This window comes from Massilia sp. IC2-477 (genome assembly GCF_020707265.1).
GTDB lineage: Bacteria > Pseudomonadota > Gammaproteobacteria > Burkholderiales > Burkholderiaceae_D > Telluria.
The window spans coordinates 1-100401 of record NZ_JAJFEQ010000014.1; the positions used below are offsets into that span (position 1 = coordinate 1).

Genomic DNA, 100401 nt, shown 5'->3' on the forward strand with positions numbered 1-100401 from the left:
TACATCCACTATTACAATAACGACCGCATCAAGCTCAAATTAAAAGGCCTGAGCCCCGTTCAGTACAGGACTCAGGCCTTGGCCGCTTAGCAAACTAACCGTCCAACTTTACGGGGTCAGTTCACGATGGCGCCGTTTCTCGTTTCCGCAGGGGCGAGTCAGCCCTTGCTATCCATCCCAGCGCGCGCCGCCGCCGCTTTATCGGCTGCTTCCTCGGCTGCTTCCTTCGCCACCGCCCGCGGGTCCTTGACGGTGTAGCCCGAGGGCACGGTGAACAGGGCAGCGGCCGGTTCCTCGCGCTTGAGGTCTTCCAGGCGGAACACCGACTCGCCGCTGCGCGGATCGCTGCGCTTCTGGTAGACCACGGCCTGCAGCTCCGGCGAGATCCAGGTTTCGGTGCTGACCACAATGGCATTGCGGTTGCCGATCTCGCCGGCCGGGATCTCGTAGCTGCGCAGGGTGCCGTTGGCCTTTACGCCGTTGAACTCGCGGGTGCCGAGGTCCTTCGACTCCGCCTTCGCGGCCCATTTGTGCTCGCCGATGGCGCCGGCGATCATCGGCGCCACGCGCGCCGCGGCCTGCGCTCCCGCCACCTGGGCGATGCGGATCTGCACGTCCTTGTGCTCGCCACTGATGCCGCCCGGGCGCTCCACCTGCTTGATGATCACGCGCTCGCCATCGGGCAGCTTGCCTTCGCGGCGCAGCTCCTCGATGCGGGCACGCGCCTGCTCGGCGGCGACGCGTGCCTGGGCGCCGGCAACCCGTGCCTCGGCGCTCGCGGCGCGGGCTGCGGCAGCAGCGGCGCGGGACTGCTCACGGGCTGCGATGGCAGTGGTGTTTGGCGCCACAATCTTGATTGCGCTCTTGTCGCGCGGACGCAGAACGTAGCGCACGCCTTCCACCGGATCGGCGATGGTGACGCTGACCACCTCGCCGTCGGGGCCGAGCACTTCGGTGCGGCTGCGGCCGGCGCTGTCGCGGTAGCTCTTCGAGCTGTTCTTCTTGACGATCTGGTTGCCGTCGCCCAGGGTCTGGACCTTCTCGGACACCATCTCGGCGCGGTAGGGCGCGTTCTTGACCATCCTGGCGTGGTGTACCAGCAGGGCGTGGCTGTCGATCCCGTTCAGCACCGTGAGCGGCTCCAGGTTGCCGAGCCTGACCTGGCCGTTGTCCGGCGTGCGGATGACGATGCGGCGGCTGCTGGCCGGTTCGTCCTCGAAGCCCATGTCCTCGGCCAGGGCCGGCGCCAGGACGCTGGCCAGCAGTGCAGCAATCAAGATCTTCTTCGTCGTCATCGCATCCTCTTATGGTGAGTTGTATCGTTTTTTAGTTGACGGAACTGAGCCGCACGGCCAGCGGGTGGCCGTCAGCGGCGACAAGCATTTCGGCCCGCACCGTGTCGGCCGCGTTTTCCGGGCTGACCGGCACGCCCAGCGGCGCCAGCGCGGTGCGCGGCACCTCGGCCTCGACCAGCTGGGCATCGGGCTCGGCTTCGATGCGCTCGAGCGTGTCGAGGGCCACGAAGGCGGCGCCGTTGTCGAAGCTGACCAGCGGCTGGCTGCTCACACGCACCGCTTCATGCGGCGCCTGCGCCAGCAGCAGGACCACCACGGTCAGCGAGCACAGCGCGCCGGCGGTGCCCCATTGCGGCAGGCTCAGGACCTGGTACCAGCGGCGTTTCGGCTTGTGCTGGCGTTTAAAAGCCTGCATCAGCTCCTTTTCGACACAGGGCGGGGCGTCGAGGCCGGCCAGCTCGCCGCGCAGCGCGGCAAAGGCAGCGCTCAGCTTTGCATCTGGGCCGTCGTTTATTCCATTCCTGTTCATGTCCATCATTGACTCCATCCATTCGCTAGGCAGGCGCATGCGCCCGGAGGCGCTTGGCCAGGGCCGCCCGGCCACGCGACAGGCGTGAGCGCACGGTGCCGATGTCGACCTGGCAGACCGTCGCGATCTCCTGGTACGACAGTTCATGCAGTTCATACAGGATGACGACGTCGCGGTAGTGCGCCGGCAGCAGGGCCAATGCCCGCCGCACTTCCTCGGCCGCCTCATTGCCCAGCAGGCGGGCCAGGGGCTCGGCACCTTCACCGGCGGCGTCCAGTTCCAGCTCCCCATCCTCGTCGGGCTCCGGCAGCGCCACCTGGCGATGGCGCGCTTCCTCCAGCTTCAGCACCAGATTGCGCGCTACCCCGAACAGGAAGTGCTGCAGCTGGCCGCGCAGCGGGTCGAAGCCGAAGCGCTGGGTCAGCAAGCCCATGAAGGCTTCCTGCACCACGTCTGCCGCCATCTCCGGCGCGCCGCAGCGCATCAGGCAATAGCGGTACAGCGGACCCTGGTGGCGCCGGTACAGCGCCGTAAAGGCGTCGGCGCGGCCCGCATGCATCAGGCGCAGCAGTTCGTGGTCGGCGGTCTCGAGGGGCAAGGTCGTCATGGTTGTCATCTTTACCCGTATTCCGGCGGCGGTGACGAAAAGTTCCAGCTTTTTTGGAAACTGCCGAGCCGGCCGGTGGCGAGTGACAAAGCGCGTGTTTTCTGGGCCAGGCTTTTGCTATCGTCGGGGGAGAATGCCTGATACCCCAGCAGGAGAATGGAGCTCCCCATGAAACGCTGCTTCGCCGCCCTCGCCGCATGGCTGCTCTGCGCACCGGCGAACGCCTGTCCGGAACTGGACGCGCTGGCCAAGCGCTACGGCATCACCTTCGGCGGCTTTCTTGCGCCGATATCGGCGGTGAAGTTGCCGGCATTCTCGAAGACAGGCGACTTACTGCACCTGCGCCTGCCGTCACCGGAATTCGTCAGCGACGGATTCCGGCACAAGGTGGTGTACGACACGTCGACGGCGAAAGCCTGGATCCTGCGCACCGGCGGTTTTCTCGGCGTGCGCCAATGGTATGGCCCGGTGGATGCGGGTGATGCGAAGCTCGAGAACTGCCGGGCCGAAGCGGAAAAGGTCGTTCCGCCTATCCACAAGAGCTGAGCTGCGCTCTCAGTCGACCCAGTTGACCCGGTCAAACTTGCCGCGGAACTCCTCCGGCATCATCACGACCTGGCTGGTCTTGTAGTTGAAGAAGACGAAGCCGGACTTGGCCATGGCGATCAGCTTGCGGTCGCGCGGGCGGGTGATGCGGAAGATGATGTCGCCGCCGTATTTGTTGAAGTCCATCACCCCTACCTCGAACAGCAGCTGGTCGCGCGCATGCGCTTCGGCGCGGTAGGTGGTCGCCAGGTCGGTGACGATGATGCCGGTGCCGTCGCGCTCGGTCTCGGCCACGCCGAACTCGAACAGGAAACGCGCCCGCGCCTCGGAGATCATCGAGATCATCGAGTCGTTGCCGAGGTGGTTGCCGGCATTGATGTCGGTGACGCGCACCGACATCGGGGTGGAATAGTAGAACTGGTCTTCGGGGAAGGTAAGTTGTAAGCGTGCCATCTCTCTATTCTAAACTCATGGAGTAGTCGATCGTCCAATTCTATAGAGGATGCCGCGCGACGTCATGAGGTACAACTCGCCCTGACCATCCTTGCCGAAGGAGACGACGTTGCCGATGCTGCCCACGTTCCATTCGCGCTGCTCGCTGACACTGCTGCCGCTGGCCAGGAAGCTTTTCAGGAAGCCGCGGCAGTAATCCGAGTAGAAGTAGCGCCCGGCCAGTTCGGGCAGCGCGCTGCCGCGGTAGACGAAGCCGCCCGTGATCGAGCAGCCGTTCGCATCGTTCGTGCCGTGGTCGTATTCGAAGGCGGGCAAGGTCAGGCCAGTACGGTCGCAGGTGGCGGCGTTGTAGCACAGCGTGCCTTCCATCGTGTTCCAGCCGTAATTGAGCCCGGCCGCGTCAAGCGCGCCGATATTGACCTCTTCACGCCGGTCCTGCCCGACATCGCTGAGGTAGAGCTGGCTCGCGTCGAACGCGAAGCGCCAGGGATTGCGCAATCCCGAGGCCCAGATCTCGGCGCGCCGGTTGGCCTGGTTCGGGTACGGGTTGCCGGCCGGGATCGCGTAGGGTTGGCCGGGCGCGGCGGCGCGCACGTCGATGCGCAGCAGCTTGCCGAGCAGGGAGTTCAGGTTCTGGCCGTTGCCCAGCGGGTCGCCGGCGCCGCCGCCATCGCCGGTGCCGATGTACAGGTTGCCGTCCGGGCCGAAGGCGAGCTGGCCGCCGAAATGGTTGGTGTAGGTCGGGTGGGGGACGCGCAGGATGGGCAGGCTGGAAGTCGGGTCGGCCAGGTTCGGGTTGCTGCCCACGCTGAGGCGCTCGATGACGATGTTCTGCTGCGGGTCGGTGTAGTAGATGTAGAAGTAACCGTTGCGCGCGTATTGCGGATCGAAGGCCATCGACAGCAGCCCGCCTTCGCCGCCGGTAAACACGCGGCCGCTGATGTCGAGGAAGGGCGTGCCGAGCGTGATGCCGTTCTCGACGATGCGGATGCGTCCCGGCCGTTCGACCACGAACAGGCGCGTGTCCCCGGTGGGGGCGGTGAGATAGGTCGGGTTGTCGAGGTTGACCGCCACCTGGCTCAGCGCGATGTTCACGGCCGCGCCCGCATAGGTGACGGTGGCGCTGGCTGTGGCGCCTGCGCTGACCACCGCGCTCTGCGTGGCGGGCGAGGGCGTGTAGGTGATACCGCCGGCCGTGACCGGGTTGGCGGCGATGTTGTAGCTGCCGGGCGCGAGGTTTGACAGGGTCTGGGTAGCGGTGAGGTCCTGCTGGTAGCTGGCCGGACCGTTGACGCGCACCGAGGCATTGACGCCCGCGGGCAGGCCGGCGGTGGTGACGGCCAGTGAGCCGGTCGTGGCCGCCGGGGGCTGTGGGGCTGGCGGGACGCCGGGTGTACCGGGATTGCCGCCGCCTCCGCCGCAGGCGCCCAGGCACAAGGCAACTAGGATCATCAGGTAAGTCCACGCACGCATGACAGCCTCCTGGGTTCTGGCGTTCCCGCACCGGAACTGCCATTTTGCCAGCGAAACGGCAGGCTTTGCATTTGCATGCGTCAGCCGTGCGCGTCTTCTGAAGGTAGCCTGATCTGGTCCAGTGGACCAGATCAGGCTTCGCCGAACGCGCGTTCAACAGGGGCGAGCTTGACCGACATGCATGCGCTAGCTGGACGCGCGTTCGGCGAAGCCGAACACCCTACCGGGTCAAGCGGTACATCAAGAGAGCGGCGCGGATCGCCGAGCGCTCCAGCGAAGTCAGGTCGACGCGCTCGTTCGGCGAGTGCGCGGCGCCGCCGCTCGCCCCCAGGCCATCGAGACTGTCGATCAGCGGCGCCACGAACTGGACGTCGCCGGCCCCGCGCGCCGTCGGCGGCACCGTGCCCACCGGGCCGAGCCCGGCGTCGCTGCTGGCCTGCGAATACAGCGCCAGGAGCTTCAGGTTGCCCGGCGTAACCGCCATCGGCGGATAGGAATCGCGGAAAGTGATGCTGGCGCCGGCGCCCGGCAGGCTCTGCGCGACGATCTCGCGCATGCGGGTCTGGGCGCGGTCGCGCTGCGCATAGTCGAGGTAGCGTAGGTCGCCGCGCACGACCACCTTGTTGGCGATGACGTTGGTCTTGCCGGCGGCCGTTCCTTTTGCGTTGGCTTCGTCGTAGGCGACGTCGGTGCCGCCCAGGATCACGCCCGGGTTGAAGGTCAGGCCCGGCTCGACCACGTGCTGGCGGAAGCCGTCGAGGATGCGCGCCGCTTCGTACACGGCGCCGTAGCCGGCATTGCCGAACACGCCCTGCGAATGGCCCTGGCGGCCCGTCACATCGAGGTCGAAGCTGGCGGTGGCGCGCCGTCCGACGGTGGCCATCGCCTGGCCGTCCGGCCCCGTGACCGCGCCCTCGAAGCTGAGCGCCACGTCGCTGCGTTTGGCAAGCTCGATCATGTCGCGGCGCGAGATTTCGCGCGGGTGGCCGGCTTCTTCCTCGTCGCCGGTGAAGACTACGGTGATACTGGTGTTGTCGAGCGCGCCGGCGCGGTGCAGGGCGCGCAGCGCGGCAATGACCACCACGTTCCCACCCTTCATGTCGCCCACGCCCTGGCCGCGCGCCGTGGTGGCGCTGTCGCGTTCCCATAGCGGGCCCGGCGCATCGGCTTCGAACACGGTGTCGAGGTGGCCGAGCAGCAGCAGGCGCTTGCCCTTGACTTTACCCTGTGGGCCGCTGCGGTTGGCGACCAGGTGCCCGGCACGGTTCATCTCGCGCGGCATGTCGATCCAGACGGTCTTGAAGCCGAGCGCTTCCAGCTCCTTGCGGAACACGTCGCCGGTGGCGCGCACGCCGGCCAGGTTCAGGGTGCCGCTGTTGATGCGCGCGCTGCGTTCTAGCAGGTTGATTGCCTCCGGCTGCCAGGCCCTGACCTCGTCCGTGATGCGCTGCTCGACCGCGGACAGGCCCTGCGCCTGTGCGCCTGCGGCGAGAAGGGCTGTCAATACGAGGGGACGGGCGAGCTTGCGCGGCATGTCGGCATCCTGTGTGATCGAGATGCACAACTTTACTACGGCCAAGAGCACGCAACAAAACACGCTTGCGAGCTGAGCAACAACTCCCCTACACTGGACCGCGAACACATCCTCATTGAAAGGAAACGCATGAAGTTTGCTGTCCAAGTTGTGCTGGGTCTTTCCCTGGTCGCCGGCAATGCCGCGTTTGCCGCGCCCGCGGCAGCGCCATCCCAGGCCGCCGCGACGAATCCCGCCCACGTGAAATCCGTGCAGGACCTGCTGGCCGCGATGCAGGTCGAAAAAGTCCTGCGGGGCGTTGCCGGACGCAGCCGCTATCCGAGCGAAGCCCAGCGCAAGGAAGTCTTCGCCAAGCTCGACAGGACGCCGCCCGCCGAGGTGCACCGTCGTCTCGCGGCGCCGCTGGCGTCCGTCATCTCGGCCGACACTGCGGCCGAGATGACACGCTTCTATAACACCCCGTACGGCAAGAAAGTCATCCACGACAAGTACAACAGCGGCCCGCAGATCATGTTTCCGGGCTCCAAGCCGGTCGTGCCGCCGGAAGAGAAGAAGGAGCGCAAGCGCGCGGCCTACGTCAAGGCCAGCAAGGAACTGGCGGACGCGCAGCCGGCGATCGAGAGCGAAGCCTTCAAGCTGCTCCAGGCCCTCAATAAGGAAAAGCGCTAAGACAGGTTTTCTTCTTCAGCGCAGTGCGGCGGTGGGCGTATGCCCGCCGCCGGCCTGGACGGAGCTCCGGATTCCCGCCAACTCCAGGCCAGCGAACACGAGCACCGTCAAGGCCTGGACCGCCAGGTAGGCAAGGCCCAGCACATTGGGTCCTTCCATGGCGGCCACCAGCGCGCAGCCAAGCGCCCAGCCGGCATTGCCGATCACCAGGATCCAGAGCAGCAGCGCCGGCACCGGCTTGCCACGTGCAAGCCAGGCCAGCAGCAGGGCATAGCCAGCCAGGAACACCCCGGTCTCGAACAGCAATTCCTGGGAAAGGCCGAGCAGGTTCGCCAGCGAGCGCGTCAGCGCCAGCTGCAGGGCGGCAACGAGAATGCTGGTGAGGGCATCTGCCAGCAGGACGCGTTGCAGGAAGGTGGAGGGTAATAGGGTTTTCATGTCGGCTCCTTGGATGTGGAGCCCTCAGTGTCCTGCCGCCGCCAGGGAGCGGCAATTACCAGTCAGGTAATCAGGGCTGCGCCGCTTCGCGGGTACGCGCCTTGGTGACGATCCCGGCGGGATTGATGAGCACGACGAATTCCGTAAAGCGTCCGCCACCGGCCGGCGACTGGTAGACCCAGGCCTCGTAGCCGCTGTCGAACACCACGTTCTTCGTAGGTCCGAAGGCGGCCAGCAGCTGGGCCTTCGTGGTCGTCCCCGGAGCGACAGTCTGCTGCAGGCGCTCGGCCGCCACCTGGGCGCCGGGCGGCGCGGGCGAACTGGCGCAACCGGCCAGAAGGAGCAGGGCGAACAGCGCGCGCTTCATGGCCTGTCCTCCATGTACTCGAATTCGACCAGGGTATCGTCCGGCCAGGATGTGTCCCAGATCGGCGCGTAGAAGGTGCGGTCGAGCATGACCTGGCAGTCGCAGTACTGCAGGTCGGCCTTGGTCTGTTCGCCGCCCGCGTACAGCATGTTGAAAGGCAGGGTCTCGACGCGCTCGCCGGCACGCAGGCGCACCGCGAACACGGGCCGCTCGGCGAAGAACAGGTAGTTGCCGTTGGGGCTGCCGCACACCTGCTCGGGCGAGGTGAGGGCCTCGGAGATCCACTGGAACAGCGGGGAACTGTTGGAAACCAGGCCGGCTTCGACGCCGACCCGGCATTCCAGGCGCATGTCGCCCAGGCGCCGCGTGCCGGGCGGCAGGCCGGGCGTGATGATCTGGGCGCGCCAGGTCATGCTGGTGGTCTTGCGGTTGGCCACCACGGCGGCGTCCTCGCGCAGCGCAAGCTCGTTGCGGGGCAGGACGAAGCTGTTGTCGGGCGCGACCGGAACCGGCACGCTGACGCTGTCGCCGGCGATGCGCAGCGTAATGCCCGTCATGTCCACGGCCGGCAGGCGCGGCAGCAGCTGGAAGCGCAGCGGCGCGTTGGGCGCCAGGGCATGTTCGCGCGCGAAGCGTTCCATACCCTTGATCATTTTCCGGTAGGATTTGTCGACCGGGTCGCGGGTGGATTGCACCTTGACGGTCGCAGGCTGCCCGGCAGCTTGTGCCTGGGCAGCCGCAGGCCCGGCCAGAGCGGCCAGGCCGAGGATGACGCGGACCAGAAGCCGCGTCATGGGATCACCAGTAACGGACGCGGCCGGTGTCCATGTGGACGAACTGCGAGCTGTCGTAATAGCCGACGCCGCCGCCCTTGAGGGACATGGCCGCCTTGTGCAGCATCTTCAGGTCCTTGCCCGGCAGGCGGATGTCGATTGCCTTGGCATCCATGTGCAGGCTGCGCTTGGCCACGCCATTGCTGGCGGCGTGCAGCTTGGCGTTCGACTCCGGCGAGCGGTAGCCGGAAATGATGTGCAGTTCACGGTTGTTGTCCAGCTTGTCGTTCAGCTGGGTGAGCAGCAGCAGGAGCTCAGGGTCGATCTGCGCCACCTTGTTGTTGCGGTGGTCGCGCAGCACCTTGTTGAGGTCCTTCAGCCCATCCTCGACGAACTGGCCTTCAGCCCAGAACACGGTATTCACCTTTTCGCCGGTGTGCGTGTTGTACAGGCGCAGGGTACGCTCGCCGGGTACGGCCTGTGCTGTTTTGGCAAGTGCGGGGATGCTGAGGGTGGGTGCTGCGAGAAGGAGGGAGGACTTCAGAAACGCTCGGCGTTGCATCATCGGATGGAATCCTTATGGCTGGTTCGCTGAAATGTCAATTCTACGCCTCTTGTGTTAAACGTGCAGAGAAAATGCAGCAAAATGCGGTAAAAAGTCGACTTTATTAATTATTTGACCAATCCCAGGAGATATTTCATGCCAAGTTATCAAGGAATTGCCGTGTCCGTTGTCAGCCTGCTTACGTTGGCGTGCTCGAGTGCCTTGGCGCAGGGCATCGAAGTGAGCGGCGATCCGCCGGCAGCCAAGGGCTGGAAGATGGAGACGGTCGCGTCGAACCTGCCCCAGCCCTGGGGCATGGCCTGGCTGGCCGACGGCCGCCTGCTCGTCACCGGCAAGAAGGGCACGCTGCATCTGGTGAACGGCAACAAGGTCGAGAACATCCCGGTCGAAGGCTTGCCGAACCTGTTCACGGAAGGGCAGGGCGGCCTGCTCGACATCGCCGTGCATCCATCCGACAAGGGACCGAATCCGCGCGTGTACATGACGATGGCCAGCGGCACCCAGGATGCCAACCGTACGGTGCTGGTGCAGGGCGTGTTCGACGGCAAGCGCGTACACGGCATCAAGACCCTGTTCACGGCCTCGCCGTCGAAGAGCGGCGGCCAGCACTTCGGCTCGCGCATCGTGTTCCTGAAAGACGGCACGCTCCTGATGAGCATTGGCGACGGCGGCAATCCGCCGGCGCGCGTGGGCGACATGCTGGCGCGCGACCAGGCCCAGAACGTGGGCAGCCACAACGGCGCCATCCTGCGCCTCACTGCCGAAGGCCAGGCCGCGCCGGGCAACCCGCTGGCGGCGCAGAAGGGCGCGCTGCCCGAACTGTGGAGCATCGGCCACCGCAACATCCAGGGTATGGTGGTCGATGCGCAGGGCCGGGTGTGGGCCAGCGAGCACGGACCGCGCGGCGGCGACGAGATCAACCTGATCGAAGGGGGCAAGAACTACGGCTGGCCGCTGCAGAGCTATGGTCTGGACTATAAAACCCGCGAGCCGGTCGGCAAGCGCGTGGTGCCCGGCATGGTGCAGCCGGTCGTGGCGTGGTCGCCGTCGCCTGGCGCCTCGGGCCTGGCCTGGTACACGGGTCAAGCCTTCCCGGCCTGGCGCAACAGCCTGTTCTCCGGCAGCCTCGCGACCGAAGACATCCGCCGTGTCGTCTTCGATGCCCAGGGCAAGGTCGTGAAGCAGGAGCGTTTGGAAATCGGCAAGCGCGTGCGCGATGTGCGCCAGGGGCCGGACGGTCACCTGTATGCGATCACGGATGAGCCGAAGGGCAGCCTGCTGCGGATCGTTCCGCAGTAGGGTGTTCGGCTTTGCCGAACGCGCGTCCAGCCAGTGCATGCATCGCCATGACACATGCCTGAGCCGAACGCGCGGTCGGCAGAGCGTGGTCCAGTCCACTGGACTGGACCACCCCTACGAAAATCCCACGATTCAATGCCGGCTGCATGGAATCTTTGTTTATATAAAATTTATTCTTTGTTGCAATAACAAAAGCTGCCTAGAATGAAAGGATCGGCCGTTCCGCTCGCACGGAACGGCCGGCATACGGCAATCCGCCGTTTTCCATCCCGACCCGGATGATCCTTTGGAGGAGCAGCATGGCAGTATTCGTTCGTCGCACTCTCCAGATGGCTGTAGCGCTCGCGCTCGCCACTGGTGTCTCCGCCGCTAGCGCGGCCCCGGCCAAATCCTCGGCCAGCACGCCCGACATTCCCATCCCTGACGTCAAGTACACCAAGTTCACCCTGAAGAACGGGCTGACGGTGCTGGTCCATGAAGACCACAAGACGCCGGTGGTGGCGGTCAACACCTGGTACCACGTCGGGTCCAAGAATGAAAAGGTCGGCAAGACCGGCTTCGCGCACCTGTTCGAACACCTGATGTTCGGCGGCAGCGACAACTTCAAGAAAACCTACCTGAGCGCGCTGCAGGGCATCGGCGCGACCGACCTGAACGGCACCACCAACCAGGACCGCACCAACTACTTCCAGAACGTGCCGACCTCGATGCTGGACTATGCGCTGTTCGCCGAGAGCGACCGCATGGGTCACCTGCTCGGCACCGTCGACAAGAAGACGCTCGACCTGCAGCGCGGCGTGGTGCAGAACGAGAAGCGCCAGGGCGAGAACCAGCCCTACGGCGTCGCCTACGAACTGCTGGTGACGAACACTTACCCGGTCGGCCACCCGTATTCCTGGACCGTGATCGGCAAGATGGAAGACTTGGACGCGGCCTCGATGACCGACGTGCAGGACTGGTTCAAGACCAACTACGGCCCGAACAACACCGTGCTGGTGCTGTCCGGCGACATCACCCCGGAAGTGGCGCGCCAGAAGGTCGAGCAGTACTACGGCCACATTCCTCCGGGCCCGCCGCTGGCCAAGCATGAAGCCTGGATCGCCAAGCGCACCGGCACCCACCGCACCACGGTGCAGGACCGCGTGCCGCAATCGCGCATCTACCGCACCTGGAACGTGCCGGGCCTGAACACGCCGGAAGAAGCGCTGCTCGACCTGGCCGGCCAGGTGCTGGGCGGCGGCAAGACCTCGCGCCTGTACAAGCGCCTGGTGTACAAGGACCAGATCGCGACCAGCGCGGTCGGCAGCAACGACAGTTCGGAAATCGGCGGCCAGTTCGACATGACCCTGACTGCGCGTCCGGGCGGCGACGTGGCGAAGATGGAACGCGCCGCGGACGAAGAGCTGCAGGCCCTGATGAAGAACGGCCCGACCGAGGCCGAACTGCGCCTGGCCAAGACCACCATCCTGGCGCGCTACACCCGCATGATCGAGCGCGTGGGCGGCTTCGGCGGCAAGAGCGACCTGCTGGCCTCGTGCCAGACCTACACCGGCAATCCGGACTGCTACAAGGTCTACCTGCAGCGCATCAAGGACGCCACCCCGGCATCGGTGAAGAAGGCCATGAACGACTGGCTGAGCGACGGCGACTTCGTGCTGCAGGTCGACCCGTACCCGACCGGCCTGGTGGCCGGCAAGCCGGGCGTGGACCGCAGCAAGGAACCGGCGCTGGGCAAACCAATGGCGCTCAAGCTCCCGGAAATGCAGAAGACGACCCTGTCGAACGGCCTGAAGGTCGTGCTGGCCGAGCGCCATGACGCGCCGGTGGTCAACTTCCAGCTGCTGCTCGACAGCGGCTATGCCTCGGACACCCAGGACAAGCCGGGCGTGGCCAGCTTCGCCATGCGCATGCTGGAAGAAGGCACCAAGACCCGCAAGTCGCTGGAAATCGGCGAAGCCTTCGAGAGCATGGGCGCGCAGTTCGGCGCGAGCTCCAACCTGGACAGCGGCCTGGTGTACCTGAACACCCTGAAGGCCACCATGCCGCAGGCCTTGAGCCTGTACTCGGACCTGATCCTGAACCCGTCCTTCCCGCAGAACGAGTTCGAGCGCCTGCAGAAGGACCGCCTGGCGGCGATCGCGCGCGAGAAGACCGTGCCGCAGACGATGGCCCTGCGCGTGCTGCCGAGCATCCTGTACGGCCAGGACCACGCCTACGCCAAGCCCTTCACCGGCACCGGCACCGAGGCGTCGGTGCAGCGCATGACCCGCGACGACCTGGTGAAGCACCACGCCACCTGGTTCAAGCCGAACAACGCCACCCTGCTGGTGGTGGGCGACACCACCCTGGCCGAAGTCAAGCCGATGCTGGAAAAGGCCTTTGCGGGTTGGAAGGCGGGCGAGGTGCCGAAGAAGGTCCTGGGCAAGGTGGCCGCGCCGGAGAAGAGCGTGGTCTACCTGGTCGACCGTCCGGGCGCGCTGCAGAGCGTGATCGTGGGCGCCCAGCTGGCCACGCCGCGCAACGATCCGGATGCGCTGCCGCTGGAAATCGTCAACCACCTGTTCGGCGGCTCCTTCAATTCGCGCATCAACATGAACCTGCGCGAAGACAAGCACTGGTCCTATGGCGTGCGCAGCATGCTGCAGCCGGCCGTGGGCCAGCGTCCGTTCATGAGCGTCTCGCCGGTGCAGACCGACAAGACCCGTGAGTCGATGCAGGAACTGGTGCGCGAGTACCGCGACATCGCGGGCGGCAAGCTGATCACGGCGGAAGAGTTGAAGGCTGCGGTCGACAACAACACGCTGGGCCTGCCGGGCGGCTTCGAGACGGCCGGCCAGCTGACCAATGCCTACACCAACATCGTGCAGTTCGGCCTGCCGGACGACTACTACAACACCTACACCCAGAAGGTGACGGCGCTGACCCCGGCGCAGGCCAACACGCTGGCGGCGCGCAGCTTCACGCCGGACCGCCTGGTGTGGATCGTGGTCGGCGACATGAGCAAGGTCGAAGCGGGCATCCGCTCGCTGAACATCGGCGAAGTGCGCAAGATCGACGCCGACGGCAAGCCAGTCCAGTGACGTGCGGGGTGGACGGCGCCGCCGTCCACCTTACATGTCGTCGAACAGCGCTAACGCGATCTTCGCCTGCTCCGACTGCGGTATGTCGGTGTTGTTCAGCAGGACGACGGCCCGGCCATCCGCCGGGTCGTAGGCGAGCAGGGTCTTGTAGGCCCCGATGGCGCCCGCTTCCCAGGCCAGGGAGCGGGCGCCTTTTTTCGTGGTGACGGTTTTCACCTTGCCGCCCAGCGCGTACTCTTCCGAGGCCACCACCACGGTGGACAGCTCCTTGCGCGCCTTGTCCGACAGGAGCTTTGTGAAGTAGACCGTATCGGCGATCGCCACCAGGTCGCGTGCGGTGCTGTACAGGGTGCCGCTGGCCGCCACCATCGGCGGCACGGCCGCGGTCTTGCGCTGGCCGGCCGCGTTGTAGGCGACCGCCATGCCCACTTCGTCCTCATAGCCCGTCGCGGCGAAACTCGTGTCACGCACGCCTGCTGGCGCCAGCACCAGCTCTTCCACGACTTCCGTAAAGGTTTTCTTCGTGGCGCGTTCGACCACGGCCGCAACCAGGATCCAGTTGGTGTACGAGTAATCCCATTGTTCGCCCGGGCTTGATGTCGGCGTGCCCGTGCCGAAGCGCAGGGCCGCCTCGACCGGCCCGATCTCGAGCTTCTCGACCGCGCGGTCCTTGCGCAAGGCTTCCGCCAGGCCGTTCGGGATGCCGCTGCGGTTCGACATCAGCTGGCGCAGGGTAATCGCGCCGTTGGCCGCCGGGAGTTCCGGCAGGTGGCGCGCGATCGGCGCATCCAGGTCGAGCTTGCCCATGTCGGCCAGGCGCAGCACGGTGACGGCGCTGATCCATTTGGTGATCGAGCCGACCAGGAAGCGCGTCTCCTTGGTCATGGGCTGCTTTTCTTCGCGCAGGGCGAGGCCACCGGCGTGGGTGACCAGGGTCGAGCGCGCATCCTTGCGCACGGCGACCACGCCGCTGTAGTCCTTGGGTACGTGGCGCTCGATCAGCGGGCCGGTGGTGAGATTGGCGACCGCGGCGCAGCCAGACAGCAGGCCGAGGGCCGCGAGCGAGGAAAGGTGGATGAACTGGCGACGTTGCATGCGGACTCCCAATAGACGTGGTCGGAGCATTGTAGCCGCGTGCGCCGGGACGAGCGTGAATTGGACAATACTGCGCGCAGGAGGACGCCATGAACGAACAAGCCTTGAACCTGGCGCGCACGGCGCTCGTGCTGATCGATTTACAGAACAGTAACGTCAAGCGTGAACTCGCGCCCTACAGCGCCGAACAGACGGTCGGCAGCTGCGTGCTGCTGGCGCAGGAAATGCGCAGCCGCGGAGCGATGGTAGTGTACGTGCGGGTGCTGCTGAATGAACTGCCCACCCCGCTGGCCGACGCCCCGATGCGCCCGCCCGGCGCCGCCGCGCCGCCGTATGACGGTTCCGAACTGGCCGAGATGGCCGGTGTGGACGCGACCGACATCGTGGTCACCAAGCGCCAGTGGGGCGCCTTCTACGGTACCGAACTGGACCAGTTGCTGCGCCGGCGCCGCATCGATACCTTGGTGCTGGGTGGCATCGCCACCAACTTCGGGGCCGAATCGACGGCACGCGCGGCGTTCGACCGCAACTACACGCTGGTGTTCGCGGAAGATGCGATGACGAGCATGGAGGCCGAGGCGCACCACTTTACCTGCAAGCACATCTTCCCGAAGATGGGCCGGGTGCGCTCGACCCGCGCCATCATCGACATGTTGCAGGCGGGCACAGGCGACGCGTAGAGGGACTCAGCCCTTGCGATTGATCTCGGCCGTGATCTCGTAGGCGCGCAGGCGCGCCGCGTGGTCGAACACCTGGGAGGTGATCATCAGCTCGTCCGGCTTGGTGCGGGCGATGAAGCTGCGCAGCTGGCTTTCCACCGTGGCCGGCGAGCCGATCGCGGTGCAGGACAGCACACTGTCCAGCATCATGCGCTCGGCCGTGCCCAGGCTTTCCAGGTAGCCGGGTTTAGGCGGCTGCAGCTTGGTCGGGCGGCCGGTGCGCAGGTTGACGAAGGCCTGCTGCATCGAGCTTGCCAGCAGCTGCGCTTCCTCGTCCGTATCGGCGGCAAACACGTTAAAGCCGAGCATCACGTAGGGCTTGTCGAGCTGTTTCGAGGGGCGGAAGGTCGAGCGGTAGATCTCGATCGCCTGCATCATCATCTGCGGCGCGAAGTGCGAGGCGAAGGCATAGGGCAGGCCGAGCGCCGCCGCCAGCTGGGCGCCGAACAGGCTGGAGCCGAGGATCCACACCGGCACGTCCAGGCCCGCGCCGGGCACTGCGCGCACCTGGCGGCGCGGCGAGTCGGCGAAATAATCCATCAGCTCGACGACGTCTTGCGGGAATTCATCGGCATCCGAGGCCAGGTTGCGGCGCAGGGCGCGCGCGGTGGTGTGGTCCGAGCCCGGCGCGCGGCCCAGGCCGAGGTCGATCCGTCCCGGGAATAGCGAGGCGAGGGTGCCGAACTGTTCCGCAATCACCAAGGGGGAATGGTTCGGCAGCATGATGCCGCCGGCGCCGACCCGGATGGTCGAGGTGCCGGCCGCCACGTGGCCGATCAGCACGCTGGTTGCCGCGCTGGCGATGCCCGGCATGCCGTGGTGCTCGGCCAGCCAGAAACGCTGGTAGCCCCAGCGCTCGCCGTGCTGGGCGAGGTCGAGTGAACGTTGGAAAGAAGTTGCCGCATCGCTGCCTTCAGTGATCGGCGCGAGGTCGAGTATGGAAAATGGAATCATCCATTTATCTTACGCCGATCCGGTTTTTCGCGTGCGGCGCTGCCCGGAAATTGCTAGTCGGTAAAACTTGTCCACGCTTGACCGGTGGCAGACCCGTCCTTATGATCGGGCGCATCATCAAGCCAGCCTCCACCATGTCCCGCTCCCCCTTCCTGCCATGTCGCCGCACCGCCCTCGCCACCCTTTGCACCGCACTGCTGGCTGCCGGCTGTGCCCAGCTGCCCGGGAGCGCGATGCGCGCTGAAGACCGGCTGGATCCGGCACGGCTGGCCGAGCTCGACCGCGCGATCGAGGACAACATCGCCGCCCGCAGGCTGCCGGGCGCCGTGTTCCACCTCGAGCGCGGCGGCGTCGTGTACGAAAAGGGCTATGGACGCTTCACCTATGACGAAGGCGCGACGGCCGTCACGCCGGCTACCGTGTTCGATGCGGCATCGCTGTCCAAGGTGCTGTCGACCGCGCCCGCGGTGCTGCTGCTGGCCGAGGAGGGCAAGCTCGACCTGGAAGCGCCGCTGGCGCGCTACTTGCCGGAATGCGCGAACGGCGGCAAGGAAGCGATCACGGTGCGCCAGCTGCTGACCCATTCTTCCGGGCTGCCGGCGGGCCTGCCGGCGAAACCGGCCTGGCAGGGCAAGGAAGCGGCACTCGGGCTGGCCTGCAGCCAGGCGCTGACGCACGCGCCGGGCAGCTTCTTCCGCTACTCGGACGTCAACTACATCCTGCTCGGCCTGCTGGTCGAGAAGGTCTCCGGCATGCCGCAGGAGCGTTTCGCGCACGAGCGCATCTTCGCACCGCTCGGCATGCGCGACACGGGCTACCTGCCGCTGGCGCGCATGGCGGCGGCGCGCATCGCACCGACCCAGCGCGGCGCCGCCACGGCGCCTGACGCCGCCCTGCATGGCGACCTCGGCCCCGGACAACTGCTGCAGGGCGTGGTGCACGACCCGACCGTGCGCCGCATGGGCGGCGTCGGCGGCTCGGCCGGCGTGTTCTCGACCGTGGGCGACGTGGCGCGCTTCGGCCGCATGCTCGTGCAGGGCGGCGAACTCGATGGCGTGCGCCTGCTGAGCCGCGACAGCGTGCGCCTCTTGAGCACCGTGCAATCGCCGTCCGGCCTGGCCCTGCGCGGCATGGGCATGGATATCGATTCGCCCTATGCGCAGCGTCCGCGCGGCAGCGTGTTCCCGGTCGGCAGCTACGGCCATACCGGTTTCACCGGCTGCATCCTGTGGATCGATCCGCAGTCGCGCACCTTCTATGTGTTCCTGTCGAACCGGGTCTACCCGGACGACAGCAGCAACGTGCTGGCGCTCTACACCCAGCTCGGCACGCTGTCGGCGCAGGCGGCCGGACTGGAGGCAGTGGCGGGTGCTGCCGCGGCTGTGCCAGCTCAGCCTTGAAGTAGATTTAGTTTTTCCGGGAGGCTACCGTGCGCCTCCCTCCATGCGGCCTCTCTACACTCGGAAACCTAAATTCAATATCTTGTTGATATTGTTGAGCACTTAGCCCCGACGACAAATTTGAGGAGATCGACATGAAGATGAATAAGCTACTGAAAGGCCTGCTGAGCGCCTCCGTTGCTGCAGCCATGTTCGGCGCCACCACCGTTCACGCACAATCCAGCAGCACCGCTGGCCAGTCCGGCCAGTCCGGCACCAGCGCCGGCGCCACCAGCGGCAGCAGCCAGAGCGGCAGCATGAACGATCAGAGCAGCGGCAGCTCGTCGTCCAGCGCGACCGGCAGCTCGCAGAAGCAGGACAAGAAGCACAGCAAGAAGAAGCACTCGAGCAGCGGTTCGAGCCAGAGCGGCTCCACCGGTTCGAGCCAGAGCGGTTCGATGGACTCGGGCAGCAGCCAGAGTGGTTCGAGCGGCATGAGCGGCCAGAGCGGCTCCAGCGGCGCGATGGGCACCAGCGGTTCGGGCGTGGAAGCCGGCCGCACCAGCACCGGCCGTTCGAGCGAGCCAGAAACCCGTAGCTCGACCAGCGGTTCGTCGGGTTCGAGCGGCTCGATGGGTACCAGCGGTTCGTCGGGTTCGAGCGGCTCGATGGGTACCAGCGGTTCGTCGGGCACCAGCGGCACCGGAACCAGCGGCTCGATGGGCACCGGCACCAGCGGTTCGATGGGCACCGGCACCACCTCGGGCAGCACTGGCTCGATGGGTACCGGCACCACCGGCAGCGGCGCCACCGGCACCATGGGCACCAGCGGCTCGACCGGCACCATGGACGCCACCGGTCGTAGCGGCACTACCGGTACTTCGGGCACCACCGGCACCACCGGCACCACCGGCACCGGCACCGGCACCAGCGGCTCGAGCAGCACCAGCGGCACTGGCGGCACCACCGGCACCACCGGTTCCAGCACCACCAGCGGCGGTACCGGCGGCGGCACCACCGGCCGCGGCTACTGATCCGCGCAATCCTGCGCTGATTCCCGCTTGATGCGGCCCGGGTGGCCGCATGCGGCACCAGCCTGCGGGCTGGTGTTGTCGTTTACGCCGCTCAGGCGGCGAGGGCGGGGCGCAGCGACGGTGCGCGGCGCGGCGCGGCGGCTGCAGCCGCTTCCTCGCGCTCGTCGAGGCGGAAGGTCGCCACCAGCTGCGACAGGGCCTGCGCCTGTTCGCGCAGCGCGTCGGAGGCTGCTGCCGCTTCCTCGACCAGCGCCGCATTCTCCTGGGTGACCTGGTCCATCTGCGTCACGGCCTGGTTCACCTGCTCGATGCCGAGCGACTGTTCGCCGCTGGCCGCTGCGATCTCGGCCATGATGGCCGATACGCCGGCGATGCCGGCCACGATTTCTTCCATGGTGCTGCCGGCCTGCGCGACCAGGCGGCCGCCTTCCTCGACCTTGCCGGCGGAATCGCCGATCAGGGTCTTGATTTCTTTTGCCGCGGTGGCCGAACGCTGCGCCAATGCCCGCACTTCCGACGCCACCACGGCGAAGCCGCGACCCTGTTCGCCGGCGCGCGCGGCTTCGACCGCGGCGTTCAGCGCCAGGATGTTGGTCTGGAAGGCGATGCCGTCGATGACGCCGACGATCTCGCCGATCTTCTGCGAGGCGACGCTGATGTCGGCCATGGTGCGCACCACGTCGCCCACCGTGTCGCCGCCGCGCGCTGCGCTGCCCGAAGCGCTGCGCGCCAGGGCATTGGCCTGCTGCGCGTTCTCGGCGTTCTGGCGGACGGTGGCCGTCAGTTCTTCCATCGACGCTGCGGTTTCTTCCAGCGAGCTGGCCTGTTCTTCGGTGCGCGCCGAAAGTTCGAGGTTGCCGCCCGAAATTTCCTGCGAGGCTGCCGCAATGGTATCGGTGCCGCGCCGCACCTGCCTGACGATGCCGTGCAGGCTGTCGCGCATATCCTTCAGCGCCACCATCAGCTGGCCGGTCTCGTTGCAGGCCTCGGCCTCGATACGGGTGCTCAGGTCGCCCGATGCCACGGTGCGCGCGACATCGAGTGCGCGCTGCAGGGGCAGGCTCACGGCGCGCATGATCAGCCAGCCAAAGGCGATCCCGGTGATGACAGCGGCTACGCTCAGGGTGATCAAGAGGTTGCGGCTGAAGGCGACGTGGGCGTCGATCGCGTCGCCCTGGGCGGCCACGGCGCGCTTCTGGTAGGCGACCATCGCTTCCACGCTGGCCACGTAGCCGTTCACCTTGGGCATCATGTCGGTGTCGAAGAAGCGCGCGGCCGATTCCAGCTGGCCTTCTTTCTTCTGGCGGAATGCTTCGGCGCGCGCCGTGCGGTAGGCTTCGCGGCTGGCCACGATCTGCTCGAACAAGCGCTTGCCTTCGGGGTCGTTCGCCATCGCTTCCTGGACCTGCTTTTGCAGCGCGCTGGTGCGCTCGGACGATTTGCTGATCGCGTCGAGGAAGAACTGCTCGGCAGCCGGGTCGGTGGCCTTGGCGACGGCGATGGTGCGTGCGCCGTTGACTTCGATCATCGATTTCCATTCCTGCAGGAGGTTGGATTTACGGATGCCATCACGGGTCAGCGCGTTCGTCATCTCGTTCGCGCTGTGCATGGTGGACAGGGCCAGGGCGGCCAGCACCAGCATCAGCGCCAGCACGGCGCCGAAGCCCAGCGCCAGCAGGCTGCGGATCTTCATTTTCTCGAGCTTCATGGGATTATTCTCGTCTCTTGTATTGTCAAAGGCGCGTGCAGGCGCACGCACGTACCAGCATGTCGGCCGGTACGTATTGACGAGTATCCTGTTTCCACGCAGCATGTCCACGATTGCATGTCATTTGCATGACAGATCGATTATTTTCTGCGTGGCAAATACAACGCTTCCCGAGGAACGTTGGTGGGAAAATAATGCCCCTTAACTGAACGGCATCAGCGCGCGCTGCGTCCCCGCATGCCGGGGCGCGGGCCGCGCGGCGGGGTGTTGTCGTTGGCCAGCTCGACCTTCTCGAGCGGCTCCGGCGCCGGACCGTGCAGCACATTGCCCTCGATGTCGAAACGCGAGGCGTGGCAGGGGCAATCCCAGGAACGCTCGGCCGAGTTCCAGTGCACGGCGCAGCCGAGGTGGGTGCACTTGGCCGAGACCGCATGCAGGCCGCCCTGGGCGTCGCGGTAGACCGCGATCTTGCGCAGGCCGTCGCGTACCACCGCGCCTTCGCCGGCGGCGATCTCTTCTACTCTATCGACGTCGCCGCCGGTCAGCCATTCGCCGTAGCGCGCCATGGTGTTGGCCTGTTCGTGGGCGAAATCGGCCAGCCCGTGGATCGGCTTGCGCGACGGATCGTACAGCGACTTGTACGGATTGGGGCGTCCCGCCGCCAGGTCGGTCACCAGCATGGCGCCGATGGTGCAGTGGGTCATGCCGTTGCCGGAGTCGCCGGTGATCAGGTAGACGTTATCGTCGTCCATCGGATTGTGGCCGAGGTAGGCCAGGCCGTCGGACGGCTCCATCACTTCGCCCGACCAGCGGTAGGCAACCGCGCCGGCCATCGGGAAGTGCTCGCGGGTCCAGCGCTCGATCTCGTCGTAGCGGTGCTCGGGATGGTCGTCCTGGCCGGTCTTGTGGTCGGCGCCGCCGACCACCAGGATGTCGTGGTCCATGGAAGGATCGGGCGTTTCCAGGCGCACGTAGTAGTACGGGTCGCCGGTGTCCCACAGCAGGATGCGCGGCAGCGAACCGCGTGCTACCCGCAGGCCGACCACGTAGGTGCGGTAGCCGGCCTGCTTGGTGTGCATGACGACGCGGTCGTTGAAGGGCGTGTGGGTGGCCAGCACCACGTGGCGGGCGCGGATCTCGCCGTGGTCGGTGGACACCGTCTGCTGCTGCTGGTTGCCGCGCAGGCGGTGCGCGTGGGTGCCGCCATGGATCTTGCCGCCGTGGCGTTCGATGGCGCGCGCCAGCCCGGCCAGGTACTTCAGTGGATGAAACTGCGCCTGGTTCGCATAGCGCACCGCCGGCCCGCTGTCGAAGGGCAGGCCGGGCACGCCGGGCAGCAGTTCCACCGCGACGCCGGCACGGCGGGCGCTCACGTATTCCTTCTCGAGGTCCTGGAAGCCGTTTCCGGGGAGGGCGTACAGGTAGCCATCGAGGCGCTCGAATTCGCAGTCGATGCCATCGACGGCTGCGATCTCCTTGGCGATCGATTCGACCAGCTCGATCGCGCGCGCGTAGCTGTCCGCCACCAGGCGCGCGCTGGCGGCGCCGAACTTGTCTTCGATGAAGGTGTACCACTCGTCGGGCGGGAACAGGTGGGCGGTGGTGCGGCCGGTCTCGCCGGCGCCGACGCCAAGCGCGTCGATGACCGTGACGCGGCGGCCTTCCTTCGCCATCAGGTAGGCCGTGGTGAGTCCGGCGATGCCGGCGCCGATCACGCAGACCTCGGTATCGAGGTCGCCGGGCAGGGGTGCGTAGGTGGGCAGGCTGGCGGTGTCCATCCAGACCGAGACCGAAGTGCCATTGCTGGAAGCAGTCATGTCGCATCCTTTCAGTACAGGGGCACCGCGGCTGGCGGCGCGCGTCCATCGGAGTCGGGACAGTCTACGTGGAGGCGCGAAAGGCTGGAGCACGATGGCAGGCAAGCGGCTGTCGCGGGCGCGCCGCAGCGCCCGGCAAAGCCGTCAGTTTCATCTTGCAAAGATGAAGATGTGGCGTAGAATCAATTTAAATTGCCGATGGGAACAATCATGGATCATGTCCTTCCGCCCGAAGTGCGCGCCCCGAGCGCCATGAAACTCTCCGAACTCATCGGCGCACTGAGCTATGCGCTCGACATCACCGAAGGCCAGCCGCCCGGGCATTGCATGCGCGCCTGCTGGATCGGCATGCACGTGGGCCGCGCCGCCGGCCTGGCGGACGAGCAGCTGTGGGAGCTCTACTACACGCTGCTGCTCAAGGACCTGGGCTGCAGCAGCAATGCGGCGCGCATCTGCGAGCTGTACCTGACCGATGACCTGGACTTCAAGCGCGACTTCAAGCTGGTGGGCGACAGCCTGCCGCAGGTGCTGTCCTTCGTGCTGACCCACACCGGCCTGAAGGCCGGCCTGGCCGAGCGCTTTCGCAGCGTGATGACGATCCTGCGCGACGGCCCCGCGATCGCCCAGGACCTGATCGCCACCCGTTGCCAGCGCGGCGCCGAGATCGCGCGCCTGCTGCGTTTTCCGGTCGGCGTGGCGGCCGGCATCTATGCCCTCGACGAGCACTACGACGGCAAGGGCAAGCCCGACCGCCTGGCCGGCGAAAGCATCCCGGTGTACGCCCGCATTGCCCTGCTGGCCCAGGTGGTCGACGTGTTCCACACGGCCGCGGGATGCGACAGCGCGCTGCGCGAAGTGCGCGAGCGCGCCGGCAGCTGGTTCGACCCGCGCCTGGTGCGCGCCTTCGAAGAAGTGGCGGCGGATCCGGAATTCTGGCGGGTGCTGGCCGCGCCCGGCGTCGACCAGGCCGTGTTCGCGCTGGAACCGGCCGGCTGCGAGGTGGCGCTGGACGACGACTACCTCGACGACATCGCGGCAGCCTTCGGCCAGGTGGTCGATGCCAAGAGCCCGTACACCAGCGGGCACAGTGCGCGGGTGGCGCTGTATACCGACATGATCGCGGAGTCGCTCGGCCTGTCCGCCGCGCGCCGCCGCTGGCTCAAGCGCGGCGCGCTGCTGCACGACGTCGGCAAGCTCGGCGTCAGCAACAGCGTGCTGGACAAGGCAGGATCGCTCGACCGCGAGGAGTGGGAGGCGGTGCGCCTGCATGCGCAGTATACGGAAACCATCCTGGGCCGGATCCAGGCCTTTGCCGAACTGGCGACGATCGCCGGCGCCCACCACGAGCGCCTCGACGGCACCGGCTATCCGCGCGGGCTGTGCGCCGAGGCCATCGGCATCGAGACCCGCATCATCACCACTGCGGACATTTTCGACGCGATCACGGCCGAGCGCCCCTATCGCGGGGCGATCCCGGTGGAGCAGGCACTCGGCATGATGGAAAAGACGGTCGGCAGCGCGCTCGACCCGGACTGCTTCGCGGCGCTGAAGGCCGCGCTGGCGCGCGTGCCCCTGGTGCAGGCCGCTTGAGGCGCGGCCTGCCGGTGGATCAGTGGCGGCGGCGCGCCGCGGCCAGGCCGGCCATGCCGAGGCCGAAGATCAGCAGCGATGCCGGTTCCGGCACGCCGGTGGGCTCGCGCAGGGTGTTCACGCGCAGGGTGTCGAGGCCGACGTAGTTCGAGCTCGCTTCCGCACCGGTATGGACGAAGCCGAGGCGGCCCGAGATGCCCTCCATTGGATTGATCGTCAGGGTGTACATCCGCCAGCCGTCCTTGGGCGCGGTCACCGTCATCGACTCGATGAAGTCGGCCGGATCGGTCGAGCCTTCCGTGTAGCCGTAGATGACGATGTCGTTGAACTCTACCTCGGGCGCGCCGCGCAGCCAGAAGGTAGCGATGGCGCCGTTTTCGAGCGAGAACAGGGGCGTGAACAGCTGGTCGTTCAGCTGGCCGCCCGGTGCGGCGCTTTCGAAACTGGATGCGATGTAGGCATTTGCCGGTTCATCCGGGAAGCGCTGGGCCGGGAACACATCCGGGTTGCCCTGTACCCAGCCCGGCGCGACGCCCGGTGGCGTGCTGGCGTTGTTCAACACCCAGCCCTGTCCCGGCAGTGCGCTGACATCTTCGAAATCTTCCGACAGCAGGACTGCCGCCTGCGCCCCGCCCATCGCCGACGCGAAAGCCAGGGCAAGCATCAACTTCTTGATCATGTATCGCCTCCGTGCGTTGTAGAGAAAGGGCCAGTACACCCCGTTCAAAGTGTAATAGCACGGATCGTGCCAGAAACATAAGTCCTTGATTTTTCTGACAAATGACGCATTTCCTATTAGAAACAGTTATAAATATGTAAAAGTATTCGACAGCTGCCGGCGGCATTGCCGCCCCTGCCATACCGGTGTGACAGGACGATGAAATTCTGTTCGGCATAGCAAGATTTGACAAACATGGCCTAAAAGATCACTCCACAATGCCTCCCACACGAGAGACGCCCGAACGTCCACACCCATTCGAGACCGGAAGGCTGAAGTGAAAGAGACGCGGTTCCGGCCAGTCGCGGAATCACCACACAGTTTTGGGAGAGAACATGAACGAGAAGATGGCACGGCAGCAGTACAGGCGCACCGCGATCGCGGGCGCAGTGACGGTATTCGTGATGGGCATGGCAGCGCAGGCACAGGCGCAGGAACCGGTGGAAACCCAGACCGTGGTGGTGACCGGCGTGCGCGCCGCCCTCGAACAGTCGCTGCGCCAGAAGCGCAACGCCGACGCGGTGGTCGAAGTCGTGACCGCGGAAGACATCGGCAAGATGCCGGACAAGAACGTGGCCGACGCGATCCAGCGCCTGCCGGGCGTGAACACCCAATCCTCGGCCGGCGGCGAGGGCGGCTTCGGCGAGAACGACCGCGTCAGCCTGCGCGGCACCAGCCCCAGCCTGCAGCAGACCCTGTTCAACGGCCACGCCATCAGTACCGGCGACTGGTTCGTGCTGAACCAGATCGGCGGCAACGTCGGCCGTTCCAGCAGCTTCTCGCTGCTGCCTTCGGAACTGGTGGGTTCGATCGTGGTGCAGAAGAGCCCGACCGCCGACCTGGTCGAAGGCGGCGTCTCCGGCGCCATCAACGTCATCACCCGCCGTCCGCTCGACTTCCGCAACCAGCTGACGGTGGAAGGCTCGGTCCAGGCCAACTACAACGACCTGTCGGATAAAACCAAGCCACACCTGTCCGGCCTGGTGAGCTGGAAGAACGCCGAGAGCACCGTGGGCCTGCTGGTGCAGGCCTTCTCCGAAAAAGCCGCGGTGCGCCGCGACGGCCAGGAGATCCTCGGCTATACCCCGATCAGCGCCACCAGCGCGGCGGCTGTCGCCAATCCGGCCCTGCGCGGCGTGGTGGTCCCGACCTTCATCGGCGCGGCCCTGTTCGAGCAGGAGAAGAAGCGCCAGGGCGGCGCTTTTGACCTGGAATTCCGTCCGCAGCGCGGCACCAGCATCGACCTGAACGGCTTCTATTCCAAGCTCGACGCGCCGCACCAGAACACCAACTGGCTGGCCGCGCCGGCCAACTCGATCAACAGCATGAACCTGATCCCGGCCAACCCGGTCGTCAGGAACGGCACCCTGGTCGGCGCCGCCTTTACCCGCAACGCGGGCGAAGTCGACAACATCTACCGTCCGGACGCCGGCGGCGAAGCCTGGTACCTGGACCTGAACGGCAAGACCCGCATCAACGACCGGCTGAGCATCTCGGGCAAGGTCGGCAAGACCTATGGCGTGGGCTGGGACCGCGACGACGTCTACTACCAGAACAACGTGGATGGCGGCATGGTCTATGCCCTGAACGGCCTGTCCCCGGCCTCGGTCAGCTACCCGGGCGGGAACACGGCGTCGCCGGGCAGCACCGCCTGGGCCGGCGGCGGCGAGTCGCAGTCGGTCGACAAGGAGAAATACGCTCAAATCGACGGCGAATGGCGCCTGCAGGACGCCAGCGTATCGGCGATCCGCTTCGGCGCACGCTGGACCGACCATAGCCGAACTGCGGAACATCCGCTGGAAACCCGTCCGGGCCCGAACGGCTTCACCGCGCCCGGCCCCGCCTGGAATGGCCAGATGTATCCGTCCGACTTCGGCAAGGACCTGGGCGGCAACATCTTGAACAACTACTTCAAGTACAACGGCGCTGCGCTCGGCGCCTGGGGCGCGGTCCCGGGCAACCGCCTGCTCGACTACACCCTGCGCCACAACTGGACCAACGAGTTCCAAGTCGGCGAGAAGACCGCCGCCCTGTATGCGATGGCGGAATTCGGCAGCGGCAGCTGGAGCGGCAACGTCGGCCTGCGCGCCATCGAAACGCGCCAGACCACGGTGGTCAACCTGCCGGGTGGCCCGAGCCCGGTCACCGGCTCGGCCTTCGGTCCCTACACCCCGACCACCTTCAAGCGCACCTACCGTGACTACCTGCCGAGCGCCAACCTGAAGTTCGAGGTGTCGCCGGACCTGCTGCTGCGCACCGCGCTGGCCAAGACCATCGCCCGTCCGGACTATTCGGCGCTGGGCGGCTCGGTCTCGCTCAACGACGACGCCCTGAGCGGCAACGGCGGCAACGTCAACCTCGACCCGGTGCGCGCCACCAACTTCGACCTCGGCATGGAGTGGTACTACGCGCCCAAGGCGCTGCTGTCGGCGGGCTTCTTCTACATGGACTTCCGCTCGATCGTGGCCCAGGGTACCTCGACCGGGACCTACTTCAACAACAAGCGCAACACCCAGACCCAGTACCAGATCACCTCGCCGTACAACACCACCGGCACCAACAAGGGGATCGAACTGAGCTGGCAGCAGCCGCTGTGGAACAACTTCGGCACCCTGGTCAACTACACCCATGCCGACGGCGAGCTGGATGACGGCGGCGAGCTGCTGAACTCCTCGAAGAACACCTGGAACGTCACCGGTTACTTCGAGAACGATCGCTTCTCGGCGCGCCTGGCCTACAACTACCGTTCCAAGTACAAGGCCGGCGTGGACCGCGGCGCCAGCCAGCACGTGGACAGCATGCCCTCGCTGGCGGCCTCGCTCAACATCAAGCTCACCGAGCAGCTGACCCTGACCTTCGACGCGCTCAACCTCACCAACGAGACGATCAAGATGTACGCCGAGAACGAGGACCGCCCGCGCGCGTTCTACTCGAACGGCCGTACCTTCTACATCGGCCTGCGCGGCAAGCTGTAATGCGGCTGTAACAGCAACACCGGGGATGGCCTGCGCCATCCCCGCAGCGGAACCCTCACATGATCCCGACCACGGACCGGACGCCAGGCGGCCCGGCGATTGCCATCGCCTGGGAATGCCTGAGCAACTACACGCGCGACGACGCGTTCACGGCGCGCCTCACGCTGCGCAACGATTCCAACGAGGCAATCGCGCCCGGCTGGGCGATCTGCTTCAACACCTGCCGCAAGGTGATCGCCGACAGCGTCAGCCCCGGCTACGCGATCGAGCACCTGAACGGCGACCTGTTCCGCCTGACCATGCCGGCTGCTGACGCCTGGGAGCCGGGCGTCAGCCACACGGTGGAATACGAAGCCCTGCACTGGGCGATCAGCATCACCGACGCGCCGCTGGGCTTTTACCTGCTGCCCGGCGACGGCGGACAGCCTATCGACCTGGGCGACCCGGAAATCGCGCCCTTTGCCCGCCCCGAGCAGCGCCACCGCATGCGCGGCGACCTGCTGCCGACCGCCGACGCGGCCTGGCGCTTCGAGCAAAATGCGGTGCTCCACCTGCTGCCCGAGAGCGCGGTCGGCCGCATCACGCCGCGCCCGCAATCGGCCCGTTTCGACGGCCGCCACTGCCTGTTGTCGCGCCACGCGCCGCTCAGCTACGACCGCACGCTGTGGAACGAAGCCTCGCTGCTGGCCTCGATGCTGGGCGTTTTGCCCGGCGTGGTGCCGGGCGGATCGGGCGACATCTGCCTCGAAATCGGGCCGGTCGACGAAGTCACCACCAACGTACCGCTCGAGGCCTATTGCCTCGAGATCGAGCCGGGCCGGGTGCGCATCCGCGGCGCCAGCCCGCACGGTGTCTTCAACGGCATCCAGAGCCTGGTGCAGCTGCTGGGGCCAAACGGCGAGCTGCCCGCCGGACGGGTGGTGGACGCACCGCGCTTCGGCTACCGCGGCATGATGCTCGACGTGGCGCGCCACTTCGCGGGCGTCACCACGGTGCTGCGCCTGCTCGACTGCATGGCGAGTTACAAGCTGAATCGCTTCCATTTCCACCTGACCGACGACGAAGGCTGGCGCCTGGCGATCGGCGCGCTGCCGGAACTGACCGCGGTCGGCGCGCGGCGCGGCGTGTCGCTTGATGGCAGCCCCTGCCTGCCGCCTTCCTTCGGCTCGGGCGCCGACCCCGAGGCTTCCGCCGGCAGCGGGTTTTATACGGCCTCGGAATTCATCACCATCCTGCGCCATGCGCACGCGCGCCACATCGAGGTGATCCCGGAATTCAACATGCCCGGCCACGCGCGCGCCGCCGTCACCGCGATGCGCGCGCGCCACCGCCGCCTGGTGCAAGCTGGTGAACACGAAGCGGCGGAGGAATACCTGCTGAGCGATCCGGACGACGCCTCCAGCTACGAATCGGTGCAGCTGTGGCACGACAACGTGATCTGCATCGCGCTGCCCTCCGTCGACCGCTTCATCGACACCGTGGTGGGCGAAGTGTGCATGCTGTACCGCGAAGCCGGCGTGCCGCTGCGCGTGATCCACACCGGCGGCGACGAAGTGCCCCCGGGCGCCTGGCTCGGTTCGCCGCGCTGCCGCGCGCTGATGGAGGAACGGGGCTGGAGCAGCGTGCAGCAGCTGCACGACGACTTCCTCGAGCGCTGCCGCGCGATCCTGGCGCGCCATGGCGTGGAATTCGCGGGCTGGGACGAAACCGCGCTGGTGCGCGAGGGCGAGCGCCTGCTGCCCAATCCGCGCTTCGCCGGTCCCGACTTCCACGTCTACGTCTGGAACAACGCCTGGGGCTCGGGCCAGGAAGACTGCGCCTACCGCCTGGCCAATGCCGGCTACGACGTGGTGCTGTCGAACGCCGCCAACCTGTACTTCGACCTGGCCTATGCCAAGCACCCGCAGGAGCCGGGCTACTACTGGGCCGGTTTCGTCGGCACCCGCAACGCCTTCGGCTTCTGTCCGCTGGACGTGGGCGCCATGGCGGATCTCGATCCGATGGGCCGCTCGCTTGCACCCACCACGCTGCAGCCGCTCGACGTGGCGGGACGGGGGCGCATCGCCGGCCTGCAGGGCCAGCTGTGGGGCGAGAACGCGCGCTCGCGCGCCCGCCTCGAATACCTGGCGCTGCCGCGCCTGATCGGACTGGCCGAGCGCGCCTGGGCGCCCGATCCGGGCTGGCAGGACATCCCCGAACCGGACCGCCGCGCCGCCTGGGCCCTGCGCGACTGGAACGAGTTCGCCAACCGCCTCGGCCAGCGCGAGCTGCCGCGCCTGGACCGCGCGCGCCGTCCCTGGGACTACCGCCTGCCGCCGCCCGGCGCCGTCCTGCAGGGCAGGCTGCTGCAGGCGAATGTCGCCCTGCCGGGCCTGGCCGTGCATTACACTCTGGATGGGCTCGATCCCACGGCGCGCAGCCCGCGCTACGTGGCGCCGGTACCGGTGGACGCCGCGCAGGTGGTCAAGCTGGCCACCTTCGACACCCGCGGACGTGCAAGCAGAATCGTTACCCTGAACGTGGAACCCGCATGAACCCGATCAACGACCTGGCGCGCGCCGCGCTGCCGACCGCCACCCGCCATCCGCTGGCCTGGGTGCCGACCCTCTACCTGGCCCAGGGCCTGCCGTTCTACGCGGTGGCGCTGGTGGCCGGCCTGATGTACAAGTCGCTGGGCGTACCCAACGAGCAGATCGCGCGCTGGACCGGCCTGCTTGGCCTGGCCTGGGTGTTCAAGGCGCTGTGGAGCCCCTTCCTGGAACTGGCGCGCAGCAAGCGCGGCGTGGTGGTCTGCTTCCAGCTGGCCGGCGGCTTCGCCCTGGCAGCGATGGCGCTGGCGCTGCAGCTGTCAAGCTGGTTCGCCGTCTCGATTGGCCTGTTCGCGCTCGTGGCGCTGGCCTCGAGCACGCACGACATCTGCGCCGACGGCATCTACATCGCCAGCCTGAGCGAGCGCCAGCAGGCCGCCTACGCGGGCTGGCAGGGCGCCTTCTTCAATGCCGCCAAGTTCGTGTCAATGGGCGGCCTGGTGATGCTGGCCGGTTACCTGGAAGACCGCATGGGCCCCAAGGCGGCATGGGCCACGGTGTTCGGGCTGCTGGGTGTCCTGATGGCGGGCCTCGGCCTGTACCACCTGTGGGCCTTGCCCGATACGCCGGGCACCGCGCGCCGTGGCGAGGGCGTGCGCAGCGTGGCCGGCACCCTGGTCGACGTGATCCGCGCCTTCTTCGCCAAGCCCGGCATCTGGCTGGCGATCCTGTTCATCATCCTGTTCCGCGCCGGGGAAGGGCAGATCCAGACCATCGGCCCGCTGTTCCTGCGCGACGCCCGCGAAGTCGGCGGCCTGGGCTTGAGCACGGCGCAGGTGGGTGCGGTGTACGGCACCGCCGGCACCATCGCCTTCCTGGCCGGCAGCATCGCCGGCGGTTACTTTACGGCGGCCCTGGGCCTGCGCCGCGCCATGCCTTTCCTGATCGTCGCGATGAACCTGCCGAACGCCGTGTTCTGGTATCTCAGCGTGGCGCAGCCGGAATCGCTGGGTGTGATCGCATCTAGCCTGGGCGTGGAGATGTTCGGCTACGGCTTCGGCTTCGTCGGGATGATCCTGTTCATCATGCAGGTGGTGGCGCCCGGGCCCTATCAGACCGCCCACTATGCGCTCGGCAGCGGCTTCATGCAGCTCGGCTTCGTGCTGTTCAAGATGGTCAGCGGCGACATCCAGGGGGCGCTGGGCTATCGCGATTTCTTCCTGTGGGTGCTGGTGGCCGCGCTGCCGGTGCTGGTGCTGAGCCGCTTCGTGTGGCGCCACGCGCCGGACAAGGGCGTCAGCGCTTCTTGATCGGCAGCGCCAGCAGGCCGCGCCACTTGCCCGCGCAGTCGCGCTCGACCTTCTGGATGTGCGGGCGCGTGCTGTCGAAGCGCCAGGTCGACTGCTTGTCGAGCCAGTCCTCGTACATCGAGCGGAAGCGCGGCCATTCGTGGCGGAATTCCAGGCAGGCATAGGTGCCGGCCGGGAGCACGCGCACGCCCAGGCTGCCATCCTGCGCTTCGCCGGTATGCCCGAAGTCGTAGCAGTATTCGCTTTCGCCGGTGAAGCCGGGGTCTTCGTCGAACACCCCGTACCAGGGCGCGCCGTGGGCGATGCCATCCAGGCGCTCGCGTTCGCAGATGAAGGTGTTGCAGGCGATCGAGAGCGCGGCCCCGGACTGGCCGAAGAAACGCTGGTAGCGCAGCAGCACCGGCGGCAGCTGGCGCAGCTCGATGCGGGCCGCGATGCTGCCCGGTTCGGGCGGGCAGTAGGGGGCGAGGATGACGTCCAGGTTCGAGGGCTCGGCCACGAAGAAGCTGACGTCGCTCTCGCGTCCGACCTGCTGGTCCATGTAGGTGCGCCAGCCGCCTTCGCGCCAGGCCTTGGCCGACATCGCGAACTGCTGCTTGAAGGCCTTGGCGAAGGCCGCGTTGGACGGGAAGCCGCAGTCCTGGGCGATGCGCACGATCGGCACGTCGGGTTCGTGGCGCAGCTGGTGCGCGGCGCGGCGCAGGCGCCGCTTGCGCTGGTATTCGACCGCCGAGAAGCCGGTCAGCTCGCGGAAGATGCGGTCGAAATGGTAACTGGAATAACTGGCCGAAGCGGCCAGGCTGTCGAGGGCAAGCGGGTCGCCCACCGAATCGAGCATCAGGTCCATGACTTCGTACAGGCGCGAGACGCGGGAAGGCGCTTTGACGGTCATGGAGCGATGGCAGGGCAGGGGGCCGGCGCGGGTGGAGCAAAACGACAAGACATTGCGTGACGGGATTGCTGTTATTACAGCGATTATGCGGTCAAATTCGATGTCATGGCGAAATATGTTCAGACGGCGCAACACATGCATACAGGGCGTGGCCGTATTCGGCAGCGCCGCCGTTTGCTATGCTGGCGGCTTCGCCGGCGGCAGCGTGCTGCCGGCCATCCCATGCAACCAAGGAGTAGAACGATGGTCTCGCTGCAGGAGCAGTTGCTGAAAGCCGGCCTGGTGGACAAGAAGAAGGTCCAGAAGGTCAACCAGGACAAGAGCAAGCAGAAAAAGATCGAGCGCCGCACCGGCACCGAGTCGGTGAACGAAGCGCGCGAGGCGGCGCTGGAGATGCAGCGCCAGAATGCCGAGCGGGCGCGCGAACTGAATGCCCAGCGCGATGCCGCCGCCGCCCAGAAGGCGGTCAAGGCGCAGATCGCCCAGCTGGTGCAGCAGAACCGCCAACCGCGTGCGAAGAATGGAAAAGGCGAGATCGCCTACAACTTCACCCACGGCAGCAAGATCGAACGCATCTACGTGTCCGAGCAGGTGCAGCAGCACCTGGTGTCGGGACGGCTGGTAATCGTGTTCCTGAATGGGAACTATGAACTGGTGCCGAAGGTGATTGGCGAGAAGATCGCCGAGCGCGATCCGGACAGCGTCATCCAGGTGAAGCAGGCCAGCAACGAGGTCGACGCCGACGATCCCTACGCCGACTTCAAGATTCCGGACGACTTCACCTGGTAATCCGTTTTGCCTCGCTATTGAACAGCTGTCTTTGACGATTTTGAGTTACACTGTGTTGTCTCGCAATTGTAGCGGGACAACTACCGAATAACCTGGTTCAACGGCGGGTCAAATGAACGATAGAATGGACGAGCAGCGGGGCGAAGCCCGCGAAGTTACCTACCGCAGCGGGGTCGCTGCACGCCTGGCGGGCTTGCCCGTGGAAACACTGCGCGTCTGGGAGCGCCGCTATGCGCTGTCGGACACCCAGCGTTCGGCCCACGGACAGCGGCTGTACACGGCCGAACAGGTGCGCCGCCTCGGCCTGCTCAAGCAGCTGGTTGACCTGGGACACCCGATCGGTGTCCTGACCGGCCTGCCGGTCGAACGCCTGGAAGAGATGCTGGCGCCGGATGCCGATCGCGTGAGCCAGGTCAGCGGGCCAATGCGGGTGCTGGTGGTCGGCGACAGCCTGGTGCGCCGCATTGCCGCCAGCGGCCGCGACGGCCGCGCCCTGCAGGTGCAGCGCCACTGCGCCCGCCTCGAGCAGGTGGGCTCGCTGGCGGACGGCATGGCCCTGGATGTGCTGCTGATCGAAGCCTCGGAGCTCGAGGACGCTGCCGTCGCCCAGATCGCGGCGGCGCGCGACATCCTGAAGCCGGCGGCGACCGTGGTGCTGTACCGCTTCTGCGGCAGCGCCACCATCCGCGCGCTGCGCGCCCAGGGCTGCCTGGTGGCGCGCGTGCCGGCCGAGATCGGCGAACTGGTGTCCCTGTGCCGTTCCGCACTGGCCGGGCAGGGCCTGCCCGCGTCCGACTCCCAGGTAGAAGCGGTGGCCCCGCGCCGCTTCGACGACCAGGCGCTGGCGGCCATCACGGCCGCCGGTAATCGCCTGTCCTGCGAATGCCCGCGCCACCTGTCCGACATCCTCATGATGGTCGGCAGCTTCGAGCGCTACAGCGCCCAGTGCGCCGCGCGCAACCAGGAAGACGCACGCCTGCACCGCGAACTCGAGCTGGCCTCGGGCCGCGCGCGCATGGTGCTGGAAACGGCCATGGAAAGGCTGGCGCTGGCGGAGGGCTTGCCGCTGCCGGGCAAGGCCTGAGCCGCAGCGCCGTTCTCGCGTGCGAAGTGAAGCGGGGATCCGTGTTCCAATACGGATCCCGGTTCATCTTGTCCTGATGTGGTACGTTTCCGGGACAAGCATGGCCTTCAATCCGAGGAGGGCAGCATGGCAAACACGTTCAAGGCAGGCGACAAGGTGCAATGGGAATCGTCGCAAGGCACGGTGCATGGTACGGTCAAGAAGAAACTGACGTCCCCGACCGACATCAAGGGCCACCACGTCGCGGCATCGCGCGAGCACCCGGAATACCTGGTGGTCAGCGACAAGACGGGCGCCGAGGCGGCGCACAAGGCCGAGGCGCTGAAGAAGGCCTGAGCCTATAATCCTTTCTTTTTACCCGGTCCATGGCCGGTGCTTCGATGGCCATCGACTGGTTCTCCCCGGCGCAGTGCGTCGGCTATGCGGCGTTCGTGCTCGGCGTCGCTTCCTTTGCCCAGAAAGACGACCGCCGCTTCAAGCTGTTCATGGCGGCCGAATGCCTTGCCTACATCATCCATTTCACCTTGCTGGGCAGGCCGACCGCCGTCGCCAGCTCGACCATGTCGCTGCTGCGCTCGGTCCTGGCGCTATATACCCGCTCGAAGTGGGTAGCCTTTTTCGTCGTCATGGCCAACCTGGGCCTTGGCTGGCACTTCGCCACCCGCCCCAGCGACTGGCTGCCGCTGGGCGCCTCCTGCATCGGCACGCTGGCCCTGTTCCTGATGGAAGGCGTACGCATGCGCTTCGCCATGCTGTGCGGGACCGTGCTGTGGATCGTGAATAACGTGATTGCCGGCTCGGTCGGCGGCACCGCGCTGGAGCTGGTAATCGCCTGCGTGAACCTAGTGACGATCCGGCGCATGCTGCGCGAGGCTCCAGCAGCGCCGCAGGCCTGAGGGAAAACGGCCCAGGCAGTCAGCCCGGATCCTGTGCGCTGCCCGGGTTGCGCACTTGTCCCGCAGGTGCTCCCGCGCGCCGGCAGCGTTCGGAACAATACTTGACGTGTTCCCAGTCACGCTCCCACTTCTTGCGCCAGGTAAACGGTAGTCCGCAATGGGCGCATGACTTTGTCGGCAATGCCGATTTCTTCCGCATTTTCATGCAGTCGATTGTAGCCCGGTGACGCCTATACTAAGGCTGCGCGGCCTGCGTGAACCATGCCCCATGCATGCTTCACGCAGCAGGTGGCGGCGATGCTTACCCAGCCGGATTGTCCGGTGGTAAGCTATTCATGTTGTCACTTCACCCTGAAGGAATGTTCATGAAACCGCTGTTCTCCTCCGACGAAGAAGCGAACGCAGCACCCGCGGCGCCCGCACCCGCCCCGGCGCCCCTGCTGAATCCTGGCATCGTGCCGGATGCACTGCCGGCATTGCGTCCCGAGGCGAGCGCGGCGCCCGTAGTCCGTGTCGATATCTCCGGCATCGACGACAAGGCGATCGAGGCCCTGGGCGGCAACACCGGCGCCGGCGTGGCCAAGGTGTCCGCCAAGCTGCTGGGCACCGTGCGGGCTTCGGATGCGGATGTGTTCGGCGCGCAGCTGAACGAGCTGATCGCCACCTCGAAGGGCCTGGACCCGGCCAAGCTGCGTTCCGGCGGCCTGGTGTCGCGCCTCACGAACATGTTCGGCTCGGTCAAGGAAAAGATGCTGTCGCAGTACCAGGTAGTCGAATCGCGCATGGATACCCTGGTCGGCGAGATGACGCGCCATGCCAACGTGCACCGGGCGCGCATCCAGGATTTCGACGAGATGTACAAGGGCCTCGAAACCTATTACCAGGGCCTGGACGCCGACGTGAAGAAGGGCGAAGCCTGGGCCGAGCGGCTGCGCCAGGCGCTGGCGCAGCAGGGCGCGGCGGCCAACGCCTTCGAGGCGCAGCAGGCCACCGAGCTCAAACGCCGCCTCGAGCGGCTGGAAAAGCGCATCGACGACCTCAAGCGCGCCATGCTGATGGCCACGCAGATGGTGCCGCAGATCCGCCTGTCGCAGGACAATGCGCGCGCGCTGACCGATACCTTCACGGACATCGTCAACGTCTCGATCCCGGCCTGGCGCAACGTGTTCTCGCTCTACCTGCTGCAGCTGGAAGCCAAGCAGAGCGCGGCGGTCGCGAATGCCGCCTACGACGCCACCGACGCGGCCTTCCGCGCCCAGGCCGACATGCTGCTCGAGAATACCGAAACAGTCGCCCGCGCCAAGCAGCGCTCCCTGGTCAGCCTGGAAACCGCGCAGCACGTGCAGGCGCAGCTGGTGACCGCCTTCGACAAGCTCGAGCAGATCTCGAACGAAGGCCAGCAGCGCCGCAAGGAAGAGCTGCCGAAGCTGCAGGAACTGGAGCGCGAACTGATCGCGCGCTTCTCGGCCGGCGGCGCCGCGCCCTGAGCACCCACCCGTTCCAGCAATACCCATCACCCTACAAGGAAAGCCCATGTCGACGACGCTCCAGACCGGCCATCGCATCAACCTCGAAAAAACCGCCCCGGGATTGCGGCGCGTCCGGATCGGCCTCGGATGGAAGATCAACGCGGCCACCGGCCCTGCATTCGACCTCGATTCCTCGGTCTTCCTGTGCCGGAAGGATGCCGGCGACAATCCGGTCATGATCAGCAACGCCCACTTCGTCTATTACAACCACACCACCTCGCCCGACGGCGCGGTGGTGCACTCGGGCGACAACCGCACGGGCGACAGGGATGGCGACGACGAAGTCATCACCGTCGACCTGGCCAGGGTCGAGCCCGAGGTGGTGGAGATGCCGATCGTCGTCACCATCCACGAGGCCGAGGCACGCCAGCAGACCTTCGGGCGCGTCACCGACGCCTATGTGAAGGTGTACAACGACGAGACCGGCGAAGTGCTCGCGGAATACGACCTCGACGAAGATTACTCGGACAAGACCGCGCTGCAGTTCGGTTCGCTGTACCGCAAGGATGGCGAGTGGCGCTTCCAGGCCGTGGGCGCGGGCTTCAAGCTGAACCTGGCGACCTTCATCCGCAAGCTCGGCGGCACTGTCTGAGAACGGCCGGCGCTCGCCGCCGCATGGAGCGATGACCCAGCAGACGCCCAAGGCATTCGACTTCGGCGAGGAGGCTGAGCCTTCTCCCGAGCCCGCCCCGCGTCCGTTCGGGCCGCGCGCCTTCGACTTCGGCGACGAGCAGCTTGAAGCGGCGCCGGTCCCGAGTAGCCCGCCCCGGGCGCTGTCCTTCGACGATCTGCCCCCGGCGCCGGACGGCCTGCCGGCCAAAGCCGCCGCCCGGCCGCTGTTCGACAGCGAGGACCATCCGGCGGTGCGCGATGCGCTGGCGATCGCCAGGCAGGATTACCCGCTCCTGTTCGAGCAGTCCGAGCAGCGCCTGGCTGCGCTGTTTCGCCGCATCCTGCCGGTCAACCTGGCGCTAGTGGCGGACTGGGGCGAGAAGGCCCTGATGGAGCAGGCCGTGCTGCTCCAGCCGATCACCGACCTGGTGCTGAAGTTCACGCAGATGGGCGTGCCCGCGCTGCTGGACGCCGCGCTCGAGGCTACCCGTGCGCCGACTAGCGTCATCGGCAAGCTGTTGCGCCGCGGGAGCCCGCCCGCCGAATACAAGCCGGCGCTGACCGCAAGCCGTGCGCAGCTGGTGCAGCTGATGGCCGACAGCGAAGCCGCCATGCGCGAGATGACAGCGTCGGGAAAGAACCTGGGCCTGCATGCGGCGGTGCTGGCCGTGGTGGCCAAACTCGCCGCCGGCGCGCTCGATGCGCGCGTGCATGACGCGCTGATCCAGCGCCGCACGCTGCTCCAGCAGGCCATCCGCCAGACCGAGCTGTCGACGCTGCAGATGGAGCAGGTGCGACTGCAGGCTGCCGAGCTGATCGGACAGATATCGTCCTTCCTGACGGTGACCTTGCCGGCGATCGAGATGGCGCAGGCGCAGCGGGGCACTTGACGCGGGAGGGGGGCTGCTAGAATGGGCCTTCCAATGTCATTCGCTGGAGTACAAAAATCCTCGGTTTTCTCATCAGAACGGTGGTGCGCCGGCCAAAGCTGAGCATCGCGATCGCACTGTTGCTGTTGGCAGCCTTGGCCAGCACGATGACCTATACCGGTTTCCTTGTGATCGGCGTGCTGGCCGATTACCTGGACACGAGCCGGTTCGTCGCCGGGCTGCTGCTTGGCGCTCTTCTGGCACGATTTCCTTCATTTAGCAAAGGCAAGCTGCGCATCGTCGGTCTTTTGCCGAAACCCGTGCGGCGCCCGCTCATCGTCGGCTTGCTCGCACTGTGCTTCCTGCACTTTCTGTCGCAGGGCGACTACGTGCCGGCGGGGTTCACCGGGTTCACAACGCTGTTCGTGCTCACCTTGCCCTGGCTGAGGCGGGCCATGTTCGACCGCTTGCTGTCGTCGGTCTTCCCGTTCGCCGGACGCAAGCCGGCCACGCGCAGCGACGATATGGTGATCGATGGCGAGTTCAGGGAAAGGAAAGACTGAGGCGGATGGCCCCGGAAACGAAAACGCCAACCTGCATGGGTTGGCGTTGAAGCTGGACAGCACTACAGCGCGATATCGGACCGCTCTTTCACTTGCCCAGGCTGAGCGCCGGGAGCGGCGCCTGGAATAAAGGTATCCAGGCTTGGCGATGCGATCGCCAGCTGCAGGGTTTCCGCGGTGCTTGCCCAGGTCGTCGCCAGCAGCTGCACGTTCTCGTTCAGCTTCTTGCCATAGGACGGAACGATCTCGCGAATCTTTTGCTGCCACGCGCTTGTCTTCATCCGATCCGGGAACACTTTCTCCAGCAGCGACAGCATGATCGCCGGCGAGGTGGAACCACCAGGCGATGCCCCCAGCAAGGCAGACACCGAGCGATCTTCGGACACCACGACTTCTGTACCGAGCTTCAGTACGCCGCCCTTGTCCGAGGTGTTCTTGATGATCTGCACGCGCTGACCAGCTTGCCACAGCCGCCAATCTTCGTCCTTCGCGTCGGGCATGTAGTGGCGCAGCGCCGCCATCTTGTCCTCCCTGGACTGCTCCAATTGTTCCGCAAGATATTTTACGAGTGCAAACTCGTGGGCGCCGACTTGAAGTTGCGGAATGATATTGGAGGGCGTAGTCGCCTTCGCGATATCGAAATAGGAACCATTTTTGAGGAACTTGGTCGACCAGGTGGCGAATGGCCCGAACAGCAGCACCGTTTTACCATCCAGCACGCGGGTATCCAGGTGCGGCACCGACATCGGTGGCGAACCCGTATCTGCCAGCCCGTACACTTTCGCCAGGTGACGCGAGGTAATTGCCGGATTGTCGGTGACCAGGAACTCGCCGCCTACCGGGAAACCAGCATATTGTTTCGCTTCAGGAATGCCCGACAACTGCAGCAGCGGCAATGCGGCGCCGCCCGCACCGATGAAGATATGGCGGGCATCCACCGTCTGGACTTTGGAACCATCCTTGATGTCGAATGCCGACACGCGCCAGGATCCATCCTCGTTGCGCGTGATCGAGCGGACCTCGTATCCGGTCGAAATCCTGCTGCCCACCGTCTGGCCGAGATGCTGGTAGAACTGGCGGGTAATCGCGCCCAGGTTGACGTCGGTGCCGAGCGGCGAACGGGTGGCGGTTACCAGCTCGTCCGCTTTGCGGCCTTCCAACATGAGCGGAACCCACTCGGTAATCCTGGCCCGGTCGGTGCTCAATTCCATGCCGGCGAACAGTGGTGACGCCTTCAAGGCCGCAACGCGCTTGCGGAGGAACTCCCGGTTCTCCTCGCCGAACACGAGATTCATATGAGGTGTCGAATTGATGAACTCGCGTGGATTGCCCAGCACACCCTTGCGCACCTGATGCGCCCAGAACTGGCGCGAGATCTGGAAGTTCTCGTTGATCTCAATCGCCTTTGCAATGTGCACTTGGCCCTTATCGTCCATCGGCGTGTAGTTCAGTTCGCACAGCGCCGAGTGACCTGTTCCCGCGTTGTTCCAGCCATTGGAACTTTCTTCCGCAACTTTATCCAAACGTTCGAACACTTCGAAGGTCCAGCTCGGCTCCAGCTCGGACAGATAGACGCCGAGTGTTGCGCTCATGATGCCGCCGCCGATCAGCAGCACGTCGACCCGGCGATCAGCCTTGGCGGCACGGTATTGGCCACCCAGTAAAAACGAGTAGCCGCCCCAGACCGCTGCGGCGCCGACAGCAGCCCCGATGAACTTGCGTCGGGTGAAGCGCATGCCGCTGGAGCGGGTTGCTGGATTGTTGCTGGTTTCTTGACTCATGTGATGAGTCCTCCTGATAAAGATTGAAAGCGCCAGCCAACCGTCAATTGACAACGGTGTGCAGACGCGAGCTGATGTGTTCGGGAATTTACTTTCCTACCAAGAGCGCGGCGATGCTTGATGCCTGCTCCTGCGGGGACGACTGTCTCGCATTGAGCAGGATTCTTTTCCAGCGCATGTTGGAGGGCCAGCGCTTCCTGTTCGCTGAACCCATTCAGTAAGCGCCCATCGCACCGATGACCACGACAAACTGCGACGCGGTCAGGCCCAGGGACAGCATTTCTTTATCAAGCGCTTTAAAAGCGCATCCACGTCTGGCTAATCAGCTTGCCGAATTGCATGTGTTTAGCTCTTCAAATGCTGTCACACGGTCTGAAAGTGCCTCTGCGCAATATGTGCGTATGGAAAATATGTATTTTATTTGCCCAGGCAAATATAAGCGATAAGGGTTTTTACGAACTAAAGGCGGTAGGGGGCGTCAATGAGGTGGGACCGGCCCGCCCCCAGGAATGGCGGAAATAGACCCAGAAACGACAACGCCCACTCGTAGGAGTGGGCGTTATGCAAGACATGTTCTTGGTGGCCCGGGGCGGAATCGAACCACCGACACAAGGATTTTCAATCCTCTGCTCTACCAACTGAGCTACCAGGCCAAGGGCTCGCATTCTAGCACAGGGGTCGGCGCGGCGGTAGTGCTTCCGCGAAATCAGGAAGTCCCCGTCATTCCGCCTGCCTGGTCGGCGCCAGGCGGTTCAGGTCCAGGCCCTGGGCGCGCAGGCGGCCGAGAAGGGCGTCGTAGGCGGCCGGGTCGACCTTCGGCGTACGTGACAGGATCCACAGGTATTCGCGCTTCGGCTCGCTGACCGCGGCAAGCTGGTAATCCGCGTCGAGGTCGATCACCCAGTAGTCGCCCCAGACCATCGGCACCCAGGACACGATGGCCGGGGCGAAGCGCACTTCCAGCTTCGGCGAAGTTGGGCCTCCGGGCTGGCGCGCCACGCCGTTGGCCGTGTCGGTGCCGCCGTCGGCGCGCCGGCAGCGGTTGACGACGTTGACCCGGCCATCCTCGCGCAGGCTGTAGGTGGCGGTGGTGAAACCGATGCATTTCTTCTGGAAGGAATTCGGGAATTTCGCGATCTCGTACCAGGTGCCCAGGTAGCGCTTGAGGTCGAGCGCGGGGATGGTGGCGAGCGGTTTGGCGCCGCTTTCCGACTGGCCAGCGGCAAAAGCGGCAGGTGCGCACAAGGACGTGCACAGCAATGCTGCGAGCAGGATAGGTTTCATGCGTGCTCCCGATATGGTCGAGCCTGGATGCTAACCGTGCCAGCCGCGCTTCGACGCACGGCAGGCGCTGGCTTCAGGCGCGCGCCGCGGCGCGTTCGGCGTGATGCCGTTCCAGTTCCAGCCGGGCCGCCTTGCGCGCCTTGGCTTCCTCGAAGCGGCGCTGTTCGTCCGGGGTCGATGGCGCCAGCTGCGGCACGGCCACCGGCTTGCGGTCGTCGTCCACGGCCACCATCGTGAAGAAGCAGCTGTTCACGTGGCGCACCACCTGCGAGCGAATATCCTCGGCGATCACCTTGATGCCGATTTCCATCGAGCTGCGCCCGGCGTAGTTGACCGAAGCGAGGAAGGTGACCAGCTCGCCGACATGGATCGGCTGGCGGAAGGTGACCTGGTCGACGCTCATCGTCACCACGTAGCGGCCGGCGTAGCGGCTGGCGCAGGCGTAGGCGACCTGGTCGAGCAGCTTGAGGATGGTGCCGCCGTGGACGTTACCGGAAAAGTTCGCCGTGTCCGGGGTCATCAGGACCGTCATCGACAGCTGGTGGGAAGGCAGGTTCATGCGGGACTCATCCACAAAATCAACAAAGCACTATGTTGCTTCAGAAACGCCGGGCCGGCAATGGCCGCCCCGGCGCCGGGGTCAGGAAGCGCTCAAGGCCGGCTCGCCGGGCTTGGCGTGCCGCACCGTGACCTGGGCACCGCCAGCCGGACGCCCGGCAGGCTGCGAAGGTATGGCCAGCGTGAAGACCGCCACCAGAGAGGCCAGGCGCGCCGCCTGTTCCTTCATCGAATCGGTGGCTGCCGCCGATTCTTCGACCAGGGTCGCGTTTTGCTGGGTGACACTGTCCATGTCGGCCACCGCGCGGTGCACCTGCTGGATGCCGTTCGCCTGTTCCTTGCTGGAGTCGACGATTTCACCCATGATTGCGGTCACCCGGCCAATGCTCTCGACGATGCCAGTCATGGTGGTGCCGGCGCGACCGGCAAGGTCGGCGCCGAGCGACACGCGGCGGGTCGAATCATCGATCAGTTCCTTGATCTCCTTGGCCGCAGCAGCAGCGCGCTGCGCCAGGCTGCGCACCTCACCTGCCACCACCGCGAAGCCGCGCCCCTGCTCGCCAGCGCGCGCCGCTTCCACGGCCGCATTCAAGGCCAGGATGTTGGTCTGGAAGGCGATACCGTCGATCACGCCAATGATGTCGGTGATGCGCGCCGAGGAGGCGTTGATCGCGCCCATGGTGTCGACCAGCTCGCCGACCATGGCGCCGCCCTGCTGCGCCACGGTGGAGGCTTGCAGCGCCAGCCCGTTCGCCTGGTCCGCGTTGGCCGCGCTGTGCTGGACCGCATGCGCCAGTTCGTTCATCGACGACGCGGTCTGTTCCAGTGCCGCCGCCTGGCTCTCGGTGCGGCGCGACAGTTCCTGTGCCTCGTCGGCCATCGCGTCCACCGAGCTGCCGATGGTGGCGGTACCCTCGCGCACCTGGCCGACGATGCCGGCCAGGCTGTCGCGCATGCCCTGCAGCGCGTGCATCAGGCTCGCCCCATCGCCCGGCCGCAGCGCGACCTGGACCGCCAGGTTGCCGGCCGCGATCTCGCTTGCTACCCGGGCCGCTTCCGCCGGTTCGCCGCCCAGGCGGCGGAACAGGGCGCGCGCGAACAGCATCGAGGCGGCGATGCTGACGGCGAGTGTCAGCACGCACAGACCGACCAGCATGCTGCTGCTGTGGTGTGCGTCGTCCAGCACGGCACGCGCGCCGGTGTCGATGGCCTTGTGCTGCAAAGCTTGCAGCGCCGTCACGCCATCTATGTATTGCTGGGTGGCGGGCACGAATTCGCGCTCGTACAGCGCCATTGCCTCGACTGTCTGGCCTTCCGCCTTCAGGCGCATGACCCGGTCGCGGCTGGCGATGTAGCGCCCGCGCGCTTCGCCGATTGCCGCGAACAGCGCTTTTTCTTCCGGCGTGTCGAGCAGGGCGCCAACCTGTTCCTGTAGCGCGCTGGTGCGGCGGCTCGACTCCGTACTCTCGGCGGAGAAAGCCTTGGCCAGCTCCGGATCGGCCGAGCGCGCGACTGCTGCGGTGCGCTTGGCCGACACCGAGGTGTTGAGCAGCCACTGCGAGGCGAGGCGCTCCTTGATGAGCGGGCGTTGGGTCAGCGCCTCGGTTTCCTGCGACATGCGCTGCAGGCGCCAGATGGCGACCGCGGTTGACAGGAAGGAAACGATGATCACGAACGCGAATGCGATACGTAGTTGGGTACGGACACTGCTTGCAGCGATGGACACGAAGACTCCCAAGGTAAGTGAGGTTCCATGCCGGTGCGGACTGCACCGCAATGGCGCAGTTGTCGGCATGGTCGGCAGCGGTGCCGTGTGGGCGCCGCGGGCCATTAACATAATGCAAAAACCGCGCCTGAAGTGATGGCATTGATCAGCTTATGCGCCAATCATGATCTCCAACGATTTGCGCATATCGATGGATGATTTAAATCGTTTTCCGGTGCGCGGCGGGCATGTAGGCTGGGGGCATGAACAGCGATTTCCCGACCTCTTCCGGCTCCGTGCAATGGCACCTGGGCCCGATCATCGATGCATTGCGCACCTCGCGCGAATCGACCCATAACATCCGCCACCAGGGCCGGGTGCGCGAGCTGCCCTCGCGCGAAGTCCTGACCCAGGTGATCAACGGCGTCTCGGCGGCGCTGTTCCCGACCCATTACGGGCGGCCCGACCTGAACGACGAGAGCATTGACTACTTCGTCGGCGACACGCTCAATGTGGCGCTGGACCGGCTGGTGGGCCAGGTGCGGCGCGCGCTGCGCTTTACGCCCCAGTTCGCGGAAGCCGACGAGGCCATCCTGTTCGAGCAGGCGCGGGCCATCACGCGCGAGTTTGCCGGCAGCCTGCCGGCGATCCGGGCGCTGCTGGTGTCGGACGTGCAGGCGGCGCTGGTGGGCGACCCGGCGGCCAGTTCGGTGGCCGAGATCATGCTGTGCTATCCGGGCACCATCGCCATCCTCTACCACCGCCTGGCGCACTGCCTGCACCGACTGGGCGTGCCCTTCCTGGCGCGGCTGGCGGCCGACATCGCCCACTCGCTGACCGGCATCGACATCCACCCGGCGGCGCAAATCGGCGGCAGCTTCTTCATCGACCACGGCACCGGCGTCGTCATCGGCGAGACCGCCATCCTGGGCGAGCGCGTGCGCCTGTACCAGGCAGTGACCCTGGGCGCCAAGCGCTTCCCGGTGGACGCCGGCGGCGCGCTGGTGAAAGGCGCGCCGCGCCACCCGATCGTCGAGGACGACGTGGTCATCTATGCCGGCGCCACGGTGCTGGGCCGCATCACGGTGGGCGCCGGCTCCACCATCGGCGGCAATGTCTGGCTGACCCAGAGCGTCCCGCCCGGCAGCAACGTATCACAAGCGCAGTCGCGCAATACCTAGTCCATTAGAAGGCATGAGCCGCGTGCAGGCTGTCCAGGATCGCTCCCCTGAGCGCACTGGCGGCCAGCGCGGCGCGCTCGCGCGGGCGCGCCAGGTCGACCGTGAATTCGGCCCGCACCGGCCCTGCCGCCGCATCCATCAGCAGCACGCGGTCGCCCAGCAGCAGGGCTTCGTCGATGTCGTGGGTGACCACCAGCACGGCCAGCCCGCGCTGGCGCACCACCCGCCCCAGCAGGTCCTGCAGGCGCATGCGGGTGAAGGCATCGACCGCCGAGAAGGGCTCGTCCAGCAGCAGCACGCGCGGCGACGTGAACAGGCCGCGCGCGATTGCCGCGCGCTGGGCCTGGCCACCCGAGAGCTGCTTCGGCAGCGCGTCCGCATGGCCGGCGAGGCCCACTTCGTCCAGCAGGGCGGCGATGCGCGCGCTTGAATCGCGGTCCGGCGCGGCGCCGAAGGCGATGTTCTGCGCCACCGTCAGCCAGGGAAACAGGCGCGGTTCCTGGAACACCATGCCGACGTCTAGCGAGGGGCCGCGCAGCGGCTGGCCGTCCAGGCACACGCTGCCGCGGTAAGCGGTGTCGAGTCCCGCGGCGATCGACAGCAGGGTGCTCTTGCCGCAGCCGCTGGCCCCGACCAGGCTCACCGCTTCGCCGGGCGCCAGGCGCAGGCGCAGGCTGCGCAGCACGGGACGCGCGCCGTGGTCCTTGGCGTCCACGGCGATGTCGAGCAGGGGTCTCATGGGGAGCTCCGGTCGCCGACACTGTCGCGCCAGGCCAGCAGGCGCCGTTCCAGCGCCTGCATCGCACTGTCGCTCAGTTTCCCGAGCAGGGCCAGCAGCACGATGGCCGCCAGCATGATGTCGGCGCGGCTCGATTCGCGCCCGTCGGTCAGCAGGTAGCCAAGGCCGCGGCTGGCGGCGATCAGCTCGGCCGCCACCATGAACATCCAGGCCAGGCTCAGGCCGTTGCGCAGGCCGGTGAGGATGGCCGGCAGCGCGGCCGGCAGCAGCACCCGGCGCGCCAGCGTCACCGGCGGCAACCGGTACAGGCGCCCGACCTCGACCAGTTTGCGGTCGACCCCGCGGATGCCGGACACCACGCCCATGTATACCGGGAAGAAGGCGCCGATCGCGATCAGGACCAGCTTCGGGGTTTCGTCGATGCCGAACCAGAGCAGCAACAGGGGCACCCAGGCCAGCGAGGGGATGGCCCGCAGGGCCTGGAAGCTGGGATCGAGCAGGCGCTCGGCGCGCCGGTCGAGCGCGACCAGGGCGCCCAGCGGCAGCGCCAGCGCGGCGCCGGCCAGGAAGCCGGCGAGCACCCGCAGCGTGCTGGCCGCAAGGTGGCTGCTCAAGCCGTTGGCGGCCAGCCAGGCCAGGGCTTCGCCCACGGCGCTCGGCGGCGGCAGCAGGTTGGCCGGCACCAGGCCGGCGCGCACGCCCAGCTCCGCGCCCAGCACGATCAGGACGGGCAGCAGGGCGCCGAGCGGCAGGCCGGGCCTGAGGCGCAACGTGGGCGCGGGCGCGCTCAGTTCGATCGAACGCGGTTCCATGGCTCAGGCGCGCGCGACCAGTGGGCGGGCAAAGCGCACGTCGATCAGGCTGGCGATCACCTTGTCGAGATCCGTGCCGGGCTTGACCAGGGCTTCGTCGCGCAGGATGGGCGCCGCCAGCTGCAGCGCGCGCAAGTGCTCGGCGCCCGGCTGCGGGTTGCTGAAGTCGCTGCGCAGCTTGACCTGCAGGAGCGCCACCGGCAGCGAGACCTTGGCTTCGCTGGACAGGATCTTCGCCGCCTCGGAGGGATTCGCGCGGGTCCAGGCGCGCGCCCGCTCATAGGCCTTGATCACGCGCGCCGTCTCGCCCGGGCGGCTGGCGAGGAAGTCCTCGCGCACGTTCAGGAAGCCGTAGGTGTTGAAGCCGACGTTGCGGTACAGCAGGCGCGCGCCGCCTTCCAGTTCGCTCGCCGCCATGTGGGGGTCGAGCCCAGCCCAGGCGTCGACCCGGCCCTGCTCGAGGGCCGCGCGGCCGTCGGCGTGCTGCAGGCTGACGTGCTCGATGTCGGTGCGCTTCAAGCCCACGCTGTGCAGGGCGCGCAGCAGGAACAGATAGGGATCGGTGCCCTTGGTCGCCGCCACCTTCTTGCCGCGCAGGTCGGCCAGCGAACGGATCGGCGAGTTCTTCGGCACCACCAGCGCCGTCCACTCGGGGCGCGAATAGATGTAGGGGGTGCGGATCGGGTTGCCGTTGGCGCGCGCCAGCAGGGCCGCCAGGCCCGCGCTGGAACCGAAGTCGATGCTGTTGGCGTTCAGGTATTCGAGCGCGCGGTTGCTGCCGGCGCTCAGCACCCACTTGATGCGCGTGCCCTCGGCCTTGAATTCCTCTTCCAGCCAGCCGAAGTGGCGCAGCACCAGGCTGGTGGGCGAATAATAAGCATAGTCGAGCCGCAGCTCTTCCAGCGGCGCGGCGCGCACCGAACCGATGGGGAGGGCGCCGAGGGCGGCAAGCTGCAGCAGGCTTCGTCGTTTCATGATGCTCCTTCAGGTCAGGCTGCCGTGGGCAGCAAATCGGCGGCCGGCGCGTCGATGCGCACCTGGCGTCCCGGATGGTCGGGCGCCAGGCCGGCGCCGGCGCCGAGCAGGCGCTCGCGCAGGGTGGCGCCGTCGAGCTCCTCGGTGCGGTAGCGGCCGCGCCGCCGCAGTTCCGGCACCACGTGTTCGACGACGCCGCGCATGTCCTCGAGCGGCAGCGCGTAGGCCAGGTTGAAGCCGTCGACGCCGGTCACGTCCAGCCAGTCTTCCAGCTGGTCGGCCACCTGGGCGCCGTCGCCCACGATGAGCGGGCCGCGCCCGCCCAGGCCGATGAACTGCGCGGCTTCGCGCACGGTCCAGCGCCGCTCCGGGTCGGCCGTGCTGAGCGAGGCCAGGGCCGAGCGCCCGGCGTCGGTGTCGATGTACTCGATGGTGTCGTCCAGGTGATGGCGCGCGAAGTCGACGCCGGTCCAGCCGGACAGCAGGGCCAGCGCCGCTTCGATGTCGACGTATTGCTGGTATTCCGCCAGGCGGGCCCGGGCCTCGGCTTCGGTGGCGCCGGTGATTACCAGCGCCTGGGCGTATACCAGCAGTTGCTGCGGATCGCGTCCCTCGGCCTGGCGCGCCGCCCGGACGGAGTCGACGTAGCGCTTGACGGCCGCCTTGCCGGGTGCGCTGACGAACGTCGCTTCCGCATGGCGCGCGGCGAAGCGCATCCCGCGCGGCGAGGCGCCGGCCTGGTACAGGAAGGGCGTGCGCTGGGGCGAAGGTTCGCACAGGTGGATGCCGGGCACCGTGTAATAGGTCCCGGCATGGTTGATCGGGTGCACGCGTTCGGGGTCGGTGTACACGCCGCGGGCGCGGTCGCGCACGACGGCGCCGTCTTCCCAGCTTTTCTCCCACAGCTTGTAGACCACTTCCAGGTACTCGTCGGCCAGGTCGTAGCGCTCGTCGTGGCCGAGCTGGCGGTCCAGGCCCAGGTTGCGCGCGGCGCTGTCGAGGTAACCGGTGACGATGTTCCAGCCGACCCGGCCGCGGCTCAGGTGGTCGAGCGTCGACATGCGGCGCGCGAAGGTGTACGGATGCTCGTAGGTGAGGGCGGCGGTGACGCCGATCCCGAGGCGTTTTGTCGCTTGGGCGATCAGCGGCACCAGGGCCAGCGGGTCGTTCAGCGGCGCCTGCACCGCATGGCGCAGCGCCGGGGCGGCGCTTTTACGGTAGACGTCGTACACGCCCAGCACGTCGGCCAGGAAGATGGCGTCGAAGCCGCCGCTTTCCAGCAGCTGTGCCAGTTCGATCCAGTATTCCGGCGTGGTATAGCGCTCGCTGTCGCTGCGCGGATGGGTCCACAGCCCGGGCGACTGGTGGCCCGGTGTATTCATCTGGAAAGCGTTGAAGCGGATCGGGCGCGCCATGCTCATTTCCCCGCCTGTAGCGCCAGCTGGTAATCGGTCTTGGCGTAGTCGGCGAAGTGGCGCTCGGTCACCTCGAGGAATTCGCGCGAGCGGTAGGCGGCGGCGATGTCGCGTGCGAAGGGCTTGTCGCGGTCGGCCGTGCGCACCGCCACCAGGTTGGCGTAGTTCGGCGAGATCCGCTCGGTGCGCAGCGCGTCCTTGAGCTTGAGGCCCGAGGCCAGGGCATAGTTCCCGTTGACGAAGGCGAAGTCGGCATCCTGCAGGGCGCGCGGCAGCTGGGCAGCTTCCAGCGGGAGCAGCTTGACCCCTTTCAGGTTGGCGGCGATGTCCTTTTCCGACGCGCGCACCGGGTCCACGTTGGGACGCAGCCTGATCCAGCCAAGCTGGTCGAGCATGACCAGGGCGCGCGCCTGGTTGGTCGGGTCGTTCGGCAGCGCCACCGTGCTGCCGCTCTTCGCGCTGTCGAGGCTGCGGTGCCGGCGGCTGTAGATCGCGATCGGCGCGGTCGGGATCTTGACCAGTTCCGACAGCGCCAGCTTGTGTTCGGCGGCGAAGCGGGTCAGGTAGACGATGTGCTGGAACACGTTGGCGTCGAGCGCGCCTTCGGCCAGTGCGAAATTCGGCTGGATGTAGTCGTTGAACTCGACGATCTTCACCTTGTAGCCCTTCTTCTCGAGGAGCGGCTTGATGCCGAGCTTGACCTGGTCGGCATAGGGACCGGCGCTGGTGCCGATCACCAGCTCCTTCGGGTCTTTCGCCTGTGCGCCGAGGGTCAGGGCAAGCAGGGTGGCGGCGAGCAGGGTGCGGCGGGGTGCGTGCATGGACGGTCCTGTGTGAATGAAAAATCAGCGCTTGTCGAGGCGGCGCGCCAGCCGGCCGCCGCTGAACTGGATCAGCTGCACCAGCAGCACCAGCAGCGCCACCGTGAGCACCATGACATCGGTCTCGAAGCGGTAATAGCCGTAGCGGATGGCGAGGTCGCCGATGCCGCCGCCGCCGACCACGCCGGCGACCGCGGAGTAGGAAAGAAAGCTGATGGCGAGTACCGTCAGCGCCAGCACCAGGCCGGAACGTGCCTCGCGCAGCAGTACCCGGGTGACGATCTGCCAGGTGGAGGCACCCATCGCTTCGGCGGCCTCGATCACGCCGCGCGGCACGTCGCGCAGCTGCTGCTCGACCAGGCGCGCGAAATACGGAATGGCGGCAAAGGAGAGCGGCACGGCGGCGGCCAGCGGCCCGATCGAGGTGCCGGCAATCACCCGCGTGAGCGGCACCAGCGCCACCATCAAGATGATGAAGGGGAAGGAGCGCACCGTATTGACCAGCCAGCCCAGCACCAGGCCGGCGCGCCGGCCGCGTGCGGAAGCCGCATCCAGCCCCAGGTAGAGCGCCACCCCCAGCGGCCCGCCGAACAGCACCGCCGCCGACAGGCCGAGCCCCAGCATGAGCAGGGTTTCGCCGAGCGCGCGCCACAGCTCGGGCAGCAGCGCAATCAGGGTATCAGTCATGGACCGCTCCCAGCCGGGTCGCGGCGCGCGCCTCGCTGTCGTACCAGGCCAGTTCGCGACCGAGTGCGGTCCTGCGCGGCACGCTGTGGTCGCTGAGGGCGAACTGCTCGGCGACCGCGCCGTCTTCCAGCACCGCGACGCGGTCGCACAGGCTGCCGATCACCGCCAGTTCGTGGCTGACGATGACGATGGTCACGCCCAGGCGCAGGTTGATGTCGCGCAGCGTGGCCAGCAACCCGCGCGTGGTTTCCGGGTCGAGCGCGGAAGTCGGTTCATCGCACAGCAGCACCGCCGGTTGGCTGGCCAGCGCGCGGGCAATCGCCACGCGCTGTTTCTGCCCGCCGGAGAGCTTGGCCGGATAGCTGGAGCGCTTGTCCTCCAGCCCGACCAGCGCCAGGCATTCCTCGACCCGCGCCGCGAGCCGCGGTGCGTTCAGCGTACCCTGCAGGCGCAGGGGAAAGGCGACATTCTCGAACACGGTGGCGTTCTGCAGCAGGTTGAAGCCCTGGAACACCATGCCGATCTGGCGCCGCGCCTCGCGCAGCTCGCGCTTGCCCAGTCGGGTCAGTTCGCGCCCGGCCACGACGACGCTGCCGCTGTCGGGGCGCTCCAGCAGATTGAGCATGCGCAGCAGGGTCGACTTGCCGGCGCCGCTGCGTCCGACCAGGCCGTAGATCTCGCCCTGGGCGATGTCGAGCGTGACCTCGCGCACGGCCGCGAAGCTGCCGCCCTCGGGCAGGGGAAAGGATTTGCTGGCGCGCGCGATGCGCACGGCGAAGGAGGGGTCTGGCGTGCTCACGGCGTCAGGAATAGGGGGTGGGTTCCGGGAAGCGTCCCGACAGCGCGTAGCGCCCGAGGTCGCGCAGCTTGTAGTCGACCGGGTCGTGCAGGGTGTGCACGCGCGCGTTGCGCCAGAAACGGTCGAAGCCGTAGCGCGCCGACGTCGAGCGGGCCCCGGTCAGTTCGAACAGCTGGCTGCCGATGTCGATGGCGGCGCGGTGCGCCAGCACCTTGGCTTCGGCGACCGCCACCGCGACCTCGCCGCGCTCGGCCGCGCTGAGCGCATCGCCCTTGCGGAAGGCTGCCTCGAGCAGTTCACCGGCGGCGTCGGCCAGCAGCGCGGCCGGCCGCAGCATCAGCCAGAACTGGCCGTAGCGGTGCTGGACATAAGGGTCGTCGGTGACGTCGTCCACGCCGGAAGCCAGCCAGGGGCGGCTTGACTCCAGCGTGTAGCCGCGCGCCGCCTCGAAGGCGCCCTGCGCGATGCCGAGGTAGAGGTTGGCCATCACCAGCTGCGCCACCTGCGAGCGCAGCGTGCTGCGCGGCGTCGGCGCCTGGCCCGGCGCCTGCAGCACCAGGGCGGTAGGCAGGTGCACGCGGTCGAAGTGGACGTTGCCGCTGTCGGTCTGGCGCTGGCCGAAGGCGTCCCAGTCGGCTTCCACGTGGATGCCCGGCTGGGTGGTCGGCAGCACCGCGATCAGGGATGCGCCGGCTGCTTCGTCCCAGGCCGACACGGTGAGCCAGTCCGAGCCCACCGAGCCGGACGAGAAGCTCTTGACGCCATCGAGCCGGTAGCCGGTCGGCAGGGCGACGGCGCGGGTGCGGCGGTCGAGCGGGTTCAGGGCATTACCCCAGAACAGGTTCTGTTTGACCGTCATGCCCAGCAGGCTGCGCTGCTGCAGTTCGCTGCCGTACAGCTGAATGCCGGCCAGCTGCAGGTGGTGAAAGCCGAACAGGTGGGCCAGGGCGCTGTCGGCGCGCGCCAGGATGCGCACCGCCTGGTTGACCGTCGCCCAGCTGGCGCCCTGTCCACCGTGCTCGAGCGGCACCGACAAGGTGAGCAGGCCGGACTCGCGGATCCAGCCGCGTTCGCGGGCGGCGTGGCCACCGGCGCGGTCGCGTTCGACGGCGCTGGCGGCCAGGCGCTCGGCCAGGCTGGCGGCCAGGGCCAGCGGATCCGCTGCGGTGGCGGCGCCGGTGTCCTGGCGCTGCGGGGATGGGGAAGAAGGCATGGACGTGCGTGGGATGTTGATGGATGCGTCCAGTGTGCATTGGCGCCGCCGCCGCGTGAACGAAGGAATGCGCCATTCGATATGAGCAAAAAGTTAAAACGCCGCGCGCATATCGATGAGCGAAACAATTCGTTGGCTTGCGCCTGCCTGCGCTTTAGCCTGTGGCCATCGTCAACCCCTGGATCCACCATGAGCGTCCTACTATTGGGCGGAAGCCCCTCGCCGCAATCCTCGTGCACGCGGCTGCTGCAATACATCGGCGACCGCCTGGCCCTGCAGGGCCAGCGCCCGGTGCGCATCGAAGTGCGCGAGCTGCCCGCCGACGCGCTGCTGCAGGCCGACAGCGCCCAGCCCGAGCTGGCGCGTGCGCTGCAGCTGGTGCGCGAGGCCGATGTGGTGGTGGTGGCCACGCCTGTCTACAAGGCGGCCTACACCGGGCTGCTGAAAGCCTTCCTCGACCTGCTGCCGCAGGACGGCCTGGCCGGCAAGGCCGTGCTGCCGATCGCCACCGGCGGCAGCCAGTCGCACATGCTGGCGCTCGACTACGCGCTGCGCCCCGTGCTGGCCTCGATGTCGGCGCGCTTCATCCTGCCCAGCATCTATGCCACGTCCGACCAGGTGTCCTGGCATTCCGAATACGGCCTGGCGCTGGCGCCGCCGATCGCGGCGCGCATCGCGCAGGGCATCGAGCAGCTGGGCGCCGAACTGGAACCCCGGCTGCGCGCCGCCGCCTGACAATGACCGAAGGAGCATCCATGCACGAACACGTTTCCCGCCGCGCCGCGCGCCGGCATGACCTGGGCCTGGCGTTTGCCGGGATCGCCGCGGCAGCGGCAGCGCAGGGCGCCGCCCAGCCGCGTCCCGCCCCAGCGGCCGACCCGCGCCAGCGCGCGCCGCTGCAGCCAGCCGCGGCGACGCTGCCCCTGGCCGCGAATTGAGGAGCCGCAATGTCGACCCCTGACGTATTCTGGTTCCTGCCCACCCACGGCGACAGCCGCTACCTCGGCACCTCGGAGGGCGCGCGCGCCGTCGACGCGGCCTACCTGAAGCAGGTCGCGGTGGCCGCCGACACCCTCGGCTACGACGGCGTGCTGCTGCCCACCGGCCGCTCCTGCGAAGACGCCTGGATCGTGGCGTCCTCGCTGATCGACGCGACGCGCCGGCTCAAGTTCCTGGTCGCGGTGCGGCCGGGCCTGTCGACGCCGGGCCTGGCGGTGCGCATGGCCTCGACCTTTGACCGCCTGTCCGACGGCCGCCTCCTGGTGAACGTCGTCACCGGCGGCGACCAGGGCGAGCTGGAAGCCGACGGCCTGTTCGCCGACCACACCAAACGCTACGAGATTTCGGATGAATTCTTCCGCGTCTGGCGCGCCAGCATGGCGGGCGAGGGCGGTGCGGCCGGCTTCGACTTCGAAGGAAAGCACATCCAGGTCAAGGGCGCGAAAACGCTCTATCCGCCGGTGCAGGAGGGCGGACCGCCGCTGTACTTCGGCGGCTCGTCCGAGCCGGCGCACGAGCTGGCGGCCGCGCAGATGGACGTCTACCTGACCTGGGGCGAGCCGCCCGCGGCCGTGAAGGAAAAGCTGGACGACATCCGGCAGCGCGCCGCACGCCACGGCCGCACGCTGCGCTTCGGCATCCGCCTGCACGTGATTGTGCGCGAGACCAACGAAGCTGCCTGGCGCGCCGCCGACGAGTTGATCAGCCACCTGGACGACGAGGTCATCGCCAGGGCGCAGGCGGCCTTTGCGAAGATGGATTCGGTGGGCCAGCAGCGCATGGCCGCCCTGCACGGCGGGCGCCGCGACAAGCTGGAAGTCTCGCCCAACCTGTGGGCCGGCGTGGGCCTGGTGCGCGGCGGCGCCGGCACCGCGCTGGTGGGCGACCCGGAAACGGTGGCCGCGCGCATGCGCGAATACGCCGAGCTCGGGATCGAGACCTTCATCCTGTCGGGCTATCCGCACCTGGAAGAGTCTTACCGCTTCGCCGAGCTCGTGTTCCCGCTGCTGGGCAAGGGCAAGGGAAAGGCGACCGGCGCGCAATCGCTGACCGGGCCGTTCGGCGAGATGATGGCGAGCGATATCCTGCCCAAGAAGAAAGCAGCCTGACGCCGGCAGCCGGGAGCGGGACGGAAGCGCCTTTGCTATCATGGCGCGATGTCCATCCTGCTCGTACCCGGCTACATGGCCGATGAAACCCTCTGGGACGACGTGCGCGGCCCCCTGGAACAATTCGGGCCCGTCCTGCACGCCGACCTGCGCCACGACGACAGCATCGAAGCGATGGCCGCGCGCGCCGTCGCCGCTGCACCCGGCAGCTTCATCCCGGTCGGCTTCTCGATGGGCGGCTACATCGCCCGCGAGATCGCGCGCCTGGCGCCCGAACGGGTGCGTGCGCTGGTCTTGATCGCCACCTCCACCCGCGCCGACACGCCTTCGCTGCGCCAGAGCCGCGGCACGGTCGGCAAGGCCGCGGCCTCGGTCTCGTTCTCGGGCCTGAGCAAGACCGCGATCGCCACTTCGCTGCATCCGCAACAGGCCGGCAACGACGCCCTGATCGATCGCGTGCGCGCCATGGGCGTGCGCCTGGGCGGCGAGGTGTTCCGGCGCCAGTCGAGCATCGTGCGCACGAGCGACCGCGAACGCCTGCACGAGATTCGCTGCCCGACCCTCGTCATTGCGGCGGGCCAGGACCGCCTGCGCTCGTGCGAGGAAGCCGAGGAACTGCATGCCGGCCTGCCGGCTTCGGACTTCGCCCTCATCGAGGACAGCGGCCACATGCTGCCGATCGAGGCGCCCGAGGCCCTGCTGGCGGTGATGCTGCCCTGGCTGGAGAAAGTCGCGCAGTAATGCACTAAGCAGCGGTGGTAGCCGACCAGGCGCGCAAGCCGCGGATCGCTTCTTCCTTGAGCTTGGCCTCGATCTCGATGTAGGGTGCGGCCAGGTAGGACGAGGGCATCACCTCGATCAGGTCGGAATGCTGGCGGTCGTTGAAGCCTTCGCGGCCGTTGGAGATGTGCACCAGCTGGTGCCTTGGCTCGGCCCAGGTCTCGCGCGCTTTCAGCAGCATCTCGCCCACGCTCGGATCTTCATAGCTCGACAGTTTGTCGTGCACTACGTGGTGGTGGGCGTCGAATACCATCGGCACGCCGGCGCGCAGGCAAATTTCGTGAATCTCTTGCGCGCCATACGCGTACTCGTCGTTCTCCAGCCCCAGCCGGCAGCGGATCGCGTCGGGCAGGGTGGCGATGCGTTCGACCAGGGCGTCGGCCCGGTTGCCCTTGCCGCCGTGGATCTCGAGCAGGGCCCAGGGCGAGCGTGGCTGCTCCAGCAAGTCCATGATGTCGGCGTGCATCTGCAGGATCTTGATGCTGTTCGCCACCACGCCTTCCGAATCCGAATTGAGCACCACAAACTGGTCCGGGTGCATGACCAGGCGGATGCCGCGCTCCAGCGCACGCCGGCCCGAACGCGCCAGGGTGGCGGCAAAGGGCGCCAGCACCTCGCGTCCGATGTCTTCGTCGGCGAAGGGAAAGATCGACGACGGCAGGCGGTACAGGCGGATGCCCTCGGCTTCGCAGTAGCGCAGCGCATTGTCCAGGGTCTGGATATTGTCGCGGTACAGGCCGTCGAGCAGTGCACGCTGGCCGTCCAGGCTGTGCTCGAGCAGGCGCTTGCGCGTGACCGTGCGGTAGCGGACGTCTTTCGATGCGGTGATGCAGACGAGGCCTAGATTTGGTGGCATGGGTTCCCTGTGCTGTCGCGGCCCGGTTGCCGCCTTTGCTCCGAGTCTAGCGCAATGGATAATCCGGGGCGTCCGCCTGGACTGCGTGGGCGGGTCAGGCCAGGGTCATCCTGACGAACGCCCCGGTCGCCCGAACTTGGGCAGAATGGTCCGATATCCAGTGACATTAGCTCAACAGGAGGATGCGATGAGCGATCAGGAACGCGACAAGCAAGGTGGGGCCACACGCAGCGATACGCTGGCCGAGGGCGGCGCCGTCCCGGTGAATGCACAGGGCGGACAGGCAAGCCAGACCGGTTCGCAGATCGTCGGCGCGGCCGGCGGCACCGATGCCTCGGCAGCGGCGGCCCAGTCCGGCAACCAGGGGCCGGGCGGCGCCGGCATGCGGGCGCAGGGAGCAGCGGAAGGCGGCCCCGGTGCGCCGGGCGGTTCGCTGGGCGGCGGTGGCAGCCCGGCGGCGGGCGCCTCCGCGGGCGGCAATGCGATGGGCGAGGCGGCGTCAAGCGACGACACCCGCACCGGGACCGGGACCTCGTCCGGCCAGGGTACGTCGGTGGCGGGCGGCGACCCCAGCAGCGGCGCGGCCTTGAACCCGACCAAGCAGGGCGGCGGCGGAGGCGCATCCACCGCTTGAAGGATCAGCGCGGCCGGCCGAACACCTGGGTCCAGTAGACCAGGCCGCTGCGCTTTTCCGCGACGATGCCGTAGGCCGCTCCCATCTCGGTAAAGCTGGGATTCATGATGTTGGCGCAGTGGCCCGGGCTGTCGAGCCAGCCGGCCATGGCTTCTTCCGGCGAGCTCTGGCCGAAGGCGATGTTCTCGCCCACGCGCTGCCAGGCATAGCCGGCGCGCGCCGCGCGGTCGGCCGGCTGGCTGCCGTCCTTGGCGCGGTGGCTGAAGTAGCGGCGCGTCGCCATGTCGCGGCTGTGCGCCAGCGCGGCCTCGCCCAGGCGCGGGTTCCAGATGACCGGCGGCGCCGGCGCAAAGTGCTCGCTGCCGCAGGTGCGCGCGCTGGCGCGCGCCGCATTCACCCCGGCCAGGATGGCCTTGCCGGCCTCGTTCCAGTCCGGGAAGGTTTCCGAGGGCAGCGGCGGCGCCGGACGCGCCAGGATCACGGTCCATTCATTGCCGCTGCGATAGGTACCGACGGCCGAGAAGCGGGTATCGAGCAGGGTCTTGCAGTATTTCTGCTGCAGCACGGCCATCGCTTCCGCCGGGGTATCCGGGCCGGTGACGCTGATCGAATCGGCGCGCTCGGCCGCATAGCCGGCACGCTCGAGCGCGGTTTCGATGAAGGTGGCGGGGCCGATGCGCACCCGCGCCAGCGCCGGGTGCGGCGCCAGGGCCTCCACCGGATCGGCGGCGCGGCCCATGCAGCTGCCGGGCGCCATGCGGTAGGCATTGACCAGGGTGCTCAGCTGGTCGGCGCCGTAGGCGGGCGCCGGCACGGCGGCGGCCGGACCGGGCCAGGCCGCGGCCAGTGCGAGGCTCAAGGATGCGAAGGACAGTGCGCCACGCTGCGCATGGCGGCGCGCCCTGAATGGCAGGGTCATCATTTTTCGGTAGAGGTTCCGGTGCCGGCGGCTGCGTCATCACACCGGCATTGCCAAATCTGAATTGACAGTCAATAAAGCCGGCCCCAAAGCAAAAACGCCGACCACAGGTCAGCGTTTTATCGAGGCCGGACAGGAAGCATGACGCATCTGTCGCGAACCCACCCACTATAGCAGGGTCGCGCCGACCCTGCATAGCGCGGCGCTGTAACAGGCCGCTACAGCCGCGTCAGCTGCGGGCCGCCCGGCTCGCCCAACCAGGTGGTGGCGAAGCGCTTGCGCGCCGCCGCCAGCGCCGGCGCATCCCCCCGTTTCTGGTAGACCTCGATCAGCCCGCGCAGGGCCCAACCGTTGCTGGGCGTGCGCGCCAGCGAATCGCGGAAGACCTGCTCGGCCGCGTCCAGCTGGCCGGTGCGCAGCAGCGCCGCGCCCAGCGACTGGCGCACCGGGTAGTACCAGTAGGGCGGCTCCATGTAGGGCAGGCCATCCTGCAGTGCGATCGCTTCGCGGTAGGCGGCCATCGCCTCGGGCAGCTTGCCGCGCGCATCGAGCAGGCGTCCACGTGCCACCGCACGCGCCGTCTGCACGATCTCGCGCGCCGGGATGCTCCACTGCGCGATCGGCGTGAAGTCGGCCGTGCGCTCGATGCGTTCGAGCGCGGCCAGCTCGCGCCCGCCTTCGTCCAGCATGCCCTTGCGCGCAAAGCCGACGGCGCGGGCGTAATGCCACATCGCCTTGACCAGTACGAAGTCGGGCCCGGGGTCGGGCAGGGCCAGCAGGGTTTCCGGCGAGCTGAACTGCACGTGCGAGAAATAGGGCGCCGCCTTGACCGGCTGCAGGCTGGGGAAACCCTTCAGCAGTTCGGGTGGGATTGCCTTGTCCAGCTTGCCTGCCGCTTCGAGCGCGGTGCGCCCGTCGCCGCCCATCAGGGCCGACACCATCACGAAGTGGATGTTGTGCGGGTAATAAGCGCCGCGGTACACCGGGTCGCTCGGCGAGCGGCCGAAGTATTGCTCGTCGACGGCGATCGCGTCGCGGTTCGACTGCAGCGCCTCGCGGTACATGCCGAGCCGGTAATAGATGTGCGAGGGCATGTGGACGACGTGGCCGGCGCCCGGGATCTGCTGGGCCAGCACCTTGGCGGCAGGCAGCGCCCGTTCCGGATGGCTCGAGGCTTCCACCGCATGGATGTAGTAGTGGGCCGCGCCCGGATGGCTGGGATTGCGCTCCAGCACGCGCTCGAGCGCGCCCAGCATGGCCACGGTGCGCGGCCTGGGCTGGGCGCCGCCGGCCTGCCAGTAGTCCCAGGGCGACAGGTCCATCAGCGCTTCCGCGTACAGCACCTGGATGGTGTCGTCGTTGGGGAAGGCGCGCGCGGCCTCGCCCATGGCGTCGGCATAGGCCTGGTCGAGTGGCGCCCGGTCGGCCGGCGGGGTCGCCTGGTAGCGCTGGGCGATGGCGCGGATCAGGGCCTGTTCCGGCGGCGTGGCCGCGGGTGCGAGCGCGATGGCCTTTGCCGCCGCGCTTGCAGCCGGGGCGGCCGCTTCCGGGAACATCGGGGCGTTGATGTTTGGTCCCAGCGCCAGTGCCTCGCCCCAGTGGCACATGGCGCAGTGCGGATCGTGCTGCTGGGCGGCGCGGAAGGCGCGCACGGCTTCGGCGTGGTTGAAGGCAAAGCTCAGGCGCAGGCCCTGGTCGAAATAGGCCTGGGCGCGCGGGCTGGCGGTGGTGACTGGCACGTGCAGGCTGCCGAGGTTGGCGTACAGGGGCGGTGCGGCGTCGGGCGCTGCCGCGCCGGCCTTCGGCGCGCCGCCTTTCGGCGCCGCCACCTGGCCCGGCTTGAAGGGCGCGGTTTCGGCCTGGGCCTGGGCCAGCACGAGCTGGTCCAGCAGGGGCGGGCGGCCGGCGCGCGCCGGCGTGCAGATGGCGCCGGGGGCGAACAGCGGATCGAAGCCTGCCTGTGCAGCCTTGGTCGCGTCCGGCGCAGGGCTGGAAGAAGCGAGGGCGAGGGCGGCGATGGCGGCGGCCCCCGCCGCCCCGGCGCCCATGAGGATGCGTACGGGTTTCATGCTTGTCTCCCCTATGCGTGCTTGCGCTGCCCGCATTGTCATTGGAGGTCGGCGCCAGAGAGAGAGTTCGGGCCACGCACGGCGTTTGGACACTGCTTTGTGCGGGATCAAGGTCCATGTGCGAAAACGTCCCACCCCTATCGACGACACATGATATTTCAGTCAAGAAATAGAAGTGTTTCTGTTAGGAAAATTGTAAGCAAATGCATCATTCCATAATGTGTCTGTCAAGAATATTTTGCATGTAGAAAAATGTGTAGAAAAAAAACTACGATGCAATTCGCATGATTTGGATCAATATTCATAGGGAAATCCATCTTTAATTCAGGAAAATCCGTGAATTTTCGAATCTTATTTTTGACAACATTTTTGGGAAAAGAATGCCTCCATTGATATAGTTGAGACGCACATTTCTTGCAATAAATGCAGCAGTGCTACAACGGCAGCGCATCGTTACTCAAACCATAAGGCGGAAACAATAATGACTCCAAGCTTCGTGACGCGTTCTTCCCGTGCCCTCACCGGGCTCTCCAAACTAGGGCTGGCCATGGTCGGCGCAATCGCCCTGCTTGGCTCCGCGCCGGCAGCGGCAGCCGTCCTGAATTTCGAATCGCAGCTGCCGACGGTGTATGCCGGTGGCGAATTCTTTGACGAAAACGGCTTCCGCCTGTCGGTGATCGACACCCACGGCGACGGCACCGGCCTGGCCGGCGGCATCGTCAACGGCAGCGATCCGACCACCTGCGCCCTGGGCGGCTGCCCGAGCGGCAATAGCACCAACTTCTATATCGGTGTCGTCGACGGCGCTGCCACGATCACCCGTAACTGGGCCGACGCCACTTTCCGCCTGCGCGGCTTCGACTTCAGCTTCATGGCCCCGGTCGGCGGCCTGGCGGCCGGCTCCTACGGCCAGCTGCAACTGACCGGCAACCTCCTGGGCGGCGGCACCATCTTCACCGCCCTCGACTTCCCGAGCGCGGTCGATGCGAGCGGCAACCCGATGTTCGGTTCGGCCATGCTGGCCGCCGACTTCATGAACGCCACCCTGACCAGCCTGAACATCCGCGCCTGTATCAACGACGGCACCAGCTGCATCTTCCCGGACGACAACAGCCCGCTCATCAGCCAGGCCCAGTTCGGCATCGACAACATCGACCTGGCCGAAGTGCCGGAACCCGGCAGCATGGCCCTGATCGGCCTCGGCATGGGCGCGCTTGCGCTGCGCCGCCGCAAGTCGTCCGTTTCCCAACCCGCCACCACCGTCGCTGCCTGAGCCTGGATACCACACCATGAAACTCCGTCCAATTACTTCCGCCGTCCTGCTGTCGCTGTCCCTGCTGGCCGCCAGCGCCGCGCAGGCTGACGGCGAACGCCGTTCCTACATCATCCAGCTGGCCGACAAGCCGGTCGCCACCTACGAGGGCGGCGTCGACGGCCTGGCCGCCACCAAGCCGGCCCCTGGCCAGCGCCTGAACGTGGACGCCGCCAGCGTCCAGGCCTACATCGGCTACCTCGACAGCAAGAAAGCCGACGTGATGAGCACGATCGCCGGCGCCGAGATCACCAACGAATACAAGGTCGTGCTGAACGGCTTCTCGGCCATGCTGACCGACGACGAGGTGCGCGCGCTGAAGAAGAACAGCAATGTCGTGGCCATCACCGCCGACTCGATCCTGCAGCTCGATACCAGCTACACCCCGGGCTTCATCGGCCTGGACGGCCCCGGCGGCCTGTGGTCCAAGCTCGGCGGCCAGGGCGCTGCCGGCGAAGACATGATCATCGGTATCGTCGACAGCGGCATCTGGCCGGAGCACGCCAGCTTCGCCGACCGCGTCGATTCCGCCACCGGCACCCCGAGCCACACCGGCGACCAGCTGGTCTACAGCGCGCCGCCGAGCAGCTGGAAGGGCGCTTGCGACACCGGCGAAGGCTTCTCGGCTGCGAACTGCAACAACAAGCTGATCGGCGCACGCTACTTCAAGGCCGCCAGCCAGCAACTGCACTGGACCGAGTTCGCTTCGGCCCGCGATTCGGTCGCAGGCGTCGACGGCAAGGGTGGCCACGGCACCCACACCGCCAGCACCGCAGCCGGCAATGCCGGTACGCCGGCCGTTACCAATGGCCTGAGCCTGGGCAAGGTGAGCGGCATGGCGCCGCGCGCCCGTATCGCCGCCTACAAGGTGTGCTGGTCCTCGAACACCGCCAACAGTACCGCTGCCAGCAACGGCTGCGCCACCTCGAACAGCGTGGCCGCGATCGAACAGGCGGTCAAGGACGGCGTCAACGTCATCAACTTCTCGATCGGCCCGAACGCCGGCGGCGGCACCTTCACCGAAGCGACCGAGCAGGCCTTCCTGGGCGCGGCCGCGGCCGGCGTCTTCGTCGCCACCTCGGCCGGCAACGGCGGCCCTGGCGCCACCAACGTCACCCCGACCGCCCACCTCAGCCCATGGCTGACCTCGGTCGGCAACGCCACCCACAACCGCCTCTATGTGGGCGACGTCACGCTCGGCGACGGAGTGATTTTGACCGGCGCTTCGGGCAATGCCAAGAACGAGCCGACCCAGCTGATCCGGGCGCGCGACGCCGCCATGCCGGGTATCGATCCGGACAACGCCAATCTGAACCTCTGCTACGGCAAGGCCGACGGCGCCAACACCCCGGTCTACCTGGATCCAGCCAAGGTGACTGGCAAGATCCTGGTATGCGACCGCGGAGGAAACGTACTGGTCAACAAGAGCGCCAACGGCAAGACCGCCGGCGCGGTCGGCGTCATTATCGCCAACACGGCAACCTCGGCCAACACCATCATCAACCAGGCCCACACCGTCTCGACCGTGCACCTGGCCTACGTCGACGGCGACAAGCTGAAGGCTTACATGGCGTCCAACCCGAATGCGACCGCGGCAATGGGCAACCTGCGTGGCGTGCTCGACCCGACCGTGCAGGCACCGCAGATGAGCGCGACCTCCTCGCGCGGCCCGAACGTCGCCAACGCCAACATCCTGAAGCCGGACGTCTCGGCGCCGGGCAGCGACATCCTGGCCGCCGTCACCGCCGACCTGACCAAGCCCCAGCGCAACGCGGTTGCCGCCGGCGAGGCGTCGCCGGTCAGCGACTTCGCGTTCTACAGTGGCACCTCGATGGCCTCGCCGCACATCGCCGGCATCGCGGCCCTGCTCAAGCAGCGCCACCCGGACTGGACTCCGATGATGATCAAGTCGGCGCTGATGACGACCGCGATGAACGTCTTCGGCGATACCCAGAACGGCGCCCAGGCCTGGGACCCGACCGCCCGCTTCAACGGCAACCTGCCATGGGGCCAGGGCGCCGGCTTCGTGCGTCCGACCAACGCCGACGACCCGGGCCTGGTGTACGACGCCGGCATGACGGACTGGATCCGCTTCATGTGCGGCGCAAGCGCGCTGAATCCGTCTTCGGCCACCTGCACCAACTTCGGTTCGATCCAGCCGTACGACCTGAACCTGGCCTCGCTCACCGCCGCCAACGTGCTGGGCGTGCAGACCCTGAAGCGTACCGTGACCAACGTCGGTGCGACCACCGCGACCTATAACCCGACCGTCAGCCTGAGCGGCTTCAACGTGACGGTGGAACCGTCGTCGCTGACCCTGGCCCCGGGCCAGAAGGCCGACTTCAGCGTCAAGCTGACCCGCACCACTGCGCCGTTCAACACCTGGGTCTATGGCAACCTGACCTGGAACGACAACGCCGGCCACGTGGTCCGCAGCCCGCTGACCGTGCGCGCCGCCTCGATCGCAGCTGTCGGCTCGGTGACGAGCGAAGCGACCTCGGGCAGCAAGTTCATCACCCTCGGCACCGGTTTCGGTGGCGTGATGACGCTGGCCAAGGGCGGCCTGATCCCGGCTACCCAGGACACCAGGACCGTGCTGCAGGCACCAGTGATCACTTCCACGGTCACCACCGCAGCCTGCGCGGCTGGCGGCGGCACCGGCGTCAATGCCCATGACTTCACGATCGCGTCCGGCACCATGCTGGCCCGTTTCGCCACGTTTGACAGCGAAACCTCGGGCGGTAACAGCGACCTCGACCTGCTCGTGATGCGCAAGGGCAGCAACGGCGCCTACGCTGCAGTGGGCAGCAGCGGCAACGGGACCTCGAACGAGAACGTGCAGTTCGTGAACCCGGTCGCAGGCGACTACCGCGTCTGCGTGATCGGTTACGAGCCGAAGGGCGGCGCCGACACCTACAAGCTGTCCTCGTGGATCGTCACCCCGACCTCCACCGGCGGCAACTTCAAGGCGGTCGCACCGAGCGTCGTGGTGGTTGGCGGCGTCACCCAGGTCGGCCTGTCGTGGTCGGGCCTGGCAGTCGGCAAGCGTCACATGGGCGCCATCGGCTACAAGACTGGCGGTGCGACGGTTGCCACCACGCTGATCGAAGTGGACACCACCGATCCGGTGCCGCCGTTCCTCAACGCCCGCCGCCAGCCGCAAGAGGCACTCTAAGCGGCAAGCTGCGCGGCCGCCCCGGCGGTCGTGCAATGCTGCCAAAGCCGGCCCTGTCGCATACGGGCCGGCTTTTTTATTTCCCGCATGCATAGCCGATTGCGTTTTGCCGTGTGACGCGACACAATGAAGATTCCTGCAATAAATGCAAGAATGCATCATTCAGCAAGGAAGTCGAGAAAACATGCCGCACCCCGCGCCGCTGTACAGGAACCATGTCCTGCTGCTCTCGCAAAGTTTCTTCATCAAGGACAACCGGGCCGAGCTGCTGCTGCACGCCCACAAGTACGACTTCGACATCCTGTTTTTCGACGACGTCTCGCGCTTCGTGGACGCGGTGGCCCACGACGGCGGCGACAACCTGTACGTGATCGACCTGGATGCCCTGCACAACCTGCAGGCCGACATGCCGGACGGGCGCCGTACCCTGCTGCTGGGCGAGCTGCTGCAGCGCCTGCCGGGCGACCACAGCTACATCTACCTGCAGAGCGCGCGCCAGGGCAGCCGTTTCATGTTGCAGCAGCGCCTGGTCGACAGCCACTGCCTGGCCTATGCCGAAAAGCCGATCGCCAACGACGTGCTGGTCGACAAGCTGTTCAAGCTGTTCGTGCAGAAAAAACGCGGCGATCCGGTGCGCATGGTGGTGCTGGGCGACGCGGTGCTGGACGATGCGGCCCTGCTGGCGCGCGGCGTCGAGGTGCTGCGCCACCCTGACGCCCAGACCCTGCACCTGCGGGTCAAGGAGCTGCAGCCGGACCTGGTGCTGATCACGGACAGCGAATACGGCCGCACCGACGCCATCGTCCGCGTGCTGCAGAAAAACATCGAGGCCGACCCCGTGCGCGAGATCGCGCTGCTGCAGTGTCGTCCCGATCCGGCCCTGACCCGGCGCGCCCTGGCGGACGGTTTCGACATGGTGCTGGCCAACTGCGAGGCCGACCTCCTGGCGGCCCAGCTGGTCGGCCGCGCCGACAAGATTCGCATCAACAAGGACCTGATCGGCAAGGACCGCGCCACTGGTCTGCTCAACAAGGTCGGGCTGCAGAAGAAGGCACAGGGCCTGATCCGGCGCGCGGCCCAGGAGGGCCGGCCGCTGGCCCTGGGCGTGATCGACATCGACAAGTTCAAGACCATCAACGACACCTGGGGCCACCACTTCGGCGACATCGTGATCAAGCGGCTTTCCCTGAGCCTGTCGACGCAGCTGGGCGAGCACGACCTGCTCAGCCGTTTCGGCGGCGAGGAATTCGTCATGGTGTTCTGGGACTGCACCCGGGAGGAGGGCAGGCGCCGGCTCGACGCGCTGCGCCAGGCTTTCGGTGCGATCCCGTTCGAGGTGGGGCCGGGCGAACTGCGCCAGTTTTCCTTCAGCGGCGGCGTGGCCGCCTATCCCGAATACCGCAGCGAGAACGAACTGTTCCTGCGCGCCGACGCGATGCTGTACGTCGCCAAGCAGGGCGGACGCAACCGCATTTGCGCCGAGGAAACGGCGCTGGCGCTGGCGTAAAAAAAGCGCCAGCCGCGGCTGGCGCCAGCTTATGACAACACGGCTCAGTGCAGCTTGGCCTGCTGGGCGTGCAGCTGTTCGCGCAGTTGCTGGGCGTTCGAGTGGGTGTAGTCCTTGTTGAACTCCGCCTTGATCGCCTGCTGCACCTCCTTGTGCAGTTCCGGGCGCAGCGCGCCCAGGAACTCGGGCGAGGCCGACACGATCAGCTGCTGGAAACGGCCTTCCTGCTGTGCTTTCAGCAGGTAAGCGGCAATGTCCTTGGCAAACATTTCCGTCGCACGTTCCTGCGGCGTCTGGTTCGGCTCCCACTGCTTGTTCGGCGCCCCGGCCTGGGCATTGTGGGACAGGCTGGCGCCTTGCCCCATGCCGATGTTGTGGCCGCTGCCCGCTGCCGAGGTCGGTCCCAGCCGGTCGGTTTCGCTCTCCGACGTGCGCAGCTGGACGGCGGAATTGACCATGTCTTCGATTTCCTGCAGCGGTTCGGTCGGATCGGACTCCGAGAAGAACCTCGCGCGGCCGGCGTTGGCCGAAAGAATCCAGGTTGTTGGCATGCTACCCCCTGTCAGTAGTGAGTTGTTAGGCGTGTCATGGCGATCGATATGCCGCCAAGCATGTCGATCAGGCTATGAATCCAGTATATCGCCGCTTCCGGAACCCCGGCGCACCGACGCCGCCAGCCGTGCGCAGCGGAATCTTGTGGCGCGCCGCCGGTCCAAGGGGTGACCCCTTGCCGGGTCATTCCAAGGAGACCATCATGAGCGAACCCAGCACTTCCACGCCGTCGCCGCGCCAGCCGCCCGACGCCCCGATGCCCGCCGCATCGCCACCGGATTACGCCGCCGTCAAGCAGCGCCAGCAGGCCACCTGGGCCAGCGGCGACTTCGCCATCATCGGCGTCACGCTGCAGATCGTCGGCGAGTCGCTTGCCGAAGCCGCCGACATCCGCGCCAACGAGCGGGTGATCGACATCGCCGCCGGCAACGGCAACGCCACGCTGGCCGCGGCGCGCCGCTTCGCGCGCGTGACCTCGACCGACTACGTGCCGGCCCTGCTCGAGAAGGGCCGCGCGCGCGCCGCCGCCGAAGGCCTGGACATCGCGTTCCGCGAAGCCGATGCCGAGGCCCTGCCGTTCCATGACGCCAGCTTCGACGTCGCGCTGTCCACCTTCGGGGTGATGTTCACGCCCGACCATGCGCGCTGCGCCGCCGAGATGATGCGCGTCGTGCGCGCGGGCGGGCGCATCGGCGTCGCCAGCTGGACCCCGTCCGGCTTCATCGGCCAGATGTTCAAGACCGTGGGCCGCTACGTGCCGCCGCCTGCTGGCCTGGTGTCGCCGGCGATGTGGGGCACCGAGGACTACCTGCGCCAGCTGTTCGGCGCGCAGGCCGCCAGCATCCGCGCCCAGCCGCGCATCTTCCACTTCCGCTACGCCTCGCCGGCGCACATGATCCAGGTATTCCGCGACTACTACGGGCCGGTGTTCAAGGCCTTCGGCGCGCTCGACCCGGCGGGCCAGCAGGCGCTGGAACAGGAGCTCACTGCGCTGCTCGAGCGTTCCAACATCGCGGGTGACAATTCGCTGGTGGTGCCGGCCGAATACCTCGAAGCCGTGATCATCAAGCGCACCCCCGACGTCCTCCATTAAGCTGAGCACGGCCGCGCGTCACGGTTGGTGGCGCGCGTGCCCGGCAGTACAATCGGAAGCATTCATTCGAGAAAGCTTCCCATGCGACCTGCCGCCGTTTGCTCCGCCCTCGTTTCCTCCCTCCTGCTGGCCGCTCCGGCCGGCGCCCAGACCATCGTGAAGATCGGCACGGCCTCGCCGCTGTCCGGCCCCGGCGCCCACCAGGGCAAGGACATCGAGGACGGCGCCCGCATGGCGATCGACGAGCTGAACGCGAAGGGCATCGCGATCGGCGGCAAGAAGATCAAGTGGGTGCTGCAGGCCGAGGACGACGCCAGCGACCCCAAGACCGGCACCATGGTGGCCCAGAAGCTGGTCGACGCCCGCGTGGCGGCCGTGGTCGGCCACCTGAATTCCGGGCCAACGGTGCCGGCCTCGAAGATCTATGCCAGCGCCGGCATCCCGCAGATCTCCCCGGCCGCCACCACGCCGGTGTACACGGCGCAGGGCTACAAGACCGCGTTCCGGGTGGTCGCCAACGACGCCCTGATCGGCCGCACCCTGGCGCGCCATGCGCTCGGCGCCCTTGGGGCGAAGCGTATCGCCGTGATCGACGACCGCACCGCCTTCGGCCAGGGCCTGGCCGACCAGTTCGCGCGTGAAGTGCGCGCCAAGGGCGCCACTATCGTCAGCCGCCAGTTCACCCACGACAAGGCCACCGACTTCAGCGCCATCCTGACCCAGATCCGCGGCCACAAGCCGGACATCGTGTTCTATGGCGGCATGGACGCGGTGGCCGGCCCCATGCTCAAGCAGATGAAGACCCTGGGCCTGCAGGCCAGGTTCGTGGCCGGCGACGGCGTCTGTTCCGAAAAGCTGCCGCTGCTGGCCGGCGACGCACTGGGCGACGACAAGGTCTTCTGCGCCGTGGCGGGCGGCGTCACCGGCGCCCAGGAAGCAGCCTTCAACGCCTTCGGCGAGCGTTTCCGCCAGCGCTACGGCCACCCGGTCGAGACCTATGCGCCCTATGCCTACGATGCGGTGATGGTGTTCGCCGCGGCGATGCAGAAGGCCGGCTCCAGCGAGCCGGCGCGCTTCCTGCCGGCGCTGGCAGGCGTGAAGCACGAAGGCGTCACTGGCAGCATCGCGTTTGACCCGAAGGGCGACCTGCGCAACGCCGCCATGACGCTCTACACCTACCGCCAGGGCAAGAAGGTGAAGCTGCAGGTGGTGCGCGGAACCTAGCGATACGCCTTGTATTGACGGGCGGCGTGAAACAAACTGCATACAAAAATGCGCTTGGCATGGCTCAGTCTGTTGGATTAGGATCGTCCGGTTCCATACCAACAACACGGAGAGAGAGAGTCATGAAGCCTAGCTTGTGCAGCACCCTGATCGCAGGCCTGTTCGCAGTCGCATCCCAGGCCGGTGCGCACGAGGGCGCCCCCGCCAATACCGCCGCCCCGTCGGCTGCCGTCGCCGGCGCGGTGTCTGGCATCGAGGTCGCCGCGATGGACCGCGAGGTGCGCGCGCAAGACGACTTCTTCCGCTACACCCAGGGCAAATGGCTGAAGGACGTCGAGATCCCGTCCGACCGTTCCAGCTGGGGCGCCTTCAACATCGCCCAGGACAAGGTCGAGCAGCAGATCGCCGCCATCGTCGCCGAAGCCGCCGCTAGCCGTGATGCGAAGGCCGGCACCGAAGCCCAGAAGATCGGTGACCTCTATACCAGCTACATCGACCAGGCGCGCCGCGACCAGCTTGGCCTGGCGCCGCTCAAGACCGAACTGGCGCGTATCCAGGCGCTGAAGGACAAGCGCGGCCTGGCGACCCTGATGGGACGCCTCGACCGCATCGGCGTGGACGGCCCGGTCGGCATGTACGTCGGCCAGGACAACAAGGATTCGACCCGCTACGTGGTCAGCATTTCGCAGTCGGGCCTGGGGATGCCGGACCGCGACTATTACCTGAACGATAGCGATGCGCGCCTGAAGGACACCCGCGCCAGGTACCAGGCCCACGTCGAGAAGATGCTGGCGCTGGCCGGCCACCAGGATGTCGCCGCCAAGGCGCAGGACATCGTGGCGCTGGAAACGGGGATCGCCCGCATCCAGTGGACCAAGGTCGAGAACCGCGATCCGGTCAAGCGCTACAACAAGAAGACCCTGGCCGAGCTCCGTGCCCTGGCGCCGGGCTTCGACTGGAACAGCTACCTGAAGGGCACGGGCGCCGGCAAGGTGGGCTCGGTGATCGTCAGCCAGCCGTCCTACCTGGAAGGCCTGGACAAGCTGATTGCCGCAACCCCGGTCGACACCTGGAAGTCCTACTTCGAGTTCCGCATGCTGAGCTCCTACGCTCCCTACCTGTCGCAGGCCTTCGTGGACGAGAGCTTCGCCTTCCGCGGCGCGGTGCTGTCGGGCCAGAAGGAAAACCGTCCACTGGAGAAGCGCGCGATCGCGGAAGTGAACCGCACCCTGAGCGAAGTGGTGGGCAAGGCCTACGTCAGCCGCCACTTCCCGGCCGAGCGCAAGCAGCAGGTGCTGGACATGGCGAAGAATTTCATTACCGCCTTCGGTGAAGGCATCGACCAGCTCGCATGGATGTCGCCCGAGACCAGGAAGCAGGCGCACGCCAAGCTCGCCAAGATCAACGTGAAGATTGGCTACCCGGACAAGTGGCGCGATTACTCGAAGCTGAAGATCGTGCGGGGCGACCTGGTCGGCAACATGATGCGTGCGCGCGAGTTCGGCCACGACTACATGGTGAACCGCCTCGGCAAGCCGGTCGACCGCAGCGTGTGGAGCATGTCGCCGCAGACCGTCAACGCCTACTACAGCCCGACCCTGAACGAAGTCGTGTTCCCGGCCGCGCGCCTGCAGTATCCGCTGTACGACGCCGACGCCGAACCGGCGGTCAACTACGGTTCGGTCGGCATCTCGATCGGCCACGAGATCAGCCACGCGTTCGACGACAAGGGTTCGCAATACGACGGCGACGGCAACCTGCGCAACTGGTGGACCGAGGAAGACGCGAAGCAGTTCGCCGCACGCGGCAAGGTGCTGGTCGACCAGTACGCCGGCTACAGCCCGCTGCCGGGCTACCACCTGAACGGCGAACTGACCCTGGGCGAGAACATCGCCGACAACGCCGGCGCCATCATGGCCAGCCGCGCCTACAAGATCTACCTGAAGGGCAAGCCTGGTCCGGTGATCGACGGCTTCACCGCTGAACAGCGCCTGTTCATGGGGCTGTCGCAGGCGCGCAAGGGCAAGGCGCGCGACGCCGCGCTGATCTCGCAGGTCAAGACCGACCCGCACTCGCCGGCGGAATTCCGCGTCAACGGCAGCCTGCGCAACCACCCGGGCTTCTACGAAGCCTTTGGGGTCAAGCCGGGCGACAAGATGTACCTGGACCCGAAGGATCGCGTGATCTTCTGGTAAGGCCAGTCTGGTCTGTCCACGCGAACGCCACCGCAAGGTGGCGTTTTCTTTTTCCGCTCAATGCGGCGCCGGAGCAGACGCCCCTTTGGCGAGCGGAAAACATTGGAAAGCCTCCACCGCGACATGCACATCGAGAAATTCGCGGAAGGCCGTAATCTGGCTGTCGGCGACCGTGAAGATGTGCACCCAGTCGCTTTCGAATTCGCGGCCGGTGTCGCGCGCGGTCCAGGCGCCGTGGCCGAGGACCACCACCTTGTCGCCCTGGGCGATGAATTCGCGCGGCGTGAATTCGCGCGTTTCCTGTAGTTCGCTGTTCATCCGGAAGTACTCGGCCACCTGTTCGCGGCCCTGGCGCCTGCCGGTGAAGCAGAGCTGGGGCACGGCCGGGATCTCCCAGGAGATCGTCGGCGCCATGCACCCCAGCACATGCTCGAGATCGTGGTTGGCAAACGCCGTATAGGCCTGGCGCACCAGGTCGACATTCTGCTGCTCGCTCATCGCCGTCTCCTGCAGGGAAAGGATGGGCTTTCAGTATCGTTCAGAATCGCGATTGTGCAAGGGCGCTCAGCCTTGCGCAGCCTCGATCAGCTCGACCCGGTTGCCGAAGGGATCTTCGATGCCCGCGCGGCGCCGTCCATAGACCTGGGCTTCCTCGCGTACCTCCACGCCGCGTTCGCGCAGCAGGGCGCAATAGGCGTCGAAATCCTCGACAAAGAAGGCCGGATGCGCCTTCTTGGCCGGCACAAAGTTGGCCTGGCCGCCGATGTGCAGTTGCGAGGCGCCGGCGCTGAACCACACGCCGCCATTGGCGTTCAGCGGCGCCGGCTTCGGCACCTCGGCCAGGCCCAGCACGCCGCCGTAGAAGGCACGCGCTTCATCGTCGGCGCCCGGAGGAGTGGCGACCTGGACGTGATCGATACCGGCAATATGGGGCATGGGCTTCTCCGCGATGGTGTAGAGAAGGCATTATCGCATCCCATGCGTGTGCCGCTTTCAATAAAAAACGGCCAGCGCAAGCTGGCCGGCATCGCCTGGGGGAGGGCGAATTAGTTCGGCATGATCACCGAGTCGATGACATGGATGACGCCGTTGTCGGCCGCCACGTCGGTCTTGACGACCTTGGCCTTGTCGACCGAGACCGTGCCGCCCTTGGCGCTGACGGTCAGGCTGCTGCCCTCCACGGTCTTGACCGGTCCCGGCTTGACGTCGGCGGCCATCACCTTGCCCGGCACCACGTGGTAGGTCAGGACCTTGGTCAGTGCGGCCTTGTCCTTCAGCAGGGCGTCCAGCTTGGCCTTCGGGATCTTGGCAAAGGCCGCGTCGGTCGGCGCGAACACCGTGTACGGTCCCGGGCCCTTGAGGGTATCGACCAGGCCCGCAGCCTGCACGGCGGTGATCAGGGTGTTGAAGCTGCCTGCCGACTTCGCGGTGTCCACGATGTCCGCAGCCTGCGCGGCCGTCAGGGAGAAGGCCATGAGGCTGCCGAGTACGATCTTCTTCATCTTGCGCTCCTTGGTTGGTTGTACCGAGATTGTCTAAAGAATATTAGCTGATATCGACCCGTTGTCCAGTTGGTGAACTGGAAAATCCTTTAAATAGTCGGTTCAATTTGAAGACAAGTCCGTGTCGTGAACTGCAGGGAGCGGCAGCACGGCGCTGCGGGCCTGCACCGGTGGGGAGAAGGAGTGGAAGCGGCCCGATTTGCGTGGTACTGTGGCCGCCTTGCACTTTCTCAACAAGGGAGCCCTGCATTGAAAAACCTGACTCTTGCCTTGATCGGCGTGGCCGCGGCCACTAGCTACGCGGCGGAAACGCCGAAGTTCGATCCCAAACGCCTGTCCCAGGACGTGAAGGTCCTGTCCTCGGACGACTTCGAGGGCCGCGCCCCGAATTCCGCGGGTGAGACCAAGACCGTCGATTACCTGGTCCAGCAGTTCAAGGCCGCCGGCATGCAGCCGGGCGGCGACCTCGCAGGCGGCAAGCGCGCCTGGACCCAGGACGTGCCCCTGGGCCGCTTTGAAATCAAGGGCCCGGTCACGCTGAACCTGACTGAGGGCGGCAAGAGCCGCAGCTTGAGGCAGGGCGAGGACATGGCGGTGCGCGCCTCGATGAGCGGTATGAAGCAGGTCAGCTTCAAGAACGCGCCGCTGGTCTTCGTCGGCTACGGCGTCACCGCGCCGGAGCGCAAGTGGGACGACTTCAAGGGCATGGACCTGAAGGGCAAGCTGGCCGTGGTCCTGATCAACGACCCGGACTTCGAGACCGGCAAAGGCGAATTCGGCGGCAAGGCGATGACCTATTACGGCCGCTGGACCTACAAATATGAGGAAATGGCGCGCCGCGGCGCGCTGGGCACCATCATCGTGCACGAAACCGCGCCGGCCTCCTACGGCTGGCCGACCGTGAAGAATTCGAACACCAACGTGATGTACGACGTGGTACGCAAGGAGCCGCTCAAGTCGCACGCGCCGATGGAAGCCTGGATCCAGCGCGACCTCGCCGCCAGCCTGTTCAAGTCGGCCGGCCTCGATTTCGAGGCGGCCAAGAAGCAGGCCCAGACGCGCGATTTCAAGCCGGTCGAACTGAAGGGCATCACCCTGTCGGCCGACTACGCGGTCGATGCGCAGGTGATCAAGTCGAAGAACGTGGTCGCGATCCGCGAAGGCAGCAAGCAGCCGAACCAGTACGTGATCTATAGCGGCCACTGGGACCACCTGGGGGTAGGCCAGCCGGACGCCAAGGGCGACAAGATCTATAACGGCGCCGTCGACAACGCCACCGGCATCGCCGCCATGCTGGAACTGGCGCGCGCCTACGGCAAGCAGCCGGCGCCAGCGCGCAGCGTCGTGTTCCTGGCAGTGACGGCGGAAGAGAAGGGCCTGCTCGGTTCCGAGTACTATGCCTCGAACCCGCTGTATCCGCTGGCGTCGACCGTCGCCGTGATCAACATGGACGCCCTGAGCCCGCACGGCCCGTCGCGCGACTTCAACATCACGGGCAACGCCAAGCAAGAGCTGCTGGACCAGCTGGTGGCCAAGGCCAAACAGTGGAACCTGAGCTATTCGCCGGACCCGAAACCGGAAGCGGGCTACTTCTTCCGCTCCGACCACTTCCCCTTCGCCAAGCGCGGCGTGCCGGCGCTCTCGTTCGGCTCGGGCATGGACCGCGTCGAAGGCGGCGTGAGGGCAGGGAAGGCCACCGAAGAAGCCTACACGGAGAAGAACTACCACCAGCCGTCGGACGCTTTCGACCCGAGCTGGCCCTTCACCGGCATGGCGCGCGACCTGGAGCTGCTGTATGCGCTGGGCAGGGACCTGGCCAATTCGGGCAACTGGCCGAACTGGGCGAAGGAGTCGGAATTCCGCGCGGCGCGCGACAAGTCGGCCGCCGAGCGGAAGTAAGCCAGCCGTTTGACCGGCGCGAACGCCACCGCATGCGGTGGCGTTTTTCATTGTGCGCCGCAGACACATGCATACCGCTTTACTGTTGAGTTTTTTGGCGGCAGGTGGATAATCGGCCCATACCGCCGATATTTACAAGAACAATCATGGCTTACTCTTCCGTGCACCGACCGCAGCACACCGTTCACTTCGTCAGGTTGACCGGCATACTGCTGGCCGCCAGCCTGGCCGCCTGCGGAGGAGGTGGGGGCGGCACCCCGGCAACGGCGCCGCCACCGGTGGTGCAGCAACCGCCTCCGGTCACGGCGCTGCCGGGCAGCTACGCCGATCCGGTCCTGTACTCGGGCGCGGCCACGGCCTCGCTGCCCAGCGCGCAGGAGCAGGCCGCCAAGGTCCAGGCCAAGATCACCCTCGACGGCAAGCCGCTCGACTATACCGCCACCACCGGCCACCTGACCGCCACCGACCTGGCAAGCGGCCAGCCGGCGGCCTCCTTCTTCTACGTCGCCTATACCGCCGGCAGCTTGCCCGCGGCGCAGCGGCCGCTCACCTTCTTTTTCAACGGCGGACCGGGTTCGTCCTCGGTCTGGCTGCACATCGGATCGTTCGCACCGCGCCGGCTGGCGACCAGCTTCCCGGCCACCACGCCTGCCGCCGTGGCGGGCAACCTGGTCGACAACCAGGAAACGCTGCTGGATCACTCCGACCTGGTGTTCGTGGATGCCATCGGCACCGGCTATTCGCAGGCGATCGCGCCGCGCACCAATGCCCAGTTCTGGGGCGTGGACCAGGATGCGGCGGCCTTCCGCGATTTCGTGCGGCGCTACCTCGCCGTCAACAACCGGCAAGCCTCGCCGCTCTACCTGTTCGGCGAATCCTACGGCGCGCCGCGCGCCGCCGTGCTGGCCAACCTGCTCGAGAGCGCCGGCGTGCGCGTGGCCGGCGTGATGCTGCAGTCGGCCGCCATGAACTACACCAGCAACTGCGGCATGTTCAATCCTGGCCAGGCCAGCTGCGAAGGCTATATCCCGAGCTATGCGGCGGTGTCGTACTACCACCAGAACGGCAGCCTGCCGACCGACTTCTCGACGGTGCTGCAGAAAGCGCGCGAATTCGCCGCCGGCCCTTACCGCAGCGAAGTCAATGCCTTCATCGCGAACAAGACCGCGCCGAGCGAGGCGAGCATCGCCCAGCTGGTGTCCTATACGGGACTGGCGGCGGCGACCTGGCGCCAGGACTTTTCGATGGTGCCGGGCGCCTACCGCCAGCGCCTGCTGCCGGGCCAGATGATTGGCCGCTACGATGCCCGGGTGAAGGCGCCCAGCGGCAGTGCGCTGACGGTCGACGGCGACCCGTCGCTGACGGTGGTCGGCCCCGCCGTCAACGGCAGCGTCAAGAATTACCTGCAAAACGAATTGCGCTACACGGCGCTCACGAACTACATCGGCTCCAACAACGTGCTGAACCTGTGGAACTTCAGCCACGACGGCAAACCCCTGCCGGACACGATTCCGGACCTGGCCGCGGCCATGACCCTGAATCCCGCCCTGAAGGTGATCGCCATGAGCGGCTACCATGACCTGGCGACGCCTTTCTACCAGACCGAGCTCGATCTGGCACGGCTGGGCCCCGGGGCCGCGATCCAGATCCGCAACTACAACAGCGGGCACATGAGCTATCTCGACGACGAGGTGCGGCGCCTGCAGAAGGCCGACCTGCGCGCCTTCTACAACAGCGTATCGGTGGCACAATGAAGACCATGCCTATCCTGTTTTTGCTGATGATTGCGGTGGGTTCGGCCAGCGCGCAGGAGCCGGTCGGCGACGCCCAGTTGCCGCCGGCCCTGAGGAACCTGCCGCCTGCGCCGCCGCCCGCGGCCGGCGCTGCGCTGCAGGCGCAGGCGCTGGCCAAGCTCGAGGCGCAGTTCCGGGCGGCCGACCGCGACAATAATGGCAGCCTGACGCCCGAAGAAGCCAAGGGCTTCGGCTTCGTCGCCAAACACTTCGAGGCCATCGATACCGCGCGCCGTGGCGCGGTCAGCTTCGACGAACTGCGCGCCTATCTCGCGCGATCGAAAGCCGAACGGCGCTAGGAAGACAAAAGCGCCACCCGAAGGTGGCGCTTTGCGCATCCGAAAAGCACTGATGCCTCAGCGGTCCGTCTTGCGGCCGCGCCGCGAGGCGAGCAGTCCCGCACCGCCGGCGACCATTAGCAGCCAGGTGGCCGGAAGGGGGACGGCGGCCGGCGCAATGCCCTGCACGCCGACGGTGAAGCCATTCCAGTATTCGCTCGTCATGCTGCGCCAGCTCAGCGAATTAAATGCCCCGGTAAAGCGGATCGCGCCGTGGGGTTCCCCGGTGCCGATCAGGCGGTATTCGATGTTGCCGCCCCCGAGATCGATCACTTGCTTGGTCACGCTGCCGCAGCCGTAATGGCCGCAGCTGTTATTGCCGGGCGCTGCGGCCCCAAGGCCGGCGCCATAGCTGAGGATCTCGAAGTCCTGGTTCAGGAAGGCATAGCCGTTGCCGTTCAGGCTGACAAAGGCGAATACCGGGTTGAGGACCGTTTGCGAGAACGTGAGCGTCTGGTTGCCCGCGTACTGCAGCGCGATGATGTCGCTGTCGCTGGGCGCGTTGTCGACCTGGGCGCTGGTGTATGGCGAGTTGGCGGCAGGAAGGCCCGGAGACCAGTAATTGGTGCCGCCACTGGACTGGTAGAAGCCAATGCCGGCGGCGTTGGTATAGGTGACGTTGAGGGTCGTGCTTGCGGTGGTGATGCTGCCGTTGCCAATGAACCCGCGGCCGGGATCGGCATCGGCGCCAGTCCAGTCGGTCCAGTAAACCGGAGCGGCGCTAGCGGCGCCTCCGGCAAGGGCCAGGGTCAAGGCAGGAATAGCGCGAAACAGTTTCGCGCCAAGGCGTCGAGTCGTCATAAGTTCTCCCTAGTGTGTCTGGTGTGTCGACTGTGCGAGTGACAGTCGGTATGGCATTGTAAGCAACTTTTATGCCACGAAACTAAGCAGTTGATTTATAAGACAGCACGAAAAGCAGGGAGAGCAGGGCGTAAGATTTTCCGACAGTCGCCAATTACAGTGCCGTTTTGCGCCTGACTCAAGCCTTGCGCACGAATTCTGTCTTGAGGCTCATCGCGCCGAAACCGTCGATCTTGCAGTCGATGTCGTGGTCGGCGTCGACCAGGCGGATGTTCTTGACCCGGGTGCCCTGCTTGATCACGCCGCCCGAGCCTTTCGGCTTCAGGTCCTTGATGACGGTGACCGTATCGCCATCCTGCAGGATAGTGCCGGAGGCATCACGCCAGACCCGGCCCGCTTCGGCCGCTTGCGCCTCTACCTGCCATTCGTGGGCACATTCCGGGCAGACGTACTGGCCGCCGCCGTCTTCATAGGTGAGGGTGGAGCGGCATTGCGGGCAGGGAGGGAGTGTGTGCATGGCGACCTCGGAATGCAAAAACGCCACCCGAAGGTGGCGTTTTCTGGAATCTTGGTGGCCCGGGGCGGAATCGAACCACCGACACAAGGATTTTCAATCCTCTGCTCTACCAACTGAGCTACCAGGCCAAGAGAGGCATGATTATAGCCAGCGATTTTCATCTGCGCAAGCCCCCGCGCATCCGGCACGCTACAAGGACGGCCGGGCGCGCTGTTGACATCTCGCTATAATGTATTTCATGACCACCACTTCCGCCCAATACCGCAGCGACGTCTGCATCGTCGGCAACGGCGCCATCGCCAAGACTGCCGCCCTCGGTTTCGCCCAGTCGGGATACAGCGTCACCCTCCTGGTGCCGCCGGCGCGTCCGGCGCCCGAGACGGCGACCCTGTCCGCGGCGGACAAGCCCTGGGACGTGCGGGTCTACGCCCTGAACCACACGGCGCACGACCTGCTGGCCTCGATCAAGGTGTGGGGCGCGCTCGACCTGGCCCGCGTGCAGCCGGTGGATGCGATGGATATCCGCGGCGATGGGCAGCAGGGCGGCAACCTCGGTTTCGACGCCTTCGGCGCCCATGTCGGCACCCTGGCCTGGATCGTCGAGGACAGCAACCTGAACGGCGCGCTGGACGCGGCCCTGAAGTTTGCCGCCAACGTCCAGATTGTCTCCGGCTGCGCCTGCGACCTCAGCTGCAGCGAGCTGGGCGCCGCGGTCGTACTGGAAGACGGCACGAAGATCGCCTGCGAACTGGTCATCGGCGCCGACGGCCGCGAATCCTGGGTGCGCGGGCAGTGCGACATCGGGGTCGACTACCGCATGTACCACCAGCGCGCCATCGTCACCAATTTCGCCTGCGACAAGCCGCACCATGGCGTGGCCTATCAATGGTTCACCTGCGCCGACGGCATCATCGCGCTGCTGCCGCTGCCCGGCAACCGCGTCTCGCTGGTGTGGTCGGCTCCGGAAACCCTGGCCGACACCCTGATGGACGAATCGCTCGGCGAGATGGCGATCCGCCTGGCCGAATACGCCGACGACAAGCTCGGCACCCTGCGTCCCCTGCAGCCGGAAGCCGTCAAGGCGGTGCCGCTGGCGCTGGTGCGCCCGCATTCGCTGGTGGCGCCGCGCGTGGCCCTGGTGGGCGACGCCGCCCATGCGGTGCATCCGCTGGCCGGCCACGGCATGAACCTCGGTTTCGGCGACATCGTCGACCTGCTGCAGGTGTTGCGCGAACGCGAAGACCGGCGCGGCATCGCCGACGAGCGGGTGCTGGCGCGCTATGCCCGCAAGCGCAAGGAAGACGTGCTCTTGATGCAATGGGCCACCGACGGGTTGGAGCGTTTGTTCGGCGCCAACCTCGAACCCCTACGCGTCGTGCGTAATTTCGGATTAAACTTGCTCGATAAATTGCCTTCCGTTAAGCGGCGCCTGATAGCGCATGCGATGGGCAAGTAATCCACCCAGAAGCACCACCTAAGGAATTGTCATGTTGAAAACGAAGGTCGCCGTCCTGCTGGCGACGGGCCTGCTCGCATCCTGCGTCGAAGCGCAGAACACCACCGAGGCCACCATCAAGAAGGCGCTCGAACCGCGCCTGGGCGGCGCCAAGATCGAGGCGATCCGCGAGACTCCCTATGGCGGCCTGTACGAAGTGCGCGTGGCCGGCGATATCCTGTACACGGACAAGAAGGGCGAGTACCTGTTCATCGGTCACGTCTACGACACCAAGACCTCGACCAACCTGACGCGCGCCCGCGTCGACGAGATCAACAAGATCAAGTTCTCCGACCTGCCGCTCGAAATGGCGCTGAAACAGGTCAAGGGCAACGGCAAGCGCCAGATCGCCGTGTTCGAGGACCCGAACTGCGGCTACTGCAAGCGCCTGCGCCAGACCACGCTCAAGGACATCGACAACGTCACCATCTACACCTTCATGTACAACATCCTGTCCGAGGATTCGTTCGTGAAGTCGAAGAACATCTGGTGCGCGCCCGATCGCGTCAAGGCCTGGGATGACTGGATGATCAACGGCAAGCTGCCGCCGACCGCGCCCGCCGCCTGCGAGTCGCCGAACGACAAGGTGGTGGCCCTCGGCCAGAAGCTGCGCATCCAGGGCACCCCGGCCATCTTCTTCACTGACGGCTCGCGCATTCCCGGCGCGGTCGACCTGAAGGGGCTGGAAGCCAAGCTCGAATCGCTGAAATAACAATGATGGCCGGCTGAAGCCGGCCACGAGTAAAAGAACAACAACGCAGTCCACAACAGGGAGCAGTACATGGTCACCTTGAACATCAACGGGCGCGACCTCCAGGTCGACGCCGATCCGAGCACGCCCATCCTCTGGGCACTGCGCGACAACCTCAACATGACGGGCACCAAGTTCGGCTGCGGCGCGGCCCTGTGCGGCGCCTGCACCGTACACCTGGACGGCAACCCGATCCGCGCCTGCGTCACGCCGATCGCGAGCGTGCAGGGTCAAAAAATCACCACCATCGAAGCGATGGAGAACGACAAGGTCGGCAAGGCGGTGCAGGACGCCTGGGTCAAGCACGACGTGCCGCAGTGCGGCTACTGCCAGAGCGGCCAGGTGATGAGCGCCGTCGCCCTGCTGCGCACCAACAAGCGCCCGCTCGACGCCGACATCGACAACGCGATGAGCGGCAACATCTGCCGCTGCGGCACCTACCAACGGATCCGCGCGGCCATCAAGGATGCCGCCAAGACCCTGGCCTGAGGAGCGCGCCATGAAATTCGACTGGATCGACCGCTCCACCGTGGGAGCTGGCCTGACGCGCCGCGGCTTCCTGAAGGCTGGCGCCGCCGCCACCGGCGGCCTGGTGCTCGGCTTCACCCTGCCGGGCGCGAACCGCTTCGCCCAGGCTGCCGAGGCCAAGGTGTACGCACCCAACGCGTTCCTGCGCATCGCACCCGACAACACCGTCACCGTGATCGTCAACCGCCTCGAGTTCGGCCAGGGCGTGCATACCGCGCTGCCCATGCTGATCGCGGAAGAACTCGACGCCGATTGGTCGCAGATGCGCGGCGAGCTGGCGCCGGCCGGCGAGGTCTACAAGGACCCAGCCTTCGGCATCCAGATCACCGGCGGTTCGGGCAGCATCGCGCGCGGCTACACCCAGTACCGCGAGATCGGCGCGCGCGCCCGCGCCATGCTGGTGGCGGCCGCCGCCGAGCAGTGGAAGGTCGAGCCTTCCAAATGCACGACATCCAAAGGCATGGTGCTGGGCCCAAACGGCCAGAAGGCTAGCTACGGCTCGCTCGCTGACGCCGCGATGAAGCAGCCGGTGCCCGCCACCGTGGTGCTGAAGGAAGCGAAGGCCTTCCGCTACATCGGTAAACCAATGCGCCGCATCGATGCGCGCGCCAAGTCGAGCGGCCGCCAGCAGTTCGGCATCGATTTCAAGCCGGAGAACGCGGTCACCGTGCTGGTGGCGCGCCCGCCGGTGTTCGGCGCGAAAGTGACGAAGTTCGACGCCGGCGCCGCGCGCGCCGTCAAGGGCGTGCTCGAGGTGCTGGAAGTGGAGCTGGACCGCGGCGCGCGCGGCGTCGCCGTGTTCGCGACCGGCTACTGGCCCGCAAAACAGGGGCGCGAAGCGCTGCAGGCCGAATGGGATACGGGCGCCGTCGAGAAAGTCGACAGCGCGCGGCAGCTGGACGAATACCGCAAGCTGGCCAAGGCCCCGGGCGGGGCGGTCGCGCGTGCGGCCGACGTCTCGAAGCTGGCGACTTCCGCCCACAGGATCTCGGCCGTCTACGAATTCCCGTACCTGGCGCACGCGCCGATGGAGCCGCTCAACTGCGTCGTCGATCTGAAGGATGAGGCCTGCACGATCTGGGCGGGCACGCAGTCGCAAACGGTCGACCAGCAGGTGGCGGGGCAGATCCTCGGCCTCAAACCCGAGCAGGTCACCATCAACACCATGATGGCCGGCGGCGGCTTCGGCCGCCGCGCGGTCCTGGCCTCGGACTGGATCGGCGATACGCTGCGTGTCGCAAAGGCGTGGCGCGCTGCCGGCAAGAGCGGTCCGGTCAAGCTGGTGTGGAGCCGCGAGGACGACATCCGCGGCGGCTACTACCGCCCATCCTATGTGCACCGCGCCGACCTCGGCCTCGACGCCAATGGCCAGATCGTCGCCTGGGACCACAAAATCGTCGGCCAGTCGATCATGGCCGGCACCATCTTCGAGCCGATGATGGTCAAGAATGGCGTGGACGGCAGCACCATCGAAGGCATGGGCGAGCCCTACGCCGTACCGCTCAATCTCAGCGTGGACGGCGTCAGGCAGAACGTGCCGGTGCTGTGGTGGCGCTCGGTGGGTGCAACCCACACGGCCTTCGTGATGGAGACCCTGATCGACGAGGCGGCCCATGCGGCCAAGGCTGATCCGGTTGCCTACCGCAAGAAGCTGATGGGCGAGAAGCATGTGCGCCACCGCGCCGCACTGGATCTTGCGGTGGCGAAGTCCGGCTATGGCACGAAGAAGCTGCCGAAAGGGCGCGCCTGGGGCGTGGCCGTGCACGAGTCCTTCGGCTCGGTGGTGGCCTACGTGGTCGAAGCCTCGGTGGTCGACGGCGTGCCCAAGCTGCACCGCGCGGTGGCGGGCGTGCACTGCAACCAGGCGGTGAATCCGCTGTCGATCGAGGCGCAGGTGCAGGGCGCGGCCCTGATGGGTCTGGGCATGACCCTGCCGGGCGCTGCGATCACGCTCAAGGATGGCGTGGTCGAGCAGCAGAACTTCGGCGACTATGTGGTGGCCCGTCACCACGAGATGCCGCAGGTCGAGGTCCACATCGTGCCCTCGAACGACCCGCCCACGGGCATCGGCGAACCGGGCCTGCCGCCGCTGGCGCCGGCCTTTGCCAATGCCGTGTTCCGGCTGACCGGCAAGCGCCTGCGCAAGCTGCCTTTCGACCTGGCCACGGCGTAAGGCCATGAAACTGGCCGGTATCCTGCTTGCCGCCGGCCGGGGGCGCCGCTTCGATCCCGAGGGCAGGCGCAACAAGCTGCTGCAGCAGCTGCCCGGCGGCGACCTCGTGGTCGCCGCCAGCGCCCGCCATCTCCTTTCCTGTGTCCCGCGCGTGATCGCGGTCGTCCCGCCCGACGACGGCGGCGTCGCCGCCATCCTGCGCGCGCTTGGCTGCGACGTCGCCATCTGCCCCGAGGCCGATACCGGCATGGGCGCCTCGCTGGTGCAGGCCATCCGCCATTCGCTGCCGGCCGAGGGCTGGCTGGTGGCGCTCGGCGACATGCCCTACGTCCGGGAATCCACGCTGGCCGCGCTGCGCGACGCCGTATTTGACGGCGCCGGTATCGCCGTGCCGACCCATGGCGGACGGCGCGGCAATCCGGTGGCTTTCGGAGCCGAACATCGCGATGCGCTGCTGGCGCTGGGCGGAGACCAGGGCGCGCGCCGGCTGCTGCAAACCTGTCCGGTCACCGAGCTCGTCGTCGACGATCCGGGCATCCTGCGCGACATCGACACTCCTTCGGATCTGCTGGCATGACATATGCATGCGATTGTTTCCAGTCCTGGTGAATGCGATTACACTAGGACGCAACCATTGCCGCATGAGCACCCAAACAATATGAAAAAACCTTCCCCTAAAAAGAAGCCCGAGCAGCCCGCCATCCTGTACACCATCGTGCCGAAGGACCTGGCCGGGCACCTGTTCAATGTCACGGTGACGGTGGCGGCGCCCGATCCGGAAGGGCAGGTGTTCGCACTGCCCGCATGGATTCCGGGCAGCTACATGATCCGCGAATTCGCCCGCAACATCGTGCGCATCCGCGCTGAGAGCGCCGGCCAGGACGTCCTGCTCACCAAGCTGGACAAGCACTCGTGGCGTGCCGCGCGCGTGGCCGGTCCGCTGACCCTGCACTACGAGGTCTATGCCTGGGACCTGTCGGTGCGCGCCGCCCACCTCGACCAGACCCACGGCTTCTTCAACGGCACCAGCGTGTTCCTGCGCGTGGCAGGGCAGGAAGCGCTTGCCCACCAGGTCGACATCCAGCGCCCCGGCGACCCGCTGGCGAAAAGCTGGCGCGTGGCCACCGCGATGAAGGAACTGGGCGCCAAGCGCTATGGCTTCGGCACCTACGTAGCGGCCAATTACGACGAGCTGATCGACCACCCGGTCGAGATGGGCGACTTCGAGCTGGCCACCTTCAAGGCGCACGGCATCCCGCACGACATCGTGATCACGGGCCGCGTGCCCAACCTCGACATGGCGCGCCTGCAGGCCGACCTGAAAGCCATCTGCGAAACCCAGATCGCCTTCTTCGAGCCGGAGGCCAAACGCGCGCCGATGGACCGCTACGTGTTCATGACGATGGCGGTCGGCGACGGTTACGGCGGCCTCGAGCACCGCGCCTCGACCGCCCTGATCTGCGCGCGCGCCGACCTGCCCAGCCTGGCGGCGCCAAAGAGCGCCGAACCGGGCGAGGGCTACCTGCGCTTCCTGGGCCTGTGCAGCCACGAGTACTTCCACACCTGGAACGTCAAGCGCATCAAGCCGGCCGCGTTCGCGCCCTACGACCTGCAGGTCGAGAACTACACCCCATTGCTCTGGCTGTTCGAGGGCTTCACCAGCTACTACGACGACCTGATGCTGGTACGCGCCGGGATCATCGGCGAAGCGACCTATTTCAAGCTGCTGTCCAAGACCGTCGGCGGCGTGCTGCGTGGCAGCGGACGCCTGAAGCAGAGCGTGGCCGAGTCCAGCTTCGACGCCTGGAGCAAGTACTACCGCCAGGACGAGAATTCGCCGAATGCCATCATCAGCTACTACACCAAGGGTTCGCTGATCGGCCTGGCCTTCGACCTGACCATCCGTGCCAAGACCAGCGGCGCGAAGTCGCTGGACGACGTGATGCGGGCGCTGTGGGAGCGTTTCGGACGCGATTTCTATGATGGCGCGGGCCGCGGCGTCACCGAGGCGGAGGTCGAGGCGGTCTTCGACGAAGTGGCGGGCACCCGCCTGCGCTCCCAGTTCGAACGCTGGGTGCGCGGCACCGAAGACCTGCCGCTGGCCAAGCTGTACGCCCCCTTCGGCGTCAAGCTGGTGGACGAGCGCAAGGGCGGCAAGCCTTCGTTCGATGCCAACATCGGCCGCGACCCGCTGGGCGCCAAGCTGAACCAGGTCCACGAAGGCGGCGCCGCGCACCGCGCCGGCCTGTCGGCGCAGGACGTGGTGATCGCGATCGACGGCCTGCGCGTCAACGGCAACCCGTCGAACGTGGACACGCTGCTGTGCCGCTACCGCGTCGGCGACAAGCTCAAGGTCCATGCCTTCCGCCGCGACGAGCTGATGGAATTCGACGTGACCCTGCAGGGCGACCGCGTGCCGGGCATCACCCTGTCGCAGGCGGTGGCGGGAAAGAAGTCGACCGCATTGAAGCGCCCAAGCAGCGTGTAATGTGTACGGCGGCGCTGCCGCCGTGTTGTTCTTGTAGGGTGGTCGGCTGTGCCGACCGCGCGTTCCACCCGTACCTGCACTGAGGCTCCCTTGAAATCCACCCTGATCGCCGCCGTCCTGTCCCTCACTACCGCTTCCGCACTAGCCCAGGTCTCCGCTCCCCTCAAATCCGACATCAACACCCGGGTCAATGGCATGTACCCCTGGCTCGACACGGTCTACAAAGACCTGCACGCCAATCCCGAGATCGCCTTCCAGGAAGTCCGCACCGCCGGCAAGCTGGCGGCGGAGATGCGCAAGCTCGGCTTCGAGGTGACGGAAAAGGTCGGCAAGACCGGCATCGTGGCGGTCCTGAAGAATGGCGCCGGCCCCACCGTGCTGGTGCGCACCGAGATGGACGGCCTGCCGATGGAAGAGAAGACCGGCTTGCCGTACGCCAGCCGCGCGAAGGCGGTCAGCGATGGCCGCGAAAGCTTCGTCACCCACAGCTGCGGTCACGACGTGCACATGGCAGGCTGGCTGGGCGCCGCACGCACGCTGGCCGAGATGAAGGCGAAGTGGAAGGGCACGCTCGTGTTCATCGCCCAGCCGGCCGAAGAAATCGTGTCCGGTGCAAAAGCGATGCTGGACGACGGCCTGTTCAAGCGCTTCCCGAAACCGGACTACGCCTTTGCCCTGCATTCCTGGCCGCTGGCCTACGGCACGGTGGGCTTCAATTCCGGACCGGTCTCGTCCAACTCGGACGCGATCGAGATCGTGTTCAAGGGCCGCGGCGGCCACGGCTCGGCGCCCGACAAGTCGGTCGACCCGATCACCATTGCCGCGCGCTTTGTGGTGGACGTGCAGACCGTGGTCAGCCGCGAGAAGGATCCGAAGGAGTTCGGCGTCGTCACCATCGGCGCGATCCAGGGTGGCACCGTCGGCAACATCATCCCGGACAGCGTGCAGGTGCGCGGCACCATCCGTTCCTACAGCCCGGCCGTGCGCGCCAAGCTGCTCGATGGCGTGCGCCGCGTGGCGAATGCGTCCGCGGCGATGGCCGGCGCGCCGGCGCCCGACGTGCAGTTGATCAGCGGCGGGGCGGCCATCGTCAACAGCGACGCGCTGGTGCAGAAGACCGAAGCCGTGTTCAAGGACGCCTTCGGCGCCGCCAACGCCCAGCGCATGCCGGCCATGACCGCCAGCGAGGACTTCTCGCTGTTCGTCAACGAAGGCGTGCCGTCGATGTTCTTCTTCACCGGCGTCTACGATCCGAAAGCGGTGGCGGAGGCCGAGCGCGAAGGTGGCAAGCCGATCGCCTTCAACCATTCGCCGTTCTACGCGCCGGTGCCGGAACCGTCGATCAAGACGGCGGCGCAGGCCATGAGCCTGGCGGTGCTGAATGTGCTGGGGCGCTGAGAATAGGAGAGGAACGCTGCATTCCTGTGTAGACGTGCTTGCCGTTCCGAGAACGGACCAATAGCCGAGCCATCACACGGACAGTCGCGCTTGCGGCGGTTGCAGAGAAGAGACTTGACTACCGGCGGGGCGGTAGTCAAGTCGGACACATGCTTAATTGTTGAACAGGCCCGTCTTTTGCGTGACGTCGGCTTCGCTCATCGAAAAACGTTTCACGATACTATCGGTGTCGTACAGGACGACGAGTTCTTTCTTCTTGCCACTTGCGCTAGCGCCAAACAGATTCACGATCGGAACATAGCTGATTGCGTCAGCCGATACGTTCGTAAAATCGTAGTTCCAGACTTCCAGGCCACCATCGGTAAAAGTCGTTTTCGTAGGCGATCCGAACATCGCACGAATTTCGGATTTCGTGGTTTTGCCTTGCACGATTTTCTGTGCGACCGAGCTTTCGGTTTCTTTACGCAGCGACTCACTTCCGACGCTCGCGCATCCGCTCACCGCGAAGGCGACGACAACCGCGCCGCACATGGAGATAAACTTATTCATTTCAGGCCCTATTCTGGTTTTTCGTTATCGGTGCAATGAAGGATATGCACCGTTGGGCACAGTAATGCATAAAGTACACTCACGCTATAGACAACCGGCGATTCCAAACTATTTGTGTCCCCATTGCAACATTTTTATGGATCATGAATAAAGATCGGATAATCGCTTACTCAACGCGCATTTTCGATATTTCTCCAATCGATTATTGTGGGCCAGCGAGAGAGCGCAGTTGAAAGCGGTAATCGCGGTCGAACAGGAAGGTTTCCGAAAAGGTGATCGCCTTGCTGTTCGCGGCAAGCAGTCCGTGCGGGCGGGGGAGGGGACCGCTGCGCAGCATCGAGGCCAGCGCCACGCGCGAGGCATCGGGGTCGCGCGAGCGCTGCACCTGTACGTCGGTCAGCTGGCCATCGCGGTCCACCGTGATGCTGACCACGACCACGGCCGGCAGCATGGGCGGCAGGCGTCCGCTGAAGCTGCGGTCGGCATTGCGATCGAGGATGTGGCGCGCCACATTCGCCTTGTAGGCGTCGAGGGTGAGTGATGGCGGCGGCGCGGGTGCCGGCGTCGGCGCCACCGCCTCTTTGACGGCGACCGTGCTGCGTTCTTCGACGGGGACGGGCGGCGGGCTGGCGCATCCGGCCAGGGCGGCCAGCAGGGGGAGCTGCGCTTTACTGCGAAGAGAAATGTTCATGGCGGATGAAGGAGCGTCGCAGGTTGGCGCCTCGGGGGCGCTTAACTTCGACGCTGCTCATCATCCGGAGTTCCGTATCTTGTCTTGCCCGCGCTAGCCGAACAGTCTCTGCAGTTCCACACCAGGATCGGGCGCGCGCATGAAGGCTTCGCCGACCAGGAAGGCGTGGACGTCGGCGTCGCGCATGCGCTTCACGTCCGCCGGCCCCATGATGCCGGACTCGGTCACCACCAGGCGCTCGGCCGGAATGCGCGGCAGCAGGCCGAGCGTGGTGTCGAGCGAGACCTCAAAAGTACGCAGGTTGCGGTTGTTGATGCCCAGCAGGGGCGTTTTCAGCTTCAGCGCCGCGGTCAGCTCGTCGCCGTCGTGCACCTCGACCAGCACGTCCATGCCCAGCTCCATGGCGCAGGCTTCCAGTTCCGCCATCAGGCCGTGGTCCAGTGCCGACACGATCAGCAGGATCGCATCCGCGCCCATCGCGCGCGCCTCGTACACCTGGTAGGGATCGACGATGAAGTCCTTGCGGATGACGGGCAGGGTGCAGGCGGCGCGCGCCTCGCGCAGGTAAGCTTCCGAACCCTGGAAGAACTGCACGTCGGTCAGCACCGATAGGCAGGCCGCGCCGTGCGCCGCATAGCTCTGCGCAATCGCGGCCGGCTGGAAGTCGGGACGCAGCACGCCTTTCGAGGGCGAGGCCTTCTTCACTTCCGCGATGATGCCGGCCTGGCCTGCGGCGATTTTTTTGCGCAGGCTGTTCTCGAAGCCGCGGATGCCCCGGCGCGCCTCGGCGTCGCTTTCCACGTCGCGGCGCAGGCTTGGCAGGTCGCGCTGCTTCTTCGCAGCGGCCACCTCAATGGCCTTGACGGCCAGGATTTTGTTCAGGATGTCGGACATGGAAAACCTTAGTGTTGCTTGGACAGTGCGAGTTTCACGCCCAGCCAGACGAACAGGCCGCCGGTGACGCGGTTGAGCCACAGCGAGACGGTCGGGTTGAGCTTGATGCGCTCGCTGGCCTTGGCGGTGGTGAGCGCCAGCGCACTGCACCACAGCATGCCGTTGAAGTTGAAGATGCAGCCGAGGATGATGAAGGCCAGCGCCTTGTTCGGTGCGTCGGCGTCGATGAACTGCGGGACGAAGGCCAGGAAGAACACGGCGACCTTCGGATTGAGGACATTGGTCAGGAAGCCCTGCGCGAAGATCTTCCGGTAGGGGAGCGCTGGCAGCACCGGCGCCGCCGCCGTGCCTTCGGCTTTGCGGCTGCGCAGCAGTCCCAACGCCATCCACAGGATGTAGGCCGCGCCGAGCAGCTTCACCACCGTGAAGGCGGTCGCCGACGTGGCCAGCACCGCGGACAGGCCCAGTGCGGCCGCGAAGATGTGCACCAGGGTGCCGGTGCCGATGCCGAAGGCGGCAGCGACGCCGGCGCGCCAGCCCTGGGTTGCGCTGCGGGTCATGATCAGGAGCGAATCCGGCCCCGGCATGATGTTCAGGAGCAGTCCGGAAAGAATGAACAGGGGCAGGTCATGGATTCCGAACATGCTGGGTCCTCTTATTGAAGGTGGCCGCCGAGCTGGCGCGTGACGGTGACGAATTGCTCGAGTTTGGCCAGGGCCGCGCCGGACGCGATCGTAGCACGGGCTTTCGCCAGTCCTTCCTCGATCGACGAAACAACCCCGGCCGCATACAGCGCGGTGCCGGCGTTGAGCGCCACGATATCGGTGGCCGGACCGGCTTCGCCGCGCAGCGCTTCCAGTACCCGCTCTTTCGACTCCGCGGTGTTGGCCACTTTCAGGTTGCGGCTCGAGATCATCGACATGCCGAAGTCTTCCGGATGGATCTCGTATTCGCGGATCTCGCCGTCGACGAGTTCACCGACCAGGGTGCCGGCGCCGAGCGAGACTTCGTCCATGTTGTCACGGCCCCAGACCACCATTGCATGCTGGGCGCCGAGGCGCTGCAGCACGCGCACCTGGATGCCGACCAGGTCGGGGTGGAACACGCCCATCAGGATGTTCGGGGCGCCGGCCGGGTTGGTCAGCGGACCCAGGATGTTGAAGATGCTGCGCACGCCCAGTTCGCGGCGCACCGGCGCCACATGCTTCATGGCGGCGTGGTGGTTCGGGGCGAACATGAAGCCGATGCCGGTCTGGGCGATCGACTGGGCGATCTGTTCGGGTTTCAGGTCGATCTGGGCGCCGAGCGACTCGATCAGGTCGGCGCTGCCGCTCGACGACGAGACGCTGCGGCCGCCGTGCTTGGCCACGCGCGCACCGGCGGCTGCGGCAACGAACATCGAGGCGCTCGAGATGTTGAAGGTGTTCGCGCCGTCGCCGCCCGTGCCGACGATGTCGAGCAGGTTGGTGGTGTCGGCCATCGGCACCTTGGTCGAGAATTCGCGCATCACCTGCGCGGCGGCGGTGATCTCGCCGATGGTTTCCTTCTTGACGCGCAGGCCCATGGTCAGGGCCGCCACCATGGTCGGCGACATCTCGCCTGACATGATCTGGCGGAACAGGTGCAGCATCTCGTCGTGGAAGATCTCACGGTGTTCGATACAGCGCAGCAGGGCTTCTTGTGGAGTGATCGGCATGGCGGTTCCAGTATGTGAATGTCGTTTGCGTATCGCTCGGCCCGCAGCTTTATCCCGTCATTCCGGCGAAGGCCGGAATCCAAGTTCATTGCGTACCACTAGCTCGAACAGTGTGGCTACTCTTGGAAAATTGGGTTCCGGCCTTCGCCGGAACGACGGTCTTGAGGCTGGCGGTAAACGTCAGCGCTCGAGAAAATTCTTCAGCAGCGCGTGGCCGTGTTCCGACAGGATCGACTCGGGATGGAACTGCACCCCTTCGATGTCGTACTCCTTGTGGCGCACGCCCATGATTTCGCCGTCGTCGGTCCACGCCGTCACTTCCAGGCAGTCCGGCAGCGAGGCGCGCTCGATTGCCAGCGAGTGGTAGCGGATCACGGTGAAGGGACTCGGCAAGCCCTTGAACACGCCTTCGCCAGTGTGGGCGATCAGCGAGGTCTTGCCGTGCATGACCTGCTTGGCGCGGATCACATTGCCGCCGAAGGCTTCGCCGATCGCCTGGTGGCCGAGGCACACGCCCAGGATCGGCAGCTTGCCCTTGAATTCGCGCAGGATGTCGAGCGAGAGGCCGGCATCCTTGGGCGCCTTCGGGCCCGGCGAGATGCAGATGCGCTCGGGCGCCATCGCTTCGATATCTTTCAACGTGATTTCGTCGTTGCGCACGGTGCGCACGTCCTCGCCCAGTTCGCCGAAATACTGGACGATGTTGTAGGTGAACGAGTCGTAGTTGTCGATCATTAGCAGCATGTCAGAACTCCCCATCCAGGCCGTCTTGCACCTGTTCGGCCGCGCGCAGCACTGCGCGCGCCTTGTTTTCCGTTTCCTGCCATTCCATCTCGGGGATGGAGTCGGCCACGATGCCGGCCGCGGCCTGCACGTACAGGTTGCCGTCCTTGATCACGCCGGTGCGGATCGCGATCGCCACGTCCATCTCGCCGCCAAAGGAGAGGTAGCCGCAGGCGCCGCCATAGATGCCGCGCTTGACCGGTTCGAGTTCGTCGATCACTTCCATCGCGCGCACTTTCGGCGCGCCGGTCAGGGTCCCGGCCGGGAAGGTGGCGCGCAGTACGTCGAGGTTGGACATGCCGTCTTTCAGCTTGCCTTCCACGTTCGAGACGATGTGCTGCACGTGCGAGTACTTCTCGATGACCATGCGGTCGGTGACTTGCACGCTGCCGGTTTCGGCGATACGGCCGATGTCGTTGCGCGCCAGGTCGATCAGCATCACGTGCTCGGCGATCTCCTTCGGATCCGACAGGAGCTCGGCCGCCAGTTCGGTATCGCGCTCCGGCGTGGCGCCGCGCGGGCGGGTGCCGGCGATCGGACGCAGCGTGACCTTCTTGCCGCCCTCGGGCAGGGCTTCGTTGCGCACCAAAATCTCCGGCGAGGCGCCGACGATCTGCATGTCGCCGAAGTTGTAGTAGTACATGTAGGGCGAGGGATTCAGCGAACGCAGCGAGCGGTACAGCGACAGCGGCGAATCGACGTAGGGCTTGCGAATGCGCTGGCCGATCTGCACCTGCATCAGGTCGCCCGCCATCACGTATTCGTGGGCGCGCGCCACCGCCTTCAGATAGTCTTCCTTGCTGAAGTCGCGTACCGCTTCGGTGCGCACCGAGCTCGAGGTCACCGGCGCATCCACGCTCCGGCGCAGCATCACGCGCAGGTCCTTCAGGCGCTGGCGCGCACGTCCATAGGCTTCCGGATGGGACGGATCGGCATATACGATCAGGTACAGCTTGCCCGACAGGTTGTCGATCACCGCCAGCTCTTCGGTCAGCATCAGCTGGATGTCCGGCAGGCCCAGTTCGTCCGGCGGGCAGCTGTTCTCCAGCTTGCGCTCGATGTGGCGCACGGTGTCGTAGCCGAAGTAGCCGGCCAGGCCGCCGCAGAAGCGCGGCATGCCCGGGCGCAGCGCGACCTTGAAGCGCGACTGGTACTGCTCGATGAATTCGAGCGGATTGCCCTCGAAGGTCTCGATCACTTCACCGTTCTTCACCACGTCGAGGCGCTTGCCGGTACTGCGGATCAGGGTCGACGCCGGCAGGCCGATGAAGGAATAGCGGCCGAAGCGCTCGCCGCCGACGACTGATTCGAGCAGGAAGGTGTTCTTCCCGGTCTGCTGGGACTGGGCCAGCTTGAGGTACAGCGTGAGCGGGGTTTCGAGGTCGGCAAAGGCTTCCGCGATCAGGGGAATGCGGTTGTAGCCCTGGTTGGCCAGCGATTTAAATTCGAGTTCGGTCATGCTTGTCTCCAGACCGCCCAGGGGAGGAGAGGGCGGTGGTTCACTTCAAAAAACCTGTCGGACGCACGCGGCCGACAGCAATCAAGACGGGTCAGTTAGCCCAGGATTGCCAGCGTCGCCACAGCCAGGCCTCAAGGGCGCCGGTCTGGTTGACAGTGTGTTTTTTGGTGAAAAACATGTATAGATGACTTATTTTGCGGTGTGGTTATGCGCAGATACCAGCGCGGCTGCTTCAAACAGCGAACCCACTATACCATCAGAATTAATTTCTTGTACAGGCCGTCCGTGGTTATAACCATATGGCACTGTGAGCACAAAACAACCCGCCGCGCGCGCGGCTTCCGCGTCGTTGGACGAATCGCCGATCGCCACCACCTGCGATGGCGCCAGATCGAACGCGCTGCAGACGCCCAGCAGCGGCATCGGGTCCGGCTTCTTCTTCGGGAAGGAGTCGCCGCCGTAGACCAGCTCGAACCACGTCGCCAGGCCTTTCTGCGCCAGCAGCGGTGTGGTGAAGGCCAGCGGCTTGTTGGTGACACAGGCCAGGCGCAGGCCCTGTTCCTTCATCGCCGCGAGGCCTTCGATCACGCCGTCGAACAGCGTGCTGCGATCGCCATTGATGGCGAGGTAGTGGCGCTGGTAGCCGGCCAGCGCCTCGTCGAACACGGCGTCCACGCGCGCCGCATCCCAGTCGAGCAGCAGCGCGTCGCGCACTAGTTTTTCGGAGCCCTTGCCGACCAGCGGCTTGATGGTCGCTTGCGTGATCGGGCCGAGACCCAGGTCGGCGCGCATGCCGTTCAGGGCCGCCTCGAAGTCGGGCACCGTGTCGAGCATGGTGCCGTCCAGGTCGATGATGGCGGCTTTGATCGCCGCGGCGCCGGCCCGCATTACTTGCCGACCTTGGCCAGTTCGCCGCGCATCGCGTCGATTACCGCCTTGTAGTCCGGCTTGCCGAAGATCGCCGAGCCGGCGACAAAGGTATCGGCGCCAGCGGCGGCAGCTTCCGCGATGTTGTCGGCCTTGATGCCGCCATCGACCTCCAGCATGATGTCACGGCCCGATTCGTCGATCATGCGGCGCGCCAGCGCGATCTTCTTCAGTGCCTGCGGGATGAAGGACTGGCCGCCGAAGCCCGGGTTCACCGACATAATCAGGATCATGTCGATCTTGTCCATCACGTGCTCGAGGTAGTGCAGCGGCGTGTGCGGGTTGAACACCAGGCCGGCCTTGCAGCCGTTATCGCGGATCAGCTGCAGGGTGCGGTCGATGTGTTCCGACGCTTCCGGGTGGAAGGTAATGATGTTGGCGCCGGCCTTGGCGAAGTCCGGGATGATGCGGTCGACCGGCTTGACCATCAGGTGCACGTCGATCGGCACCTGCACGTGCGGGCGGATCGCCTGGCATACCAGCGGACCGATGGTCAGGTTCGGGACGTAGTGGTTGTCCATCACGTCGAAGTGGATGATGTCGGCGCCGGCGGCGACGACATTGCGCACTTCCTCGCCCAGTCGGGCGAAATCGGCGGACAGGATGCTGGGGGCGATGCGGTAGGTGGTCATGGCGGACGAGCTAATAAAGGGAATCCGCTATTTTACGCCGATGAGGCCCCATCCGCTGCTGCCGAACCACGCCGAAGGACGGCGCGCGGTATGATTGCCGTCTGCGCCCCGTGGCGCTTCCACCAATATTGACGATCACGCAAGGAATGTCCATGCCCGCCTATGAATTCGCTGTCTCCGTCAGGACCCAGTACCTGCCGGAACAGTCCAACCCGGACCGGGACCAGTTCGTGTTCAGCTACACCATCACGATCAGGAACACGGGCAGCATCGCCGCCCAGCTGATCTCGCGTCACTGGGTCATCACCGACGCCAGCAGCCGGGTGCAGGAAGTGCGCGGCTTGGGCGTGGTCGGTCACCAGCCGCTGCTGCAGCCAGGCCAGCAGTTCGAATACACCAGCGGCACCCAGGTCGCGACGCCGCAGGGCTCGATGCACGGCGAGTTCTTCTGCGTGGCCGAGGACGGGCACCGTTTCGAGGCCCCGATCCCGGAATTCGTGCTGGCCCAGCCAGGGGCGCTGCACTAAGACCTGTTACTGCTCGTCCTCGCGCTGTTTCTGCTGTTCCTGCGCCGGGTCATCGCGCACGTCCTTGCGGCCGGCGAACATGGTCCACCAGACGATAAACACGAGCAGGAACAGCGCCACACCGGCTTCCACCATCAAGATCCACATATCGGTCCTTATGCTTTCAACACGCCGCAGTGTAACCGCTTCGCTGGTCCTCGTCTCCTTGCTGGCCGCCTGCTCGACCACGCCGCCGCAGCCGCCCGCCAAACCGGCCGAGCCGGTGCGAATGCCGCCGCCGGTGGGGCCGGTCTACGTACCGGAGCAGCCCGCGCCGCCAGTCCAGCCTGCGCAGCCGCCTGCCCCTGTTCCCCTGATGACGCCGACCACCTTCGCCGCGCTGCCGGGCTGGGAACAGGACGACCTGCGCCAGGCCATGCCGGCCTTCCTGCAGTCGTGCCGGGGGCTGAACGGCAAGGCGGACTGGAAAGCGGTGTGCGCCGCCGCCCGCGCCGTCGATGCAGGCGACGCCGGCGCGGTGCGGCGCTTCTTCGAGACCTGGTTCGTGCCCAACCTGGTGCGCGCCGCCGATGGCGCCGACAGCGGCCTGATCACCGGCTACTACGAGGCCATGCTCTACGGTTCGCGCAAGCGCGGCGGGGCCTACCAGACGCCGCTCTACCGGGTGCCGGACGACCTGCTCACCGTCGACCTGGGCAGCGTGTATCCGCAGCTGAAAGGCATGCGCCTGCGCGGGCGCCTGTCGGGCAAGACCGTGGTCCCGTACAGCAGCCGCGCCGAGATCGCGCGTGCGCCGCTCAGCGGCAAGGAGCTGCTGTGGGTGAACGATCCGGTCGAAGCCTTCTTCCTCGAGGTGCAGGGTTCGGGCCGGGTCCAGTTCGAGAATGGCGAAACGGTGCGCGTGGCCTACGCCGACCAGAACGGCCATCCCTACAAGACCATCGGCCGCTGGCTGGTGGAGCAGGGCGAACTTACCGCGGAGCAGGCCACGGCCCAGGGCATCCGCGCCTGGATCGCGGCCAATCCGGGCCGGCGCCAGGAGCTGTTCAACGTGAATCCCAGCTATATCTTCTTCCGGGAAGAGAAGCTGCCCGACCCGTCGCTCGGGCCGAAGGGGGCGTTAGGCGTGCCACTGACTCCTGGGCGCTCGGTGGCGATCGACCCGTCTTTCATCCCGCTGGGTGCGCCGCTGTTCCTGGCGACGACGGAGGCAGCAAGCGAGGTGCCGATGCAGCGCCTGATGATGGCGCAGGATACGGGCGGTGCGATCCGCGGCGCCGTGCGCGCCGACTTCTTCTACGGCTTCGGGCCGGACGCGATGGACCGGGCCGGCAAGATGAAGCAGCGCGGCCAGGTGTGGGTGCTGCTGCCGCGCCCAGCTCCCTGAACACTCACTCCTTCGCTTCCTTCAGGCGCGTACCGAACACGCCGCCGGCAGCCAGCAGCAGGGCGCCGACCGCGATGCAGCCCAGGCCTTCGCGCACGCCGAAACCTTCGCCCAGTGCGCCCGCCAGCAGGGCGCCCAGCGGCGCCGCCGCCACGGTGAGCGCGCGCATGGTCGCCACCATCCGGCCCAAGACTGCGTCGGGCGTCACGCGCTGGCGCAGCGCGATATAGGGCACGAAGAACAGGGTCGCGCCGCAGTCGATCCAGAACACCACCATCGCATAGGCGGCCACGGTCCAGCCTGCGCTGCCGAACAGCGCCGCCGGGATCGCCGGCACCAGGGCGAAGCCGAGCGCAGACACGCACAAGCCGACCAGGATGCCGCCGCCGGTGCCGAAGCGCTTCGACAGCGGCTTGACCAGCAGCGAAGCCGCCAGCACGCCGAGGCCGCCGAGCATGTTCGCCATCCCCATCGTGCCCGCGCTCATGCCGAGCACGCGGGTGGCGAAGATCACGTGCAGGGCGGTATAGCCATAGAACAGCAGGTGCCAGCAGGCCGAGACCCAGGCCAGGGTACGCAGTAGCGGCTGGCGCCACACGAAGACCAGTCCTTCCTGGATGTCGCGCAGCGGGTGGGCGTTCGATGGCGGCGGCTGCGGTTCACGCGTCCGGATGCGGCGCAGGTTGAGCAGCGAGACGATGAAGCCGGCCACGTTGCACAGGATCGCGATCGGCGCGCCCAGCAACTGCACCAGGCCGCCCGCCATGCCGGGGCCGACCACCCGCGCAGCCGATTCGGTGGCCGCGAACTTCGATTGCGCGTCGACCAGGCCATCGCGCCCGACCAGGAAGGTGAGGAACACCTGTTCGGCGCTGCCGCCGACCACGTGGCCGGCGCCGATCACGAAGCCGACCGCGTACAGCCAGGGCAGGTTCAGGACGCCGAGCCACCAGGCCAGCGGCACGCTGGCGAGCGCGATCGCCACCATCAGGTCGCTGGCCATCATCACCGGCAGGCGCCGGCTGCGGTCGAGCAGTACGCCTGAGGGGAGTCCGAACAGCAGGAAGGGGAGCGACTCGAAGGCGGCCAGGGTCCCCATCTGGGCCGGCGTCGCATGCAGCATCAGCACCGCGCAAATCGGGAGGGCCAGGAGCGTGATCTGGGCGCCGAAGTGGGCCAGGATGCTGCTGAACCAGAAGCGGCGGAAGTCCGCCTTGCGCATCACCGAATCGGCCGGGATGCGCCGCTGGAGCCAGTGGGTGACAAACGGAGGAATGGTGATCTCGCACAGAATATTGCTGAACAAATAATCATACCGTGTTTGCTGGGGCGCGAGACGTTACAATCCGGGCAATCCGTCCAAGCTCACAAAAGGAATGTCACATGGAATATGCAGATCTGCTGATCGAAAACCACGGCAAGGTCGTCGTGATCCGCCTGAACCGTCCGAAGGCGATGAATGCGCTGAACGACAACATGATGAACGAGCTGGGTGACGCGCTCCACAAGTTCGATGCCGACCCGGCGGTCAACGTGATCGTCCTTACCGGCAGCGACAAGGTCTTCGCCGCCGGCGCCGACATCGCAGCCATGGCGAACTACACCTATGCGGCGGACACCTACCCGGGCAACTACATCGGCCGCAACTGGGAGCACATCCTCAACATCCGCAAACCCGTGGTCGGCGTGGTGTCGGGCTACTGCCTGGGCGGCGGCTGCGAACTGGCCATGATGTGCGACTTCCTCGTCGCGGCGGACAACGCCAAGTTCGGCCAGCCGGAAATCAAGGTCGGCGTGACCCCGGGCGCCGGCGGCACCCAGCGCCTGCCGCGCGCCATCTCGAAGTCGAAGGCGATGGACATGCTGCTCACCACCCGCATGATCGACGCCGCCGAAGCCGAGCGCACCGGCCTGGTGTCGCGCGTGTACCCGGCCGACAGCGTGATGGAAGAGGCGATCAAGATCGCCCAGGGCATCGCCGACATGCCGGTCTCGGTCGCCATGCAGATCAAGGACTGCGTCAACCAGGCCTACCAGATGCCTCTGACCGAAGGCGTGCGCTACGAGCGCCGCTACTTCCACGCCGGTTTCGGCACCCCTGCGCAAAAAGAAGGCATGTCGGCCTTCCTCGAGAAGCGCAAGCCGAACTTCGAAGGCATGTGAACATGAAGACGGCGCTGCGGCGGGGCACGGCGGCCTTGATCGTCGTCGCCGTCGCGGTGTATGGCTGCAGCGCGCTGCCGCCGCTCGGGCAGCGCAGCGGCAGCGTGGCGCTGGAGGATACTGCAGCCACGCCGCTTGGCCAGGCGCTCGCGCCGCTGGCGGCCGCGCATCCCGGGCGCTCCGGCGTCTATCCCCTGGTCGACGGGCGCGATGCCTTCGCGGCCCGCGTGCTGCTCACCCACAGCGCCCAGCGCAGCCTCGACGTCCAGTACTACATCTGGCGCAACGACCTGACCGGCACCCTGATGCTGGACGCGCTGCGCAGCGCCGCCGCGCGCGGCGTGCGCGTGCGCCTGCTGCTGGACGATAACAATACCGGCGGGCTCGATCCCGTCCTCGCCGCCCTCGACCGCCATCCCAACATCGAGGTCCGCCTGTTCAATCCCTTTGGCATGCGGCGCTGGCGCATGCTCGGTTATCTCACCGACTTCAGCCGGCTCAATCGCCGCATGCACAACAAGTCCTTCACCGTAGACAACCAGGCGACGATCGTCGGCGGCCGCAATATCGGCAACGAATACTTCGGCGCCGCCGGCGACATGCTGTTCCTCGACCTGGACGTGATGGCGGTGGGGCCCGTGGTGCGCGAGGTGTCGCAGGACTTCGACAAGTACTGGAACAGCGCGTCCGCCTATCCGATCACGGCACTGGTGGATGCCGACGGCGCCGAGCGTCCCGAGGCGCTGGCCGAACGGGCTGCCGCTTTCCGCGTGCAGGACGAGGCGCAGCGCTACCTGGAGGCGATCGCCACCTCGCCCTTCGTGACGCAGCTGGTGCGCCAGGAGCTGCCGCTGGAGTGGAGCGTCACGCGCCTGGTCAGCGATCCGCCGGCCAAAGTGCTGGGCGGGACCGGGCCGGGAGAGCGCATGGCCGACGGCCTGCGCAAGCTGCTGGGGGAGCCGAGGAAGGCAGTCGACCTGGTCTCGCCTTATTTCGTGCCCAGCAAGGCGGCGGCAGGGACGTTGCGCGACTTCGCCCGCAACGGGGTGCAGGTACGCGTGCTGACCAATTCGCTGGAAGCGACCGACGTCGCAGCGGTGCATGCCGGTTATGCGAAGTGGCGGCGCGAACTGCTCGAGTCCGGGGTCTCCTTATATGAATTGCGCCGCAGCTGGGCGCCGGCGCAGCCCGATACGGGGAAGGGGCGCTTCGGCAGCTCCGCTTCCAGCTTGCACGCCAAGACATTCGGCGTCGACGGCCATACGGTCTTCATCGGCTCCTTCAATATGGACAGGCGCTCGGTCGACCTGAATACCGAGATGGGCTTCGTCATCGACAGCCCGCAGATGGCGGGGCGGCTGAACCAGACACTGGACGACAGCATGCCGGAGCGTGCCTATGAAGTCCGCATCGACGAGCAGGGAAGGCTGTACTGGATCGAGCGCAGCGAGGGTAAAGTTCGTCGTCATGACCAGGAGCCGGGCACCACGATGTGGCAGCGCGCGGGTGTCCAGATATTGTCGTTTTTGCCAATCGACTGGCTCCTCTAAAAAAGTTCGCGCAAGCTCTTGCGGAGCTGTCCGCAGGTTTGCTATAGTTCGCCTCCGCTTCAGGACGCTGCAAGGCGTGACCGAAAAAGTCCAATGAAATCAGATGGTTAAGTTGGCAAGGTCGGCAGAGAAATCTGCAACGAAGCAAACCAAGGGGTTGACGAGTTACGCGAAACACTGCATAATCTCACTTCTCTGCTGCTGACGAACACAACGCTTCGTACGGTGCAGCAAGGTAGTACAGAACAACGGTTCTTTAACAATCAACAGTCGATAAGTGTGGGCGTTTGATGAAGGTGCCAGCTGACTTGTTCAGCTGCATACTTAAATTATCAAATGTTCACAAAAGTATTAAGCGTTGTCTCAGCAATGAGATG

Annotated in this window: 95 protein-coding genes and 2 tRNA genes; 46 read left to right on the top strand and 51 right to left on the bottom strand. The window is 66.5% G+C overall.

Annotated elements, in window-relative coordinates:
- On the top strand, positions 1 to 90 hold a 90-nt coding region (locus tag LK542_RS22130), incomplete at its 5' end, for an IS3 family transposase (RefSeq protein ID WP_227803510.1).
- Positions 91 to 158: 68 nt separating this feature from the next.
- Here LK542_RS22130 and LK542_RS22135 read toward each other — a convergent pair.
- The 3 genes from LK542_RS22135 to LK542_RS22145 are packed head-to-tail and all read right to left on the bottom strand — an operon-like array spanning position 159 to position 2431.
- The gene (locus LK542_RS22135) at positions 159 to 1295 is read right to left on the bottom strand and encodes a hypothetical protein (protein ID WP_227813605.1); all 1137 of its coding nucleotides are present in this window, start codon (positions 1293 to 1295) and stop codon (positions 159 to 161) included.
- Positions 1296 to 1326: 31 nt separating this feature from the next.
- Complete coding sequence (locus LK542_RS22140) at positions 1327 to 1833, bottom strand: hypothetical protein (protein ID WP_227802843.1); 507 nt, start codon at positions 1831 to 1833, stop codon at positions 1327 to 1329.
- A 16-nt stretch (positions 1834 to 1849) separates the two neighbouring features.
- The gene (locus LK542_RS22145; RefSeq protein WP_227813606.1) at positions 1850 to 2431 is read right to left on the bottom strand and encodes an RNA polymerase sigma factor; all 582 of its coding nucleotides are present in this window, start codon (positions 2429 to 2431) and stop codon (positions 1850 to 1852) included.
- 168 nt (positions 2432 to 2599) lie between these two features.
- On the opposite strand from LK542_RS22145, the gene LK542_RS22150 reads away from it, so the two are divergent.
- The gene (locus LK542_RS22150; RefSeq protein WP_227813607.1) at positions 2600 to 2977 is read left to right on the top strand and encodes a hypothetical protein; all 378 of its coding nucleotides are present in this window, start codon (positions 2600 to 2602) and stop codon (positions 2975 to 2977) included.
- A gap of 9 nt (positions 2978 to 2986) precedes the next feature.
- Here LK542_RS22150 and LK542_RS22155 read toward each other — a convergent pair whose 3' ends face one another.
- The 3 genes from LK542_RS22155 to LK542_RS22165 form a co-directional block, all read right to left on the bottom strand.
- Positions 2987 to 3430: a thioesterase family protein gene (locus tag LK542_RS22155; RefSeq protein ID WP_227802846.1), complete on the bottom strand. Its 444-nt coding sequence runs from the start codon at positions 3428 to 3430 to the stop codon at positions 2987 to 2989.
- Positions 3431 to 3445: 15 nt separating this feature from the next.
- A complete protein-coding gene (locus tag LK542_RS22160; protein WP_227813608.1) occupies positions 3446 to 4903 on the bottom strand; it encodes a sorbosone dehydrogenase family protein in 1458 nt (485 codons plus the stop codon).
- Between the two features lie 220 nt (positions 4904 to 5123).
- A complete protein-coding gene (locus LK542_RS22165) occupies positions 5124 to 6437 on the bottom strand; it encodes a M20/M25/M40 family metallo-hydrolase (RefSeq protein WP_227813609.1) in 1314 nt (437 codons plus the stop codon).
- A 129-nt stretch (positions 6438 to 6566) separates the two neighbouring features.
- Between LK542_RS22165 and LK542_RS22170 the strand changes: the two genes are divergently transcribed.
- Complete coding sequence (locus tag LK542_RS22170; protein WP_227802850.1) at positions 6567 to 7106, top strand: hypothetical protein; 540 nt, start codon at positions 6567 to 6569, stop codon at positions 7104 to 7106.
- A gap of 15 nt (positions 7107 to 7121) precedes the next feature.
- On the opposite strand, the gene LK542_RS22175 is transcribed toward LK542_RS22170, so the two are convergent.
- The 4 genes from LK542_RS22175 to LK542_RS22190 form a co-directional block, all read right to left on the bottom strand.
- Positions 7122 to 7544: a hypothetical protein gene (locus LK542_RS22175; RefSeq protein WP_227813610.1), complete on the bottom strand. Its 423-nt coding sequence runs from the start codon at positions 7542 to 7544 to the stop codon at positions 7122 to 7124.
- A 70-nt stretch (positions 7545 to 7614) separates the two neighbouring features.
- The gene (locus LK542_RS22180) at positions 7615 to 7911 is read right to left on the bottom strand and encodes a hypothetical protein (protein WP_227813611.1); all 297 of its coding nucleotides are present in this window, start codon (positions 7909 to 7911) and stop codon (positions 7615 to 7617) included.
- Entirely contained in the window at positions 7908 to 8705 is a 798-nt protein-coding gene (locus tag LK542_RS22185; RefSeq protein WP_227813612.1) for a hypothetical protein, read from the bottom strand. Before LK542_RS22185 ends, LK542_RS22180 begins: the two co-directional genes overlap by 4 nt.
- A 4-nt stretch (positions 8706 to 8709) precedes the next feature.
- Complete coding sequence (locus LK542_RS22190; protein WP_227813613.1) at positions 8710 to 9249, bottom strand: DUF882 domain-containing protein; 540 nt, start codon at positions 9247 to 9249, stop codon at positions 8710 to 8712.
- 159 nt (positions 9250 to 9408) lie between these two features.
- Between LK542_RS22190 and LK542_RS22195 the strand changes: the two genes are divergently transcribed.
- Entirely contained in the window at positions 9409 to 10548 is a 1140-nt protein-coding gene (locus LK542_RS22195; RefSeq protein ID WP_227802855.1) for a PQQ-dependent sugar dehydrogenase, read from the top strand.
- 299 nt (positions 10549 to 10847) lie between these two features.
- The gene (locus LK542_RS22200) at positions 10848 to 13628 is read left to right on the top strand and encodes a pitrilysin family protein (RefSeq protein WP_227813614.1); all 2781 of its coding nucleotides are present in this window, start codon (positions 10848 to 10850) and stop codon (positions 13626 to 13628) included.
- A gap of 30 nt (positions 13629 to 13658) precedes the next feature.
- Here the strand turns inward: LK542_RS22200 and LK542_RS22205 are convergent, their stop codons facing one another.
- A complete protein-coding gene (locus LK542_RS22205) occupies positions 13659 to 14723 on the bottom strand; it encodes a serine hydrolase (protein ID WP_227813615.1) in 1065 nt (354 codons plus the stop codon).
- A gap of 89 nt (positions 14724 to 14812) precedes the next feature.
- Between LK542_RS22205 and LK542_RS22210 the strand changes: the two genes are divergently transcribed.
- Positions 14813 to 15403, top strand: coding sequence for an isochorismatase family protein (locus LK542_RS22210; protein WP_227813616.1), 591 nt, complete (start codon positions 14813 to 14815; stop codon positions 15401 to 15403).
- A 6-nt stretch (positions 15404 to 15409) separates the two neighbouring features.
- On the opposite strand, the gene LK542_RS22215 is transcribed toward LK542_RS22210, so the two are convergent.
- Positions 15410 to 16396 (bottom strand): LLM class flavin-dependent oxidoreductase, encoded by a 987-nt coding sequence (locus LK542_RS22215; RefSeq protein ID WP_227813617.1) that lies wholly within the window; start codon positions 16394 to 16396, stop codon positions 15410 to 15412.
- 134 nt (positions 16397 to 16530) lie between these two features.
- On the opposite strand from LK542_RS22215, the gene LK542_RS22220 reads away from it, so the two are divergent.
- On the top strand, positions 16531 to 17796 hold the full coding sequence (locus LK542_RS22220; protein WP_227813618.1) for a serine hydrolase: 1266 nt from the start codon (positions 16531 to 16533) through the stop codon (positions 17794 to 17796).
- 134 nt (positions 17797 to 17930) lie between these two features.
- A complete protein-coding gene (locus tag LK542_RS22225) occupies positions 17931 to 18809 on the top strand; it encodes a hypothetical protein (RefSeq protein WP_227813619.1) in 879 nt (292 codons plus the stop codon).
- Between the two features lie 91 nt (positions 18810 to 18900).
- Here the strand turns inward: LK542_RS22225 and LK542_RS24855 are convergent, their stop codons facing one another.
- Entirely contained in the window at positions 18901 to 20517 is a 1617-nt protein-coding gene (locus tag LK542_RS24855) for a methyl-accepting chemotaxis protein (protein ID WP_307728990.1), read from the bottom strand.
- Between the two features lie 215 nt (positions 20518 to 20732).
- Complete coding sequence (locus LK542_RS22240; protein WP_227813620.1) at positions 20733 to 22334, bottom strand: FAD-dependent oxidoreductase; 1602 nt, start codon at positions 22332 to 22334, stop codon at positions 20733 to 20735.
- Between the two features lie 210 nt (positions 22335 to 22544).
- Between LK542_RS22240 and LK542_RS22245 the strand changes: the two genes are divergently transcribed.
- Positions 22545 to 23924, top strand: a complete 1380-nt coding sequence (locus LK542_RS22245) for an HD-GYP domain-containing protein (protein ID WP_227813621.1) — start codon at positions 22545 to 22547, stop codon at positions 23922 to 23924.
- Positions 23925 to 23943: 19 nt separating this feature from the next.
- Here LK542_RS22245 and LK542_RS22250 read toward each other — a convergent pair whose 3' ends face one another.
- A complete protein-coding gene (locus LK542_RS22250) occupies positions 23944 to 24603 on the bottom strand; it encodes a choice-of-anchor J family PEP-CTERM protein (protein ID WP_227813622.1) in 660 nt (219 codons plus the stop codon).
- A 374-nt stretch (positions 24604 to 24977) separates the two neighbouring features.
- Between LK542_RS22250 and LK542_RS22255 the strand changes: the two genes are divergently transcribed.
- From LK542_RS22255 to LK542_RS22265, 3 genes are read left to right on the top strand one after another with little or no spacing between them, the layout of a single operon-like run.
- Entirely contained in the window at positions 24978 to 27617 is a 2640-nt protein-coding gene (locus LK542_RS22255) for a TonB-dependent receptor (RefSeq protein WP_227813623.1), read from the top strand.
- Between the two features lie 59 nt (positions 27618 to 27676).
- Complete coding sequence (locus LK542_RS22260; RefSeq protein ID WP_227813624.1) at positions 27677 to 30151, top strand: family 20 glycosylhydrolase; 2475 nt, start codon at positions 27677 to 27679, stop codon at positions 30149 to 30151.
- Positions 30148 to 31455: an MFS transporter gene (locus LK542_RS22265; RefSeq protein WP_227813625.1), complete on the top strand. Its 1308-nt coding sequence runs from the start codon at positions 30148 to 30150 to the stop codon at positions 31453 to 31455. Before LK542_RS22260 ends, LK542_RS22265 begins: the two co-directional genes overlap by 4 nt.
- On the opposite strand, the gene LK542_RS22270 is transcribed toward LK542_RS22265, so the two are convergent.
- The gene (locus LK542_RS22270) at positions 31442 to 32347 is read right to left on the bottom strand and encodes a helix-turn-helix domain-containing protein (RefSeq protein WP_227802868.1); all 906 of its coding nucleotides are present in this window, start codon (positions 32345 to 32347) and stop codon (positions 31442 to 31444) included. The two genes, LK542_RS22265 and LK542_RS22270, sit on opposite strands and share 14 nt — an antisense overlap.
- Positions 32348 to 32590: 243 nt before the next feature.
- Between LK542_RS22270 and LK542_RS22275 the strand changes: the two genes are divergently transcribed.
- The 4 genes from LK542_RS22275 (at position 32591) to LK542_RS22290 (ending at position 35116) form a co-directional block, all read left to right on the top strand.
- Positions 32591 to 33136: a DUF2058 domain-containing protein gene (locus LK542_RS22275; protein WP_227802869.1), complete on the top strand. Its 546-nt coding sequence runs from the start codon at positions 32591 to 32593 to the stop codon at positions 33134 to 33136.
- Between the two features lie 112 nt (positions 33137 to 33248).
- Entirely contained in the window at positions 33249 to 34220 is a 972-nt protein-coding gene (locus LK542_RS22280; RefSeq protein ID WP_227813626.1) for a MerR family transcriptional regulator, read from the top strand.
- A gap of 126 nt (positions 34221 to 34346) precedes the next feature.
- Entirely contained in the window at positions 34347 to 34556 is a 210-nt protein-coding gene (locus tag LK542_RS22285; RefSeq protein WP_227813627.1) for a DUF2945 domain-containing protein, read from the top strand.
- A 44-nt stretch (positions 34557 to 34600) separates the two neighbouring features.
- On the top strand, positions 34601 to 35116 hold the full coding sequence (locus LK542_RS22290; RefSeq protein WP_227813628.1) for a YgjV family protein: 516 nt from the start codon (positions 34601 to 34603) through the stop codon (positions 35114 to 35116).
- Between the two features lie 19 nt (positions 35117 to 35135).
- Here LK542_RS22290 and LK542_RS22295 read toward each other — a convergent pair whose 3' ends face one another.
- Positions 35136 to 35321, bottom strand: coding sequence for a DUF2256 domain-containing protein (locus tag LK542_RS22295; RefSeq protein WP_227813629.1), 186 nt, complete (start codon positions 35319 to 35321; stop codon positions 35136 to 35138).
- Between the two features lie 160 nt (positions 35322 to 35481).
- Between LK542_RS22295 and LK542_RS22300 the strand changes: the two genes are divergently transcribed.
- From LK542_RS22300 to LK542_RS22315, 4 genes are all read left to right on the top strand, one after another.
- Positions 35482 to 36603, top strand: a complete 1122-nt coding sequence (locus LK542_RS22300) for a toxic anion resistance protein (RefSeq protein ID WP_227813630.1) — start codon at positions 35482 to 35484, stop codon at positions 36601 to 36603.
- Positions 36604 to 36649: 46 nt separating this feature from the next.
- Positions 36650 to 37237 carry a TerD family protein gene (locus tag LK542_RS22305; RefSeq protein WP_227813631.1) on the top strand — a complete coding sequence of 196 codons (588 nt, stop codon included), beginning with the start codon at positions 36650 to 36652 and terminating at the stop codon, positions 37235 to 37237.
- A gap of 31 nt (positions 37238 to 37268) precedes the next feature.
- The gene (locus LK542_RS22310) at positions 37269 to 38147 is read left to right on the top strand and encodes a hypothetical protein (RefSeq protein WP_227813632.1); all 879 of its coding nucleotides are present in this window, start codon (positions 37269 to 37271) and stop codon (positions 38145 to 38147) included.
- Between the two features lie 83 nt (positions 38148 to 38230).
- On the top strand, positions 38231 to 38689 hold the full coding sequence (locus tag LK542_RS22315) for a hypothetical protein (protein WP_227813633.1): 459 nt from the start codon (positions 38231 to 38233) through the stop codon (positions 38687 to 38689).
- 62 nt (positions 38690 to 38751) lie between these two features.
- On the opposite strand, the gene mqo is transcribed toward LK542_RS22315, so the two are convergent.
- The 5 genes from mqo to LK542_RS24910 form a co-directional block, all read right to left on the bottom strand.
- A complete protein-coding gene (gene mqo, locus LK542_RS22320; RefSeq protein WP_227813634.1) occupies positions 38752 to 40470 on the bottom strand; it encodes a malate dehydrogenase (quinone) in 1719 nt (572 codons plus the stop codon).
- Between the two features lie 577 nt (positions 40471 to 41047).
- Positions 41048 to 41123: transfer RNA gene (locus tag LK542_RS22325), tRNA-Phe, on the bottom strand.
- Positions 41124 to 41190: 67 nt separating this feature from the next.
- On the bottom strand, positions 41191 to 41754 hold the full coding sequence (locus tag LK542_RS22330; protein ID WP_227813635.1) for a lipocalin family protein: 564 nt from the start codon (positions 41752 to 41754) through the stop codon (positions 41191 to 41193).
- 73 nt (positions 41755 to 41827) lie between these two features.
- Positions 41828 to 42313, bottom strand: coding sequence for an acyl-CoA thioesterase (locus LK542_RS22335; RefSeq protein WP_227802881.1), 486 nt, complete (start codon positions 42311 to 42313; stop codon positions 41828 to 41830).
- A gap of 81 nt (positions 42314 to 42394) precedes the next feature.
- Complete coding sequence (locus LK542_RS24910; RefSeq protein ID WP_374040232.1) at positions 42395 to 44038, bottom strand: methyl-accepting chemotaxis protein; 1644 nt, start codon at positions 44036 to 44038, stop codon at positions 42395 to 42397.
- 242 nt (positions 44039 to 44280) lie between these two features.
- Between LK542_RS24910 and epsC the strand changes: the two genes are divergently transcribed.
- Positions 44281 to 45198, top strand: coding sequence for a serine O-acetyltransferase EpsC (epsC, locus tag LK542_RS22350; RefSeq protein ID WP_227813636.1), 918 nt, complete (start codon positions 44281 to 44283; stop codon positions 45196 to 45198).
- Between the two features lie 4 nt (positions 45199 to 45202).
- Here the strand turns inward: epsC and LK542_RS22355 are convergent, their stop codons facing one another.
- Genes LK542_RS22355 through LK542_RS22390 form a run of 8 tightly spaced genes read right to left on the bottom strand, consistent with a single transcriptional unit; the run spans position 45203 to position 52659 of the window.
- Complete coding sequence (locus LK542_RS22355; protein WP_227813637.1) at positions 45203 to 45937, bottom strand: ABC transporter ATP-binding protein; 735 nt, start codon at positions 45935 to 45937, stop codon at positions 45203 to 45205.
- Positions 45934 to 46749 (bottom strand): ABC transporter permease, encoded by an 816-nt coding sequence (locus LK542_RS22360; protein WP_227813638.1) that lies wholly within the window; start codon positions 46747 to 46749, stop codon positions 45934 to 45936. The genes LK542_RS22355 and LK542_RS22360 overlap by 4 nt, the downstream gene beginning before the upstream one ends.
- A gap of 3 nt (positions 46750 to 46752) precedes the next feature.
- On the bottom strand, positions 46753 to 47724 hold the full coding sequence (locus tag LK542_RS22365) for an aliphatic sulfonate ABC transporter substrate-binding protein (RefSeq protein WP_227813639.1): 972 nt from the start codon (positions 47722 to 47724) through the stop codon (positions 46753 to 46755).
- A 14-nt stretch (positions 47725 to 47738) separates the two neighbouring features.
- Positions 47739 to 49139, bottom strand: coding sequence for an LLM class flavin-dependent oxidoreductase (locus LK542_RS22370; RefSeq protein ID WP_227813640.1), 1401 nt, complete (start codon positions 49137 to 49139; stop codon positions 47739 to 47741).
- Between the two features lie 2 nt (positions 49140 to 49141).
- The gene (locus LK542_RS22375) at positions 49142 to 49960 is read right to left on the bottom strand and encodes a MetQ/NlpA family ABC transporter substrate-binding protein (RefSeq protein ID WP_227813641.1); all 819 of its coding nucleotides are present in this window, start codon (positions 49958 to 49960) and stop codon (positions 49142 to 49144) included.
- 24 nt (positions 49961 to 49984) lie between these two features.
- A complete protein-coding gene (locus tag LK542_RS22380; protein WP_227802888.1) occupies positions 49985 to 50647 on the bottom strand; it encodes a methionine ABC transporter permease in 663 nt (220 codons plus the stop codon).
- Positions 50640 to 51446, bottom strand: a complete 807-nt coding sequence (locus LK542_RS22385; RefSeq protein ID WP_227813642.1) for an ATP-binding cassette domain-containing protein — start codon at positions 51444 to 51446, stop codon at positions 50640 to 50642. Before LK542_RS22385 ends, LK542_RS22380 begins: the two co-directional genes overlap by 8 nt.
- A gap of 4 nt (positions 51447 to 51450) precedes the next feature.
- On the bottom strand, positions 51451 to 52659 hold the full coding sequence (locus LK542_RS22390; RefSeq protein WP_227813643.1) for an acyl-CoA dehydrogenase family protein: 1209 nt from the start codon (positions 52657 to 52659) through the stop codon (positions 51451 to 51453).
- Positions 52660 to 52848: 189 nt separating this feature from the next.
- On the opposite strand from LK542_RS22390, the gene ssuE reads away from it, so the two are divergent.
- From ssuE to LK542_RS22410, 4 genes are read left to right on the top strand one after another with little or no spacing between them, the layout of a single operon-like run.
- Complete coding sequence (gene ssuE / locus LK542_RS22395; RefSeq protein ID WP_227802891.1) at positions 52849 to 53394, top strand: NADPH-dependent FMN reductase; 546 nt, start codon at positions 52849 to 52851, stop codon at positions 53392 to 53394.
- Between the two features lie 20 nt (positions 53395 to 53414).
- Positions 53415 to 53597 carry a hypothetical protein gene (locus LK542_RS22400; protein WP_227802892.1) on the top strand — a complete coding sequence of 61 codons (183 nt, stop codon included), beginning with the start codon at positions 53415 to 53417 and terminating at the stop codon, positions 53595 to 53597.
- Between the two features lie 9 nt (positions 53598 to 53606).
- The gene (gene ssuD, locus LK542_RS22405) at positions 53607 to 54767 is read left to right on the top strand and encodes an FMNH2-dependent alkanesulfonate monooxygenase (RefSeq protein ID WP_227813644.1); all 1161 of its coding nucleotides are present in this window, start codon (positions 53607 to 53609) and stop codon (positions 54765 to 54767) included.
- A gap of 48 nt (positions 54768 to 54815) precedes the next feature.
- A complete protein-coding gene (locus LK542_RS22410) occupies positions 54816 to 55508 on the top strand; it encodes an alpha/beta fold hydrolase (protein WP_227813645.1) in 693 nt (230 codons plus the stop codon).
- 4 nt (positions 55509 to 55512) lie between these two features.
- Here the strand turns inward: LK542_RS22410 and uvsE are convergent, their stop codons facing one another.
- A complete protein-coding gene (gene uvsE, locus LK542_RS22415) occupies positions 55513 to 56403 on the bottom strand; it encodes a UV DNA damage repair endonuclease UvsE (RefSeq protein WP_227813646.1) in 891 nt (296 codons plus the stop codon).
- Positions 56404 to 56590: 187 nt separating this feature from the next.
- Between uvsE and LK542_RS22420 the strand changes: the two genes are divergently transcribed.
- Positions 56591 to 57037, top strand: coding sequence for a hypothetical protein (locus LK542_RS22420; RefSeq protein WP_227813647.1), 447 nt, complete (start codon positions 56591 to 56593; stop codon positions 57035 to 57037).
- A 4-nt stretch (positions 57038 to 57041) separates the two neighbouring features.
- On the opposite strand, the gene LK542_RS22425 is transcribed toward LK542_RS22420, so the two are convergent.
- On the bottom strand, positions 57042 to 57956 hold the full coding sequence (locus tag LK542_RS22425) for a CAP domain-containing protein (protein WP_227813648.1): 915 nt from the start codon (positions 57954 to 57956) through the stop codon (positions 57042 to 57044).
- A 218-nt stretch (positions 57957 to 58174) separates the two neighbouring features.
- Positions 58175 to 60025, bottom strand: coding sequence for a hypothetical protein (locus LK542_RS22430; RefSeq protein WP_227813649.1), 1851 nt, complete (start codon positions 60023 to 60025; stop codon positions 58175 to 58177).
- Positions 60026 to 60506: 481 nt separating this feature from the next.
- Here LK542_RS22430 and LK542_RS22435 point away from each other — a divergent pair, with 481 nt between their 5' ends.
- From LK542_RS22435 to LK542_RS22445, 3 genes are all read left to right on the top strand, one after another.
- Positions 60507 to 61298: an NF038120 family PEP-CTERM protein gene (locus tag LK542_RS22435; protein WP_227802899.1), complete on the top strand. Its 792-nt coding sequence runs from the start codon at positions 60507 to 60509 to the stop codon at positions 61296 to 61298.
- 16 nt (positions 61299 to 61314) lie between these two features.
- On the top strand, positions 61315 to 64512 hold the full coding sequence (locus tag LK542_RS22440) for a S8 family serine peptidase (protein ID WP_227813650.1): 3198 nt from the start codon (positions 61315 to 61317) through the stop codon (positions 64510 to 64512).
- A gap of 184 nt (positions 64513 to 64696) precedes the next feature.
- Positions 64697 to 66019, top strand: a complete 1323-nt coding sequence (locus LK542_RS22445; protein WP_227813651.1) for a diguanylate cyclase — start codon at positions 64697 to 64699, stop codon at positions 66017 to 66019.
- Between the two features lie 44 nt (positions 66020 to 66063).
- Here the strand turns inward: LK542_RS22445 and LK542_RS22450 are convergent, their stop codons facing one another.
- Positions 66064 to 66570 (bottom strand): host attachment protein, encoded by a 507-nt coding sequence (locus LK542_RS22450; protein WP_227813652.1) that lies wholly within the window; start codon positions 66568 to 66570, stop codon positions 66064 to 66066.
- Between the two features lie 203 nt (positions 66571 to 66773).
- On the opposite strand from LK542_RS22450, the gene LK542_RS22455 reads away from it, so the two are divergent.
- The 3 genes from LK542_RS22455 to LK542_RS22465 all read left to right on the top strand — a co-directional run bounded on the left by LK542_RS22455 (position 66774) and on the right by LK542_RS22465 (position 71083).
- Positions 66774 to 67664 (top strand): class I SAM-dependent methyltransferase, encoded by an 891-nt coding sequence (locus LK542_RS22455; protein ID WP_227813653.1) that lies wholly within the window; start codon positions 66774 to 66776, stop codon positions 67662 to 67664.
- An 81-nt stretch (positions 67665 to 67745) separates the two neighbouring features.
- Complete coding sequence (locus LK542_RS22460) at positions 67746 to 68888, top strand: branched-chain amino acid ABC transporter substrate-binding protein (protein WP_227813654.1); 1143 nt, start codon at positions 67746 to 67748, stop codon at positions 68886 to 68888.
- Positions 68889 to 69010: 122 nt separating this feature from the next.
- Positions 69011 to 71083 carry a M13 family metallopeptidase gene (locus tag LK542_RS22465; protein ID WP_227813655.1) on the top strand — a complete coding sequence of 691 codons (2073 nt, stop codon included), beginning with the start codon at positions 69011 to 69013 and terminating at the stop codon, positions 71081 to 71083.
- Positions 71084 to 71140: 57 nt separating this feature from the next.
- On the opposite strand, the gene LK542_RS22470 is transcribed toward LK542_RS22465, so the two are convergent.
- The 3 genes from LK542_RS22470 to LK542_RS22480 all read right to left on the bottom strand — a co-directional run bounded on the left by LK542_RS22470 (position 71141) and on the right by LK542_RS22480 (position 72585).
- Positions 71141 to 71581, bottom strand: coding sequence for a nuclear transport factor 2 family protein (locus LK542_RS22470; RefSeq protein ID WP_227813656.1), 441 nt, complete (start codon positions 71579 to 71581; stop codon positions 71141 to 71143).
- A 66-nt stretch (positions 71582 to 71647) separates the two neighbouring features.
- Positions 71648 to 72019: a VOC family protein gene (locus LK542_RS22475; RefSeq protein ID WP_227802906.1), complete on the bottom strand. Its 372-nt coding sequence runs from the start codon at positions 72017 to 72019 to the stop codon at positions 71648 to 71650.
- Positions 72020 to 72129: 110 nt separating this feature from the next.
- Complete coding sequence (locus LK542_RS22480; protein WP_227802907.1) at positions 72130 to 72585, bottom strand: fasciclin domain-containing protein; 456 nt, start codon at positions 72583 to 72585, stop codon at positions 72130 to 72132.
- A 249-nt stretch (positions 72586 to 72834) separates the two neighbouring features.
- Between LK542_RS22480 and LK542_RS22485 the strand changes: the two genes are divergently transcribed.
- From LK542_RS22485 to LK542_RS22495, 3 genes are all read left to right on the top strand, one after another.
- Positions 72835 to 74484, top strand: coding sequence for a M28 family metallopeptidase (locus LK542_RS22485; protein WP_227813657.1), 1650 nt, complete (start codon positions 72835 to 72837; stop codon positions 74482 to 74484).
- A gap of 146 nt (positions 74485 to 74630) precedes the next feature.
- Complete coding sequence (locus tag LK542_RS22490) at positions 74631 to 76238, top strand: S10 family peptidase (protein ID WP_227813658.1); 1608 nt, start codon at positions 74631 to 74633, stop codon at positions 76236 to 76238.
- 5 nt (positions 76239 to 76243) lie between these two features.
- Positions 76244 to 76576, top strand: a complete 333-nt coding sequence (locus LK542_RS22495) for an EF-hand domain-containing protein (protein ID WP_227813659.1) — start codon at positions 76244 to 76246, stop codon at positions 76574 to 76576.
- 57 nt (positions 76577 to 76633) lie between these two features.
- Here LK542_RS22495 and LK542_RS22500 read toward each other — a convergent pair whose 3' ends face one another.
- The 3 genes from LK542_RS22500 to LK542_RS22510 all read right to left on the bottom strand — a co-directional run bounded on the left by LK542_RS22500 (position 76634) and on the right by LK542_RS22510 (position 78061).
- Entirely contained in the window at positions 76634 to 77416 is a 783-nt protein-coding gene (locus tag LK542_RS22500; protein WP_227813660.1) for a PEP-CTERM sorting domain-containing protein, read from the bottom strand.
- Positions 77417 to 77594: 178 nt separating this feature from the next.
- On the bottom strand, positions 77595 to 77933 hold the full coding sequence (locus LK542_RS22505) for a zinc ribbon domain-containing protein YjdM (RefSeq protein WP_227813661.1): 339 nt from the start codon (positions 77931 to 77933) through the stop codon (positions 77595 to 77597).
- A 52-nt stretch (positions 77934 to 77985) separates the two neighbouring features.
- A tRNA-Phe gene (locus tag LK542_RS22510) sits at positions 77986 to 78061 on the bottom strand.
- A gap of 110 nt (positions 78062 to 78171) precedes the next feature.
- On the opposite strand from LK542_RS22510, the gene LK542_RS22515 reads away from it, so the two are divergent.
- The 7 genes from LK542_RS22515 to LK542_RS22545 all read left to right on the top strand — a co-directional run bounded on the left by LK542_RS22515 (position 78172) and on the right by LK542_RS22545 (position 86766).
- Positions 78172 to 79389, top strand: a complete 1218-nt coding sequence (locus tag LK542_RS22515; RefSeq protein WP_227813662.1) for an FAD-dependent monooxygenase — start codon at positions 78172 to 78174, stop codon at positions 79387 to 79389.
- Positions 79390 to 79420: 31 nt separating this feature from the next.
- The gene (locus LK542_RS22520) at positions 79421 to 80140 is read left to right on the top strand and encodes a DsbC family protein (RefSeq protein ID WP_227813663.1); all 720 of its coding nucleotides are present in this window, start codon (positions 79421 to 79423) and stop codon (positions 80138 to 80140) included.
- A gap of 69 nt (positions 80141 to 80209) precedes the next feature.
- Positions 80210 to 80668 (top strand): (2Fe-2S)-binding protein, encoded by a 459-nt coding sequence (locus LK542_RS22525; RefSeq protein WP_227802916.1) that lies wholly within the window; start codon positions 80210 to 80212, stop codon positions 80666 to 80668.
- A 10-nt stretch (positions 80669 to 80678) separates the two neighbouring features.
- Positions 80679 to 82880 carry a xanthine dehydrogenase family protein molybdopterin-binding subunit gene (locus LK542_RS22530; RefSeq protein WP_227813664.1) on the top strand — a complete coding sequence of 734 codons (2202 nt, stop codon included), beginning with the start codon at positions 80679 to 80681 and terminating at the stop codon, positions 82878 to 82880.
- Positions 82881 to 82884: 4 nt separating this feature from the next.
- Positions 82885 to 83457: an NTP transferase domain-containing protein gene (locus LK542_RS22535; protein WP_227813665.1), complete on the top strand. Its 573-nt coding sequence runs from the start codon at positions 82885 to 82887 to the stop codon at positions 83455 to 83457.
- Between the two features lie 81 nt (positions 83458 to 83538).
- Positions 83539 to 85368, top strand: coding sequence for a M61 family metallopeptidase (locus LK542_RS22540; protein WP_227813666.1), 1830 nt, complete (start codon positions 83539 to 83541; stop codon positions 85366 to 85368).
- 90 nt (positions 85369 to 85458) lie between these two features.
- Positions 85459 to 86766 carry an amidohydrolase gene (locus LK542_RS22545; protein ID WP_227813667.1) on the top strand — a complete coding sequence of 436 codons (1308 nt, stop codon included), beginning with the start codon at positions 85459 to 85461 and terminating at the stop codon, positions 86764 to 86766.
- Between the two features lie 153 nt (positions 86767 to 86919).
- On the opposite strand, the gene LK542_RS22550 is transcribed toward LK542_RS22545, so the two are convergent.
- From LK542_RS22550 to rpe, 9 genes are all read right to left on the bottom strand, one after another.
- On the bottom strand, positions 86920 to 87315 hold the full coding sequence (locus LK542_RS22550; RefSeq protein ID WP_227813668.1) for a hypothetical protein: 396 nt from the start codon (positions 87313 to 87315) through the stop codon (positions 86920 to 86922).
- Between the two features lie 202 nt (positions 87316 to 87517).
- Complete coding sequence (locus LK542_RS22555) at positions 87518 to 88006, bottom strand: TonB C-terminal domain-containing protein (RefSeq protein ID WP_227813669.1); 489 nt, start codon at positions 88004 to 88006, stop codon at positions 87518 to 87520.
- A gap of 93 nt (positions 88007 to 88099) precedes the next feature.
- A complete protein-coding gene (gene trpC / locus LK542_RS22560) occupies positions 88100 to 88900 on the bottom strand; it encodes an indole-3-glycerol phosphate synthase TrpC (protein WP_227813670.1) in 801 nt (266 codons plus the stop codon).
- Between the two features lie 8 nt (positions 88901 to 88908).
- Entirely contained in the window at positions 88909 to 89544 is a 636-nt protein-coding gene (locus LK542_RS22565; protein WP_227813671.1) for a LysE family translocator, read from the bottom strand.
- Between the two features lie 11 nt (positions 89545 to 89555).
- Positions 89556 to 90596, bottom strand: a complete 1041-nt coding sequence (gene trpD / locus LK542_RS22570; RefSeq protein WP_227813672.1) for an anthranilate phosphoribosyltransferase — start codon at positions 90594 to 90596, stop codon at positions 89556 to 89558.
- A gap of 180 nt (positions 90597 to 90776) precedes the next feature.
- Positions 90777 to 91340 carry an aminodeoxychorismate/anthranilate synthase component II gene (locus LK542_RS22575; RefSeq protein WP_227813673.1) on the bottom strand — a complete coding sequence of 188 codons (564 nt, stop codon included), beginning with the start codon at positions 91338 to 91340 and terminating at the stop codon, positions 90777 to 90779.
- Position 91341: 1 nt separating this feature from the next.
- Complete coding sequence (gene trpE / locus LK542_RS22580; protein ID WP_227813674.1) at positions 91342 to 92838, bottom strand: anthranilate synthase component I; 1497 nt, start codon at positions 92836 to 92838, stop codon at positions 91342 to 91344.
- A 189-nt stretch (positions 92839 to 93027) separates the two neighbouring features.
- Positions 93028 to 93726: a phosphoglycolate phosphatase gene (locus tag LK542_RS22585; RefSeq protein ID WP_227813675.1), complete on the bottom strand. Its 699-nt coding sequence runs from the start codon at positions 93724 to 93726 to the stop codon at positions 93028 to 93030.
- Positions 93726 to 94397: a ribulose-phosphate 3-epimerase gene (gene rpe / locus LK542_RS22590; protein WP_159696604.1), complete on the bottom strand. Its 672-nt coding sequence runs from the start codon at positions 94395 to 94397 to the stop codon at positions 93726 to 93728. Before rpe ends, LK542_RS22585 begins: the two co-directional genes overlap by 1 nt.
- A 152-nt stretch (positions 94398 to 94549) precedes the next feature.
- Between rpe and apaG the strand changes: the two genes are divergently transcribed.
- The gene (apaG, locus tag LK542_RS22595) at positions 94550 to 94924 is read left to right on the top strand and encodes a Co2+/Mg2+ efflux protein ApaG (protein WP_227813676.1); all 375 of its coding nucleotides are present in this window, start codon (positions 94550 to 94552) and stop codon (positions 94922 to 94924) included.
- Between the two features lie 6 nt (positions 94925 to 94930).
- Here the strand turns inward: apaG and LK542_RS22600 are convergent, their stop codons facing one another.
- A complete protein-coding gene (locus LK542_RS22600; RefSeq protein ID WP_227802930.1) occupies positions 94931 to 95071 on the bottom strand; it encodes a hypothetical protein in 141 nt (46 codons plus the stop codon).
- A 10-nt stretch (positions 95072 to 95081) separates the two neighbouring features.
- On the opposite strand from LK542_RS22600, the gene LK542_RS22605 reads away from it, so the two are divergent.
- Positions 95082 to 96311 carry a murein transglycosylase A gene (locus tag LK542_RS22605; RefSeq protein ID WP_227813677.1) on the top strand — a complete coding sequence of 410 codons (1230 nt, stop codon included), beginning with the start codon at positions 95082 to 95084 and terminating at the stop codon, positions 96309 to 96311.
- A gap of 4 nt (positions 96312 to 96315) precedes the next feature.
- Here the strand turns inward: LK542_RS22605 and LK542_RS22610 are convergent, their stop codons facing one another.
- Positions 96316 to 97617 (bottom strand): MFS transporter, encoded by a 1302-nt coding sequence (locus LK542_RS22610; protein ID WP_227813678.1) that lies wholly within the window; start codon positions 97615 to 97617, stop codon positions 96316 to 96318.
- A 77-nt stretch (positions 97618 to 97694) separates the two neighbouring features.
- On the opposite strand from LK542_RS22610, the gene LK542_RS22615 reads away from it, so the two are divergent.
- Together LK542_RS22615 and LK542_RS22620 are read left to right on the top strand one after the other, a co-directional pair.
- On the top strand, positions 97695 to 98474 hold the full coding sequence (locus LK542_RS22615) for an enoyl-CoA hydratase (protein ID WP_227813679.1): 780 nt from the start codon (positions 97695 to 97697) through the stop codon (positions 98472 to 98474).
- Between the two features lie 2 nt (positions 98475 to 98476).
- Positions 98477 to 100024: a phospholipase D family protein gene (locus LK542_RS22620; protein WP_227813680.1), complete on the top strand. Its 1548-nt coding sequence runs from the start codon at positions 98477 to 98479 to the stop codon at positions 100022 to 100024.
- Positions 100025 to 100401 lie beyond the last annotated feature (377 nt).

What these genes read in the sequence shown, in the direction of transcription:
- rpe (WP_159696604.1), bottom strand. Translation starts at nt 94,397, where the DNA reads ATGACCACCTACCGCATCGCCCCCAGCATCCTGTCCGCCGATTTCGCC.
- LK542_RS22300 (WP_227813630.1), top strand. Translation starts at nt 35,482, where the DNA reads ATGAAACCGCTGTTCTCCTCCGACGAAGAAGCGAACGCAGCACCCGCG.
- LK542_RS22475 (WP_227802906.1), bottom strand. Translation starts at nt 72,019, where the DNA reads ATGCCCCATATTGCCGGTATCGATCACGTCCAGGTCGCCACTCCTCCG.
- LK542_RS22140 (WP_227802843.1), bottom strand. Translation starts at nt 1,833, where the DNA reads ATGATGGACATGAACAGGAATGGAATAAACGACGGCCCAGATGCAAAG.
- ssuE (WP_227802891.1), top strand. Translation starts at nt 52,849, where the DNA reads ATGAGCGTCCTACTATTGGGCGGAAGCCCCTCGCCGCAATCCTCGTGC.
- LK542_RS22410 (WP_227813645.1), top strand. Translation starts at nt 54,816, where the DNA reads ATGTCCATCCTGCTCGTACCCGGCTACATGGCCGATGAAACCCTCTGG.
- LK542_RS22540 (WP_227813666.1), top strand. Translation starts at nt 83,539, where the DNA reads ATGAAAAAACCTTCCCCTAAAAAGAAGCCCGAGCAGCCCGCCATCCTG.
- LK542_RS22605 (WP_227813677.1), top strand. Translation starts at nt 95,082, where the DNA reads ATGCTTTCAACACGCCGCAGTGTAACCGCTTCGCTGGTCCTCGTCTCC.
- LK542_RS22585 (WP_227813675.1), bottom strand. Translation starts at nt 93,726, where the DNA reads ATGCGGGCCGGCGCCGCGGCGATCAAAGCCGCCATCATCGACCTGGAC.
- LK542_RS22295 (WP_227813629.1), bottom strand. Translation starts at nt 35,321, where the DNA reads ATGAAAATGCGGAAGAAATCGGCATTGCCGACAAAGTCATGCGCCCAT.
- LK542_RS22505 (WP_227813661.1), bottom strand. Translation starts at nt 77,933, where the DNA reads ATGCACACACTCCCTCCCTGCCCGCAATGCCGCTCCACCCTCACCTAT.
- LK542_RS22365 (WP_227813639.1), bottom strand. Translation starts at nt 47,724, where the DNA reads ATGAAACGACGAAGCCTGCTGCAGCTTGCCGCCCTCGGCGCCCTCCCC.
- LK542_RS22375 (WP_227813641.1), bottom strand. Translation starts at nt 49,960, where the DNA reads ATGCACGCACCCCGCCGCACCCTGCTCGCCGCCACCCTGCTTGCCCTG.
- LK542_RS22530 (WP_227813664.1), top strand. Translation starts at nt 80,679, where the DNA reads ATGAAATTCGACTGGATCGACCGCTCCACCGTGGGAGCTGGCCTGACG.
- LK542_RS22135 (WP_227813605.1), bottom strand. Translation starts at nt 1,295, where the DNA reads ATGACGACGAAGAAGATCTTGATTGCTGCACTGCTGGCCAGCGTCCTG.
- LK542_RS22360 (WP_227813638.1), bottom strand. Translation starts at nt 46,749, where the DNA reads ATGGAACCGCGTTCGATCGAACTGAGCGCGCCCGCGCCCACGTTGCGC.
- LK542_RS22455 (WP_227813653.1), top strand. Translation starts at nt 66,774, where the DNA reads ATGAGCGAACCCAGCACTTCCACGCCGTCGCCGCGCCAGCCGCCCGAC.
- LK542_RS22440 (WP_227813650.1), top strand. Translation starts at nt 61,315, where the DNA reads ATGAAACTCCGTCCAATTACTTCCGCCGTCCTGCTGTCGCTGTCCCTG.
- LK542_RS22305 (WP_227813631.1), top strand. Translation starts at nt 36,650, where the DNA reads ATGTCGACGACGCTCCAGACCGGCCATCGCATCAACCTCGAAAAAACC.
- LK542_RS22355 (WP_227813637.1), bottom strand. Translation starts at nt 45,937, where the DNA reads ATGAGACCCCTGCTCGACATCGCCGTGGACGCCAAGGACCACGGCGCG.
- LK542_RS24855 (WP_307728990.1), bottom strand. Translation starts at nt 20,517, where the DNA reads ATGAAGCTCGAGAAAATGAAGATCCGCAGCCTGCTGGCGCTGGGCTTC.
- LK542_RS22270 (WP_227802868.1), bottom strand. Translation starts at nt 32,347, where the DNA reads ATGACCGTCAAAGCGCCTTCCCGCGTCTCGCGCCTGTACGAAGTCATG.
- LK542_RS22330 (WP_227813635.1), bottom strand. Translation starts at nt 41,754, where the DNA reads ATGAAACCTATCCTGCTCGCAGCATTGCTGTGCACGTCCTTGTGCGCA.
- LK542_RS22150 (WP_227813607.1), top strand. Translation starts at nt 2,600, where the DNA reads ATGAAACGCTGCTTCGCCGCCCTCGCCGCATGGCTGCTCTGCGCACCG.
- LK542_RS22200 (WP_227813614.1), top strand. Translation starts at nt 10,848, where the DNA reads ATGGCAGTATTCGTTCGTCGCACTCTCCAGATGGCTGTAGCGCTCGCG.
- LK542_RS22145 (WP_227813606.1), bottom strand. Translation starts at nt 2,431, where the DNA reads ATGACGACCTTGCCCCTCGAGACCGCCGACCACGAACTGCTGCGCCTG.
- LK542_RS22495 (WP_227813659.1), top strand. Translation starts at nt 76,244, where the DNA reads ATGCCTATCCTGTTTTTGCTGATGATTGCGGTGGGTTCGGCCAGCGCG.
- apaG (WP_227813676.1), top strand. Translation starts at nt 94,550, where the DNA reads ATGCCCGCCTATGAATTCGCTGTCTCCGTCAGGACCCAGTACCTGCCG.
- LK542_RS22425 (WP_227813648.1), bottom strand. Translation starts at nt 57,956, where the DNA reads ATGACCCTGCCATTCAGGGCGCGCCGCCATGCGCAGCGTGGCGCACTG.
- ssuD (WP_227813644.1), top strand. Translation starts at nt 53,607, where the DNA reads ATGTCGACCCCTGACGTATTCTGGTTCCTGCCCACCCACGGCGACAGC.
- LK542_RS22205 (WP_227813615.1), bottom strand. Translation starts at nt 14,723, where the DNA reads ATGCAACGTCGCCAGTTCATCCACCTTTCCTCGCTCGCGGCCCTCGGC.
- LK542_RS22390 (WP_227813643.1), bottom strand. Translation starts at nt 52,659, where the DNA reads ATGCCTTCTTCCCCATCCCCGCAGCGCCAGGACACCGGCGCCGCCACC.
- LK542_RS22245 (WP_227813621.1), top strand. Translation starts at nt 22,545, where the DNA reads ATGGATCATGTCCTTCCGCCCGAAGTGCGCGCCCCGAGCGCCATGAAA.
- LK542_RS22555 (WP_227813669.1), bottom strand. Translation starts at nt 88,006, where the DNA reads ATGAACATTTCTCTTCGCAGTAAAGCGCAGCTCCCCCTGCTGGCCGCC.
- LK542_RS22380 (WP_227802888.1), bottom strand. Translation starts at nt 50,647, where the DNA reads ATGACTGATACCCTGATTGCGCTGCTGCCCGAGCTGTGGCGCGCGCTC.
- LK542_RS22430 (WP_227813649.1), bottom strand. Translation starts at nt 60,025, where the DNA reads ATGAAACCCGTACGCATCCTCATGGGCGCCGGGGCGGCGGGGGCCGCC.
- LK542_RS22310 (WP_227813632.1), top strand. Translation starts at nt 37,269, where the DNA reads ATGACCCAGCAGACGCCCAAGGCATTCGACTTCGGCGAGGAGGCTGAG.
- LK542_RS22465 (WP_227813655.1), top strand. Translation starts at nt 69,011, where the DNA reads ATGAAGCCTAGCTTGTGCAGCACCCTGATCGCAGGCCTGTTCGCAGTC.
- LK542_RS22240 (WP_227813620.1), bottom strand. Translation starts at nt 22,334, where the DNA reads ATGACTGCTTCCAGCAATGGCACTTCGGTCTCGGTCTGGATGGACACC.
- uvsE (WP_227813646.1), bottom strand. Translation starts at nt 56,403, where the DNA reads ATGCCACCAAATCTAGGCCTCGTCTGCATCACCGCATCGAAAGACGTC.
- LK542_RS22290 (WP_227813628.1), top strand. Translation starts at nt 34,601, where the DNA reads ATGGCCATCGACTGGTTCTCCCCGGCGCAGTGCGTCGGCTATGCGGCG.
- LK542_RS22190 (WP_227813613.1), bottom strand. Translation starts at nt 9,249, where the DNA reads ATGATGCAACGCCGAGCGTTTCTGAAGTCCTCCCTCCTTCTCGCAGCA.
- trpE (WP_227813674.1), bottom strand. Translation starts at nt 92,838, where the DNA reads ATGACCGAACTCGAATTTAAATCGCTGGCCAACCAGGGCTACAACCGC.
- LK542_RS22525 (WP_227802916.1), top strand. Translation starts at nt 80,210, where the DNA reads ATGGTCACCTTGAACATCAACGGGCGCGACCTCCAGGTCGACGCCGAT.
- LK542_RS22515 (WP_227813662.1), top strand. Translation starts at nt 78,172, where the DNA reads ATGACCACCACTTCCGCCCAATACCGCAGCGACGTCTGCATCGTCGGC.
- LK542_RS22620 (WP_227813680.1), top strand. Translation starts at nt 98,477, where the DNA reads ATGAAGACGGCGCTGCGGCGGGGCACGGCGGCCTTGATCGTCGTCGCC.
- LK542_RS22265 (WP_227813625.1), top strand. Translation starts at nt 30,148, where the DNA reads ATGAACCCGATCAACGACCTGGCGCGCGCCGCGCTGCCGACCGCCACC.
- LK542_RS22600 (WP_227802930.1), bottom strand. Translation starts at nt 95,071, where the DNA reads ATGTGGATCTTGATGGTGGAAGCCGGTGTGGCGCTGTTCCTGCTCGTG.
- LK542_RS22180 (WP_227813611.1), bottom strand. Translation starts at nt 7,911, where the DNA reads ATGAAGCGCGCGCTGTTCGCCCTGCTCCTTCTGGCCGGTTGCGCCAGT.
- LK542_RS22575 (WP_227813673.1), bottom strand. Translation starts at nt 91,340, where the DNA reads ATGCTGCTAATGATCGACAACTACGACTCGTTCACCTACAACATCGTC.
- LK542_RS22615 (WP_227813679.1), top strand. Translation starts at nt 97,695, where the DNA reads ATGGAATATGCAGATCTGCTGATCGAAAACCACGGCAAGGTCGTCGTG.
- LK542_RS22420 (WP_227813647.1), top strand. Translation starts at nt 56,591, where the DNA reads ATGAGCGATCAGGAACGCGACAAGCAAGGTGGGGCCACACGCAGCGAT.
- LK542_RS22175 (WP_227813610.1), bottom strand. Translation starts at nt 7,544, where the DNA reads ATGAAAACCCTATTACCCTCCACCTTCCTGCAACGCGTCCTGCTGGCA.
- LK542_RS22225 (WP_227813619.1), top strand. Translation starts at nt 17,931, where the DNA reads ATGAAGATGAATAAGCTACTGAAAGGCCTGCTGAGCGCCTCCGTTGCT.
- LK542_RS22260 (WP_227813624.1), top strand. Translation starts at nt 27,677, where the DNA reads ATGATCCCGACCACGGACCGGACGCCAGGCGGCCCGGCGATTGCCATC.
- LK542_RS22165 (WP_227813609.1), bottom strand. Translation starts at nt 6,437, where the DNA reads ATGCCGCGCAAGCTCGCCCGTCCCCTCGTATTGACAGCCCTTCTCGCC.
- LK542_RS22210 (WP_227813616.1), top strand. Translation starts at nt 14,813, where the DNA reads ATGAACGAACAAGCCTTGAACCTGGCGCGCACGGCGCTCGTGCTGATC.
- LK542_RS22170 (WP_227802850.1), top strand. Translation starts at nt 6,567, where the DNA reads ATGAAGTTTGCTGTCCAAGTTGTGCTGGGTCTTTCCCTGGTCGCCGGC.
- LK542_RS22220 (WP_227813618.1), top strand. Translation starts at nt 16,531, where the DNA reads ATGTCCCGCTCCCCCTTCCTGCCATGTCGCCGCACCGCCCTCGCCACC.
- LK542_RS22275 (WP_227802869.1), top strand. Translation starts at nt 32,591, where the DNA reads ATGGTCTCGCTGCAGGAGCAGTTGCTGAAAGCCGGCCTGGTGGACAAG.
- LK542_RS22460 (WP_227813654.1), top strand. Translation starts at nt 67,746, where the DNA reads ATGCGACCTGCCGCCGTTTGCTCCGCCCTCGTTTCCTCCCTCCTGCTG.
- LK542_RS22500 (WP_227813660.1), bottom strand. Translation starts at nt 77,416, where the DNA reads ATGACGACTCGACGCCTTGGCGCGAAACTGTTTCGCGCTATTCCTGCC.
- LK542_RS22470 (WP_227813656.1), bottom strand. Translation starts at nt 71,581, where the DNA reads ATGAGCGAGCAGCAGAATGTCGACCTGGTGCGCCAGGCCTATACGGCG.
- LK542_RS22255 (WP_227813623.1), top strand. Translation starts at nt 24,978, where the DNA reads ATGAACGAGAAGATGGCACGGCAGCAGTACAGGCGCACCGCGATCGCG.
- LK542_RS22565 (WP_227813671.1), bottom strand. Translation starts at nt 89,544, where the DNA reads ATGTTCGGAATCCATGACCTGCCCCTGTTCATTCTTTCCGGACTGCTC.
- LK542_RS22520 (WP_227813663.1), top strand. Translation starts at nt 79,421, where the DNA reads ATGTTGAAAACGAAGGTCGCCGTCCTGCTGGCGACGGGCCTGCTCGCA.
- LK542_RS22490 (WP_227813658.1), top strand. Translation starts at nt 74,631, where the DNA reads ATGGCTTACTCTTCCGTGCACCGACCGCAGCACACCGTTCACTTCGTC.
- LK542_RS22445 (WP_227813651.1), top strand. Translation starts at nt 64,697, where the DNA reads ATGCCGCACCCCGCGCCGCTGTACAGGAACCATGTCCTGCTGCTCTCG.
- trpC (WP_227813670.1), bottom strand. Translation starts at nt 88,900, where the DNA reads ATGTCCGACATCCTGAACAAAATCCTGGCCGTCAAGGCCATTGAGGTG.
- epsC (WP_227813636.1), top strand. Translation starts at nt 44,281, where the DNA reads ATGAACAGCGATTTCCCGACCTCTTCCGGCTCCGTGCAATGGCACCTG.
- trpD (WP_227813672.1), bottom strand. Translation starts at nt 90,596, where the DNA reads ATGCCGATCACTCCACAAGAAGCCCTGCTGCGCTGTATCGAACACCGT.
- LK542_RS22280 (WP_227813626.1), top strand. Translation starts at nt 33,249, where the DNA reads ATGAACGATAGAATGGACGAGCAGCGGGGCGAAGCCCGCGAAGTTACC.
- LK542_RS22250 (WP_227813622.1), bottom strand. Translation starts at nt 24,603, where the DNA reads ATGATCAAGAAGTTGATGCTTGCCCTGGCTTTCGCGTCGGCGATGGGC.
- LK542_RS22160 (WP_227813608.1), bottom strand. Translation starts at nt 4,903, where the DNA reads ATGCGTGCGTGGACTTACCTGATGATCCTAGTTGCCTTGTGCCTGGGC.
- LK542_RS22285 (WP_227813627.1), top strand. Translation starts at nt 34,347, where the DNA reads ATGGCAAACACGTTCAAGGCAGGCGACAAGGTGCAATGGGAATCGTCG.
- LK542_RS22435 (WP_227802899.1), top strand. Translation starts at nt 60,507, where the DNA reads ATGACTCCAAGCTTCGTGACGCGTTCTTCCCGTGCCCTCACCGGGCTC.
- LK542_RS22215 (WP_227813617.1), bottom strand. Translation starts at nt 16,396, where the DNA reads ATGATTCCATTTTCCATACTCGACCTCGCGCCGATCACTGAAGGCAGC.
- LK542_RS22450 (WP_227813652.1), bottom strand. Translation starts at nt 66,570, where the DNA reads ATGCCAACAACCTGGATTCTTTCGGCCAACGCCGGCCGCGCGAGGTTC.
- LK542_RS22480 (WP_227802907.1), bottom strand. Translation starts at nt 72,585, where the DNA reads ATGAAGAAGATCGTACTCGGCAGCCTCATGGCCTTCTCCCTGACGGCC.
- LK542_RS22335 (WP_227802881.1), bottom strand. Translation starts at nt 42,313, where the DNA reads ATGAACCTGCCTTCCCACCAGCTGTCGATGACGGTCCTGATGACCCCG.
- LK542_RS22370 (WP_227813640.1), bottom strand. Translation starts at nt 49,139, where the DNA reads ATGGCGCGCCCGATCCGCTTCAACGCTTTCCAGATGAATACACCGGGC.
- LK542_RS22550 (WP_227813668.1), bottom strand. Translation starts at nt 87,315, where the DNA reads ATGAATAAGTTTATCTCCATGTGCGGCGCGGTTGTCGTCGCCTTCGCG.
- mqo (WP_227813634.1), bottom strand. Translation starts at nt 40,470, where the DNA reads ATGAGTCAAGAAACCAGCAACAATCCAGCAACCCGCTCCAGCGGCATG.
- LK542_RS22535 (WP_227813665.1), top strand. Translation starts at nt 82,885, where the DNA reads ATGAAACTGGCCGGTATCCTGCTTGCCGCCGGCCGGGGGCGCCGCTTC.
- LK542_RS22400 (WP_227802892.1), top strand. Translation starts at nt 53,415, where the DNA reads ATGCACGAACACGTTTCCCGCCGCGCCGCGCGCCGGCATGACCTGGGC.
- LK542_RS22185 (WP_227813612.1), bottom strand. Translation starts at nt 8,705, where the DNA reads ATGACGCGGCTTCTGGTCCGCGTCATCCTCGGCCTGGCCGCTCTGGCC.
- LK542_RS22155 (WP_227802846.1), bottom strand. Translation starts at nt 3,430, where the DNA reads ATGGCACGCTTACAACTTACCTTCCCCGAAGACCAGTTCTACTATTCC.